The organism is Pseudonocardia sp. DSM 110487 (genome assembly GCF_019468565.1).
Classification (GTDB): domain Bacteria; phylum Actinomycetota; class Actinomycetes; order Mycobacteriales; family Pseudonocardiaceae; genus Pseudonocardia.
In genome coordinates, this window is record NZ_CP080521.1 from 4,252,553 (window position 1) to 4,363,869 (window position 111,317).

Consider the following 111,317-nt stretch of genomic DNA (forward strand, 5'->3'; position numbering starts at 1 on the left):
CTGGAACTCGAACAGACCGGTCGCCTCGAACAGACCGAGCCAGATGCGAATGGTGCCGACACCGACCCCAATCGCGAACGCGCGGATCATCCAGCGGCGGTGGTTGACCACGTCGTCGCGGCGGATCGCCCGGAAGCCCAGCAGCAGGCAGGCGAGGAACCACGACCCGAAGACGTAGCTGGCGATGGCCTCGCTGGTGCCGGCGAACGGCATCACGTACCCGATCGCGATGGCGAACGCTCCGCTGATCAGTCCGGCAGTGAGCAGCACCCGGCCGAGCCTGCGGTGGAAGGTGTAGTGGCGGTTACGGATCCGGTACGCGAGCTGCACCGGCGCGCCGAGCAGGTACACGATGCCAGGCGCGATGTGCACGTACGCCAGCCACGGATGCTGGACGTAACGGCGGTCGTACTCCTCCTCCGGGAACGTGCCGTCGAGCAGGTGCGGCACGTCCACGAGGAGCCGCGTCACGACGGACGCGACGACGATGGCGATCAGGACGAGTATCGCGCCTTGCAATGCCCTCAGGCCGGGGCGGGCGGATGCGGATGGCGTGGTGGATTCGGTGCCTTTCATCGACGTTCCCCCCGGTCGCCGCGGGCCGACGGCGCAGGCCAAGGATCGACGCGACGGCGCTGGCGAACAACGGCGGAGTGCGCAACGATCGTTAACCGATAGCTCACGAACGAGCGGGAGCGGCGGTGGACCAGCGGGACATCGAGATCTTCCTGACGCTCGCCGACGAGCTGCACTTCGGACGGGCGGCGGAGCGGCTCCGCGTGTCCACGGCCAGGGTCAGTCAGACGATCAAGAAGCTGGAACGGCGCATCGGCACGTCGCTGTTCGAGCGCACCAGTCGTCGAGTGGAGCTGACCCCGGTCGGTCGCCGCCTCGGTGACGCGCTGCGGCCTGCCTACCAGCAGATCCAGGAGGCCCTCGACGAGGCCATCACTGCCGCCCGCGGCGTGCGGGGCACGCTGCGGGTCGGGTTCGTCGGCGCCGCCACCGCCCAGCTCGTCCTCGAGATGGCCGAGGCCTTCCGGGCCGAGCACCCCGACTGCGAGGCCCAGTTCCGCGAGAAGCAGTTCGGCGCGGGCCTCGGTCCCCTCCGGGCCGGCGAGTTCGACGTGCTGCTCGCCACCGTGCCCGTCTTCGGTGCCCGCGAAGCGGATCTCACGGCCGGCAGCGTCCTGTTCGAGGAGGACCGCCTGCTCGCCGTGTCGGCCCAGCACCCGTTCGCCGGTCGACCATCGGTGTCCTTCGCCGACCTCGCCGGAACCACGCTCCTTCGCACGCCGCCTGCGGTTCCCGACTACTGGGACCACGCGCTCGTCCCCCAGCACACACCCGAAGGCCGGCCCGTCGAGCGGGGGCCGTCGTTCACCACGGTCCAGGAGCTGCTCGCCCTCGTCGGCGCCGGTCTCGGCGCCTATCCGGTGCCGGCACAGGCCGCGAGCTACCACGCCCGCCCCGACGTCGCCTACGTGCCGATCCGCGACGCCCCGCCCTTCCAGTGGCGACTCATCTGGCTGTCCGTCGCCGAGACCGCGACGATCCGGGCCTTCGACCAGGCCGCTACCACCGTGGCCAAGGCTCGCAGGACAGGATCGCCGGATCGTGGCGGCGGTGAACGTTTCGGACCGCGCCATGGGGGGCTGAAGGAGGCCGGCTCGCGAGGCTAGCAAGCGCTTGGTCGGTGGCTGTACTGTCCGCCTCCGACGGGTGCGGCCTGTCACGCGGGAGGAGGTGGCCGGTGACGGCGGTCTGGTCCGGCCTGGCGATCGGCGCGGTCTACGCCCTGGTCGCGATCGGTTACAACGTCGTCTACATCGCGTACTCGACGTTCAACTTCGCCCACGCGCAGCTGACGATGCTCGCGGTCTTCGTGTCCTACTGGGGCCTGGTGGTGGCCGAGCTGCCGGTCGTCATGGTCGTCATCGTCGCCGCGCTCGGCGTCGGTGTGCTCGCGCTGATCGAGGAGTTCGCCGCCATCCGCCCGGTCAAGGGGGCGCACGCGCACCTCGTCACCACGCTCGGGATGGCCACCCTTCTCGACGGCGTGACCCGGCTGGTCTGGGGCGACCAGGTGCTCAAGGTGCCGCCGCCCGTCCCGGACGTCACGTGGACGCTGCTGGGTGGCCGGGTGAGCGCGGTCGAGATCGCGCTGATCGTCGGCGTCGTCGTGATCACGGCAGGCCTCACGGTCTACGGCCGCCGCTCGCTCACCGGGCTCGCGCTGCTCGCCATGGCCGAGGACCGGGACGCCGCCTGGTTGCGCGGGATCGACGTCGAGCGGCTCGCGCTGGGCGCCTTCGTGTTCACCGGCGTGCTCGCAGGCCTCACCGGGCCGCTGGTCGGCCCGAAGACCTTCGCGGTCGCCACGCTGGGAGCGGCCATGGCGCTCAAGGGGTTCGTCGCGCTCGCGATCGGCGGGTTCGGCAGCCTGCCGGGCGCCCTCGTCGGCGGGTTCGCGGTCGGGCTCGTCGAGTCGCTCTCCGGGCGCTGGCTGGGCAGCGCGTTCTCGACGATCATGGTGTTCGTCGTGCTGCTGCTGGTCCTGATGCTCAGACCCACCGGCCTGTTCGGCACGACCAGGGAACGGGTGGTCTGACCGTGGCGACCCTGCGCAGGCTCCCGTCCTGGCTGTTGCCGCTGGTGCTGGCCGTGCTGCTCGTCGCGGCGCCGTGGCTCGGCATCAGCGCCGGCGCCCGGCGGTTGCTGATGCTGAGCTGCATCCTCGCGCTCGTCGCCAGCGGGTTGAACCTCAGCTTCGGGTACGCGGGAGAGCTGGCACTCGGACAGGCGGCGATGTATGCCACCGGCGCGTACCTGTCCGGCTACCTCGCCATGAACCTGGTCAACGACCTGGCGGTGCTGATCGTCCTCAGCGCGGTGGCGGCGCTCGTCGTCGGGCTGATCTCCGGGGTACCCGGGCTGCGGCTGGGCGGCTGGTCGCTGGCCATGACGTCGTTCTTCCTCGTCTTGCTCGTCCCGCAGTTCATCGACCTGCTCGAGCACTACACCGGCGGCGCCGTCGGCATGGTCGGGATCCCCGACCCACACCTGTTCGGCCGCGAGCTGTCGAACGTCGGTCTCTACGTCGTCGTCGCGGTCGTCACCGTCGGCTGGTTCGCGCTCGTGCGCAACCTGATCACCTCCCGGCACGGCATCGCCTTCCAGGTGCTGCGCGCGAGCCCGGTCCTCGCGTCGTCGCTCGGGATCTCGGTGTACCGGCTCAAGCTCACCGCCTACGCGGTCGGCGCGATCCCGGCCGGGATCGCGGGAGCGCTCTTCGCCTTCGTCGACCAGTACCTCGCACCCCACACGTTCGGGTTCACGATGGCCGTGACGGTACTCGCGGCCTCCATTCTCGGCGGCTCGATGAGCGTCTACGGCCCGCTGGTCGGCGCGGCCGCGATGCAGTACGGGCCGCTGCGGTCGACGGACTTCGAGCAGTACTCCCAGATCGTCTACGGGATCTTCCTGATCATCGCGGGCACGCTCGTCGCGAACGGACTGGCCGGGCTCGCCCGCGCCGCGATCGCGCGGGTCGAGGCCCGCTGGGAGACCGCCACCGCACCCAGCGGGTCGGGAGCCGGGCAGCTGCCTCCGCTCGTAGGCGCCCGGCTGGAGGTCGTCGAGGTGCGCAAGCGGTTCGGTGGCCTCCACGCCCTGCGCGGCGTGAGCCTGACCGCGGAGCCGGGCCGGATCACCGCGCTCATCGGCCCCAACGGGTCCGGCAAGACGACGCTGCTGAACATGATCTGCGGCTACTACCGCACCGACGCCGGATCGATCCGGATCGGCGGCTCTGACAACGACGGCGGGGACATCACGGGCCTGCCCACCCACCGGGTTGCCAGGGCCGGAGTCGCGCGGACGTTCCAGACGCCCCTCTTCCCCCGCCACATCTCCGTACGCGAGGCGGTGGCCGCCGCGGCGTACGCGCCCCGCTACGTCGGGATGCTCGCGTCGATCCTGCGGCTGCCCGCCCACCGTCGCGCCGCGGCCGCCGACCGGGCCGACGTCACCGAGGTGTTGCGGCTCGTCGGTGTGGAGCACCTCGCCGACGCCGAGGCCGCATCGCTGCCCCTCGGCACCCGGCGCCTCTTGGAGGTCGCGCGGGCGTTGATGTCCCGCCCGAAGGTGCTGCTGCTCGACGAGGTGGCCTCCGGCCTCGACGAGGACGAGATCGAGCGGCTCGCCGAGCTGATCCGCAAGATCCGCGACGCGGGTCCGGCCGTGATCCTCGTCGAGCACAACTTCCGCCTCGTGCTCGAACTGGCCGACACGATCTTCGTGCTGGCCCAGGGCGAGCTGGTCGCGTCGGGGACCCCACGGGAGATCGAGAACCACCCGCGGGTGCTCGCGGAGTACCTCGGCGTCCGGCAGCAGGAGGTGGGGCAGTGACGCTGCTGGAGGTCCGCAACCTCGCGACGGGGTACGGCGACATCCGCGCGGTGTGGGACGTCTCGCTCCAGGTCGACCCCGGTGAGGTGACGGTGCTGCTGGGGCGCAACGGCGCGGGCAAGACCACCACGCTGCGGGCCGTGGCCGGGCTGAACCGGGCCGACGCGGGATCGATCACCTTCGACGGCCGCGACATCACTGGCCTCCCCGCGCACCGCCGGGTCGGGGCGGGCATCGGCCTCGTCCAGGAGGGCAAGCGGATCTTCCGCCGCCGCACGGTTGAGGAGAACCTGCTGCTGGGCGGCTACACCCGAGGGCTGTCGAAGCGGAAGTTGCGGGCCGAGCTCGAGCCTGTCTACGCGATGTTCCCGGTGCTCGCCGACCGCAGGCACACCGCGGCAGGCCAGATGTCCGGCGGGCAGCAGCAGATGCTGGCGATCGGCCAGGCGCTGGTGGCGAGGCCGTCGCTGCTGATGCTCGACGAACCGTCCGGCGGCCTCGCGCCCGCGATCGTCGCCGAGGTGATGGCGACGGTGGCCGCGCTGAAGGAGTCCGGCATCGGCGTGCTGCTGGTCGAGCAGGCGGTGACGGCCGCGTTCGAGGTCGCCGACCGGGTCACCGTTCTCGACGTGGGGCGCGTGGTGCTCGACCGGCCGGCGAGCGAGATCGCGGGTGCGGACGCGCTGACCGAGGCCTACTTCGGTCGGATCGGCACTGTGTAGGGCCACAACCGTCGCCCATCAGGGTCGATAGGCTGTTGCGCCGGGTCGAGGCTGATCACCGGTGAGGGGGGCCATGGATCTCGCCGTAACCGGGTTCGAGGGCGACACGCTCCACGCGGTCGCCGAACTGGTTGGCCTCGGGCACCCGCTGATCGTCGTAGGAGACCGGTCGGCGTGGGCACGGGTGAACGTCGGGCTCGAGCCCGCGGAGGTGTCCGCGCTGGTGGTCTCGCGACCGTCGCGGGACTTGTCCGTGGTACGCGCTGATCTGAATCTCCAGCCTCGGCGACCCGCTGAGGTGGCCGGGCTGATATCGGCCGTGTACGGCGACGTCGTCGCGTTGCGCCCGGCGACGGACTGGGCCGACGCGGACGTGCTCGCCCTGGTGGCGCAGCTGATCGGCGATGGCAGGCCGGTGGTGTTCTTCGTGCCGAGCCGGACCCGGCTCGGTGTGCTGGCAACGATCACGCCCCCAGCGGTGCTGGTCGGCCCGCTCCTCGATACGCGGACCGTGATCGGCACATGGTCGGACGAGCGTTCGGATCCCTCGGTGCTTCACGTGGTGGAACCTCGGGATCTGCGCATCGAGGACCTCGTGGATCACTTCAACAGCTGGTACTGGACCACCCGGCCGCACGGCTACACCGACATCGACATCGGCGGCGACCTCCCCGTCGGACCTGTTCCTCGTACCGGCGGGGTATCCGTCGGCCGGCCCGGCGCGCCGGCCGACGTGTGGGCGGAGGCGCCGCCGCCGATGGCGCCGCAAGTGGCGGAGGAACGCAGTGTCAACACCCTGATCGTGCGGCCGGGTATGAGCGTGGCGGTGGATCCGGCCGTGCCGTTGGAACCCGCCAGTGGCTACGAGGTGTTGGTGAACATCGATACCTACCGAGCCGCGAGCCTCCTCACCGAAACCGAGGCGCGGTGGCCGAGTGAGCCGCTGCCGGACGGTGATCTGGTGCTGCGGGCCGCGTTGACCATGGACGGCGACGTCGAGCCGAGGGTCGTCCGCTTCACCCTGCCGAGTCACGGGGCGAGCTTCGCCTGCGACTGCGCGGACGACATCCACGCGCGCGACTGCGTCCGGCAGCTATGGGTGCGATTTCCGATCACGACGCCGGTCGAGTCGACCGTGTGGACCGGTGAGCTGGTCATCTACTTCGGGGTCGTCGCCGTACACGCCCAGCAGTTGTTCCTGCCGGTCGGCTCGGCCGCGACGGACGGCATGCATGCCCGGCTGGTGTACCGGCTGACGCGCTCGTTCGCCGACCTCGGCTCGCTCGCCGAGCGGGCGGCGAGCGTGCTCGTCACCGATGGTGGTTCGCGCGCGCTGGTCAACGGTGTGCGCTTCGCCGACAACCCGGCGTGGATCAGCGCGAACGCCGCCGACAACGCGGTGCGCGCGGCTCGTCAGCTGCTCTACGACCTGCACCTCACCGATGGCCGGAGCACCCTGGACGCCGACCACGGCAAGCCCGCCGCCGAGTTCACCGCCGATCTGGCCGCCCTGGCCCGCCAGGGTGCAGTGCTGTTCGAGCGGCTCTTCCGGGACAACCGCGTCTTCGACACCTTGCCGGAGCTGATCAGGCACGAGGCCGCGGCCAGGGGCAGGCCGGCGGTGCTGAACGTGGCCGACCCGACGATCGGCGATCCGGACCGGCAGCACCCGGTGCCGTGGTCATTGATCTACGACCTGCCCATGCCGCAGGACTCCGGCGGTGATTACCGGGTGTGCCCGTCGGTGCGACGGTTCGGCCCGGAGGGAACGAGGGAGCCGGTACCCCCGCATTGCCCCGAACCCGACCACGCCGGCAGCGTCCTGTGCCCCTTCGGGTTCTGGGGACTGTCCACCGTGGTCGAGCAGCCGGCGAGCACCGATTCCCTGGTGTGGCACGTGTTCAACGGCGCCGTGCCGGCACAGGTCGAGCTGGCCACCGATCCGTGGCTGGACGGCCCGCTGACCGACCGGCACCTGGCCGGGCTCGCCTCGGCCCTGCCGCACGGCACGGTCCACCACTCGGTGATCGAATCCGCAACGGAACTTGCCGAGCTCCTCGCGCTCGAGACGATGGACGTCGCATACCTGTACTGCCACGGCGGCTACCACAAGCTCGCCGACAACGCGTTGCCGTCGCCGGTGCTGCGCTTCGGCACCAGCATGCTCGACCCCGTCACGGTCGCCAACTGGCGCCGCGACGGCGGCTGGCCCCGGCCGCACTGGCCGTCCCGCAAACCGCTCATCGTTCTCAACGGCTGCCACACCGCCGAGCTGACCACCGCGACGCTGTCGAGCTTCGTCGACGCGTTCGCCAACCGCGCGGGCGCAGCAGGCGCGATCGGCACGGAGATCACCATCGAGCAGGGCATGGCCGGCTGGGCCATCGAACAACTGCTCCGACTGCTGGTCGACGGGGCGAGTGCGGGCCAGGCGCTCCGTGCCCTCCGCTGGCAGATGATCAACCGCGGCAACGTGCTGGGCCTTGCCTACACCCTCTACTGCGTCGCCGGCCTGCGCCTTCGCCCACAAGGACTCGCCCGAAAGGACCCCGCATGATCATCGTCGGTGCCCTCGTCTTCGGCCTGGTGGTCGGCTTCATCACGTACCGAACCCTCATCCGCACCACCGACAACGCCGCCATCACCGACCTCGCGGCCGTCATCGGCGCGATCGGCGGTGGCGCCGTCACCACCCTCTACGACCCGTCGAGCACCGCCTTCGCCTGGTACGCCATCGGCCTGGCCATCGGCATGCTCGTCTTCTTCGTCGCCTACTGGAAACTGAACGGCAGAACCGCTCTGGCCAAAGTCATGAGCGGCGAGACCACCGTGCTCACCCGACAGGCCCCGACTGGCCGCCAGGACCACGGACCGCAGGCCTAGTGCTCAGCGGGGGAGCAGCCCCTCGAGGAAGACCGACACGAAGTCGTCGGCGAACCGCTTCATCGAGTACTCCTCGGTGGGCTGGAACCAGCGCACGGAGAGCCAGAGGGCGTCGCGGATCAGCCGGTAGAGCACGCGCGGCGGGATGTCGGAGCGGAACTCCCCGGATGCCACTCCCGCCTCCAGCACGTTGATCCAGGTCTTCTGGATGGCGTTGGCCGAGTCCTTGATGTGCGCGTAGCCCTCCAGCTTCGCGAGGTAGCCCGCGCTGTTCTGGTAGATCTCCGTGGCGTGCGGGTGTGCCTCGATCACCGCGAGCGACCCGCGCACGAGCTCGGCCAGCTGGGTGCGCGGGTCGGACTGCTCCTCGACGATCGCCGTGTAGCGCGAGGTGAGGTCGTCCAGGTAGCTCGCGATGATGGCCTGCACCATCTCGTCCTTGGACTTGAAGTGGTGGTAGAGGCTCCCGGAGAGCATGCCGACGCCGTCGGCGATCTCACGCACGGTGGTGGCGACGATCCCCTTGCCGGCGAACAGGTCGGCGGCGTGCTGGAGGATGGCGGAGCGCCGATCCAGCGGCTCGTCCATGACGTTCCCTCCCTACGCGCTACTCGCCCAGCGGTACGGCATCGTTGCGCGTCCCAACCAAGCGCTTGTTATACCACGACGGTTCGCCTGCCTTGACGGCGCGGAGGGTCACTCCTAGGCTCGCCGACCAAGCGCTTGCTACGGATAATGTCGAAGGAGACAGCCGTGCGGAAGCTGATCGGCGCGCTGGCCGCCGCGGGTGTGCTGACAGCGAGCGCATGCGCTCCCGACACGAGCGACGAGGCGGACGCGGGCAGTCAGGATCCCGGCTCGCCCTACCGGGTCGTGCAGCTCGTCGGCCAGAACCAGGCGGGACCGGCCGCGCTCAACGCGCGCGCGGCCGCGCAGGCCGCGACGGCCGCGGTGGCGGTGCTCAACGAGAAGGGCGGGATCCTCGGCCACCCCGTCGAGCTCGAGATCATCGACGACGGGGGCGACCCGACCACGGCGGTCACCAAGCTCCATGAGCGGCTGCGCACCGGCCAGAAGCCGAACCTCGTGCTGCCGGGCAACACGAGCGCCGAGGCCCTGCCGATGGCCCCCGTCATCACCGAGGCCGAGATCCTCTCCGTGCAGCAGGCGTCGGCCGACGCGCTCGACGACCCCGAGAAGTTCCCGTACGTCTTCAAGACCCCGCCGGTCCCGGCGACATGGGCGCGAGCGCTCGTCGAGCACGCGCGGAAGGTGGGTGCCGACCGGATCGCGATGATCGCCGGCAAGGATGCGTTCGCGCAGGCGATCGTGGCAGCAACCCGCGAGGCGATCGCCGCAGGCGGTCTGACCCTCACGGGCGAGGAGACCTACGCCGCAGAGGACCTCGACGTCACCGCGCAGCTGGAGCGGCTGCGCGCGAGCGGCCCCGAGCTGCTGTTCATGCAGGGTGCGGGCGCGTCCGTCGGCTACGTGCTCGAGAGCCGGCTCAAGATCGGCTGGACCGACGTGCCGCTGGTCGCGGACTCGACATCCGCCGTGACCTCGCTGCTGAACCGCCCCGCCCCGGACGGACTGGTGGGCACCCCGGCCACCGAGAACGTCTTCGTGCAGGTGCTCGCCGGTGCCGTGGAGGGCGCAGGAGGGCCCAACCCCGGCGCGCTCGAGACGATGCTCGCCGCGCTGAAGAGGGAAGGTCCCATCGGGCTGCCGCTCAACGCCTTCTTCGCCTACGACGCCGTCATGCTCGCCGCGAAGGCGGCTGAGGCGACCGGCACGATCACCGACGCCAAGGCGCAGTCCGAGTGGCTGGAGACGATCACGCCCGCCGAGACGGGGCTGTGGGCGTTGTCGACGTACACCTTCACGCCGGAGTCGCACGGCCCGGCGGTCGACCCCTCCGCGGTCGCGGTCATCCCGGCGACCACCCTCGTCGAGGGCCGGTACCCGAGCGCGGGTTGATCGCGTCCGCACTCGGGTCGTGAGCGGTTACGCGTGCTCCAGCGCGCGTATCCGCTCACGACGTCGGTGTGGCAGTCCGCCTGATACAGTGCCAACCAAGCGCTTGCTACCTGATGGACCGACGGGGGACCTACGTGGCCGACAAGCGGATGACGGCGGCCGAGGTGATCTCGCGCCTGAGTTCCGGGATGACCATCGGGATCGGCGGGTGGGGTTCGCGGCGCAAGCCGATGTCGCTGGTGCGCGAGGTCCTGCGCTCGGACCTGACCGACCTCACCGTCGTCACCTACGGCGGGCCCGACGTCGGCCTGCTCTGCGCGGCGGGCAAGGTCCGCAAGCTGGTTTTCGGTTTCGTCTCCCTCGACTCGATCGCGCTCGACCCGCACTTCCGCGCGGCCCGGCAGGCGGGCGCCGTCGAGGTCGCGGAGTACGACGAGGGGATGCTGCAGTGGGGGCTCTACGCGGCGGGGCTCAAGCTGCCGTTCCTGCCCACGCGGGCCGGCCTCGGCTCGGACGTCATGACGCACAACCCGCAGCTGCGCACCGTGGCCGACCCGTACGGCGGTGACGAGGTCCTCGCCATGCCCGCGCTGCACCTGGACGCGGCGCTGGTCCACATGAACCGCGCGGACATGCACGGGAACGCGCAGTTCCTCGGCCCGGACCCCTACTTCGACGACCTCTACTGCATGGCAGCCGAGCGGGCGTTCGTCTCCTGCGAGCGGATCGTGCCGACGGCCGAGCTGACGGCGGAAGCCCACCCGGCGACGCTGAAGATCAACCGGTTGCTCGTGACGGGCGTGGTCGAGGCGCCGAACGGGGCGCACTTCACCTCGTGCGTGCCCGACTACGAGCGGGACGAGGGGTTCCAGCGCGAGTACGCCCGTGCTGCCACCGACCCGGAGGCGTGGCGCGAGTTCTCCGATCGGTACCTGTCGGGATCCGAAGAGGAGTACCAGTCGGCCGTCGCGGCGCGCCGCCAGGAGGTGCCGGCATGACCGCGGTGACGCCGGACGCGGCGGGAACGCTCGCGCCGGACCAGGTGAGCCGCGCCGAGGTCTGCGTGATCGCGTGCGCCGAGGCGTTCCGCGACAACGGGGAGGTCCTGGCCAGCGCGTTCGGCACGGTCCCCGCCATCGGGGTGCGGCTCGCCCGGCACACCTTCTCGCCCGACCTGCTCATCTCCGACGGCGAGGCGCAGATGGTGCGCGGCACATGGCCGGTCGGGGAGCCCGCCGCGGGCGACGTCGAGGCGTGGACGCCGTTCCGCACGATCTTCGACCTGGTCTGGCACGGCGCGCGGCACGTCATGATGGTGCCCTCCCAGGTCGACGCGTACGGGGGCATGAACATCTCCGCGATCGGCGACTACCTGCGCCCGAAGGTGCAGCTGCTCGGGGTGCGCGGGGCGCCGGGCAACACCGTGAGCCACCCGACGAGCTACTGGGTGCCAAGGCACTCCACCCGCGTCTTCGTGCCGAAGGTCGACATGGCGGCCGGGGTCGGCAACGACCGGGCGGCGGCCGCGGGTAGGGCTGCCCAGCGCTACCACGACCTGCGGCGGGTCGTCACGAACCTCGCGGTCCTCGACTTCGCGCCGAGCGGCGCGCTGCGGGTGGCGTCGGTGCACCCCGGCGTCACCGTCGACGAGGTGCGGGAGGCCACCGGGTTCCCGCTCGTGGTCGACGGCGAGGTGCCCACCACACGGCTCCCCACGCCCGGCGAGCTCCGCATGATCCGTGAGGTGCTGGACCCGAAGGGGCTGCGCGACCGCGAGGTATCCGGATGACGGCTCCGGGTGTCCTGCACACGAGGGCGTGCCAGCTGTTCGGGGTGCGCTACCCGGTCGTGCAAACCGGCATGGGCTACGTGTCCGATGCCGGGCTGACCGCGGCCACGGCCGAGGCGGGCGGGCTGGGCATCCTGTCGGCCGCGCTGCTGAGCCACGACGAGCTCGCCGTGGCGATCAAGGCGGTGCGGGCGCGCACGGACCGGCCGTTCGGCGTGAACATCCGCGCCGACCAGCCCGACGTCGAGCGCCGCATCGACCTGCTCGGCACCACCGGGGTGAAGGTCGTGTCGTTCGCGCTCGCGCCCCGCGAGGACCTGATCGCCAGGTGCAAGGACGCGGGGCTGGTCGTCGTGGCGTCCGTCGGGGCCCGGCGGCACGCGGAGAAGGTCGCCGCGTGGGGCGCCGACGCCGTGATCGTGCAGGGTGGCGAGGGCGGCGGCCACACAGGGGGAGTGCCGACGAGCCTGCTGCTGCCGCAGGTCGTCGACGCGGTCGACATCCCGGTGATCGGCGCGGGCGGCTTCTTCGACGGCCGCGGCCTCGTCGCGGCCCTCGCCTACGGCGCGGCGGGGATCGCGATGGGCACGCGGTTCCTGCTCACCACCGATTCGCCGGTCGCGCCCGCGGTCAAGCAGGTGTACCTGGCCAAGACCGTCACGGACACGGTCCTCACGACGGAGGTCGACGGCGTGCCGCAGCGGGTGCTCCGGACCGGCACCGTCGACGAGCTCCTGCGCACCACGGGGCCGCGCCGGTTGCTGCGCGCGGCCCGCAACGCGATGGCGTTCCAGCGGCTCTCCGGTACGCCGTGGCCGGACCTGGTCCGCGAGGGGCTCACCATGCGGAAGGCGCACGGCCTGACCTGGAGCCAGGTGGTGATGGCGGCGAACGCCCCGATGCTCTACCGGTCGGCGTTGCTGGAGGGCCGCGCCGACGTCGGCGTGATGGCCACCGGCCAGGTCGTCGGGCTGATCGACGACCTGCCCAGCTGCGCGGAGCTGATCGAGCGGATCATGGCGGAGGCATCCTGCGTGCTGGGTCGGCTGGTCGGATCATGAGCGACGTGTCCCACGACCTGCTCCGCGACCGCACGGTGCTGGTCACCGCGGCCGCGGGCACCGGCATCGGCTACGCCACCGCGCGCCGGTGCGCGGAGGAAGGGGCTCGCGTCGCGATCAGCGACAAGCACGAGCGCAGGCTCGGCGAGGCGGCAGAGCGGCTGGCCGAGATCACCGGCACGAAACCCCTCGCTGTGCCATGCGACGTCACCGATCAGCAGCAGGTGGACCGCCTCGTCGACGCGGTCGCCGGCGAGTACGGCTCGATCGACGTGCTGGTGAACAACGCCGGGCTCGGTGGCACGGCCAGCGTCGTCGACATGACCGACGAGCAGTGGGACTCCGTGCTCGCGGTGACGCTGACCGCCACGTTCAAGATGACCCGCGCCGCGCTGCGGCAGATGGTGCCCGCCCGCAGGGGCGTGATCGTCAACAACGCGTCCGTCGTCGGTTGGCGGGCCCAGGCGGGGCAGGCGCACTACGCCGCGGCGAAGGCCGGGGTGATGGCGCTGACCCGGTGCTCGGCCATGGACGTCGCCGAGTACGGCATCCGTGTCAACGCGGTGTCGCCGAGCATCGCCGTCCACCCGCACCTGGCCAAGGTCACCACCGACGAGCTGCTCGCCGAACTCGCGGCCAAGGAGGCGTTCGGCCGCGCGGCCGAGCCGTGGGAGGTGGCGAACGTGATCGTCTTCCTGGCCAGCGACTACTCGTCCTACCTGACCGGCGAGGTCGTGTCGGTCTCGAGCCAGCACCCCTAGCGTAGGAGCAGCAGATGGTGAACCGCGCCGCAGAGGGCGCCGAGGGCACGCCGTTCCGGATGGACGTGGAGCGGGGCAAGGTCCGCGAGTTCGCCCGCGCTCTGCGCGCCACCGACCCCGCCTACCTCGACGCGGAGCACCCCGTCGCCCCGCCGACGTTCCTGACCACCGCGTTCTTCTGGCAGACCGACGGCTCCGACCCGTGGCCCGCCGTCGAGATGGACCAGCAGCGCGGGCTGCACGCCGAGCAGGAGTACACGTTCTTCGGCCCGCCACCGCGCGCCGGGACGCGCCTGACCTGCCGCTCCCGGATCGGCGAGATCTACACCAAGCAGGGGCGCCGTGGCGGCGAGATGACCTTCGCGGTGATGTACACCGACTTCCACGACGAGACCGGCCGCCTGGTGGCGCGGGCGAAGATGACCGGCGTCGAGACGGCGCGGCCGCCGCAGGAGGAACCATGAAGCCCCCTGCCCCGCTGGTCGTCGGCCCGGTGACCCGCACCGACTTCGTGCGCTACCAGGGCGCATCCGGCGACATGAACCCGATCCACCACGACGAGGAGTTCGCGAAGGCGGCCGGGTTCCCGACCCCGTTCTCCGTGGGGATGTGGCAGGCCGGCCTGCTCGGCACGTACGCCACCGGCTGGCTGGGTGCGCAGAACGTCCGCAGCTTCCGCATCCGCTTCCTGGAGCAGGTCTGGCCCGGCGACACCCTCACCTGCTCCGGTGAGGTCGTGCGCGAGTACGCCGAGGACGGCGAGCGGCGCGTGGACGTTGAGCTGACCTGCATGCGCCAGACCGGCGGTACCGCGGTGAAGGTCTGGTCGACCTTCGTCGTGCCGGAGGAGGAACCCGATGCATGAGCAGTTCCCGCCCGCGGACGGGCCGATCGTCTCCACCGCGCTCGACGGCGGGATCGCCGAGATCGTCGTGGACAACCCGCCGGTCAACGCGCTCCCAGTGGCCGGGTGGTTCGCCCTCGCCGACGCGGTCACCGCGGCTGGCGCCAGCGAGGACGTGCGCGTCGTCGTGCTGCGGGCCGAGGGCCGCGGCTTCAACGCGGGCGTCGACATCAAGGAGATGCAGCGCACCGAGGGGTTCACGGCGCTGGTCGGGGCCAACCGCGGCTGCTTCGCGGCATTCAAGGCCGTCTACGAGTGCCCGGTGCCGGTGATCTCGGCCGTGCACGGGTTCTGCCTCGGCGGCGGGATCGGCCTCGTCGGCAACTCCGACGTCATCATCGCCTCCGAGGACGCCACGTTCGGGCTCCCCGAGGTCGACCGCGGCGCGCTCGGCGCGGCCACCCACCTGTCGCGGTTGGTGCCGCACCACCGGATGCGGGCGATGGTCTACACGTCCGCGACCGCGATGGCGGCCGAGCTGCACTCCTACGGCTCGGTGCACTCCGTGGTGCCGCGGGCCGGGCTGCGGGACGCGGCGCTCGCGCTGGCCCGGGAGATCGCGTCGAAGGATCCGACGGTGATCCGGGCGGCGAAGGAGTCGCTCAACGGGATCGACCCGTGGGACGTCAACCACAGCTACCGGTTCGAGCAGGGCTTCACCTTCGAGCTCAACCTCAGTGGCGTCGGCGACAAGGCCCGCGACGAGTTCGTGAAGCGGGGCCGGCCCTGATGGATCTGACCTGGAGCGAGTCGGAGCTGGCCTTCCGCGAGGAGGCGCGGGACTGGCTGGCCGCGAACGTCCCGGCGGAGCCGTTGCCGTCCGGCGACACTCGCGACGGCTTCTCGGCCCACCTGGAGTGGGAGCGCAGGCTCTTCGCCGATCGGTGGGCCGTGGTCTCGTGGCCGGTCGAGTACGGCGGGCGCGACGCGTCGCTGTGGGAGTGGCTGATCTTCGAGGAGGAGTACCACCGCGCGGGTGCCCCGCAGCGAGTCACCCAGAACGGGATCTTCCTGCTCGCACCCACGTTGTTCGAGTTCGGCACCCAGGAGCAGCGCGACACCCTCCTGCCCCGGATGGCCGCGGCGCAGGACCTGTGGTGCCAAGGTTGGTCGGAGCCCGGCGCGGGCAGCGACCTGGCCGGGATCCGCAGCCGGGCCGAACGGGACGACGAGGCCGGCGGCTGGCGGCTGACCGGCCAGAAGACCTGGACCACGCGCGGGGCGTTCTGCACGCACCTGTTCGGGCTCTTCCGCACCGACCCGCAGGCCGGACGTCATCGCGGCCTCACCTACTTCCTGGTCCCGCTTGACACGCCAGGCGTCACGGTGCGCGGCTTCGAGCGCCTCGACGGTGACGAGGGCTTCGCGGAGGTGTTCTTCGAGGACGCGTTCGTGCCGGACGGCGCCGTTCCGGGCGGGGCGGTGCTCGGTGGCGTGGACAACGGCTGGAGGGTCGCGATGGCCACCACCGGCTCCGAGCGCGGCCTCACGCTGCGCTCGCCCGGCCGGTTCCTGCGCGCCGCGGACCGGCTCGTCGAGCTGGCCCGCAGCCAGCCCGAAGCCGCGACCGGCCCGCTCGTCGATCGGGTCACCGAGATCTGGATGCAGGCGCAGGCCTACCAGCAGTTCACGCTCGCCCAGGTCACCGACATCGTCGAGGGCCGCCCGCCAGGGGCCCGGTCGAGCCTGAACAAGCTCTACTGGTCCGAGCTGGACATCCGGCTGCACGAGGCGGCCCTCGAGCTGCTGGGCCCGGAGGGGCAGACCGACAACCTCTGGAGCCGCGGGTTCCAGTTCTCCCTGGCCGGCCCGATCTACGCAGGCACCAACGAGATCCAGCGCAACATCGTCGCCGAGCGGGTGCTCGGCCTGCCGAGGACGTGATCGGATGCGGTTCGCGCTGACGGCCGAGCAGCAGGACCTGCGTGACGTCGTGCATGAGCTGGTGGAGGGGCTCTGCCCGCCGTCCGTCGTGCGCGCCGCGCCGGATGCGCCCGAGATCGACGCGCTGCACCGGGGGCTGGTCGAGCTCGGAGCACCAGGTCTGCTGGTCGGCGAGGACGCGGGCGGCCTCGGGCTCGACGAGAACGTCCTCGTGCCGGTGCTCGTCGAGACCGGATGGGCGGCCGCCCCGCTCCCGCTCGTCGAGACCCTCGCCTTCGCGCCCGCCGTTCTGGAGGCCGCGGGCGTGTTCTCGGGAAAGGTGACCTGCGTGGCCGATCCCGCGGGGAGCGGGCTCGTGCGGTTCGGGTCACGGGCGAGCCTGCTGCTGCGGGGCGGGTTCGGCGGGGCGGGCGCGATCCGGGTGATCGACCTCGCGACGGCCCGCCGGGGGCCGGTCGCCGCCGTTGATCCGGCGGCAGACCTCCGGCGCATCGACGGCGGCATCGAGCGCGCGATGGTGGACGACCCGGCGGTGGTCGAGACGGCATGGCTGCGGGGAGTCCTCGCCGCCGCGGCGCAGCTGGTGGGCCTGTCCCGGCGGATGCTCGACATGACGGTGCAGCACGTCCGCACGCGAACGCAGTTCGGCGTGCCGGTCGGGAGCTTCCAGGCCGTCAAGCACCAGCTGGCCTCGGCGCTGCTGCAGGTGGAGTTCGCCGCGCCCGTCGTGGCCTGGGCGGGCGCGGCGCTGGCCGCCGGTGATCCTCAGCGCGCCCGGGACGTCGCCACGGCGAAGGCACTCGCGTCGGACGCCGCGTCGGCGGTGGCGCGCACCGCCATCCAGTGCCACGGCGCGATCGCCTACACCACCGAGTACGACCTGCACCTGTACGCGAAGCGGGCATGGGCGCTCGCCGCCGACTGGGGGTCGGCGGCGTGGCACCGGGCCGCGGTCGCACGCGATCTCGGACTGACCGAACACATGGGAGGGCTGCGATGACCGACGTCGTCCATTACGAGCGGCGCGGCGCGGCCGCCGTCGTGACGATGAACCGCCCGGACTACCGCAACGCGCAGAACTCAGCGATGACCTACGCCCTCGACGACGCGTTCTACCGCGCGGCGGCCGACGACGATGTCAAGGTCGTGGTGTTGGCGGGCGCGGGCAAGCACTTCTCGGCCGGGCACGACATCGGCACGCCCGGCCGCGACGTCGACAGCTCGTTCGACCGGCGGGCCGGCCTGTGGTGGGACCACGTCGGCAAGGAGGGCGTCGAGAACCGGTACGCCCGCGAGTCCGAGGTGTACCTCGGGATGTGCCGGCGCTGGCGGGAGCTGCCGAAGCCGACGATCGCGATGGTGCAGGGCGCCTGCATCGCGGGCGGGCTGATGCTCGCGTGGTGCTGCGACCTGATCGTCGCCTCCGACGACGCGTTCTTCGCCGACCCCGTTGTGCGCATGGGCATCCCCGGCGTGGAGTACTTCGCCCACCCGTGGGTGATGGGGCCGCGGTTCGCCAAGGAGTTCCTCTTCACCGGTGACCGCGTGGGCGCCGAGCGGGCGCTCGCCCTCGGCATGATCAACCGGGTCGTGCCGCGCGCGGAGCTGGAGACCGAGACCTTCGCGCTGGCCGAGAAGATCGGAGCGATGCCCCGCCTCGGCCTCGCGCTGACGAAGAAGGCGGTCAACCAGGCCGAGGACCTCATGGGCCTGCGGGCGGGCATGGACTCGGTGTTCGGGCTGCACCACGCCGCCCACGCGCACAACGCCGAGGTCGGCAGAGACTCCCTCGCGGGCCAGAACGCGCGGACCCTGCGTGACGAGGGAAAGCACTGATTCCCCGGCTCGCGGGGTGATCACCTTGCCGCCGACGCGTCAGGACACGACGACGTCCTTCGCTGCGGCGGGAGTGACCTCGCGATCCAGATGGGTGCGGGGCCCGCAGGAGATCGCCGCCAGCGCCACGAGGGACACCGCCGACAGGTAGGCGCCGACGGCAAGGCTGCTCTGCGTGGACGCGTAGAGGTACGTCGCGACGAACGGGGCAGGGGCCGATGAGATGATCCCGCTGAGCTGGTAGGACAGCCCCGCTCCCGTGTAGCGGACCCTGGTGGCGAACAGGCCGGGGATGAAGCTGGTGATGACCGCGCTCGAGAAGGAGTGGGCGATCGGTAGCGCGAGGAACGTGGCAAGGAAGATGCCCCACGGCGTGCCGGTTTGGAAGAGCGCGAACATCGGCACCCCGACCGCGACCCCGATGACGGCACCGATCTGCAGGAGCTGCTTGCGGCCGATGCGGTCGGCGATCAGCGCGACGAGCGGCATGCTGACGATGTCGAGCGCGGCGGCGGCCATGATCATGAGCAGGACGAGTCCTCGATCGAACCCGAGGTCCCGCGGACCGTGCGCGAGCATGTACACGGTGGCCAGGTAGAACACCGTGTTGCCGCCCGCGATGGCGAGCGCGCCGATCAGCACGGGCCGCTTGTGCGCGCGCAGCACCTCGATGATCGGGATCCGGTCCGTGCGCTCGTGGCGGGCGTCCTCCTCCTGCGCCCGCGCGAACTCCGGTGACTCGGTGATCCGGAGCCGGATGTAGAGCCCGACCGCGATCAGCACGGCCGATGCGAGGAAGGGGATCCGCCAGCCCCACGTCTGGAACTGGTCCTCCGGCAGCAGCTGCACCAGGTAGAAGGCCCCGGTCGCCAGCACGATCCCGGCGGGCACCCCCGCCTGCGGCCAGCTGGCGAAGAAGGCGCGCTTGCGGGCAGGCGCGTGCTCCAGCGCGATCAGTACCGCGCCGCCCCACTCGCCGCCGACGGCGAAGCCCTGCGCGACGCGGAGGGCGACCAGCAGGATCGGCGCCGCGACACCGATCGTCGCGTAGCCGGGCAGCAACCCGACCAGCACCGTGGCCAGCCCCATGCCGAGCAGCGAGTACACGAGCATCTTCTTGCGCCCGACCCGGTCGCCGAAGTGACCGAACAGGATGCTGCCCAGTGGGCGGGCGATGAACGCCACCGAGAACGTGGCGAACGCGGCCAGTGTGCCCGCCACGGGGTCGAGAGTCGGGAAGAACTGCCCGTTGAGCACGAGCACGGATGCCGTGCCGAAGAGGAAGAAGTCGTACCACTCCACCGTCGTCCCGATGAAGCTGGCGAAGGCTACCTTCGCCGGTGACGCCGCCGAGTCGGCCATGATCATCTCTCCTGGTCGTCGGTCGCGGCCAGTTCGCCGAGGCAGAGCCGGGCGACGACCTCGGTGAGCAGATCGACGCCCGCGCGCAGGTCGTCGTCGGCGGTGAACTCGTGCTCGTTGTGGGAGATGCCCTCGACGCTCGGGACGAACAGCATCACCGTCGGGACGATGTCCTTGAGGTTGGTGGAGTCGTGCCCGGCCAGCGTGAGCATGGGCCTGCTGCTGAGCCCGAGTTCGTCGGCCGCCGCGCCCGCCAGCTTGACGCCTTCGGGCTGGTAGGACTGCACGCCCCAGCGGTGGGCCGTGCGCTTGACGATCCTGACCCGGGTCGACTCCTCGATCCGGGCGAACTCCTGCTCGAGGAGGGCGTCCGCCTCGGCGAGGACGGCCTCGTCAGGGGACCGGAGATCGAGGTGGAGGTCGGCCTGGCGGGCGACCACGACCGGCGAGTTGGGGTGGACGAACAGCTGCCCGGCCGAGGTGTGCAGGATCCCGGGCCAGCGGTCGGCGAGTTCCCGCACGGCGACGATGACCCGGGCGGCGCCGAGCAGGGCGTCCTGCCGGTCCTCCATGACGGTCGACCCGGTGTGCGACTGGTCCCCGTGGACCGAGATCTCGTACTTGTTCGCCGCCCAGTTCGACTCGACGAGGCCGATGGTCGTGGCTTCCCGCTCCAGGATCCTGCCCTGCTCGATGTGGATCTCGGCCGCGAACGCCGCCACGGGCCCGTCGAGCTCGCCGAGGTGGCCGGTCGACCGCAGCGCATCGGCGACGGTGACGCCGTCCGGATCGGTGACGGCCAGCGCGCGGTCGAGGTCGAGCTTGCCGGTGTAGACGGCGCTGCCCATCAAACTGGGTTTGAAGCGGCTGCCCTCCTCGTTGAACCAGTCGACGACGGCGAGGTTGTACGGGGGCGTCCGGCCTGCCTCTGCGAACCGGGCGCACACCCGCGCCGACGCGTGGGCGGCGGCGAGCACGCCGTACGCGCCGTCGTAGCGACCCCCGCGGGGCTGGGAGTCGAGGTGCGACCCGACCAGGACGTACGGAGCGCCGGGGGTCCACTCCACGGTGCCGAAGAGGTTGCCGATGCGGTCAGTGCGGACCTGGAAGCCGTGCTCGGCCAGCCAGCCGGCCAGCCAGCCGCGGACCTGCCCGTGGGCGGCGGTCCCCGCCTGGCGCTCCACGCCGCCCGCCTCGGTGGCCCCGTACGCGGACATGGTGACGAAGTCGGCGATGAGGTCATCGCCCGTCGGGACGCGTCCGGCCGTCTGTGTCATGACCAGGAGAGTAGGGGTGGCATCTGCACAGCGTCACTGGCGATCTGTCGCCGGTTTGTCGCTGGATGCTATGCATGTGCACTGCCGGATCCGTAGGATGATCCGGCCCATCGGCCGGGTCAACACGATCGTCATCGGGACGTGACACATGCAGAACCTGGCACGGCTGCGCGCGGAATCGCGGGCCCGCTGGCATGCCCTGCTGGCCGCGCTCGCCGAGCGAGAGGCCCAGTGGCTCGACGCCTTGATGTCCACGGTCGACGGCGGCGGGCGCTACTACGGCGGCCTCGTGGAGCCGCAGGACTTCAAGGACACCTCCGCCCGCGTGTTCCGCTACCTCATCGGGCAGCTGTCCACCGGTGCCCCGCCCGCCGAGCTGGCCGGCCTGCCGGAGGAGATCGGCCGGACCAGGGCCCGCCAGCGCGTACCCCTCGAGAGCCTGACCACCACGATCAGGCAGGACTTCGCCGTGGTCTGGTCCACCCTGCTCTGGATCGCGCGGACGAGCGACATGCCCGTCCTGCTCTCCCACGTCGACGACCTGTGGCGTGCGGTCGATGATTTCGCCGGGGAAGTGCAGATCAGCCACCTGCGGGAAAGTGCGTCGCTCGCGGCGCGGGACCGCGACCGGCAACGCTCCATGACATCGGTCCTCTTCAGCTCCGACACCCACCACCCGGACCTCATCCGTCAGGTCGCAGGCGCGCTCGCGATCCCGGTGGACGGTCCGTACCAGGTGATCGCCTGCTCTCCCGCCGCGGCTCCGGGGGTGGTCGGGGCAGGTGCCGTCACCCACGACAGCGACGGCGTCCTCATCGTCTTCTGGCCCGGGGTGCAGCCTCCGGACGCAGGCCTCCGCTGCGGGCACGCCCCGGAGGCGGACGGACTCGCCGCCGTTCCGGCCCGGGCGCGCTCGGCCCGCCACATCCTGAGCGCCATCCCGCCCGGCCACGACGGCCCGGCCACCATGTGGGACGTGTGGGACCGCGTCGCCGCGGCGCAGCTGCAGCGCACCGCCCCGGACTTCCTCGGGATCCCGCTTGCCCGCCTCGCCTCGGTGGCGGCGCAGGAACGCGCCCGCATCGTGGAGACGGCCCGCTCCTACCTCGCCACGGGCTCTGTGGCCACCACCGCGTCCGCGCTGTACTGCCACCGCAACACCGTGATGACCCGGATGCGCCGCTTCCGCGAGCTCACCGGCCTCGACCTGACGATCCCGCGGGAGGCCGCCATGGCGACCGTGCTCCTCGCGTCCGAGGAGTACGGCTCCTGACGCGAGGTCGGCAGCGACTCCCTCGCAGGCCAGGACCCGCGGACGCGACGGTACGCGGTGGCGAGCTCTACGCCTCTTTCGCACCGTCTGGACACAGATCGAGGAATCGGGCCAGCACCGGATCGGCGGCGTCGGTCCAGGCCGCCGCCATCCGCAGGCGCAGCTCGGCTCCCGTGAGCCGCACGAGCACCACCCCGGGCTGGGCGACGCGGCGGGCCGAGGCCGGTACGAACGCGGCGCCGAGCCCGCTGGCGACCAGCCCCAGCGCCACGTGGGTGCGATCGACCTCGTGCGCGACGCGGGCGGCGAAGCCGGCTTCCGCGCACGCGCTGGTGTAGTAGTCGTGCAGCTCCGGTTCGAGCCCACGGGCGATGAGGATGAGATCGGTGTCGGCCAGATCGCCGAGCGGAACGTCCGACCGCCCGGCTAGCCGGTGGTCCTCCGGGACGGCCAGCAGCACCTCCTCGCTGTGAATCGGCCGCAGGTGCAAGTCCGTTGACTGCCCCACCGGCAACCGGACCAGGGCGACCTGGACCCGGCGCGTGCGTATCGATTCGACGGCCTGCTGGTTGTGCATCTCCTCCAGGACGAGTCGCACCTCCGGGTTCCGGGCCCGGAAGGCGCGTAGCAACGGGGGCAGCACGGCGTAGAGCGCCGGCGCGATGAAGCCGAGCCGCAGCGTGCCTGCCGTGCCCCGGCCCGCGGCTCGCGCGCGGCGGGTGGTCTCGTCGGCGTGGCCGAGCAGCTGCCGGACGTCCTCCAACAGGGCGCGCCCCGCCGGAGTCAGGTTCACGTGGTGGCGATCCCGCTCGAGCAGGGCGACGTCCAGCTCGCGTTCCAGCGCCGAGATCTGCCGGCTGAGCGCCGACTGGACGAGGAAGAGGCGCTTCGCGGCGCGGCCGAAGTGCAACTCCTCGGCCACCGCGAGGAAGGACCGCAGGTGCCTCATCTCCACGCGCGCCTCCCCGGGGGTCGGTGATTCCGACTGGGCATCACGGCTGCCCGGTTCAGTATCTCCGCCACCGTGCCGCACACCGATGATCGACGCATGCCGACAGCCTCCACGGACGCCGCCGGCCTGGCCGCGTTCCTGCACGACGAGGACGCGCTCGTCGCGGCGGTGTGCGGTGCGGAGCTGCCCGCGTTGCTGCCCGCGCTCGCGCACCTCACCGGCGACATGTCGCTGGTCGATGACGCGTTGCGACCGCCGTTGCGACTGCTGCCGGACCGGGTCGAACCGCAGGGCGGCATGTCCCCGGCCACGCAGCGACGTGCCCGGCACCGCGCGTTGCGGGCATTGCGCGCGTTCCGCGACGGTGGGATGGCTCCCGCTCGGCAGCCGGACGAGGCCGTGTTGCGGAGGTTGATGCGATTCGTGGCCGGTGACGTCGAGGACGAGTACCTGCCGTTGATGGCGCACGAGCTGGGAATGCCGGTGGACGCGGGCGCGCCCGGCTGGACCGTCGACGACGTCGCGCCCGGCTGCACGCTGGACGTGATCGTCGTCGGCGCCGGGATGTCCGGGCTCGTCACAGCCCACCGGCTGGGACAGGCCGGAATCGGCGTCACGGTTCTCGAGCGCAACGCCGATGTCGGCGGTGTCTGGCTGGAGAACACCTATCCCGGCGCGCGGCTGGACACACCCAACTTCGCCTACAGCTTCTCCTTCGCCCAGGAGGCGGCCTGGCCACATCGCTTCTCCACGCGTGCGGACATCCATGCCTACCTCGCGGGTATCGCCGATCAGTTCGGCCTGCGCGGGCGGATCCGCTGCGGGCACGAGGTCGTCGCCGCGACCTTCGACGAGGGTTCCGGCAGGTGGACGGTGCGCGCCCGCCGTGGCGACGGGTCCGAGGTGGCGTTGCAGGCGGACGCAGTGGTCAGCGCGACAGGGCAGCTGAACCGGCCGAAGCTGCCCGACATACCCGGTCGCGACTCGTTCGCGGGGCCTGCGTTCCACACCGCGCGGTGGCGACACGACGTGGACCTGACGGGCCGGCGGGTCGCGGTGATCGGCACCGGGGCAAGCGCGTACCAGGTGGTGCCGTCGGTCGTCGACCGGGTGCGCTCGCTGACGGTCTTCCAGCGCACCCCGCCGTGGATGCTGCCGACCCCGGACTACCACGAGCCGATCCCGCCTGCCGAACGACGGTTGTTGCGCGACCTGCCGACCTACCGCCGCTGGCTGCGCTACTACCAGTTCTGGACCTCGGTCGACGGGCGTCGCCCGTTCGCCGAAGTGGATCCGGACTGGCCCGAGGCGGGCTCCGTGTCGGCACGCAACGCTGCGCTGCGACGCGCGCTCGAGACGCATCTGCGACACCGGTTCGACGACCGTCCGGACCTGCTCGCGAAGGTGATGCCGGACTACGCGCCCGGGGCGAAGCGGATGATGCGCGACAACGGCGTGTGGGCTGCGGCGCTCAAGAAGCCGCACGTCGAGCTCGTCACCGAGCCGATCACCCGGATCGCCGCGCACGGCGTGCACACCGCCGACGGCCGGCTGCACGTGGCCGACGTGCTGGTCCACGCGACCGGCTTCCACGCCTCGGACTTCCTGTCCCCGATCCGGGTCACCGGGCGTGGCTGCAGGGATCTGCACGCCTGGTGGGCCGGCGACGCGCGCGCCCACCTCGGGGTGCACGTGCCGGGCTTCCCGAACTTGTTCTGCGTATTCGGGCCCAACACCGGGTTGGTGATCAACGGGAGCAACCTGCTGTTCTCCGAGATCGCCGTGCACCACATCCTCGGCTGCCTGCGCGAGCTGCTCACCCGTGGGGCACGCACGGTCGAGGTACGCGCGTCCGCCCACGACGCCTACAACGCCGCGGTCGACGCCGGCAACGCCCGGATGGCGTGGGGGGTGGCCACGGTGAACAGCTGGTACCGCAATGCCACGGGCCGGGCCTCCCAGGTCTGGCCCTTCACGCTGCTCGACTACTGGCGCATGGTCCGCGATCCGGATCCCGCCGACTTCCATTGGGCCTGAAGTTCCTCGTCCGACGACGTACGTCAGGAGCGCTCGTGATCCCAGCCCGCACCTCACCCACCACCCCAACCGACCAGGCCCGGCGGCGCCGGGTCGCCGCCGCCACCTTCGTCGGCACGGCGATCGAGTGGTACGACTTCAACATCTACGGCGCTGCCGCCGCGTTGATCTTCGCGTCGCAGTTCTTCCCGAACTTCTCGCCGGTGGCCGCGACGCTCGCCGCGTTCGGCACCTTCGCCGTCGGCTTCATCGCGCGCCCGATCGGCGGCATCGTGTTCGGTCATTTCGGCGACCGGTACGGCCGCAAGCACACGCTGGTGGCCTCGCTCCTGCTGATGGGGATCGGCACCGTGCTCATCGCCGTGCTGCCCACCTACGCCCAGATCGGGCTCGCGGCGCCGATCCTGCTCGTCGCGCTGAGGTTCGTGCAGGGTCTGGGCGTCGGGGGCGAGTGGGGCGGTGCGGTCCTGCTGGCGCTGGAGCACGCCCCGGCCGGCCGGCGTGGCCTCTACTCCGCGTTCCCGCAGATCGGCCTGCCCGCCGGCGCCTTGCTGGCGAACCTCGTGTTCTTCGCGGTGTCGGCAGCGTTGGGGCCCGAGAGGTTCGCGGCCTGGGGATGGCGGATCCCGTTCCTGCTCAGCGCCGTGCTCGTGCTCGTCGCGCTGCTCGTCCGGCTCAAGGTGGAGGAGAGCCCGGAGTTCTCGACGCTCCGCAGCCGCGGCGAGGTCCGCAGGCTTCCGCTCGTGGACGTGCTGCGCCGCAGCCCGGCCGCGGTGGTGCTGGGTATGGGCATCACCTTCGCCCCGTCGTCGCTGGGATACCTGCTGTCGGTCTACCTGCTGAGCTACGGCACCGGCACGGCCGGCGTCGCACCGCAGACGATGCTGCTCGCGATCACGGCAGCGTCGGTGGTCTACCTGGTGGTGGCATGCCTCACGGCCCTCGTGTCCGACCGGGTCGGCCCGGGCCGGGTGTTCGCGCTTGCCTCTGTGCTGGGAGTGCTGGTGCCGTTCGCCGTGTTCGCGCTGGTGAACACCGCGGCGGTGGGTGAAGTGCTGCTGGCGACTGGGCTGCTGGGTGTGGTGCTCGGCCTGATGGTGGCGGTACAGGCGGTGATCGTCTCCGCCGCGTTCCGCGCCGACGTGCGCTACACCGGCTCATCGCTGTCGTACCAGCTCGGCGCGGTGCTCGGGGGTGGGCTGACGCCGCTGGCCTCGGCGACGATCCTGGGGATCACCGGCTCGTGGACGGCCGTCGCGGGCTACATCGCACTGCTCGCCGCGGTGTCCGGTATCGCGGTGTGGTTCCTGCCGCGCGTGGCCGAGACGGGCGACGGAGAGCAGGGCACCACGCCCGCCGTGATCACTCAGCGGTAGCGGGATCACGCTGGATCGCGACTCCGCGGAGCAGGGTCTGCACCAGCGCCGCGTAGTGGGAGTCGTAGTCGGTCACGAAGCCGACCCCTCGCAGCTGGATGCTGATCGAGCCGTGGCAGGACGCCCAGATCCGCTGCGCGATCTCGACGGGATCGCCCGGGGTGATGACACGTGCGGCGTGCCCGCGGCGGATGGCCTCGACGAGTCGGTCGAATGCGTTCCTTGCGGGCTCCATCGCGGCGGCGGACGGCGTGTAGTCGGGGACCGGAGTGTCGAACATGAGCCGGTAGACGGCGGGGTTGCGGATCGCGAAGTCGCGGTAGCGGGCCATTCCGTCTGCGATCTCGGTGTGGACGTCGTCGCCGCGAATGTGCCCCACCGCTGCCGCGAGCTCCTCGAACCCCAGCCGGAACAGCTCGTCGATGATGCCGTTCTTCGACCCGAATCGCTTGTAGACACCCATCGGGGCGACGCCGGCGCGGGCGGCGATGTCCCGCACACCGAGCATGTCCGGTCCGCCCTCGTCGAGCAGCTCACGCGCGGCGCGCAGCAGTGCGTCCCGCACCTCGAGCGTCGGTGTGCGGCGCCGGGTCATACGTGTCGGGACCGATCGGCACGGGATGGGGTCCGGCACTCACGAACCTGCCGGGCCGGAGAGGGCTGAGCGGTTGGCATTCGATCATGTAACCATCCGAGCTCCCCGAGATCGTTGCGGTTCACGTCGAAACCGGCGCGTCGGGGAGTCGGCGGACCGCCGAGAGCCCCTCCGCCGACAGCGCGAACTGCTGCGTCGGCACCCGGCGACGAGCGCTGAGCATGCTGCGCACGACCCTGGCGAGGATCCAGGGGGCGAAGACGCTTCGTGGCGAGGCGATCATGAAGACGACGTCGAGGTAGGCGGCGGTGAGGTCGGGATCACGCACGGCCGCGCGCAGCAGCCGGTCCATGTAGCGGCGTCCGATCGCCATGGCTGGGCTGGGGCGCGAACCGGTCAGCTCGACTCCGGGCCAGCGCAGGTCCTCGCTGGTGGCGACGAACCACGGCGCGGCCACGTTGCGCGCGAGGTCGGCCTGGAATGCCCGCTCGAACCCGGCAGACCTGCCCCCTTCGTGCCGGTTCAGCGCGTCGGCCAGCACCAGCGCGTCCATCGCGGCGACCGTCATGCCCTGTCCGTAGATCGGGTTGAACGCGCACACGGCGTCCCCGGTGACCACGAAACCCGTCGGCCAGCGCCGCAGCCGCTCGAACCGCCGCATCCGGTTGGTGGGGGTGCGGTAACCCCGGATGGGACTGACCGGCGTGGCGACCCTGACCGCCTCGTAGATGGTCGGGTCGGCCAGCTGGCGTGCCCACTGGAGGAAGCCGGCGTCATCGGTGGGCGCGGTGTCCCCGGCGGCCATTCGACCGAGCGTCACGTGCCACAGGTCGTTCTCGACGGTCAGAAGGAGGCCCGCGCGCGGGTTGTGCGGCGCGCGCCCGTTGATGAGCACGCTCCTCCATTCGTCGGGGAACCCGTCGGGCCGCGTGTAGAACCGCGAGGAGTAGCTGAGACCGGAGTTCACCACCTCCTCCGGCACCTCGCCGTACCCGAGGTCTCGCAACCAGTCCGGCACCTTCGAGCTGCGCCCACTGCTGTCGACCACGAGGTCGGCGGGGACGAGGTCGGCGGCGGGCTGACGACTGCCGTCGTGGCGGAACCGGAGTCGCACCCCGCGGACCCGGGTTCCGTCGCGGTCGGTATCCAGGCCGACGACCTCTGCATCCGGCAGGAACCGCACCTGGGGAAGCCGCGCGAGCCGTTGCCGGATCTGCCACTCGAGAAGGAATCGGCTGAACATCACGAACTCGCCAGGGCTCGGCCGCACCGGCAACGGCCCGGCAGGCGACACGACCATGAAGCCGACGGTGTCGCGGCCCACGGTGGAACCGGCGGCGCGGAGGTCGTCCTCGATGCCGGGGAACAACCTCCCGATGATCTCGTGCCCACGCGGCAGCAGGCCGTGCGCATGGTGGGACTGCGGCGCCCCCTTGCGGTGCTCCGGGCTGTCGGGGAAGCGGTCTCGATCGACCACGGTGACCTGTTCGAAGTGCTCGGACGCGACCCGCGCCGCCAGCAGGCCCGCGAGACCAGAACCGATGATCACGGCATGGCGCCCGGCGTCGGGTGGGCCGGAGTAGGCGCGTAATCCTGCCTGTGTCGACATCGAGCCCCCCTATAGAACACTGTTCTTCTATTAAGGAACAAGGTACTTCAGCATGCGGGGGCGGTCAACAGGCGGCGGGCGGGGTCGGTCGTCCGGCTCTCCGGATCATGGACAGGCGCGCTGGCCGACCCGTATAGTGAACATTGAGTTCGCATTTCGAACTACGGAGGTCGGGCCATGTTTCCTACCGAGGCGTCGACGTGATCCCCGCCGACCGCGTGATCATCAGTACCGCCGTGACGGGCTCGGTGCACGTACCGTCGCAGAGCGACCATCTGCCGATCACGCCGCAGGACATCGTCGCGGAGTCCCTTGCCGCGGCAGAGGCGGGCGCGGCGGTCATCCACCTCCACGCCCGGCACGCCGAGGACGGCAGGCCCGCGTTCGAGCCGAGCGTCTTCGAACAGATCATCCCGCCGATCGCCGCCGCGTGCGACGCGGTCGTCAACATCACGACCGGCGGGGCGTCGTCGATGACGATCGAGGAGCGGCTCGCCGCCGCAACGTGGTTCAGCCCCGAGCTCGCGTCGCTCAACATGGGCTCGATGAACTTCGTCTTCTCCGGCATCGCCGACCGCGTGACCAGCTGGAAGCATGCGTGGGAGAAGGCGTACGTCGAGAACACCTACCGGCGGCCGTTCCTCAACACCTTCGAGCAGATCGAGTACGCGCTGCGGGAGCTGGGGGAGCGGGGCGGGACCCGGTTCGAGTACGAGTGCTACGACATCGGGCACCTGTACACGCTCTCCCACTTCGCCGACCGGGGGCTCGCGAAGCCGCCGTTCCTCATTCAGGGCGTCTTCGGGATCCTCGGCGGCATCGGGGCCGACCACGCCAATCTCACGCACATGGTCGCGATCGCCGACAAGCTCTTCGGCGACGCCTACCACTTCTCCGCCTTCGCCGCGGGACGCCACCAGATGCAGTTCTGCACCCACAGCGCATGGCTGGGCGGTCACGTCCGGGTGGGGCTGGAGGACAACCTCTACATCGGCAAGGGCGAGAAGGCGACCAGCAACGCACAGCAGGTGCGCAAGGTCCGGGAGATCCTCGCCGACCTCGGCAAGGAGATCGCGACGCCGGCCGACGTCCGGCGGATGCTGGCGCTCAAGGGGGCGAAGAACGTGGTGCTGCAGCGATGACCAGAGGACTGCTCGACGGCAAGGTCGTACTGGTGGTCGGCGGGAGCACCGGCATCGGGGCCGACTCCGCGCGGGTCTTCGCCGATGAGGGTGCCTCCGTGATGCTCGCCGCGCGATCGAAGGACGCGCTCGCGGCGCTCACCGACGAGCTCGCGGCGGCGGGGCACGACGTCGCCTTCACCGCGGGTGACGTCAGCGTCGGGGCTGATGTCGCGCGGTTCGTCGACGCGACGCTCGACCGGTTCGGCCGGCTCGACGGCGCGTTCAACAACGCGGGCATCAACCAGCACGGGCGGCTCGACGACGTGTCGGAGGAGGACTTCGACCGGGTCATGGCGGTGAACGTCAAGGGCACATGGCTGTGCCTGCGCGCGGAGATCCGTGCGATGCGCGACTCGGGTGGCTCGATCGTCAACACGAGCAGCGTGGGCGGGTTCCGCGGCAACACCGGCCTCGGCGCCTACCAGGCCACGAAGCACGCGGTCATCGGCCTGACACGCACGGCGGCCCACGACAACGGACCGCTCGGCATCCGCGTCAACGCCATCGCGCCCGGGCCGGTCGAGACCCCGATGCTCACGACGTGGCGGCAGGACGATCCGGCCGCCGTGGAGCGCCGGATCGCCGCGGTCCCGCTGCGGAAGGCCGGCACCACCACCGAGGTGGCCAACGTTGCCGCATGGTTGCTGAGCGACCGCGCGAGCCAGGTCAGCGGGGTCGTCCTGCCGGTCGACGGCGGGTACTCGGCCTGACGGATCTCGCCGGGAAGGCCTGCCTCATCACGGGTGCCGCCGGGGCCTCGGCTCCGCGACCGCGCGGCGGCTCGCCGCAGACGCGTGCAACCGTTACTCGCGATCTTCGCGTCCATGATCTGGAGTTTCGGGTGCTCATGGTCGTGGGGGCAGCCGTGGGCAACCGATAGTTCGGATCTTGCCCGCGGCCGGTCCGAGCGCCTGGCGGCCGGGGTGGGATCGGTGTCGGTCCATCGGGTCGGTCTGGTCGAGCATCTGCCGGTGGGCGCGCTGTTTCCGGCTCGGGCCGCCCGGCGCCCGCCTCGTGATCCGGGCTTCGCGGGTGGTTCCGCCGGTTCGCCTCGGCCCCTTCACCTTGCGAGGGTGGCTGGGTTGGGTGCACTACCGTCGTCCCCTGGGGTTACCTGGGCGGCCGCACCCCGGGGAGCGTTCCGCGGAACGCACCGCGACCCAGGCTCTCGCCGGGCCGGCCCCGCCCGACTCGGGCTCTGCGTCGAGATGAGGCCCGAACCCTGCGATCAGCGGAATGATCACGAAGGCCAGGCAGCACTAGCTCCCGGGCGGCTCCACCCCGAAAACCGCGAGCTGCGTGGCGACCTGGTCGTAGTAGCCGACCAGGGCCACCAGCTCGAAGAGGCCGCGTTCACCCAGCCCGGCGACGGCGGCGGCGTACTGGGCGTCGTCGAGGTTCTGCTTGTCGAGGATCGCCAGCGTCGTGGTGAAGACCTGCCGCTCCTCGTCGGATTCGAATGTGGGCGGTGTCCGGGTGGCAAGTCCCTCGATCTCGGTGTCGGTGAGGCCTGCGGCTCGCCCAGCCTTCCGGTGCGCGTACAGCTCGAACGGGCTGTCGCGGTGGAACGCGACGAGCAGGATCGCGATCTCGCAGGCCCGGTCGGAGAGCTGGAGCTCGTGCCGCATGGTCCAGCCGATCCGTTCGAGGACGCGGCCGAGTGGAGGGCTCAACAGCCAGGCGTTCGGTGGGCCGATGAACCCGCCCTCGGGATGGAGGAGCGAGAAGGGCGCGCCGGGGGCGGCTCGCTTGCCACCGGTGAACCTGCTGTAGATCTCCATCTGCTCCGAGGTCATCGCGTCCGGGGTGATGCGGGCAAGTCGCTCGGTCACAACAGTTCTCCCTCGACCATCTCGTAGCGGTAGCCGCCTGCCGGGTCGGTGACGACCCGGCCTGGTGCGGAGTTCGGGAAATGCGCCGGGAACAGCAGGACGTCGCGGTCGGCGATCTCGCGCAGCAGTGCCTGCCGCGCCTCGCTCGCGCCACGGGCGTCCACGCAGTAGTCCGTGCTGTGGTCGGGGAAGGCGAGCTGCAGGGCGTGGTGCACCATGTCGCCCGCGAAGACGGCGCGCTGCCCTTCCGAGGAGACCTCGACGCAGACGTTGCCCGGCGTGTGCCCTGCCGCGGGCACCAGCCGCACCTCGTCGCAGATCCCCAGGTCCGGCTCGACGACGTCGAGGACGCCCGCCTCGCGCAGCGGCAGGACGCTGTCGGTGACGTAGTCCCCGAGCCGGGCGAGGTCGCGAGCCGCCTGGCTGGTCCAGTAGGCGAGCTCGGCCGCGGTGGTGAGGTGCCGGGCATTCGGGAAGGCCGGCACCCACGCGGAGCCGTCGAGTCGGGTGGCGAACCCGACGTGGTCGACGTGCAGGTGGCTGAAGACGACGGTGTCGATCTCCTCCGGTGTCACGCCGGCGCGGCGCAGGGTCGCGAACCAGTCGTCGTCGCGGTCGGTGAAGAGCGGGTTGGGTCGCTTCTTGCCGTTGCCCACGCCCGCGTCGACGAGGACGGTCCGCGTCGGGGTGCGGATCAGGAAGCCGCCCATGTCGATCACGAGGAAGCCGTCCTCGCGGTACGGCGGCCGCCAGTACCAGGCGTCCTCGTCGATCGTCGGGATATCGAGGTCCGGGAAGAACCGCAGCGGGTGGACGCGGTAGTGCAGCTGCACGACCGGTGTGATCGTCACCGCGCCGACCCGGATCTGCCGCAGCGGCGTGCCGGTGTCGCGGGTGCGCGCCCGGGGCGCTGCCGTCATCGCCGCACCGCCGTCGCGCGGATGCCGATCCGGGCGAGCAGCCTGGTCATCAGCAGGTACTTCAGGTGCGTACCCGGCCACTGCGTGATGTTCGCCCCGCCGGGGGAGTGGTAGTAGTTCCGGCAGCCCGACTCCATCGCCGACGCCTTGCTGGCGATCTGGTGGTCGATCCACTCGACGTACCGGCGCTGGACCCGCTCGTCGGTGTCGACGTACCCCGCACCGGACTCGAGCCGGCGGACGGCCCGCGCGGCGACCTCGGCCTGCCGCTCCAGCTGGGCGATGATCGAGAACCCGCCGTTGGTGTTGGGCCCGTACAGGATGAAGAAGTTCGGGAAGCCGGCGACGGTGATGCCGAGGAACGCCGAGGCGCGGTCCTCCCACGCCTCGTGGAGGCTGCGCTTGTCCAGGCCCCGGACGTCGAGGCTCGCGAGGAACCTCGTCGGCCGGAAGCCCGTGCTCATGATCAGGACGTCGATCTCGTGGTGCACGCCGCGGGCGTCGACGAGCCCGTTCTCGGTCACCGACGTCACCGCGTGCGGGACGAGGTCGACGTGGGGCAGGTCGAACGCCTCGTAGAACGTCGAGGCGAGCACCGGCCGCTTGCAGCCCCAGGGGTAGCCGGGGGTCACGGCGTCGCGGGTGGCGGGGTCGCGGACAGCCCGCCGGATGTACCCCAGGCAGTCGCGGCGCTTCTCGTCCTGCGCCCTGCTGGTCGCGTCATAGGCCCGGAAGCGGTCGATCGACCGGTAGAACAGCCAGCCGCGGTGCAGTCGCTGCGCGCCGGGGACGTGGCGGTAGACCCAGCGCTCGCGCGCGCTGAACGGGCGTTCGCGCTTGGGCTCGACCCACCCCGGCTCGCGCTGGAAGACCAGCAGGGATCCCACCGAGCCCGCGATGCCCGGCACCACCTGCGCGGCCGTCGAGCCGGTGCCGACCACGGCCACCCGCTTGCCGCTCAGGTCCACGTCGTGCCGCCACCGCGACGTGTGGAACGACGTGCCGCGGAACTCGTCCAGACCGGGCCAGTCCGGGTGGTTCGGGACGTTGAGCAGCCCGAGCGCGGAGATCACGACGTCGAAGGTGTGCTCATCCCCGGTCGCCGTGCGCACGACGTGGTGGAGCTCGGCCTCGTCCCAGACGACCTCGATCACCTTCGTGTTCAACCGGATGTGCGGCCATAGCCCGAACACGTCGACGACCTCGTTGGCGTAGCGCAGCAGCTCCGGTTGCCGGGCATGGGTGTGCGACCAGTCGTACCGCAGGAACGAGAAGCTGTAGGCGTGCGAGGGAATGTCGACCTCGCAGCCCGGATAGCGGTTGTCGTACCAGGTTCCTCCCACGCCTGCCGACTGCTCGAACACGACGAACGAGGCCGACGTCCGCTGCCGGAGCTTGATCGCGGCCGCGATCCCGCCGAATCCCGCACCGATGATCGCGACCCGGATCGGCCGTCGGGGCACCCTGCGCCGCATTCGCAGCTCCGATCGACGACTGAACCGATACCCCGAGGCCCGACCCGGGCTTCCTCTTGCGCAACCAGCTCCGGGAATGCCAGTCTGCATCGCGAACATCCTGTTCGCAAGGTGAACATCAGTGAGGCAAGGGCGCGCACATGTTCCGAGAGCTGCTCCGTTCCTCCGACCGGCCGGTCATCGGCACCTTCGTCAAGATCCCGGCCCTCGAGGTGGCGGAGATCGTTGGGGAGGCCGGGTTCGACTTCGTCGTCATCGACACCGAGCACGCGCTGCTCTCGGTGCGGGACGTGTACTCACTACTGGTCGTGTACTCGCGGATCGGCGTCGCTCCGCTGGTCCGCATCACCGACCACGGCTACGGCGACGCGCAGCGCTACCTGGACGCGGGCGCCGCGGGCGTCCTCGTTCCGCACGTCTCCAACGCGGGGCAGGCGGCGGCCGCGATGCGCCAGTACCTGTTCCCGCCCGAGGGCACCAGGGGCATGGGCTACGCGTCCCGCGCCGGGCTGTGGGGCCGCCTTCCCGGCGGCCCCGCCGAGTACGTGCGCGCCGGGCAGGAGGACGTCGCCCGGATCGCGATGATCGAGGAGAAGGAGTCCGTCGACGACCTGGCCGGGATCTTGGCCGCCCCGGGCGTCGACGCGGTCTTCATCGGCCCCGGCGACCTGTCCCTCTCGATGGGCGAACCGACCGGCTCACCGGCTGTCCACGACGCGGTCACCAAGTGCATCGCCACGGCGGTGGAGGCCGGGGTGCCGGTCGGGACCCTGGTGCAGGGCGAGGAGCAGATCCGGCTCCGCGCCGAACAGGGCTGCCGGTTCCTCCTCGTCGGGAACGACACCGGGATGTTCGGCGCGGCCGCCCGGCAGATCACGTCCACGGCCCGCTCCGCCCTCGCCGCACCGACCCTCGATGAGGAGGACTGACCATGGCCTATGCGAAGGACGACCCGCGCTCCGCACTGGCGGCGCCCACCGCGGCACCGGCGGCGGCAGGGGGCGCCATCGCCGCTCCCGAGTTCCTCGACTTCTCCGTGCTGCCCCCGGACGTCGTGTCCGCCGCGGGCAGCCGCCAGTGGATCGTCCGTGGCCAGAACTTCGTGCTGATCTACACGGAGCCGGCGGCTGGCGACCTCGTCTGGAAGTCCGCGCTCGCGTCCGAGCAGGTGCTGCTGCTGATCGACGGGACGAGCGCCATCAGCGGCACGACCGGAACCGGCGACAGCCACGAGGTGACCGGGCCCGCGCTGGTGGTGGTGCCGCCGGGGGAGAGCGCGATCACGAGCACCCGCACCGGTCCGGTCGTCTCGCTGCTGCAAGCCGACGAGTCGGAGTGGGCCGCGAAGGCGTCCAACGCCGCGGCGTACACGGTGCCGCACCCGCACGTCGCGCCGCTCGAACCCTGGCCGGAGCCGGTGGACGGCTACCGGTGGCGGACCTACCTCATGTCCGACGTGCCGGACGACCCGAAGCGCTTCGGCCGGATCTTCCGCACCCGCTCCTTCATGGTCAACTTCATGGAGGCACGGTCCGGCCCGCGCGACCTGTCGAACCTGTCGCCGCATTTCCACCAGGATTTCGAGCAGGCCAGCCTGGTGGTCGCCGGTAGCTACATCCACCACATCCAGACGCCGTGGGGAACTGACGGCCTGCAGTGGCGGCCGGAGGACCACGAACGGGTGGGCAGCCCGTCGGTGACGATCATCCCTCCGCCCACGATCCACACTTCGCAGGCCATCGCCTGGCAGGCCAACCACCTCATCGACATCTTCGCCGGCCCGCGTCACGACTTCTCGGCCCGGCCGGGATGGGTCCTCAACGCCGACGAATATCCGAGCCCGGTCGACTGATTCCCGCAATTCCGCACAAGCTGTCTTTCAGCGTTGAAGGAGACTTGTCATGTCCGAGAGCGCGGACCCCGAATTCCGGGCACGGCGGAAGCGGGCCATCCTGAGCGCATGGGCGGGTTTCGCCGTCGACTCGTACTCGATCTTCATCGCGTCGACGGTACTGCTGCCCGCGCTCATCTACTTCCAGGGCGACATGTCCGTGGAAACCAAGTCGATCTTCGCGGGGATGACGCTCGCCGTGACCCTGCTCGGGCGCCCGCTCGGCGGCCTGATCTTCGGGCACTTCGCGGACCGGTTGGGACGCCGCCGGATCGGGGCGATCACGATCTACGGGTTCGGGACGATCTCGCTGCTCATCGCCTGCCTGCCCGGCGCGGAACAGATCGGGGCGGTGCAGGCGACGACACTGCTGCTCGCGCTGCGCTTCGTGGAAGGCATCTTCCTGGGCGGCGAGTACACCGCTGCCACCCCGATGGCCCTGGAGTACGCACCGCGCGGCCGCCGCGGCCTGATCGGCGGGCTGATCCAGTGCTCCGCGAGTGGCGGCCCGCTCTTCGTGGCGATCGCGCTGTCGCTGACCCTGCTCATCGCGCCGGTCGGCGACGTGGCATCGCCTTACGTGCAGTGGGGGTGGCGCCTGCCGTTCATCCTCGGCTTCGTCCTGTCCTTCGTGGTCGCCTGGTTCCTGCGCCGCAGGGTCGAGGAGTCGACCGTGCAGCGGGACGCGGTCGCACAGGCCGGTGAGCAGGCCAAATCGCCGGTGCGGATGATCCTGCGTGGCAAGACGGGCCGGGCGTTCGCCCAGTCCTGCCTGATCATGACGGGCTGCTTCTTCCTCATCAACATGACCAGCAGCGTGGTGCCCCAGTTCCTGCTCAAGAACGACGGCTACACCCCGAACGACCTGGCCCACACCCAGTTGATCGTCCCGGCCTGCATGCTGTCCTACATCTTCTTCGGCTGGCTCTCCGACCACATCGGCCGCAAGCGCACGCTGTTCGTCGTCGCCCCGCTCATCCTGGCGTTCCAGCCCGCGGTGATCAGCCTCATCGGGTCCAACTCCGTGGACGGATGGTTGACCCTGACCCTCCTCGCGCTCGCGGGGAACATCCTCACCGTCGCCCCGATGGGCGTGCTGCCGGCGTACATCAACGAACGGTTCGCCACGGTCGTCCGATCCACCGGGTGGGGCGTGGCCTACGGGACCGCGGTGATCATCCCGGCCTTCTTCTCCTACTACATGCTCTGGCTCAGCGCCCTCGTGCCGTTCGAGTACACCGCGGGCGTCCTGTCCGCTCTCGGCGCGGTTCTCATCTTCGTCGGCACCACGCTCGGTCCCGAGACCAGGGGAATCGACCTGCGCAAGGCGGGCACGGACGCCGACCCGGAGGGGGCCGAATCGCCGCCCGACGCCGTCGCCGTCACGTGATCTGGAACGTACGTCGAAAGGAAGTCCTCATGACCCAGACAGCTTCCGGCCTGTGGGACGAGACGCTCGACGCCGACCGCTTCGTCCCCGACGCCGAGGCCGACGGGTTGCTCGTCGGTGCCGTCGACCTCCACACGCATCCCGGCCCCAGCCCGTTCCCGCGACGGATGTCGATCCTGGACGCCGCCACCGACGCAGCGACCGTGGGCTTCCGGGCGATCGTCTGCAAGTCGCACCACCACAGCATGCAGACCGACATCCTCGCGCTGGAGTCCGCCGGCCTCGCCGAGACCGGCGTCCAGGCCTACGGCGGCATCGCGCTGAACCGCACCGTCGGCGGGCTCAACCCGTACGCCGTGGAGCTCGCGCTGCGGCTCGGCGGCCGCGTGGTGTGGTTCCCGACGATCTCCTCGACGGCGCACCTCGAGTTCCACCAGCACAACCACCACAGCGGCTTCCCCGTCGCCGGTATCCCGCTGCGCGACAACGAGCCGATCAGCGTGGTCGGTGACGATGGCACGCTTGTCCCGGCGGCGTGGGACATCCTCTCGGTCATCGCGGGCGAGTCGGCGATCCTCAACTGCGGGCACCTCCCGGCCGACGAGATCGACGTGCTGGTCCCGGCCGCCGTCGCCGCCGGGGTGGAGCGGATCGTCGTCAGCCATCCCGACTTCATCGTCGGCGCGGCTCCCGAACGGGTGGGGGAGTGGTGCCGGCATGGCGCCAACGTCGAGCACTGCCTTGCCATGGTGGTCAGGGACCCGTCTCCCGTGGAGAAGATCGCCGGCTTCCTCGGCGAGGCGGGCGTCGGGCACACCATCTTCTCGTCCGACCTGGGGCAGAAGAACAACCCGCTGCCGGTCACCGCGTACCGGCGGATGGTGCGCACCCTCCTGGACGCGGGCACCGCGCACGACGACATCAGGGCGATGGTCGGTGGCAACGCGGCCCAGTTGCTGTTCCCGTGACCTGGGTATAGTCGCTGAACCTGCGCGGAGGAGGACGGGTGACCAGCGGCTCGGGCGGCACCGGCGACATCCAGGCCGTGCAACGGGTCGGGCAGTTGCTGGGCCTGTTCACCATCAACCGGCCCCGGCTCACGGTGGCCGAGGCGGCGTCCCTCGTCGGGCTGAACCGCAGCACCGTCAGCCGCTACTTCGGTTCCCTCGTGCTGGCGGGAGTCCTGGAGCGCTCGCGCGAGGAGCAGGCCGCGTACGAACCTGGCCCGCTGCTGCTGCAGCTCAGTGCGGTGGCGCAGGGCCAGCGCAGGGTGCTCGACCTCGCGCCGATCCACATGCGCCGCCTCTCCCGCGAGACGGAGCTGACCGTCGTGCTCTCGCTGTGGGGGTCGGCGGGCCCGGTGGTCTCGCTGGTGAGCGAGATCGGCACGGGCCAGATCCTGGTCACGGTGCGGGTCGGCACCACCCTCGACATGGACTCCGCCCAGGGTCACCTCTTCCTGCGCTTCTCCGAGGACCGTGAGGCGATGGCGAAGTTCTGGGAGAGCCTCGACCCGGTCAAGCGACGACGGGTCGAGGCCGAGGTGGCCGACGCAGGCACGCGCGGCCTGTCCACCGTCAGCGCTCCGGCCGGCATGGCGGTCCTCGCCGCGCCGGTGTTCGACGATCACGGCATCGCCGCCACAATCGCGGTGGTCGGAGGGCCGCCCGACGACGGCGAGATCGCCACGGCGCTGCGCCGTGCGGCGTTCCGGATCACGGTGGAGATGGGCGGCACTGACGTCTGGCGGTCGCTCATCCCCGGCGGTGTGGACGATCTCGCGGAGTCCATCCAGGCCTCATAGCCGCCACGTCCATCTGATCGCCAGAAGAGCTAACGGGCACGTTCCGCCGGCGGTCGAGGCTCGGTCACCGGCCGGCCGTCGGCAAGGAGCCGGTCGAGAATTCGCTCGACGGCCCGGAGGTTGCTGGTGGTTGCACTGATACACCGGTCGCCGGCGAGGGAGATGCGAAATCCTGGGCCGTCGCGACGTCGCTTGCGAGGTCCACGACCTCCGATATACTCGAACATATGTTCGATACGTGTCTGTGAGGTGGAGGTCGGCGACCCGGTCGATCCCCAGCTCGAGGACGCCTTCGACTGGCTGGCCATCGAACGTGAGCTGCGATCCGGCGCAGAGGACCGCACCTGGGGCAACACCGCCCCGTCCGGGTTGTTCGCCCTGGAGATCGATTCCGATACCCGTGAGGTGGCCGGCCTGTCGGATGCGCAGCTGGTCGATGCGATGGTCGGGTTCGAACGCCTGGCCGCGTGGGCGCAGGCCCGCCAGGCCCGGGTCCTGGCGGAGTTCGCCCGCCGCCGCCCCGGTGACGACTCGACGATGGTGGCCACCGACAAGCCGTGCGCGATGAGCCGGTTCGCCCCCGACGAGGTCGGGCTGGCGTTGAAGCTGGCCCGGCTGACCGCCAAGACCCGGATCGGGCGGTCGGTGCAGCTGGAACAGGTGCTGCCCGAAACCCTGGCCGTGTGGCAGCGGGGCCGCCTGGACGAGCGTCGGGTCGCCGCTGTCTGCGAGGCCACCCACTACCTGTCGGTGGAGAAGGCGCGGGCGGTGCAGCATCGCATCCTGGACCGGGCGCCGGATCAGACGGTGGGGCAGTTGAAGGCGGCGTTGAAACGCGCGGTGATCGCGGTGGATCCCGAGGGTGCTGCGGAGCGGCACCAGGCCGCCCGGCGGGATCGGCGGGTGTCGATCACCGAGGAACCCGACGGGATGGCGTCGCTGTGGGCGCTGATGACCGCCCCGGACGCCCAGGCCAGCTACCAGTGGCTGACCCGGCTCGCCCTCGGATGCGGCAAGGAGGATCCGCGCAGCATGGACGCCCGCCGCGCCGACCTGGCCGCCGCCCTGCTGTCCGGGCGACTCACCAACGCCGCACCCGACACCCCGATCGCCACCCCGTCCAGCGGGACCGACAGCGCGGACGACACCGACGGGGGCACCGACGACCGCGGCGCCGACGACCGGGGTGCCGGCGATCAGGGCGCCGGCGCGGCCGCGAGCACCCACGATGGCGCACCCGCCGGCGCCGCCGGCTCGAAAGCGGCGGCGCACGCTACCGATAGCGCCAATGACAGCGCTGATGGCGGCGCTGCTCCCGACCGCGCCGATGGCGGCAGCGGGTCACCGACGAGCGGGAACGCGTCCCCACCGCGGCCGGTCAACCCCGGCAAACCCCTCGTCCAGGTCCTGATCCCCTTCACCACCCTGCTCGGCGCCGACAACCACCCCTGCGAACTGGTCGGACACGGCCCCATCACCGCCGACCACGCCCGCCACATCGCCACCGACGCCACCCTCAAACGACTGGTGTACGACCCACTCTCCGGCACCATCCTCGACCACGGCCGCACCACCTACCGGCCCCCAGCCGCACTCGCCGACTTCGTCCGCGCCCGCGACGTCTACTGCCGCAGCCCCATCTGCCGCCGCCGCGCCCTGGACGGACACCTCGACCACATCACCCCCTACCCGCACGGCCCCACCAACGAACCCAACATCCACGGCTGCTGCGGCCACGAACACCGCATGAAACACGCCCCCGGCTGGGCCGTCCGCGCACTACCCGACGGACGCATCCAATGGATCACCCCAACCGGGCACCGCTACCACAGCGAGCCCTACGACTACCGCACCGACGACGACCTGCCCCTGGACAAGGCCGCCGCCCGGAAGGGCCTTCCGAAGGACCTGGCCGCGCGGCTGGAACGGATCGAACGCAACCGACGCGCTACAGCCCGCTGGGACGGCCAACCCGTCCCGGAGGAGGACGACGACGGACCGCCGCCATTCTGATCCGCGGGACCGCCCGGGCCGGGTTCCGACTTGAGTCGTTCAAGAGTCTGGGCCATGGTGGGACGCGGTGCCAACGACGCCGGACTTCGAGCACGTGTTGCGCGGGGCCGCTCTGCGGGTGACGCGGCCTCGGCTGGCGGTGCTGTCCGCGGTGCACGAGCATCCGCACTCCGACACGAGCTCGATCATCGGGGTCGTCCGCGACGATCTCGGTGAGGTGTCCCACCAGGCCGTGTACGACGTGCTGCGCGCCCTGACCGCCGCGGGGCTCGTGCGGTGCATCGAGCCGCCGGGCTCCGTGGCCCGGTACGAGGCGAGGGTGGGGGACAACCACCACCACGTCGTGTGCCGGTCGTGCGGCGCCATCGCCGACGTCGACTGCGCCGTCGGGCCCGCGCCGTGCTTGACCCCTTCGGACGGCCACGGATTCGCGATCGACGAGGCCGAGGTCGTCTTCCGGGGTACATGCCCCGAGTGCGCGGCACGCGAGGAAAAGGCGAGACAGGACAAGGAGCGGACGTGACCGAGAGCATCAGCGAGTCCGAGAACCCGGCGATCCCGTCCCCGACCCCCCAGGTGACCCGGCCGAGGACCAACCGGGACTGGTGGCCGAACCAACTGGACCTGTCGGTACTCCATCAGCATTCGCCCCGGGCCAACCCGATGGGCGAGGACTTCGACTACCGGGCGGAGTTCGCGTCCCTCGACGTCGAGGCGCTCAAGCGCGACATCGTCGAGGTGATGCGGACGTCGCAGGACTGGTGGCCGGCGGACTACGGCCACTACGGGCCGCTCTTCATCCGGATGAGCTGGCACGCCGCGGGGACGTACCGCATCCACGACGGCAGGGGAGGTGGCGGCGAGGGCGCGCAGCGCTTCGCGCCGCTCAACAGCTGGCCCGACAACGCGAGCCTCGACAAGGCGCGGCGGCTGCTGTGGCCGGTCAAGGAGAAGTACGGCCGGAAGATCTCATGGGCCGACCTGCTGGTCCTCGCCGGCAACGTGGCCATCGAGGACATGGGCCTGAAGACGTTCGGCTTCGCATTCGGGCGCGAGGACATCTGGCAGCCGGAGGAGATCTTCTGGGGGTCGGAGGACACCTGGCTCGGCGACGAGCGCTACAGCGGTGAGCGGGAGCTCGCCGAACCGTTCGGCGCCGTCCAGATGGGCCTGATCTACGTGAACCCGGAGGGGCCGAACGGCAACCCGGATCCGGTGAAGGCCGCGAAGGACATCCGCGACACCTTCGGCCGGATGGCCATGAACGACGAGGAGACCGTCGCGCTCATCGTCGGCGGCCACACGTTCGGCAAGTGCCACGGCGCGGTCGACCCCCAGTACATCGGCCCGGAGCCGGAGGCGTGCCCGGTGGAGCACCAGGGCATCGGCTGGAAGAACTCGGTCGGCTCCGGCGTGGGCCCCCACGCGATGACCAGCGGGCTCGAGGGCGCATGGACCAACGAGCCGACCCGGTGGGACAACGGATACCTGGACAACCTGTACCGCTACGACTGGGAGCTGACGCGCAGCCCCGCGGGCGCGCACCAGTGGACGCCGAAGAACCCCGAGGCCCAGGGCACGGTTCCGGATGCACACGACCCGTCGACGCGGCACGCGCCGATGATGCTGACCACGGACATCGCGCTCAAGGTCGACCCGGTCTACGGGCCGATCACGAAGCGCTTCCACGAGAACCCGGACCAGCTCGCGGACGCGTTCGCCAAGGCCTGGTACAAGCTGCTGCACCGCGACATGGGCCCCGTCTCGCGCTACCTCGGGCCGTGGGTCCCCGAGCCGCAGCTCTGGCAGGATCCCGTTCCGCCGGTGGACCACGAGCTGATCGGGGACTCGGACGTCGCCGCTCTCAAGGAGAAGGTCCTCGCATCGGGCCTGTCCGTCTCCCAGCTCGTCTCCACCGCGTGGGCGTCGGCGGCCAGCTTCCGCGGCACCGACAAGCGCGGCGGGGCCAACGGGGCTCGGATCCGCCTCGCGCCGCAGAAGGACTGGGAGGTCAACAACCCGGACGAGCTGGGCAAGGTGCTGCAGACCCTCGAGCAGATCCAGCGGGGCTTCAACAGCTCGCAGGCCGAGAAGAAGGTCTCGCTCGCCGACCTGATCGTCCTCGCCGGCTGCGCGGCCGTCGAGAAGGCGGCGAAGGACGCCGGGTTCGACGTCACGGTCCCGTTCACGCCGGGGCGCACCGACGCATCGCAGGAGCAGACCGACGTCGACTCGTTCGCCGTGCTCGAACCGAAGGCCGACGGGTTCCGCAACTACCTGCGGGCGGGGGAGAAGCTGCCGCCGGAGACCCTGCTGGTGGACCGCGCCTACATGCTGAACCTCAGCGCCCCGGAGATGACGGTGCTGGTCGGCGGCATGCGGGCGCTGGAGGCCAACTTCCAGCCGAGCAGGCACGGCGTCCTCACCGACCGGCCGGGGGCCTTGACCACCGACTTCTTCCGCAACCTGCTCGACATGAGGACCGAGTGGAAGGTCTCGGAGACCGAGAACGTGTACGAGGGCCGCGACCGCGCGACGGGCGAGGTCCGGTGGACCGCAACGGCGGCCGACCTCGTGTTCGGCTCGAACTCGCAGCTGCGGGCGATCGCGGAGGTCTACGCGTGCCGCGACGCGCAGGAGAAGTTCGTGCGTGACTTCGTGGCCGCGTGGGACAAGGTCATGAACCTCGACCGGTTCGACCTCGCCTGAACCCGAGGGCCTGATCCCGGTGTCCAGGTCAGCCGCTCACTGGCTGACCTGGACGCCACCGCAAACGGGTGGTCAGCTCCCCGAGGGCACGAGCACGATCCGGCCGAACACCTCGCCGGCTTCCATCTTCTGGTGAGCCAGCACGGCTTGCTCCAATGGCAGCACCTCGTGCACGACCGCGTGCAGTTCGCCGCGACCTGCGGCAGCGAACAGCTCGGCGGTCACGGCGCGTCGATCGGATTCGGTCACGGTGTCCGCACTGAAGGTCGCGAACGACATCGACTTCCGGAACGCCGCGAACATCTCCATGGCGAAGTCCGCCGGCGGATAGCTCGCGACCGCGCCGACGGCCACCATGCGGCCGTTCGGGTTGAGCTTGGCGAAGAACGACGGCATGTCCGCGCCGGCGACGACGTCGATGATGACGTCGTAGCCGGCGGGAGCGTCGTCGCCCGTCTTGCCGGCGCGGTCCAGCACGTGGGTCGCTCCGAGCTTGCGCAGGCGATCGCCACGCTCGGCCGATGATGTCGTGACCGCCACCGCACTGGCACCACCACGGACTGCGAGCTGGATCGTCATGATCCCGATGCCGCCGGCAGCGCCGCGCACCAACACCGACTCGCGGGGCACGAAGTGGGCGTGGCGAAGGCCGAAGTGGGCCACCATTCCGGAGCTCCCGAGCGTCACCGCGTCGACGGCCGAGATGTTCGCCGGGAGGGGGAGGAGCGCCACGACCGGAGCGATCACCCGCCCGGCGTAGCCGCCACCCAAGCCGGTGAACGCCCACACTCGCTGACCGACCCATGACGTGTCGACGCCATCGCCGACGGCGACCACGGTGCCGGCTGTCTCGCCGCCGAGGATGTGACCTTCCTCGAAGCCGTAGGCGGCGAGAGCACCGCTTCGGATCATGACGTCGACGCCGCCGACGCCGATCGCCTCGGTGGCGATCAGCACCTGCCCGTGATCCGGTCTCGGATCAGGGAGGTCGATGACCGCGAGGCCTTCGGGACTTCCGAATGCCTGGATCGCAACTGCCTGCACTGTCGTCTCCGTGTTCCGGGATCGATCGGGACCGGGCAGGGACGCTAGCGGACGCTGCCGTCCGTTTAGCTAAAGTGAGAGCGGTGACCGACCGTTTGCCTCACACCCTGCGGTCCGACGCCCGGGACAACCGCGAACGCATCCTCGACGCGGCTCGCACGGTGTTCGCCGCCGAGGGTTTGGACGTGCCGCTGCGGGAGATCGCCCGGCGCGCCGGGGTCGGCCCAGCCACGCTGTACCGCCGCTTCCCGACCAAGGAGATGCTGGTCACCGAGGCGTTCACGGACCAGATGCGCGCGTGCTACGCGGTCGTCGATGAAGGGCTCGCCGACCCGGATCCGTGGCACGGCTTCTGCCTCGTGATCGAGAGGATCTGTGAGCTGCACGCACGCGACCGAGGCTTCACCGCGGCATTCATGTCCACCTTTCCCAACGCGGTGGATTTCGCCGCGATCCGTGGAGATTCGCTGAACTCGATCGCCGAACTGGCCCGCCGCGCCAAGGACGCCGGTCACCTACGCCCCGACTTCGTCCTGGACGACCTGATCCTCGTTCTCCAGGCCAACAGCGGCATCCACGCCACCTCACCGGCCGCTCAGGTCGCGGCCTCCCGCCGCTTCGCCGCGCTCGCGATCCAGGCACTCCGTGCCTCCCCGGGGGCCCCGCCGCTGCCGCCGGTCGCACAGTTGGCGCCCGCCGTACCGACCGGCCAGCCGCCACGGGTACCTCGCTGATCCCCTCCCGGTTGTCCTGCCGGGACTGGATCGTCCGACCGCCATGAGCGGGTCGGCAGGGTGTGGGTCAGCAGGCCACGAAGTGGTCCGTCCGGCCGCCGCCGACGTCCCACGCCAGTGCGAACCGCACCTTCTCGCCGCTGCCGTCCGCCAACTCGACCTCCTGGGACCCGCCCGGCTGCAGATCGTCGAGGATCCCGGCCTGGGCGGCGTCACCGTGGGCGTCGACCCAGTCCTCGACGATCTGCCGGTAGAACGCGGCGGCGTCGACCCAGTCGGGGAACCTGTGCTCCTCGTCGATCCCGGTCACCAGCCACATGACTCCTCCGTCCGATCACCAGCCGGGCTGGGTCTTCGCGAGCTCCTGCAGCGCGCCGACCACGCTGAGCAGGTGGGCCCGCATCGTCTTCTCGGCGACGTCCGGGTCGCCGGCGCAGACCGCCTCGATGACGTCGAGGTGCTCCCGGAGGCCGACGCCCGGCCGCCCGGGCAGCAGCGCGACCCGGAAGTGGTAGCGCACGCTCTGGATGCGCAGGCGGTCCAGCATCAGGCCCGCGGTCTGGTGCCCCGAGATGTCCCGTACGGCCCGGTGCACCAGTTGGTTGGTGCGGCTGTAGGCGGGGATGTCGCCGCGCTCGACGGCGGAGCGCATCTCGTCACCGAGGGCGCGGAGCCGGGCGCGATCGTGCTCCGTGGCGCGTTCGGCGGCCTTGGCCGCGCACAGCCCTTCCACGACGGCACGGGTCTCGGTGATCTCCACGGCTTCTTCGAGCGAGATGGGGCGGACCCGCGCCCCCCGGTTCCGCTCGCGCTGCACGAGGCCCTCGTTCTCCAGCTGCACGAGCGCGGTGCGGACGGTGCCCCGGGATGCCCGGTAGAGCGACACGAGGTCGGCCTCGGGCAGCCGCTGACCCGGCGCGTACGTGCCCTGCATGATCCCGTCACGCACGGCGAGTACCACCTCGGCGACGGCCTCGCTCTGGGCCGTCTCGCCGCCCGCAGTCATGCCAGAACATTACCAAGATTGTTGACAATATGGTTGTCGGTCTGGGTGCCGGTTAGCTATGGTCATGGTCGTGTGATCCCGGAGCCGGGGCGCGCCGAGCTCACCGACGAGCACCGCAGCGTCGAGAAATGCAGCGCCGTGCTGGTCGGTGGTTCGACATTCCCCGCGCACCTGATTTCCCGAACACACCACCACATCTCGAGAGGCCGACGATGCTCTCTGCACAGGACAACGAGTTCCTGACACGGGTGGGGCCGGGCACGCCGATGGGCGATCTCCTGCGCCGGTACTGGACGCCAGCGCTGCTGGTCAGCGAGGTGCCGACGCCGGCGGGAGACCCCGTGCGCGTGCGGTTGCTCGGCGAGGACCTCGTCGCCTTCCGGGACGCGTACGGCAAGGTCGGGCTGATCCAGGAGAACTGCCCGCACCGCGGCGCGTCACTGTTCTACGGCCGCAACGAGCTCGGTCCGGACGGCACCTGCGGGCTGCGGTGTCCGTACCACGGCTGGCAGTTCGGCGCCGACGGCACCTGCATCGACATGCCGAGCGAGCCGCCCACCAGCACGTTCAAGGAGCGGGTGCGGGCGAGGTCCTACCCCACCCACGAGTCCGGCGGGATCGTGTGGACCTACATGGGTCCGGCCGAGGCGATGACGCCGTTCCGCGACTTCGGCACCGAGTCGCTCGAGCCCGACGAGGTCGCCGCCACCAAGCTGCACACCAGCTGCAACTGGATGCAGGCGATGGAGGGCAACATGGACACCTCCCACATCTCGTGGCTGCACCAGTGGAACGGCGTCGACGACATCCCGGACGACGGGAGCGACAAGCCCGGCTACCCCACGAACGCGATGTCGTGGACGTTCTGGAAGCACGACCGCGCGCCGCGCCTCGAGATCGAGGACACCTGGTACGGCTTCAAGTACGTGGGCATCCGCACCACCCCCGCCGGGCACACCCACGTGCGGATGAGCGCGTACTGCTACCCGTACCACACGGTGATCGCATCGGTGCCCTTCAGCACCCAGCACGGCCTGTTCGTGCCCGCCGACGACCACAACACGTACCGCTACAGCTTCGCCACCCGCGTGAACGAGGGCATCGAGGAGGTCGGGGGCACCAACCTCTTCGCGGTGAGCCCGTTCGAGTTCGGGCCTGCGGAAGTCGGCCGCAACGGGGTCATCCCGCGGCGCTACACCCTCGAGAACGACTACGGCATCGACCGCGAGGACCAGCGCACCACCACCTACTCCGGCGTGCGCGAGTTCATCAGCCAGGACTTCATGGTCACCGAGACCATGGGCCCGATCTACGACCGCTCGCAGGAGCACCTCGGCACGTCCGACAAGGCGATCATCCGGATGCGCCGCCTGCTGATCGCCGCGGCGAAGCGCCTCGCCGAGGGCGTCGAACCGCCCGCGGTCGCAGGCGACCTCGACTACCGGGGCATCCGCTCGGCCGAGAAGATCCTCGAGGACGGTGAGGACTGGCGGCTGCTGGGCACCGATGCCGATCCGATGGTCCAGAGGTACGACCCGGGCAACACCCGGCTCCCGGCCGCCGGCAACTGACGCCGGTGGCTGACACGGTGCCGGCTGACACTGCGACAGCGGCGCCTCCGGTCTCGACGGCGGGGCCCCGCGGTGGCAGACGGACGTTCGCGGTCCGGCGCATCCGCAAGCGGCTCGTGCACCTGCTGCTCGTGCTGCTCGCCGTGACGTTCCTGTCGTTCCTGGTGGTCGACCTGCTCCCGGGTGACGCGGCCGTCGTGGTGGCGGGCGACAACGCGACCCCCGAACAGGTGCAGCAGGTCCGCGAGGACCTGCAGCTCGACCGGCCGGTGCTCGTCCGCTACGTCGACTGGCTCGGCGGCGTCGTGACGGGTGACCTCGGCCGCTCGTTCCGCACCGGCCAGCCGGTGGCGGAGGCCCTCGCCCAGCGCATCCCGGTGACGTTCGAGATCACGATCATCGCGCAGCTGCTGGCGCTGGTGATCGCGGTGCCGCTGGCCGTCTACTCGGCCTACCGGCCCGGCGGGCTCGTGGACCGCGGCTCGATGACGATCGGCTTCGGCGCGGCCGCGATGCCGAACTTCGTGTTCGGCATGGTGCTGATCGTGCTCTTCGCCGGAGGGGTGTCGAGCATCCTGCCGGCCACCGGCTACACCGGCCTGTTCGAGGACCCGCTCGGCAACCTGAGATCGATCGTGCTGCCGTGCCTGACGCTCATGATCACCGAGGCGGCGGTCTACCGGCAGCTGCTGCGCTCGGACATGGTGTCCACGCTGCAGGAGGACTTCATCCTCATGGCGCGGTCGAAGGGGCTGCGCCCGGCGCGGATCCTCTTCCGGCACGCGCTGCGGCCCTCGTCGTTCTCGCTGATCACGCTGTCGGGGGTGAACATCGGCCGGCTGCTCGGCGGCACGGTGATCGTCGAGACGCTCTTCGCGATCCCGGGCCTCGGCCAGCTCATCGTGCAGGCCGTGTTCAACCGCGACTACATGATCCTGCAGGGTGCGCTGCTCTTCGTCGCGGTCGCCTACGTCGTGATCAACATGCTGATCGACCTGCTGTACCTCGCCCTAGATCCCCGGGTGCGCCGAGATGCCTGAGACAGTGCCGTCCAAGACGACGCGAATCCGGGCCGAGCGCGCCCCGATCGGCTGGTACGTGGCGTGGACCTGGCTCGGCGCCGTGGTGCTCGCGGCCGTGTTCGCCCCGGTGCTGCCGCTCTGGGACCCGGCCGTGCCCGACTACGTCAACGTGTTCGGGGGGATCACTCCCCAGCACTGGCTCGGCGGGGACACCCTCGGCCGCGACACCTTCTCCCGGGTGGTCCACGGGGCGCGGGCGTCGCTGCTGGTCGGCATCTGCGCCGTCGGGCTCGGGGCGCTCGTCGGGGGCTTCCTCGGCATGCTCGCCGGCTACTTCGGCGGGCGCACGGAGCGCGTGCTCGCGTTCGTCACCGACGTCGTGCTGGCCTTCCCGGGGCTGGTGTTCATCATCGCGATCGTCGCGATACTCGGGTCCAGCCTGAGCAACCTGATCCTCGGGCTGGCGATCCTGTCGGTGCCGACGTTCATCCGCCTGTCCCGGGCGGCGACGCTCGTGGTGGCGCAGCGGGAGTTCGTGCTGGCGGCGCGAGCGTACGGGTGCAGCCCGATCCGCATCATCGCGCGGGAGATCGCGCCGAACGTCGTCCTCCCGGTGGCCGCCTACGGCTTCATCATGATCGGCATCTTCATCGTGGTGGAGGGCTCGCTCTCGTTCCTCGGGCTCGGCATCCCGCCGCCGACGCCCAGCTGGGGCGGCATGATCGCCGGCGGACGCAGCGAGCTGCTCAACTACCCGTACATCTCGCTGTTCCCGGCCGCGGTCATGTTCCTCACGGTGTTGTCGATCAACTACATCGGCGAGCGCACCCGGAAGCGGTTCGAGGTCAAGGAGAGCAACCTGTGACCGAATTGCTCACCGCCGAGGACGTCGTCGTGCGCTTCCACACGAAGAAGGGGGTGGTGCACGCGGTCGACGGCGTCTCGCTGCAGGTGGGGGCGGGGGAGGTGCTGGCCGTCGTCGGCGAGAGCGGCTCCGGGAAGACCGTGCTCACCCGTCGGCTCATGGGGCTCGTGTCCGGCGGGCGCGGCACCGAGGTCGCGGGCACCGTCACGTTCGACGGCACGAACCTGACTGCGCTGTCCTCGAAGGAGCTGTCGGCGTTGTGGGGTGCGGAGATCGCGCTGATCCTCCAGGACCCGATGACGTCGCTGAACCCGGTGAAGCGCATCGGCGCGCAGCTCACCGAGACGATCCTGGCGCACGAGCGCGTCCCGAGGAGCGAGGCGCTCGACCGGGCGGTCGAGCTGCTGCGCTCGGTAGGGCTCTCCGAGCCCGAGCGGCGGGTGCGCCAGTACCCGCACGAGCTGTCGGGCGGGATGCGGCAGCGCGTCACGATCGCGATCGCGCTCTCGTGCAACCCGCGGCTGCTGCTCGCCGACGAGCCGACGACGGCGCTCGACGTCACGGTCCAGGCCCAGATCCTGGACCTGCTCGCCGACCTGCAGTCGCGGCTTCAGATGGCGATGCTGCTGGTCACGCACGACCTGCGGGTGGTGCGCAGCCGCTCGGACCGCATCGCCGTGATGTACGCGGGGCGGATCGTGGAGTCGGCGCCGACGCCGGTGCTCTTCGCCGAGCCCAAGATGCCCTACACCGAGGCGCTCATGAACTCGGTGCCGCCGCTCGCGGGGCCGAACCACACCCGGCTCTCCGTGATCCCAGGCCGCCCGCCGGACCTGGTCGACCCGCCTGCGGGTTGCAAGTTCAGCCCGCGCTGCCCCGTCGCGCAGGACAGGTGCCTGACCGAGGAGCCGCCGCTACGGGACGCCGGATCGGCTGCACACCAGTACCGGTGCTGGTTCCCGGTGGGCAGCCCGGCATGGGCGCAGGCGAGGGCGCACAACATCGAGCGCGGCGCGACAGCCGCAGGTACCCCGGTGACCGAGGAGATGGTCCTGTCATGAACACGAACGGGCAACGGCGCTCGTCCGGAGCGGGCCGCGCGGTGGCGCTGGTCTTGGGTCTCGCGGTGCTCGCCGCCTGCGGCACCGTGACGCCGGCCGCGACGGTGCCCGCGGGCACCGACGGCATCGCCGCCGTCAACGCCCGCGGCGGCGACCTCCCCGCCGAGGGGACGCCGCGCTCCGGCGGGACACTGGTGATGGGCACGGATCGGGAGGCCATCGGCTTCGACCCGACCGTCCAGAACACGAACCAGGCCGCGATGGCCGTCTACGACTCGCTGCTGAAGCTCGACGAGAACGGCGAGCCGCAGCCGTACATGGCCGAGTCGATGCAGACCATCGACGGCGGCCTGACCTGGCGGATGGGCCTGCGGGACGGCGTCCTGTTCTCCGACGGAACGCCGCTCGACGCGCAGGCGGTGATCACCAACGTGCAGCGGCACATCGACAAGGCGTCCTCGCCCGGCCACCTCTACGCGCAGCGGATCGCCTCGATGCGTGCGGTCGACCCGCGAACGGTCGAGTTCACGCTCACGCAGCCGTTCGGGTCGTTCCCCTCGGTGTTCGCGCTGAACTTCACCGCGGGCAACCTGGGCGCGATCGTCTCGCCCGCCGCGCTGGAGCGCTACGGCGACGAGATCGCGCGCAACCCGGTCGGGGCAGGCCCGTTCGTGCTGACCGACTGGGTGCGCGACTCCCGCATGGTGCTGACCCGCAACCCGAACTACTGGCAGCAGGGGATGCCCTACCTCGACGCGCTGGAGTTCCGGCCGCTGCCGGACACCGAGACGCGCTACGCCTCGATCGAGAACGGTGACGTCGACCTGATCTTCGGCGGCTACCACACCGAGCTGTTGCGCGGCATGCAGAACCCGAACCTCACCGTCTACTACGGCCCGGGCAACGGCGCGGAGTACGTCTACTTCAACCACCAGCGCGCGCCGTTCGACGACCGCCGCATGCGCGAGGCCGTCGTCCGGGGGATCAACCTGGACGCGCTGGCAGCCACCCAGTTCCGCGGCCAGATGGCGCGGGCGTCGAACTGGTTCGGCGCCGACAGCGGCTACTCGACGCCCGAGGCCGAGGCGGCGTGGCCGTCCTACGACCCGGAGCGAGCGCGTGCGCTCGTGCAGGAGTACGTGGCTTCCGGTGGCAGCGCCACCGTGCAGTACAAGACGACGAACGCGCCCAACCGCGTGCAGTTCGCCGAGTTCCTGCAGGCGCAGATGGCCGAGATCGGGATCACGCTCCAGCCGCAGTTCTTCGACCTCGCCCAGTACTCATCGAGCGTGGTGCAGAGCCACGACTTCCAGATCGCGGGCTGGGTGGGTGGCCCGACCGACGTGCCGTACCCCGGCGTCGTGAACCTGATGCACACGGGCGGCAACGCCAACTACGGCGGCTACTCCAACCCGGAGGTCGACACGCTGCTCGACCAGGCCGCCGCCACCACCGACGAGGCCGAGCGGACCCGGCTCTACCAGCGGGTCGGCCTGCTCTCCAACCAGGACATCCCGGTCGCCTACTACAGCCGCGGCTACCTCTCGACGGTCGCCAAACCCGAGGTGAAGGGCGTGGTGCGCTACCTGACCAGGGACATGTTCTTCGCGACGACCTGGCTCGACAGATGACGGTGGCGCGCACGGATCCGGCTCTCCGCGCGACGGGTGCGCTCGAGGGCGACGCCGTCCTCCAGCTGAAGGACCTCGTCGTCGAGTTCCCGGTGGGCGGGGGGAAGGTCGTGCACGCCGTCTCCGGGATCTCCCTGGAGGTCCGCAGGGGAGAGACGCTCGGGCTGGTCGGCGAGTCCGGCTGCGGCAAGTCCACCACGGGCCGGGCGATCATGCAGCTGCCCAGGCCGACCAGCGGCTCGGTGGTGTTCGACGGCCGTGATCTCACGACGCTCTCGCACCGCGAGCTCCGGGAACTGCGCCCCAAGCTCCAGATGATCTTCCAGGACCCGATCTCGTCACTCAACCCGAGGCGTCGGATCCCCGACATCGTCGGTGACCCACTGGTGGTGTGGGGCCGCGGCGACGAGCGGGCCAGGGTCGTGCCGGAGGTGCTCGCGGCGGTCGGGCTCGACCCGGAGCAGGTGGCCGACCGGCGGCCCCACCAGTTCTCCGGCGGGCAGTGCCAGCGCGTGTCGATCGCCAGGGCGCTGGTGCTCGACCCGGAGGTGCTGATCTGCGACGAGCCGGTGTCGGCTCTTGACGTGTCGGTGCAGGCGCAGATCCTCAACCTGCTGGAGGACATGAAGCGCCGCTACGGGCTCACGCTGGTGTTCATCGCCCACGACCTCGGGGTGGTGCGCAACATCAGCGACCGGGTCGCCGTCATGTACCTCGGCCGGATCTGCGAGCTCGGGGAGACCACGGCCCTGTTCGACGACCCGGTGCACCCCTACACGCGGCTGCTCGTCTCGTCGATCCCGTCGATGGAGACCGTCACCGGAGCCGATATCGAGATGGCCGACCGGGGCCGCGGCGAGATGCCCTCCCCGATCGACCCGCCCAGCGGGTGCCGCTTCCGCACCCGATGCCCCCTCGCCACCGAGCGGTGCGCCGCCGAGGTGCCCGAGATGCGCGAGGTGAAGCCAGGGCGGTTCGCCGCCTGTCACCACCCGATCCTCGAACCGAATCTCGAGCCGGAAGGAGTCTGATGCCCGTCGATCCCGGAGCCGTCGGTCGTGCAGGAGAGCCACGCACCCGGACCTGGACCTCCACCGACGCCCTGCTGTACGCCGTCGGCGTCGGGGCGGGGCTCGGAGAGCCCACGCAGGAGCTCGCGTTCACCACCGAGAACTCCGCGGGGGTGCCCCAACAGGTGCTGCCGACGTTCGCGGTGCTCCTGTCGCAGGCGCCGCCGCCCTCGTTCGGCACGTTCGACCCGGCGATGCTGGTGCACGCAGAGCAGGAGATCACCCTGCACCGCCCGGTGCCCGTCGAGGGCACGGTCACTGCGACGGCCCGGGTGGCGGGCGTGTACGACAAGGGCAAGGGCGCCCTCGTCGTCACCGAGTCGACCGCGCTGCTCGCCGACGGGGACCCGCTCGCCACCAACCGCAGCGCCCTGTTCATCCGCGGCGAGGGCGGCTTCGGAGGAGACCGCGGCCCGCGCGACGACTGGGCCGCGCCGGACCGCGCGCCCGACCACAGCGTGCGCTACGAGACGCGCCCCGAGCAGGCGCTGCTCTACCGGCTGTCAGGCGACCGCAACCCGCTGCACTCCGACCCGGCGTTCGCGGCACGCGCCGGTTTCGGCAAACCGATCCTGCACGGGCTCTGCACGTACGGCGTCACCGGGCGTGCGCTGCTGCACGCGGTCGCGGGCGCCGATCCGGCCCGCCTCGTCGGTATGTACGGGCGGTTCAGCGCGACCGTCACGCCGGGGCAGGCCCTCACGGTGGACATCTGGGACGAGGGCGGCGGGCGGATCCTGCACCGCACGCGCACCGACGACGGCACGGTCGTGATCGACCGCGGCCGGGCAACGGTCCAGGCGGCGGGCCGATGACCGGCGTGAACCCGCCCGAGCTGCTCGCCGCCGACCTCGTCGCCATCGACGTGCACACCCACGTGCACTTCTCCACCAAGGCGGCGCAGTCGGAGGCCGGTGCCACGCGCTTGGCGCAGATGAGGGAGCACTTCAAGTCCGACGTGGTCGGCATGGACGTGCACCAGCTCGCGGCGTTCTACCGGGAGCGGCGCATGGCGGCCGTGGCCTTCACGGTCGACTCGCTCGGCGACCGGGACGAGCACGCCCCGAGCAACGAGGAGATCGGCGAGATCGCCGCCGAGCACCCCGACGTGATCATCCCGTTCGCCAGCGTGCACCCCGCGCGCGGCAAGGCCGGCGCGAAGATCGCACGGCGCCTGATCGAGGGCTACGGGTTCCGCGGCTTCAAGTTCCACCCGAGCGTCCAGGAGGTCTTCCCGAACGACCCGGTGGCGTTCCCGATCTACGAGGTGCTCGCCGAGCACGGGCTGCCTGCGCTGTTCCACACCGGGCAGAACGGCGTCGGCGCCGGCACGAAGGGCGGTGGGGGAGTCCGGCTCAAGTACTCCAACCCGCTGCACCTCGACGACGTGGCCGTCGACTTCCCGGACATGCCGATCATCATGGCCCACCCGTCGTTCCCGTGGCAGGACGAGGCGCTGGCGGTGGCCACGCACAAGGCGCAGGTGTACATCGAGCTGTCGGGCTGGTCGCCGAAGTACTTCCCGCCGCAGCTGGTGCAGTACGCGAACACGCTGCTGCGCAAGAAGGTGATGTTCGGGACCGACTTCCCGCTGTTCACCCCCGAGCGGTGGATGGCGGACCTGGAGACGACCGAGATCCGCGACAGCGTGAAGCCCGACATCATGCTGCACAACGCCGCGCGTCTCTTCGGCCTGGAGAAGGACGGGTCGTGAACGTCAGGCTGGAGGACAACTTCGCGTCGCACTTCGAACACATCGCCGACCTGGTCCCGGATCGGGTGGCGGTGGCCACCCGAGAGCGGGAGCTGTCCTGGGCCCAGCTCGACGAGCAGGCCGACCGGCTCGCCGGGTACCTGGCCGCTCGGGGCGTGGGCGCGGGCGACCGGGTCGCGCTGGACGCGCGGAACTCGCCGGAGTACCTGGTCGCGCTGCACGCCCTGTTCAAGCTGATGGCCGCGCCGGTGAACGTCAACTACCGGTATCGGGCCACCGAGGTGCGGTACCTGCTGGAGATCTCCGGAGCCATGGCCGCGATCGTCGACGACGATCTCGCCGACGTCGTGGCCGAGGCCGCCGCCCCGCTGCCGGGATGCGACATGCTGGTCCGGATCGAGGCGGCCGGCGGGTTCGGGGCGGACGTCGCTGCCGCGGACCGGCACCCGCGCCGCCCGCGCGGGGACACCGAGTGGCGGCTGTTCACCGGCGGCACCACGGGCCACCCGAAGGCCGTGATCGGGAGCCACACCGAGCGGCTGCGTTCGGTGCGTGCCGGCGGCTTCGCGTCGCTCGGGCTGGATGACTCCGATGGGATCGAGGCGCTGCACCAGGCGCTCGACATCGACCCGCACGGCCCCCGCGGGATGGTGCACCTGCCCGCGTCGCCGATGATGCACGGCACCGGCCTGTACTCCGCGCTCGGCGCGCTGTCCATCGGTGCGCCCGTCGTGCTGCTGACCGGCCGGGGCGTCTCGGGCGCAGGCCTCCTGGATGCGATCGCGCGGCACGGCGTCACCGACCTGACCATCGTGGGCGACGCGTTCGGGCTGCGCCTCCTCGATGCCCTCGACGAACGGGCCGCGGCGGGGCGCCCGCTCGGGATCGACTCGTTGCGCCGGATCCGCAGCATCGGCGCGGTGTGGAGCCCAGGCGTGAAGCGCAGGCTGCTCGCCCACGCCGACCTCACCCTGCTGGACACCATCGCATCGGCCGAGGGCGGGGTGTACGCCACGTCCGTGGCCACGCGTGCATCGATCGACGACGAAGCCGCGACCTTCCGGCTGGTGCCCGGTGCGCGCCTGCTCGACGAGGACGGCCGCGACGTCGTGCCCGGTTCGGGAACGATCGGCACGCTCGCCGCGCCGGTCGTGTCCGAAGCGGGTTACGAGGGTGATCCGGAGAAGACGTCCGGCGCGTTCCGCGACATCGACGGCGTGCGGTACACGATGCCCGGTGACCTGGCCACCCTCGAGGCCGACGGGCGGCTGCGGCTGCTCGGCCGGGGGAGCTCCGTGGTCAACACTGGAGGCGAGAAGGTGTTCACCGACGAGGTGGAGCTCGTGCTGCGCACCCACCCGGCCGTGCGCGACGCCGTGGTGCTCGGCGTCCCCGACGTGCGCTGGGGCAACGTGGTCGCGGCGGTGGTGTCGCTGGAGCGTGGGTCCGGCGCCGATCCCGACGAGCTCGGCGCGTTCGTCGGCTCCCGGCTGGCCGGCTACAAGAAGCCGCGCCGGGTCGCCGTGGTCCCCGAGGTGCAGCGGCTCAACACGGGCAAGGCCGATCTGGTGTGGGCGCGGCGGCAGTTGGAGGCCATGCCGGCACCGATCGCCCCGTGAGGACGCTGCCTTCGAGCGATTGGTGGGTGGTCGTCGGCGGGTCGGTCCTGCTCACCCTGCAGAACGGTCTGATCATCAGCGCGTTCGGCGCCTACCTCGTGGTGATCACGGCCGACACCGGCTGGGCGCCGGGGGTGATCGCGCTCGGCTACGCGATCGTCCAGCTCGGCAACGGCTTCCTCTCGCCGCTCACCGGGTGGTTCTGCGACCGGGTGGGGGTGCGCGCGGTGGCCCGGGTGGGAACGGTCGTCACGGCGGCGGGCTTCGCCGTGGCTTCCGCCGTGACCGACGCGTCGCATTTCGTCGGCGCGGTCGTCGTGATCGCGCTGGGGTGCTCGGCGGCGGGCATCACGCCGCTGACCGTTGCGGTGGTGCAGACGATGACCGAGCGCCGCACCCTGGCCCTTGGGCTCCTCCCGACCGGGATCGCGCTCGGCGGGCTGGCCGTGCCGCTCGTGACGTGGGCGCTGGACGGAACGGGCTGGCGTGCCACGTTCCTCGGCGTGGCGATCGTGATCTTCGTGGTCGGCCTGGTGGCGAGCTCGGCCCTGCCGGCCGACCGGAGCCGCCCCCGATCCGAGGCGGCGTCCGGCGATCCCGCGGCATACGGCGCGGCCACCGCCATGCGGACTTCCGCGTTCTGGCTGCTCGTCGCGGGACACGGCACGGCACTGGTCGCGGTCAGCGCCGTGAGCCTGCACCTGGTGCCGCTGATGACCCACGATCACGGCATCCCGCTGGCGACGGCCGGTCTCACGGTCGCGGTGATGTCGACGGCGCAGCTGCTCGGCCAGGTCGCGACCGGTGTGATCGCCGATCGCCTCGACAAGCGCCTGCTCGCCGCCGCGTGCATGGTCGTGCAAACCGGCGTGCTGGTCGCGTTCGCGACCGTGTCCGGCGTCGGGCTCGTCGTGGCGGCGGCGGTCGTCCACGGGATCGCATGGGGGCTGCGCGGCCCGGTGATGACCGCGTTGCGCGCGGACTACTTCGGCGTCGGCTCGTTCGGCACGATCATGGGCTGGTCGGCGGGGTTCGTCTCGATCGGGCTGGTGGTCGGGCCGCTGCTCGTCACCGCGGTCGCCGGCGGCACGGGTGGCTACCCGGCGGCCTTCCTCGTGCTGGCCGCGGTGACCGCCGCAGGCGCGATCGCGTTCCTGGTGCTGCGGCGGCCGCGCGACCCGGTGCCCGGGCTCGCGCGGCCGCGCTGTGGTGAGGCCGGGTGACGGTGTCCGGCGGTCGTGACGTGCTCAGGGGACCTGCATGGTGGTCCCCGTCCCGCCGGTGAAGATCCGCACGTCCACCGGCCCGTCGGCGCGCAGCATGCAGAGCGCGAAGCCGTTCTGAACCGTGCAGGTCGTTCCCGAGCCGGTCGTCCCCGGCTGAGGCGCGGTGGCGATCTCGATCCGCTCGACGCCCGGTGCGACCTGCACGAGCGCGACGACCAGGCCGTCGCGGCGGAGGGAGGTGACCATGCCGCTCGCCACGGGCGGGTCCGGCACGAGTGGGCCGTCGGCGCCGACCAGGCCGCCCGCGCCGCCGTCGTAGCAGAACGCAGCCCGTTCCCCGCTCACGCGACCGACGACCGCGGCAGGCGTGCCTTCGTACGCCTCCTGGGTCAGGACCGTCTCGTGTGGCGTGCCCGTTCGTTCCTCCACGGGCAAGAGCCGGCGCGCGAGGCAGGCCGTCAGCCTGACGCTCTGCTCGGCCCTCAGTCGTGCCGCCTCCGCGGCCTCCTGGCTCCCCTGCGGCGGCGGCCCCGGATCCGGGATCGGCCGGTCCTGAACCGTGATCCCGACGCTCTCGGGTTCCGGTGCCGGCCCGTCGTACGACCCGGGCACGACGATCCGCCGCACCGGTCCGCCCACCACCCACGGACTGATGCTGATGATCTGCACCGGCGCTCGCGAGCTCTGGGTGCGACCGTCGTCGAAGCCCACCTCGACCGCGAGTCGTTGCTGGTTGAACAGGACGAACTCGAACCCGGTGAGCTGGGCGATCTGGATCGCCCCTGCGGGCTCGCCTCCGACCGTGGAGACCCACACGAAGTAGCGGTCCGGGTGGCAGGCGAACGAGCCGTTGATCACGAGAGCGATGCCCGGATCGTCTTCCTCGGTTGTGTCGTCGGGCATCGGCAGTACGTCGGTGATGCGCCATTCCACGGGTGGCGGGTAGTTGCCGCGCGATTCGGATTCGGTGACGGCCGCGGCGCAGCGGCTGAGCGCCTCGGCGACCGCGGGGTCGTCCTGGGGGGCGGCGCTCTCCTGCTGAACTGCGGATCCGCCCCCGCCGGTCATGGTGACCGCCGCGGTGACCGCCACCGTCGTCGCCACCGCGACCGCCGCCGCGACGAGGGGCGCGAAGCGCCGCCGCGGAGACCGCGTCCCGGCGAGGACGGTCCGCAGGACGCGCTCGCGCACGTCGTCCGGCAGCGGCGGGGCGGGCGGGAGCTGCAGCTCGTTCATCGGACCTCCTCGGGCACGACGGTGCGCAGGGTGGCGCGGGCGCGGTGGACGCGGGAGCGCAGCGTCGCCTCGGGCACCCCGAGCACGTCCGCCGCATCCGCGTAGGAGACGTCGCCGACCAGACACAGCGCGACGGCCTCGCGCTGCGAAGCGGGCAGCTCGGCAACGGCCGCGAGCACCTGGCGCGCGCGGCGGCGGTCGTCGAGCGAGGCCACGACGGTGTCGGAGTGGTCGACGACGTGCGGTGCGGGGCCGACCCGCCGCAGCAGCCGGTGCCTGCGGTGCGCCCGTCGCCATTCCGTGCGGGCCTCGTTGCCGGCCACCGCGAGCAGCCACGCGCGCAGGGAACCGCCCGCGAGCTGCACCTCCCGCCTGCGGCGCCATGTGGTCAGGAACGTCGCGGCGAGGACGTCCTCGGCCGCCGTCGGGGAGCCGGTCAACCGGTGGGCGTGGCGCCAGACCGGGTCGGCATGGCGGTGGTACAGCTCGGCGAATGCGTCGGGGTCGCCGTCGCGCGCCGCGGCCCACAGCGCGACGTCCTCGTCCGGCGGCGCTGTCGCGGCCGGCGCCCCCTCACTGGTCGTCATACCCGATCATTGCCGGCACGGCCCTCGCCGTTGCATCCGGTCGGCGGCACGTTCCCGCCTGGGACATGGCCGGCTCGACCACGCCGCTCGGGTCAGACCGGATCCCCGAACGTCACCGTGACCTGCTCGTACCCGAGCGAGCGCGCCAGCGACGTCAGCATGTCGCGGGTGTTGGTCTCGGCGCGGGCGACGAGGTCGCTCTGCCGTGCCGACTCGTCCAGCTTCCGCGCGGCCAGCCGGTAGAGCTCCTCGTCGCGGACGGGGTTGTTGTTGATGATGCCCGCCAGCCGCTCGACGATGCCCCGGTCACGGCCGACCACCCGGGTGGCTGCCGGGTCGAGGGTGGCAGGCGCCAGCCGCGCCGCCGGCAACGTGAAGGTGACGGCACGCTGGTCGGCCGACGCGGTCACCCGATCCGGCCCGAGACCCGAGAAGTCGACCGTGGCGTCGACGTGGCCGGTGGCGAACAGCGTGGTGCGCTCGCCGCTGATCAACGCGGGGACGTGCGGTGTGTCGCGTTCGATGTCGACGAGCACCTGGAACGCGCCGGTGGCGGCGTGGTACTCGGAGATGTCGGTCAGCGCGGTCAACAGCGGAGCCGGGCCGCGGTCAACGGTCTGCGGCGCGAAGGTGGCGGACAGGGCAGGGAACAGCCCCGCGAACTGCGCGCCGAGCGGCAGGGCGATCGCCAGTGCGGCGACGGCCGCGATGAGCTTGAGCGGAGAGCGACGGCGCCGCAGCCGGCCGGTCCATCTCCTGGTGTCGGACTCGAGCAGTTGGTGCGCCATGCGAATCTCTCCGGGGGTCGAGCTCCTGTCCCCGAGGAGAACACGCCCCGTGACCGGTCTGTGTCAAGGGGTACGGCTCAGGTCGTGCGCACCCGGAACCCGCGCCACCGCGCGCTCAGGCCCTGACCGCCGAGCGAGCGGCTGCGACCGTCCCGGATCGGGAGCTGCGTCCAGATCCCGATCCCGATGCGGACGCGTTCGGGGATGAACGTGCCACCCGCCTGGTAGACGGTGTGGCCGTCGACCAGCCACGTCGCGGTCGAGCTCTTCCGGTCGAGCGTGATCTCGCATGCGCGGAGCCGGGTGAAGTCGTCGTCGAAGTCCTCGTACGGCGACTCGACCACGTGGTAGAAGGGATCGGCCGTCCCCCACGAACCGAGCAGCTCGTGCAGCGCGAGCACACGGGTGGACGTGCCGCAGACGGCGAACACGCGCTTGCTGGCCTCGAAGTCGAAGACGTGGAAGGCGGCCATTCCCCGCCGGTAGTCCTCCGGCGCGCCGCCGATGTTCTCGACCGCCATGTCCGCGGCGAACGTCGCGGGTCGATCGGGCAGCAGCTCGAACTCACCGGTCGAGAAGACGAGGTACTTGGGGCTGTCCGCGGGCTGGAAGCTGTCGTGCGCCAGCGAGAACCGGGGGATCGTCACCCGGACCTCGCCCGCACCGACGGTCAGTTCCGCGCCGGGATCCAGCGGGATGTGGTCACCGCCCGTCGGGAGCGGCAGGCGCGCCGGGCTCCAACGGGCGGGGTCGAGGCCCGGCCCGTCGAGTTCGTCGTAGGTGACGAAGCCGTCCTGTGCCGACATGATGATCTCCTCTCCTTTCGTTGTGGGCTCTCGAAGGGAAGACCCGTGGCGGCACGCGGACGTGACATGGACGATCGTGACCGGCTGGCGGACCGGTTCCAGGAGCTGCGGCCCCGGCTGCTGGCCGTCGCCTACCGCCTGCTGGGCTCCACGAGCGAGGCCGATTATCACCCCCGCGGGCTGACCCGTCGGCCACGGCGAGAGCGGCATCGGGCGACAGGCGCGAGTGGGTCGAACGGCGCAGCCGCTCACACCTAGCGACCGAGAGTGCCGTTCGCTCCACCTCGGAGGCGCGAGCGGGCGCGCCACTGGCTCCTTCCACCTCGGCCACCATCCATCCACAGATCCGATGACCACCCGGTCGGATGCCCGGGGCGGGGTGAGCATCACCGCATGCCTCGACGCTCCAACGACGTCCGCTACCGCGAGCTCACCCATCTCAACGGCGCCGTCGTCGTCCGTACCCATGACCTGCAGGCGAACGGGATCAGCCGCGGGACGATCACGCGACGCACGCGGCCGGGCGGGCCATGGCGCCCGCTCATGCCCGCGATCGTGCTCCTGCACAACGGCCCACCCACCCGCGACGACATGCGCCGGGCCGCGTTGCTCCACACCGGCCAGGGTGCGGTCCTCACCGGGTGCGACGCGCTGGACCTGCACGGCATGAGGCGGATGCCGCCACCGACCGGCCTGATCCACATGCTGATCCCCGCGGACCGTCGTCGCGTCGGGGCCGGCAAGCTACTGGTCGAACGCACCGACCGGCTTCCCGTACCGGCGCCGGGGGAGTGGCCGCTCGCGCCGATCGAACGCGCTGCCCTCGACCTCGTGCGGCGCATCCGCGACCGTGACGTGGTGCGGTCCGTCCTGGCAGAGGTCGTGCAGCGTCGACGCACCACTCCCGCCCGGCTCGTCGCCGAGCTCGAGGCGGGCAGCGATCGCGGTTCGGCCCTCCCGCGCGAGGTCCTCGCGGCGGTCAGCGACGGCATCCGATCCGTCGCCGAGGCCAGGGAGCTGCTCCGCCGAAGTGGCCTGCCCGAGCCATGTGGAACGCCCGCCTCGTCGATGGCCGCACCGGCAGGCTCATCGCCGTCGCCGATGCCTGGTTCGACGAGGTCGCGTTGGCGTGGGAGATCGACTCCTACGAGTTCCACCTGAGCCCGGCCGACTACGAGCGCACGCTGGAGCGGAGGGTGGCGATGACAGCAGTGGGCATCGCGGTGGTAGCGCATTCGCCGAAGCGGATCATCGACCACGGCACGAGGGTCCTACAGGACCTGAGGAACAACATGAGAGCGGCAGAGTCGCGCCCCCGCCCCCCGATCATCGCGATCCCGCCCGGAGCGAATGGCCCACCGGGTCGCTAGGTGCGAGCAGATGTGCCGCTCGCTCCACCGGGCTATGTTCGGTGAGCAGACAGCAGCCGGGGGTCGCATGAGCGGGTACGCACGCCCCGCGCAGTGGCCGGACGTCGATCTCGTCGACACCGACGTGCACATCACCCCGCGCTCGATCGCGTCGCTCACGCCGTACCTGCCCGCCCGGTGGCGCGACTACGTCCGGGAGAGCGGTATCGAGGGCCTCGAGTCCGACCTCTACCCGCCGCGATCGCCGCTCTCGGCGATCCCCGGCTCCCGCCCCGCCGACGGGCCGCCCGGGTCCGATCCCGGCCTGCTGCGCACGCAGCTCCTCGACCCGTGGCGCACCCGGCTCGCGATAACCCACTGCATCTACGGCGTCGACGGCATCCACAAACCCCGACTGGGCCGTCGCGATGGCGCGGGCCGTCAACGACTGGCAGCACGCGGAGTGGCTTGCCGGCGAGCCCCGGCTGCGTGGGTCCGTCGTCGTGGCGAACCAGGACCCCGAGCGGGCGGCGGCGGAGATCGATCGGGTCGGCGAGCTGCCGGAGTTCGTCCAGGTCCTGATGCCGGTGCGGGCCCGTGCCCCGCTGGGCAGCCGCGCCTACTGGCCGATCTACGAGGCCGCCCAGCGTCATGAGCTCGCGATCGGTGTCTACGCCGGTGGCGCGAGCGGCAACCCGATCACGCCCGTCGGGGCGCCGAGCTACTACCTCGAGGAGTACGTCCTCCTGGCCCAGGTGTTCCAGGCGCAGCTGGTGAGCCTGGTCAGCGAGGGCGTGCTCGTGCGGTTCCCCGACCTGCGGATCGTGCTCATCGAGGCCGGGTTCACGTGGCTCCCGCCGCTGATGTGGCGGTTCGACAAGAACTGGAAGGGCCTGCGCCGTGAGATCCCGTGGGTGGACCGGCTGCCGTCCGAGATCATCCGCGAGTCCGTCCGGATCACGGCACAACCCCTCGACGAGCCGGACGAGCCGGACCGGCTGCTGGAGGTCATCGACCGGCTCGGGAGCGACCGGATGCTCATGTTCTCCACCGACTACCCGCACCACCAGTTCGACGACCCCGTCCGGTCCGCACCGATCGGGCTCGCAGACGAGGCCATGACCCGGTTCCTCGGGCGCAACGCGCTCGATGCCTACCGCCTCGGGGAGTGATCGCACATGTCCCGGCCGCGCCCGCCCCTCGTCGACTGCGACATCCACAACGAGCTCGCCCCCGGCTCGCTGCGCCCGTACCTGCCCCGGCGGTGGCGCGAGTACGACGAGACCTACGGCAACCGGGGCGACGGCGGCTCCTCCTACCCGAAGGGAGCGCCGCGGGCGGCGCGCACCGACGCGTGGCCACCGTCGGGGCTGCCGGCGGGCGGCGACCTCGACTTCATGCGTGAGCAGCTCCTCGACGCCCACGACGTCCGCTACGGGATCCTCAACTGCCTCAGCAAGGCCAACCGGCAGCAGAACCCGGAGTACGCGGCGGCGCTCTGCCGCGCCGTCAACGAGTGGCAGGTCGAGGAGTGGCTGGAGAAGGAGCCGCGATTGCGGGCCGGGATCACCGTCCCGTACGAGGAGCCCGCGCTCGCGGTCGACGAGATCGACCGGGCCGCCGCCCACCCCGGTTTCGTGCAGGTGCTGCTGCTCGTCCGCACCGACGAGCCGCTCGGGCGGCGCAGGTACTGGCCCATCTACGAGGCGGCGGTCCGCAACGGCCTGCCCGTCGGGATCCACTTCGGCGGCGGGCGCGCCAACCCGCTCACCGGATCGGGCTGGCCGTCGTTCTACATCGAGGACCACACGGCGATGGCCCAGGCCTTCCAGGCCCAGCTCGTCAGCCTCGTCGTCGAGGGCGTCTTCGAGCGGTTCCCGACGCTTGAGGTGGTGCTCATCGAGGGCGGCTTCGGCTGGGTGCCCTCGTTGATGTGGCGGATGGACAAGCACTGGACGCGGCTGCACGACGAGGTCCCGCACCTCACCCGCAGGCCGTCGGAGTACGTGCGCGACCACGTCTGGTTCACGACGCAGCCGATCGAGGAGCCACCCGACCCCCGCCATCTGCTCACCGTCTTCGACAACATGGGAGGGACCGACAAGATCCTCTTCTCCACCGACTACCCGCACTGGGACTTCGACGACCCGGACCGCGCGATCAGGGCGAGGCTCGAGCCCGAGACGCGCGCGCGGATCTTCGGCGGCAACGCCATGGCGCTGTACGGCCTCGACTGATGGCCGGCCACGTCGTGGGCACGACCGACGAGATCGGTCCCGGCCGGCGCAAGATCGTCGAGATCGACGGGCGGTCGATCGGGGTCTTCAACGTGGGCGGGCGCTACTACGCCCTGCGCAACCGGTGCCCGCACGCCGGGGCCCGGCTGTGCGACGGGGTCCTCACCGGGCTGGTCACATCGAGCTCGCCGGGGGAGTACACGTACCTGCGGGCCGGGGAGATCCTGCGCTGTCCGTGGCACGGCTGGGAGTTCGACATCGCGACAGGGCGCTCGTGGTTCGACCCGGAGCGCACCCGGGTCCGCTCCTACGAGGCGACCGTGGAACCCGCCGATGCGGATCTGTCCGACGCGGGCTACGAGCCCGGCCCGTACCGCGCCGAGCGCTACGACGTCGAGGTGCGGCGGCAGTTCGTCGTCGTGCACGTTTGACCGGGACCCGGCCCGGAGGCTGCAGGGTCGACCCGGCCCGCTGCCGGGCTGACCAGCCGTCGCGAGGCCGGCCATCCTGCTGATCAGGGCGTCCGGCGACGTCCCGGAAAGGCCGCCAGCGTCACCGCGCCGAACGTGACGGCGGTTCCGATCCAGACTGCCACCGTGGGCCTGGGTCCGGCGGTCAGCGCGTCCAGGGCGAGCGCACCGAGCAGCTGGCCGGCGACACTGGCCAGGCTGAAGACCAGCACGCCGACCTGGCCGACGACGCGGGCCGCAGTGGCGATCACGCCGATGCCGATCAATCCGGCCGCATAGAGCCACGGCTCGGCGGGGAGGTGATCGCCCGGGGCGCCGCGGGCGGCGATCCCGGCCAGCACCACGCCGGCGAGCGTCAGCTCGGCAACGACGAAGCTCACCAGCGTGGCCGGCCACGGCGAGTGAGCGGCCGCGCCGACCCGGCCGTTGAGCGCCGACTGGGTGGCGACCCCGATGCCGGCGAGCAGCGGGAGCACCACAAGGGCCGCGGTACCCGGGATGCCCAGCCGATCGGAGACGGCGACGGCGACCGCTGCGACGCAGGCCAGGGCGCCAGTCACCCGAGCAGGCGAGACCCGATGCCGCCCAGTGGGGCCCAGTCCCCACCGGTCGGCGAGGAGGCCGCCGATCGCGCTACCCGCGACGATCGCCACGGTGAACGCGGCGACCCCCAACGCGCCGACGCTGATCCCCTGGCTGGCCACGAACAGCGCTCCGCCGACCCCACCGAGGCAGTGCCACCAGCGCAACGCGCCCGCCCGCAATGCGACGCCGACGGACCTCAGGCCACGGCGCCCGGCGGGAACGACGGGCACGAGCGCCAGCAACAGGACGAGGCCCGCTGTTGTCGAGGCCAGCGAGGCCGCGACCCCGTCGCCGAGCCGTGCGCCGAGCTCCCCGTTCAACCTCGCCTGAGCGGCCAGCCCGACACCGGCAGCCACCGCCGCCCCCACCGCCACGACGCGACGGCGAGCAGTACGCGGCCGGGACCCGATCAGGCCATCGCGAACACCCACTTGCCGAGATTCTTACGTGCCGATGCGGGCCTCACAAGTCGGATGACCACCGTGCGTGCAGGGTCTGCGGCTTGCGGAACACCAATCCGGACGGTTCGCTCGGGTGTCCCTCGTCCAGCGCCAGGTCGGGCAGCTCGACGAGCAGGGTGCGGACGCCGATCAGGGTCTCCAGCCTCGCCAGGTCCATCGCGAGGCAGACGTGAGGGCCGTGCGCGAACGCGAGGTGCAGTCGCGCGTTCGTCCGGCGCACGTCGAACGTGTCCGGGTCGGGGAACGTCGCCGGGTCGCGGTTGGCGCCGGCGAGCGACACCGTCACCGGATCGCCCCGCCGGATCTGGGCGCCCGCCAGCTCCACGTCGCGCGTCGCGTACCGGTCGACGACGGCGGCCGCGGGCTCGAGCCGCAGCGACTCCTCGACTGCGTTCGGCAGCAGGTCGAGGTCCCCCCGCACGGCGGCGAGCTGATCGGGATCCCGCAGCAGATGCCACAGGAGGTTGAGGATCATCCCTTCCGTGGTCTCGATGCCGCCGAACAGCAGGACGGCCGCGTTCGACACGGCCTCGTCGTTCCGCAGGCCGCCGGCCACGGCGTCGGCGAGCAACGAGCCGTTCCCGTCGATGCCGGCGAGCACGTGCTCGGCGAGCGACTCGAACGCCGCGGCCGCTTCGGCAGGCGCGGGGCGACCCGCGGTCACGTCCGACACCGCCGCGACGAACGTCGAGTACCAGCGCAGGACGGTGGTGGCGTCGATGTCCGGAAGGCCGAGGGTCTCGGCGACCACGCGCACCGCGAGCGGCCCGGCGACGCTCACCCGCAGCTCGGCGCGGCCCGCGGGCCGGATCCGGGCCACGAGCTCGGCGGCGAGCTCCGTGACCTGCGAGGTGAAGCGGCGCGCCACCTCAGCGGGCCGGAACGGGCCCGCGAACGGTTTGCGCGCCGCGGTGTGCGCGGGCCCGTCCAGCGACAGCATGCTCGGCCCCACCACCTGCGCCGTGGAGAACCGCGGGTCGTCCACCGTGAACGTCGGCGCGTCGCGCAGCACGCGCAGCGCGGCGACCCGGCTGGTCACGAGCCAGCAGCCGAGCTCGGGGACCCACGAGACCGGCTCGTGGGCACGCAGCCGGGCGAGCGTGGGATGGGGGTCCGCGGTGAACGCGGCGATGTCCACGGACGTCACCTCGCGCGGCGCCGCTTGCCGAACACGGTGACGAACATGTAGTCCTTGCCCCCCGCGTGCGGGGAGAAGAAGTCCACGACCTCGTCGTCGAACGAGGTCGATCCCACCGCACCGAGCCCCATGGCGTGCGTGCCGAGGTGCAGCTTGCCGGCGTGCAGTGCGCCTTCGAGCTGGGCGAGGCGGTAGCCGCGGTCGCCGTACCGTTCCAGGATCGAGGGCAGGTGCGCGAGGTAGTAGAGGTTCACGTGGGCGTTGCCCGCGTACTGCTGGTTCGCCGCGATGCGGGTGGCCTCCTTGCGGAACGTCCCCGCGCGGACGAGCTCGACGGCGCCTCGCTCCGGATGGTGGAGGTAGATGCCCGGGGCAAGGCCTTCGACGGCGTTGACGATCAGGTAGAGGTCGGTGAGCGGCGCACCCGGGGTCAGCACGTCGGATGCCACGCCACGGGTCGAGCGCTCCAGCAGGGTGGAGAACGCCTCGAACGGGATCTCCACGTCCGTGTCGTAGTTCCGGGTCGAGCGGCGCCGGAAGATGAGCTGCTCCGCAGGCCGGGGATCGAGCCGCTCTGCGGGCAGCGGGCGCAGTTCGATCAGCTCGCCGGTCGGTTCCGGCGCCGGGCGGCGCCAGCGGCGCGACCGCCACCCGGCGGCATCCTCGCCGGTCCGCAGGGACGACGCGCTGTGCATGTCGGTGATCGCGTGGAACGTCACCTCGGCGGGCGAGAGCCGCCTGGTCGGGAGGTCGAGGGGGCCGAGCTCCTGCGCGGGCGGCGGTGCGGTGTCGGCGTGGCCGAGCGCGACGAGCGCCACTGCGGACTCGCGCTGCCCGTCGACGCCGAGCAGCTCGTTGACGGCCGGGTCGGCGTAGGAGAACACGAGCTCGGTGGGGACGCGCGCCGACGCCGCGACCGCGAGGATGTGCGAGAGCGACGTGCCGGCGTCCCAGTAGGTGTGCCGGTAGGCACGCTCGCGGTAGCGCCACGCGTTGCGCCAGAACGTGCTGGTCATGGCCAGCACCACTGGGGCCGCGGCGATCGAGGGCTGGTTCCCGGTCGCCTCGACCAGCGCGGCACGGAAGTCGCCGGCACGCAGGAGGCGCAGGCTGTGGTCGAGTGCGGAGTAGTGGTAGACGCCCGCGTCGAGGTCGGCGAGGTCGGTGCAGACGAAGTACAGCTCGAGGTGGTACTGCGCCCCGGTGCCGCCGGCCGTGCGGTACTGGTGCACGCGGCCGTCGCTCGTGGTCCAGCTGCGGTCGAGCGAGCCGTTCGTCAGCAGGCCGAGCCTGCCGAGCAGCGCCCGGTCGGGGACGGCAGGCGACGCCTCGGCTCCGGTTGCCGCGAGGGCCTCGAGCGCGGGCATGCCCGTCTCCGGCAGGTCGCGGGTCAGCTCGATGGGCGGCGGAGTCTCGTAGACCTTGTACAGGAAGGGCTTGATGTCCCAGTCCTTCTGCCAGATCGCCCCGGTCCGGGTTTCCGGGTCGCCGATGCCGATGCGCTCGTCGCCCGGCTCCGTGTCGCTGACCGAGTAGTACTTCGTGAGGTCGTGGAACGCTCGTGCCTGGTGGGTGTCGTCGGCCACCTCACCCAGTCTGCCGCCGCTGCTCCACGCTCGCCTCGTACACCCTGCGGCGCGCCTGGCTCTAGCGCTACGGACGCCCGTCACGAAGGTCGAGCCACGCCACTTGCTCTGCCGTGAGACGGACGATCGACGCCTCCGCCGACGAGCGGGTCTCGTCCACCGAGCGCGGCCCGATCAGCGCGAACGTCGGGAAGGGTTGTGCGAGTACGTAGGCCAGTGCGATCGCGGTGGGCGCGACGCCCAGCTCCGCACCGAGCGCTCGGGCGCGGGCGAGGCGCTCGAAGTTGCCGTCGCTGTAGTAGCAGCGGACGAGCTCGGGGTCGGAGCGGTCCTCCGGTGCCGCGCGGCCGGTGAAGAACCCGCGCGCCTGCGACGACCACGGGAACAGCGGCGTGCCGGTGCGCTCGAACCACTGGCGGTCGGCGTCGTCGGTGGCGTGCTCGCAGCCCGCCCACGGCACGTCGAGTGCGCGCGCGAGCCCGAAGTGGTTGCTCACGGCGGCGAATCCGCGCTTGCCGTGGGCCGCCGCGTACGCGTTCGCCTCCTCGATCCGCGCGGTGGTCCAGTTGGAACCGCCGAAGACGCCGATGCGGCCGGCGTCGACGTGCTCGTTCAGCACGTCCACGAACTCCCCGACGGGCACCTCGGGGTTGTCGCGGTGCAGGAAATAGATGTCGAGGTGGTCGGTCTGCAGGCGATCGAGGCTCTCGAGCAGCTGGCTCGTCACGGACGGCGGGTCGCAATGCGGGGTGTGCGCGCCCTTCCCGATGACGACGACGTCGTCGCGGATGCCGCGGTCGGCGATCCACTGGCCCAGCAGCCGCTCCATCAGCCCGCCCGCGTAGTGGTGTGCGGTGTCGAACGCGTTGCCTCCGCGCGCGACGAAGTCGTCGAACATCGTGGCTGCGTGCGACTGCGTCCGCTGGTTGTCGCAGCCCATGACGAGGCGGGAGATGTCGCGGTCGATGCCCGGGATCCGGCCGGTGGGCAGCGGGGTGCTCGAATCGATCACCCCCTCATCCTGCACCGATCACCCCCCGTTCGGGGTGGCCTCGGGGGCGAGCCCGAACGTGGCGAGCAGGGCTGCGGCCCCCTGGGTGTCGCCCAGCGCGCGTAGGTGGTCCGCGAGGGCGCGGACGTTGGCGAGGGTGGCGGGGTGGCCGTCACCGAGGACGCGTCGACGGCGGTCGAGGGTGTCCTGGTCGAGCGCGCGGGCTTCCTGGAAGTCGCCGAGCGCATGGAGATCGGCGGCGAGGTTGTTGGCGGAGTTGAGGGTGTTGGGGTGGTCGTCGCCGAGGAAGCGGCGCCGGCGGTCGAGGGTGTCCTGGTCGAGCTCGCGGGCTCGCTGGTGCTCGCCGAGCTCGCGGAGGTCGATGGCGAGGTTGTGGGCGTTGGCGAGGGTGTCGGGGTGGTCGTCGCCGAGGATGCGGCGGCGGCGAGCGAGCGAGTCGTCGTCGAGCTCGCGGGCCTTCTGGAACTCGCCCAGCGCGCGGAGGTCGGTCCCGAGGAGATGGGCGGACTGCAGCGTCTGGATGTCGTCGCCGCCGAGTGTGCGGCGGCGCCCGAAGAAGGCGAGCTCGTGCAGCTCGCGGGCGCGCTGGAAGTCGCCCAGCGCGCGGTAGTCCCCGGCGAGGGCGCTCGCGGTGGCCAGCGTTCCGAGGTCGTCGTCACCGAGGACACGACGGCGGCGGGCGAGGGTGTCCTCGTCGAGCTCGCGGGCCTGCTGGACCTCACCCAGTTCGCGGAGATCGGCGGCGAGGTTGTTCGCGGTGGCGAGGGTGTGGGCGTGGTCGTCGCCGAGGATGCGGCGGCGGCGCTCGAGGGTGTCCTCGTCGAGCTCGCGGGCTTGTTGGTGCTGGCCCCGCGCGCCCAGCTCGACGGCGCGGTTGTGGGCGTCCGCGAGCGCGTCGGGGTGGTCGGCGTCGAGAGTGGGGCGTCGGCTGAAGGGCCAGGGCACGGGGGGACCTCTGCAGTGTCGAAAATGATCAGGCGTGTGCTGGCCCAGATCGTGGCAGGCGCCGGGGCTGTACGCGAGAGGGCCCCGCGACTCAGGCGGCCGCGGGGACGCTCTCGCGGCGCCTGCCGAGCGCGATCTGGGTACCCAGCGAGAGTAGCGATGCCGCCACCATCACCGCGGCCATCACGAGCGGGCTCGATCCCACCAGCGGCGACACGAGCGCGCCGAGCGAGAACTGGAGCGCACCCAGGAGTGCGGAACCGGTGCCTGCGATGTCGCGCACCTCGCGGGAGGCCAGCGCGCTCGCGTTGCCCATGATGAAGCCGAGGCTCGTGAGCGAGAGGAAGAGGACCACGAGGACGGGCCACAGCGACGGTCCCGTCACGACGATTCCGAGCAGCACGACCGAGAGCACCACCAGCGCGGTGGTGGCGATCCCGAGCACGCGCTGCGCGTCGACCCGGCCGGCGAGCTGCGCGTTGACGATGCTCGCGCCGATCAGCCCTGCGGCGTTCACGCCGAACGCGAGCGCGTAGGCCCCGCTGGAGAGGCCCAGCGCGTCCTGCAGCACGAACGGCGAACCGGAGATGTAGGTGAACATCGTGGCGAAGGCGAACGCAAAGGCGAGGGTGAAGCCGACGTAGCGGGGGCGCGTCAGCGCCGACCGGACGTCCCGCCCCGTCGCGCGCAGCCCGCCCCGGACCCTGCGCTCGGGTGGGAGCGTCTCGGGGACCGCCACGAACGCGCCCACCGCCATGAGGAGGGTCAGCGCGGTGAGCGCCGCGAAGATCACGCGCCAGCTGCCGATGCCGAGCAGGGCGCTGCCCAGGAGCGGGGCGACTACGGGGGCGATCCCGTTGATCGCCATCATCAGCGAAAACAGGCTCACCGTGCGGCTGCCGGTGGTGCGGTCGACGATCATGGCCCGGCTCAGCACGATCCCGGCGGCGCCGCCGAAGCCCTGGAGGAAGCGCGCGACCACCAGGACACCGATCGTCGGGGCCACGATGCAGGCGGCGGTGGCAACGAGGCAGAGTGCCGTGCCGCCGAGCAGCAGGCGGCGGCGGCCCCACGCGTCGGAGAGCGGGCCGATGACGAGCTGGCCGGTGGCGAGCCCGACCAGGAACCCGGTGAGCGTCAGCTGGACGTTCGAGGCCGTGGTGCCCAGCTCCGCGGCGACCTCGGGGAGGGCCGGGAGGTACATGTCCGTCGCGAGGGGGGCGATCGCCGTGAGCAGCGCGAGGGCGCAGATCCACACGCCGAGGGGAGCTCGAGCAGCAAGCGACATGTTATCAATTTATATCTAAGTTCGGCCGATACGATGCGGATGTGACCGACGTCGACGTGCAGCTCGACCACCTCGCCGAGGCGTCCCACACCCTGTCGCGGACGCTGCGTCGCACCGGTGAGCTCGAGGTGGGGCTCGAGCAACTGCCTGCATCGGAGCTGGACGTCCTGCGGTTCGTGGTGACCCACTCCGGCGCGTCGGTGTCGGAGGTCGCGCGGGGCTTGCGGCTGCAGACGAGCAACGTGAGCACGACGGTGCGGGCCCTCGTCGAGCGCGGCCTGCTCCTCCGGCAGTCGGATCCCCTGGATCAGCGGCGCAGTCTCCTGCGGGCGAGCCCCCTGGCAGACGAGCACCGCCGGCTGCTCGGCCGCGCGTGGTCCCGCTCTCTCGCGAGCGCGCTCGCCGAGCTCGCCGCCGACGACGAAGCGGCGATCCGCGCGGCGGTGCCCGCACTGACGCGGCTGGCGGAGTCCCTCCGTCGGCGGGCCGAGGGGTGAGTTACTTCTCCCGCGCGTCGTAGGCGGCCTGCGCGGCCGTGATCCGGTGGACGTGGACCTCCGCCCAGTCGCCGATGACGGCGATCGGATCGATCAGGGAGTGACCGAGGTCGGTGAGGGTGTACTCGACCCGTGGCGGGACCTCGGCGAAGATCTCGCGGGTGACCAGGCCGTCGCGTTCCATCCGGCGCAGCGTCTGCGTGAGCACCTTGGGCGCGACGCGGCCGAGGTGGCCGCGCAGGTCGGTGAACCGCATCGGGCCGTCGCTCAGCAGGAGGACGACGAGCACGGTCCACTTGTCGCCGATCCGGTCGAGCACCAGTCGGGTGGGGCAGTCGGGATCGAACAGGTCGCCCTCGTAGGCCGCGGCGCGCTTGGCCCGCAGTTGGTCGATGAGCTGCGGCGGCGCAATGGTAACCACGAGGTACTTATAGCACGTTGAAGTACTCAATCACTGATGGATACCTTCGCGGTGAACCTACAGCGAAGGGAGCAACGAGCATGCGGATCGCGGTCTACGGTGCGACGGGAATGATCGGCAGCCGGGTGGTTGCCGAGGCGGTGTCGCGCGATCACGAGGTCACGGGGATCTCGCGCTCGGGTGGCGAGCTGCCGGCCGGCGCCGCGACGGTGCAGGGCGACGCGAGCGACCCGGCGTTGACCAAGCGCATCGCAGGCGATGCGGACGTCGTCGTGTCGGCGATCGGGCCCAGCCGCACCGGTGGTGACCGGCGCGAGTACCTCGCGCACCTGCGCAACATCGCCGAGACGCTCGGCGACACGCGTCTGATCGTCGTGGGCGGTGCGGGATCGCTGGTCGTGGGCGGCGCACGGCTGGTCGACGCTCCCGACTTCCCCGAGCTCTACCGCGCAGAGGCGCTCATCGCGGCGGAGGCCCTCGACTACTTCCGTGGGCTCGGCGGCGACGTCGAGTGGACGTTCTTCTCGCCGGCTCCGGTGATCGCGCCCGGCGAGCGCACCGGCACCTACAAGGTCGGCGCCGACTCCCCGGCAGGCGACTCGGTCTCGGCCGAGGACTTCGCGGTGGCGCTGATCGACGAGGTCGAAAGGCCTGCCCACCGCCGCACGCGGTTCACGGTCGCGAACTGACGCCCCGTGGTGCCGGCCGCACGCGCCGGCCCGGCACGCGGGAGCGCGCCTCGGCCACAGCGGCCGCCACGCAGGGTGAGCTGCCCGGCAGGGGGTCGCGGGCGGAGCGGCCGACCCAGCCGGGCCGGGGCTTGAAGCGCGCCAGCACGGACGCTCCCTCCATCACGAGGGCAGCCTTGATCACCTCGTCGGCGGTGCGCAGGACGAGCACGACGATCGCCCCGCGGAACCGGCTCTTCCCGCGTCCGGTGACGAGCATGTGGCCGGGCTCGTCGTGCTCACGCGCGAGCCGCTTGACCGCGCGGGCGTAGTACTTGTGCTGTGCGATCGCGCTGATGCCGGTCAACGACATGATCGCGACGACGAGCACGAACACGGCGGCGTTGTCCACGTCAGCCCTCCTGCGTCGAATCCGTTGGGCGCTTCGGGCGGGCGGGCCACGGCTTCACCCGACCATGGGCGGCGGCCCGCTGCGCCCGGACGATGGCCTCCGGGTCGCGGGCCCGCAACTGGACCGCGCCGCAGTTCTCGCACATCCGCGCCGCCACCTCCGTCGTCACCTCGGTGGTGCCGAGCCGGTACGCGAACCGGAGCGAGCCCACGATCGGCACGGCGATCCTGCCGTCGATCCACCGCCCGCCGCACGACGGGCAGTGCAGGACATCGACGGGCTCCTCTGTCATGCCGCCGGGACCTGTCCGAACCCGGAGACCACCGGGTGGCCGGCGAGCAGGCGATCCTGCAGGGCGCGCAGCTGGGCGATCGTCGTGCTGGTGTCGATCTCCACGTCGTCGTAGGTGAGGATCCGGTCGCGCGCGACGTCGCGGGTGAGCCGCGCGCCCGCGAGCAGGCCGAGCGGCGCGAACCCTTCCGCCTTCACGGCCTCGGCGCTGTCGATGACGCCGTACACGCAGTCGCCGCCGATGCCGTCGATCACCTCGCCCGCGCGCAACGCCCGTTTCGCGCCCGCCGCGACCTCGGCCCGCCACGCCCGCGGCTGGATGTCGCTGCGGCCGTCCAGGACGGCGGCCGGGATGGACAGCGGTGCCTCGATGCTGGCGAGGTGGTAGGGCCGGTAGAAGGAGTAGTACGGCCCGGCGCCCATGCCGAGGTACTCCATCTCCTCCACCACGATCGGCTCGTCGCTGCGGGCCACCACGAAGACGCCCGGCGCCACCGGCCCGGTGGCCATGTCGACCACTCCACTCCGGTCGAGGATCCCGCCGTCCGCCGCCGGGCGGAACACGTTGTGCAGCTCGGGCACCGTGGTGCGGTAGCCGCTCAGCCCTCGCCTGCTGACGCCCAGGTCGGCCGCGTTGGCCAGTGCCGCCATCTCGATCATCGCCTTGGAGCCGTCGACGAAGCTCGCGAGCATCTTCGGGTTCATCTTCTTGCGCTTGGCCTCGTCGGCGAGGTCGGCCGGGGTGGCGTGCGGGTTCAGCGGGTTGTTCTTGCCCTTGCCGGCGCACACGATGTCGAAGGCGAGGTCGCGGGCGAACTCGACGAGCTTGAGCGCCTCGGCGGGCTCGTCGCCCCGGCACAGCGTGTAGACGGCACCGGACTGCGCGGCGATCCGCGACAGCATCCAGCCGACGGTGATGTCGGTTTCCACGTTGAGCAGCCCGACGTGGCGCCCGGCCAGGAGGCTCCGCAGTGCGACCTCGGCACCAATCTCCGGTACGCCGGTCGCGTCGATGACCATGTCCACCGGCAGCGCGGTGGCCAGGGTGTGGTCGGTGACGGCGACGGTGCCGCCGTCGGCGACCACGCTGCTCAGCTTGTCGAGGTCGTCGCCGGTGGCGACGTGCTCGACGCCCGCGGCCTGCAGGGCGCCGGTGGCCCGCTGGAGGTCGATGTCGGCGACGGCGACCACCTCCATGCCGCTGATCCGCCGGACCTGCGCGACGAAGCCCCTGCCCATCTGACCCGCCCCGACGAGCCCGACCCGCACGGGTCTGCCGGTCGTCCGCTGCCGTTCGAGAAGTCGTTCACGGAATGCCAATGGGATCTCCTAGCGTGGCGAGCGGAACTCGATGACGTGGCCGGGCTGCGGGTCGGGCAGGCCGCCCGCGGCGTGCACGGCACCGGGCAGCAGCTTCTGGTCGGGCTGGTCGACGTAGAGCACGACGTGGCCGAGCTCGTCGAGGTTCTTCGCGGCGATCTCGCCGACCGCGGTGATCGTGAGCTCGTGCCCGCCGACGGACACGACGTCCCCCACCTCGATCGTGATGTCAGGAACGCGGTGGTCGGGGCGGTGGACGACGCTCACGTCGGCCAGCGCGTCCGGGAGCGGCTCGGCGTACAGGATGAGGACGCCGCCCGCGAGCATGTCGCCCGCTTCCGGTCCGACGCTGACGACGGTCGTGCGGTAGTAGGTCATCTCTCTCCCGGTCTTCCGAGCTTTTCAGTCACAAGCCGAAGCTCGCGAGCCACGCGATGATCACGGCCAGGGGTGAGGTGATGAGCCGGCTGAACAGCACGGCCGGCACGCCGATCTCCACCGTCTCCACCCTCGCCTCGCCGAGGCCGAGACCCACCGGGACGAAGTCGCAGCCGACCTGGCCGTCGATGGCGAACAGGGTGGGGAGGGCGTACTGAACGGGCAGGGCGCCGGTGGCGATCTGCGTGCCCATCAGGACGCCGACGATCTGGGCCACGGCCGCGCCCGGCCCGAGGATCGGCGACAGGAACGGCAGCGCGACGACGGCGCTGATCACGATGAGGCCGAGCGGGTTGCTGGACAGCGGGGCGAGCAGGTTGCCGATCGCCGTGGCGATTCCGGTGTAGATGACGACGCCGAGCAGCAGGCTGACGTACGCCATGAACGGCAGGATCGTGTTCAGCGTCAGGTTGATCGACTGCCGGCCGGCCGCGAGGAAGGTGTTGATGATCTGGCCGATCGCGCCGCCGAACTTCACGAGGAAACCGCGCGGAGGCGCAGGCTCGGGCGGCGGGGCGGCCTCCGCCGTCTCCACGGGTGCGGCGGTGGCCTCGGTGGGCTCCCCGTCGAGCAGCTCCACCTCGTCGGGGCCGACGGCGGAGACGAAGATGTCCTCGGTGATGAACTGCGCGAGCGGGCCACCCGGTTCGCCGGGGTAGACGTCGATCGTGGGGATCCGCTTGCGCGGGTAGACGCCGATCCGGGCCGTGCCGCCGCAGTTGATGACAGCGGCGAGTACCTCCTCGTCGGGCACGCGGGTGCGGAAGCCGTCCACGACCTCGGCGCCGGACAGCTCGGCGATCCGCTGCGCGACGGCGTGGATGCCGCCGCCGGTCACGGAGATGACCTTGTTCCGCTCGGGGGTCGGCGTCAGCTGGAGGCCGCGGCCCCAGCCGTTGGCTCCTGGACGCACGGTGACGGTGCGGTAGGCGACCTCGTGAGTGGTCATTTCGCCGCACCTCCCGCGGTGCTGAACTCGGCGTCGAACTCGCGGAAGAGCTCCGTCTTGCCTGCCCGCCGGATGAGGTAGGAGGTGATCAGCTCGGTGACCACGCCGCGGATGAGGATGACGACGATGCCGACGGCGAAGTAGCGCACGGCAAGGGGCACGGTCGACTGGCCGAGCTGCGTCACGCCGCTCGCGACGCCGAGCCAGACGAAGAGCTCGCCCGCGTTGGCGTAGGGGAAGAACGTGGTGACGGGGTGCACGAAGGAGACCGCCGAGTCGTAGAAGGCGGGCTTGTGCCGCTCGCGCAGGAAGCGGCCGAACGTGTAGCACATCGGGTTGGTCAGCATCAGGACCGCGATCACCGGCATGACCGTGTAGCGGGTGATCCACCAGCGCGACGACCACTGCACGGCCCGCGTCACCCGGTCCTCTCCGATGAACGCGATCAGCGCATACATGCCGGTGAGCAGCACGATCAGCGTCGGGAGGATGCCGGTCACCAGCCCGGCGAACTGTTTGCCCGCCTCGTTGAAGACGCCGATGAAATGCTCGCCTGCCCAGATGATCGCGTTGAGGATCGGGTTGTCGCCCCCGTCGGTCGGGGGTGGGGGAGCTTGGCTCGGGGAAAAGGTCACGTCCATGGGAGCCTTCCGGTGGGCCATTTTCACGTACGTGCAGACGCCTCACATATGCGCGCTGTGAGTTGATAGCACTGTGAGACCTGGAGCACAAGGTCACGCGTCCAGCTCGCGCTCCAGCATCGCCGCGAGTGCGTCGAGGGTGGCGTCGGCGTTCTCGCCCTCGGCGCGAAGTGTGACGAGGTCGCCGTGCGCCGCTCCCAGCGTGAGGAGGTTGAGCAGGCTCCGCGCGTTGACGGGCGGCTGCCCGTCCTTCGCGATCTGCACGGGGACGCCCGCCTTGGCCACGGCCTTGGCGAACAACGACGCGGGCCGCGCGTGCAGGCCGACCTTCGATCCGATGCGGACCTGCCGTTCGGTCATGGGCAACCTCCGTTGGTTGTGCACATCTGTGCAGATCGCTCACGTAGTGGGCTACTATCCATGCTCACATCGGTGATTGACAAGGAACTTGGTGACGATGCCTGCTCCACGTGATCGTGGTTCCCTGGTCAAGGCGGCCCGGATGTACTTCCTGGACGGCCGCTCGCAGGACGACATCGCCCGCGTGCTGGGCACGAGCCGATCGAACGTCTCGCGGATGCTCACGGCGGCGCGGGCGCAGGGCGTCGTCGAGATCCGCGTCCACGACCAGACCGCACGGGCGATGGAGCTGGAGCAGGCGCTGCGCGACGCGTTCGGGCTCACGCAGGTTCGGGTCGCGGCGTTCCGGCCAGGGGCCGACGTGGTGGCGGCGGCAGGCGATCTCGCCGCGCAGTGGCTCGACGAGACGGTCCGTGACGGCCAGGTCGTCGGACTGTCCTGGGGCACCTCGCTGCAGGCGATGGTCGCGGCGGTCGCCGTCGACAAGCCTCGTGACGTCGAGGTCGTCCCGCTGGTCGGCGGGCTGGCGGTGGACGCATCGCTCGTCGCCGGGCAGGAGCTGGTGCGCGAGCTGGCCGGCCGGCTCGGGGCGACCTACCGGTACCTGCACGGCCCGGCCTTGCTGCGGTCCGAGGCTGCGCGGGACGCCCTGCTCGCCGAGCCGGCCATCCGCGAGGCCCTCGAATCGGCGCTGTCCGCCGACATCGCGATGGTCGGGATCGGCTCGGTGGGCATCGGTTCCAGCAGCGTCATCGTCGACGGCCTCGCGCTCACGGACGAGGAGCGCGCGACGTTCATGGCCGAGAACCCGGTGGGGGACGCCTGCTGCCGGTTCTTCGACGCCGACGGCAAGGCGATCGGCGGTGTCGTGCACGACCGCGTGCTCGCCGTCGAGCTCGAGGAGCTGCGCCGCATCCCCATGGTCGTCGGTGTCGCCACCGGCGCGGAGAAGGCCGCGGGTGTGCTGGGCGCGCTGCGTGGCGGCTTCGTCGACGGGCTGATCACCGATTCCGGGCTCGCCCACGCCCTGCTCAGCGGGGCCCGCGCCCGCTAGTCGCACCCGACCCGCACCCTTTACAGCCGGTTGTCACGCGTGCTAGAGATGTGCACCATCGTGATTCATTCGCACGAAGTTGCGTTTGCGAGGGGAGCGGCGTTGCGTGATCTCGCGAAGGACCCGGAGGCGGCGCGCCGGGCGTTGCGGACCATGTGGACGGCCCGGCGGTTCGAGGAAGCGGTCGACCAGCTCTTCGCCCGGGGTCTCATGCACGGCACCATGCACCTGTCCATCGGCCAGGAGGCCAGCGCCGTCGGCACCTGTCTCGCGCTGCGACCGGACGACATGATCACCTCCACCCACCGCGGCCACAGCCACTGCATCGCCAAGGGCGCCGACCTGACGCGGATGATGGCCGAGCTGCTCGCCAAGGACACCGGGTACTGCCGCGGGCGGGGCGGCTCGATGCACATCGCCGACGTCGCCACCGGCAACCTCGGTGCCAACGGGATCGTGGGCGGCGGCATCCCGATCGCGGCCGGCGCCGCGCTCGCCCAGAAGCTCGGCGGCACGGGGCGCGTCGTGATCGCGTTCTTCGGCGACGGGGCCGCCAACGAGGGCGCGTTCCACGAGGCCGCGAACCTGGCGGCGGTGTGGGAGCTGCCAGTGGTGTTCGTCTGCGAAAACAACCATTACGGGATGTCGATGTCGGCCGACGAGGCGTTCGCGATCGAGGACATCGCGAGCCGGGCGGCCGCCTACGGCTTCCCGGGGATCACCGTCGACGGGAACGACCTGCAAGAGGTCTACGAGGCGGTGTCGGCGGCCGTCGACCGGGCGCGCGCGGGTGCGGGGCCGACGCTGGTCGAGAACGTGACCTACCGGTGGAAGGGCCACTCGAAGAGCGACAAGAACCTCTACCGCACGCGCGAGGAGATCGCCGACTGGCAGGCGCGCGACCCGATCGCCCGCTTCGAGCAGGCGGTCCGCGACGCCGGGGGCCTCGTCGAGGCCGAGATCGAGGCCGCCCGCAAGGAGGCGACCCACGACGTTCGCGAGGCCATCCGCGCCGCGAACGCCGCGCCGCCCGCACTGGCCGGCCGCGACGTCCTTCTCGGTGCCGTCTATGCGGGGGCCGTCCACGCGGAGGTGCCGGCGTGACGGCCACGACCGACGTACGCGAGCTGACCTACGCCGAGGCCGTCCGGGAGACCCTCGCGGACCTCATGGACACCGACGAGCGGGTCTTCCTCATGGGGGAGGACATCGGCGTCTACGGCGGCGCGTTCGGCGTCACCACCGGCCTGCTCGAACGGTTCGGCCGCGAGCGGGTCCGCGACACGCCGATCTCCGAGATCGCGATCGTCGGCGCCGGGGTGGGCGCGGCGTTGTGCGGCATGCGGCCGGTCGTCGAGCTGCAGTTCTCCGACTTCGTCACCTGCGCGATGGACCAGATCGTCAACCAGGCCGCGAAGATCCACTTCATGCTCGGCGGGGCGGCGCAGGTGCCGCTCGTCATCCGCGCGCCCGCCGGATCCGGCACAGGCGCGGCGGCGCAGCACTCGCAGAGCCTGGAGGCGTGGTTCGCGCACGTCCCCGGGCTGAAGGTCGTCATGCCCGCGACGCCTGCCGACGCCATGGGCCTGCTCCGCGCGGCCGTGGCCGACCCGAACCCGGTGCTCGTCCTGGAGCACAAGCTGCTCTACAAGGAGCGAGGACCGGTGCCGCCCGGCCACCACGTGCCGCTGGGCGCCGCCGCCGTCCGCAGGCGGGGGACCGCCCTCACGATCGTCGCGACCTCGGTGATGGTCGGCCGCTCGCTCGCCGCCGCCGAAGAGCTCGCCGCAGAGGGCATCGAGGCCACGGTCGTCGACCCGCGCACGATCACCCCCCTGGACGAGGCGACGATCCTCGCCGAGGTGGCGGCCACCGGCAAGGCGCTGCTGGTGCAGGAGGCCCCGCGCACCGGCGGCTTCGCGGCCGAGATCGCCGCCCGGATCGCCGAGTCCGACACGTTCCACGCGCTGAAGGCTCCGGTCGTGCGGCTCTGCGGCCTCGACGTGCCGATGCCGTACGCGCCCGAGCTCGAGAAGGCGGCCGTGCCGCAGGTGCCGGACATCGTCGCCGCGGCCCGCCAACTCCGGAAGGGGGCATGATCGTGGCCGAGACGCCGATCCGGATGCCGAAGCTGTCCATGACCATGGAGGAGGGCGAGTTCGGCAGCTGGCTCGTCGCCCCGGGGGATACGGTCACCAAGGGCATGCCGGTGGCGGTCGTCATGACGGACAAGGTGGAGATGGAGATCGAGTCGGAGGTGTCGGGCACGGTGACGCGCCTGACCGCCGAGGAGGGCGACGTCGTCCCCGTCGGTGAACCGCTCGGCTACGTCGACAGCAGCGATGACGACGGCCTCGGCGACCTGGACGAACTGCTCGGCTGACCTGGTCCCCACCAGCCAGCCCCTCACCGACGAGGAGCAACGCATGCACGAGGTCCTGCGCGGGATCGGAGTGAGCCCAGGCGCGGTGGCCGGGCCCGTCGCCCGGCTCGCGCCCCCGCCGCCGGACCCTCCCGCGGGTGCCACCGTCGAGGACCCTGGTGCGGAGGCCGCGCGGGCCGGCGCCGCGCTCGCGGGCGTCGCCGAGTTCCTGAGGGCGCGCGGAGCGGCCGCCGGGGGCGACGCCGAGGAGGTGCTCGAGGCGCAGGCGATGATGGCCGAGGACCCCGAGCTCCACGAACAGGTCGCCGATCTCGTCGCCGACGGGCGCACGGCGGCCCGCGCCGTCCACGAGGGGCTGATCTCCTACGCCGAGGTGCTCCGCGGGATGGGCGGCTACCTCGGCGAGCGCGTCGCCGACATCGAGGACATCCGGTGCCGCGCCGTCGCGCTGCTCACCGGGGCGAGGATGCCTGGGGTCCCGCTCCTGCGCAGGCCGTCGATTCTCGTGGCCCGCGACCTCGCGCCGGCCGACACGGCCACGCTCGACCGCGACCAGGTGCTCGGTTTCGTCACCGAGCTCGGCGGGCCGACCAGCCACACCGCGATCCTCGCCAAGCAGCTCGGCATCCCGGCCGTCGTCGCCTGCCCGGACGTCGCGGGCCTCGTCGAGGGCGCGAGCGTGGTCGTCGACGGGTCCGCAGGGGAGATCACGGTCGACCCACCGGAGAGCGTTCTCGCCGGCATCGCCGCGCGCGCCGCTTCCCGCGCGGCGATGCCGGAGCCCTCCGGACCGGGCCGGACGGCCGACGGGACCCCGGTCGCCCTGCTGGTCAACGTCGGCACGGTGGCCGACGCGAGGGCGGCTGCCGATGTGCCGTCCGAGGGGGTGGGACTGTTCCGCACCGAGGTCCTCTACCTCGGCCGGGCCACGGCACCGCCGGTGAAGGATCAGATCGAGGCCTACCGCGCCGTGTTCGAGGCCTTCGCCGGCCGGAAGGTCGTGATCCGCACCCTGGACGCGGGCGCGGACAAACCGCTGCCGTTCGTCGGCCACGCCCACGAGGCGAACCCGGCGCTCGGCGTGCGCGGCCTGCGCGTGGCCCGGCGCCAGCCCGAGCTGCTGACCGACCAGCTCATGGCCATCGCCGAAGCGGCATCGGCCTGCTCAGCCGAGGTGTGGGTGATGGCGCCGATGGTGTCCACGCCTGCCGAGGCTGCAGAGTTCGCCGGGCAGGCCCGCGCGTTCGGGCTATCGACCGTCGGCGCGATGGTCGAAGTGCCGGCCGCCGCGCTGCGGGCCACCCAGCTCCTCGAGCGCTGCGACTTCGTCAGCATCGGCACGAACGACCTCGCCCAGTACGCGTTCGCGGCCGACCGCACCGAGTCCGCACTCGCCGACCTCCTCGACATCTGGCAGCCCGCACTGCTCGACCTCGTCGCCGCGGTCGCCGACGGCGGCCGCCGCACCGGCCGCCCGGTCGGCGTCTGCGGCGAGGCGGCGGGCGACCCGCTGCTGGCGCTCGTGCTCGTCGGGCTGGGGCTCACGAGCCTGTCGATGGCCCCGGCGTGCCTCCCGCCCGTCCGCCACGCCCTGAGCACGCACACGCTCGACGAATGCCGGGGCATGGCGAAGGCCGCTCGGGAGGCCGACGACGCCGTGTCCGCCCGCGAGAGCGTGCGCCGCCTCGCGTCCCCAGACCTGCTGGCCCTGATCTAGTGGCCCGGACCGGGAGCCCACCACATGACTCGACGGCCCAGCTTCCCGCTGGGCGCACCGGCGAACCGGCCGAGTACGCCCGGTACGAGGCCGGCCCGCCGGCACACCCAGCGAAAACCTGGATCCGCCGATTCATGCACCGGGCTCCCGGTCCGGGCCACTAGGGAGCCACCATGCAGCGCTACGTCGTCTCCCTGCAGTGCCACCGCTGCGGGAGCGAGCGGGCCCACGCGGTGGTGTACCTCGGCACGATCATCGCCTGCATCACGTGCTCGGAGTGCGACACGGTGGTGGCGCCGCGACCGGACATCCTCCTGGAGCGCTACCTGCGGGACCTCGAGGTCCGCCTCGCAGGCAAGCCGGGGAAGATGCTGCGCCACGCGAAGGAGCGCCCGGTCGACTTCGTCTTCCACTACCTGCCGCTGGGCCTGCTCCGCAAGCCCGCCGAGATCGTCCAGGAGTGGAGGCTGCTGATCCGCGCCTCGTCAACGCGAAGCGGGCCTCGCAGCCACTTCACACACCCTGCCCAGACCTCACACAAGGCCGGCCCTGTGTGAGGTCCGGGCGGGATATGTGAAGTCCCAGGTCGTTCAGGACACCGTGGGGCGCTCGCCGTGACGAGCGGCCTCGACGAGCCTTGTGAGGTCGTCCGCCGTGACCGGGCGTGGGTTGGCGTACGGAGAGGCGGTGGCTTGCCGGACGACCTCGGCGATGCCGGAAGCGGGCAGCCCCAGCTCGGCGAGCGAGCGCGGGGCGCCGAGCTTCGTCGCGAGGTCCCACAGCGCACCGCCGGGGTCCGCGCCCAGCAGGGAGGTCAGCGCGGGGCAGGCCGGGGCGTTGAACGCGACGACGTGCGGGAGCACCACGGTGTGGACCTCGGCGTGCGGCAGGTCGAAGGTGCCGCCCAGCACGTGGCAGAGCTTGTGGTGCAGTGACATCGTGGTGGCGCCGAGCACCGCGCCGCACAACCATGCGCCGTACTGGGCGCGCGTGCGTGCCGCGAGGTCCGTTGGCCGGGCGGCCACGAGCGGCAACGCCTCGAGGATGGCCTGCGCGCCCTCGCGCGCCATCAGCGAGATGATCGGTGAGGCGTCCGGCGCGTAGAGGCCTTCGACGGCGTGCGCCACCGCGTTGAAACCGCTGGTGACCGACAGCGGGACGGGCAGGGTGAGCGTGAGTTCGGGGTCGTAGACGACGCTGCGGGGGAGCACGGCCGGGTCCCGTCCGGTGCGTTTGCGGCCGTCCTGCGTAACCCCCCAGATCGGGGTCATCTCCGAGCCCGCGTAGGTGGTGGGCACCGCGATGACGGGGAGCCCGTGCTCGAGGGCGATCGCCTTCCCCAGGCCGATCGTGGACCCCCCACCGGCGGCGACGCAGCCGTCGGCGCCCAGCTCCGCGGCCGCCTCGCGCGCCCGGGCCGCCACCTCGACCGGCACGTGCATCCGGGCGTGGGGGTAGACGCCGGCGGCCCGCGATCCGAGCCCGTCGGCGACCCGCCTGCCGAGCGCTTCCTGTTCAGGAGTGCACAGGACGAGTACGCGGGTCAGGCCGAGCTGGTCCACCTCCTCGCCGAGGCGAGCCGAGGTCCCGGCGCCGAAGACGACCCGCATCGGCAGGGACTGGTAGACGAACTCATCCCACATGGTCCGGCTCCAGGACGAGGTCGATCGACGCGCTCTTGAACGGGTTCTCCACCCCGTGCCGGCGCGCCTGCTCGGGGTCGTCGACCTCCGTGAAGTCGGCGATCAGGCTCTTCTTGACGGCGAAGACGGCGTCGGAGTCCAGGTAGGGGCTGCCGGCCACGAAGATGTGGGTGGTCAGCGTCCGGTGTGCCGGAGCGGCGGCGATGAAATGGATGTGGGCGGGGCGGAACGGGTGGCGTCCGGTGGCGAGGAGCAGCTTGCCGACCGGGCCGTCCGTCGGGATCGGGTAGTGGCTCGGCACCACCGTGCGGAAGGCGAAGCGGCCATCGGCGTCGGTGTGGAAGAGGCCCCGCCCGTTGCCGAGTGGCTGCACGTCGGGCTGCTGGACGTCGTAGAACCCGTCCTCGCTGCACTGCCACACGTCGACGGTGGCACCGGCGAGCGGGGTGCCGTCGGTGCCGAGGACGCGTCCGGTGACGACGCACGGGTCGGCTCCGCCGATGAGGTCGATGCTGTCGCCGTTCTCCCGCTCGGGAGAGGCGACCACGTGGAACGGCCCGAGCACGGTGCTCTCCGTTCCGGCCTCCTGGCCGTTGATCGTCTCGGCCAGCATCGAGATGCCGAGCACGTCCGAGAGCAGGATGAACTCCTGCCGGTTGGCGTCGCACTTCTGCCCGACGGCGGTGAGGAAGTCGATCGCCGCCTCCCATTCGGGCAGCGTCAGACGTACCTTGCGGACGAAGTCGTGCAGGTGTGGCACGAGCTCCTGGAGGATCTCCCGCAGGCGTGGGTCCGCCGTATCGGTGAAGCTCTCGACAACCGCTGCGGTGGTGCTCTCGGAGGTCAGGTCCATCCTTGGCTCCTGCGGAAAGGGGAGGTGCGTGCCATGCGTACAGCCGGGTCGGCGTCCACGCTAGGTCGCCGTGCCACCCGCCGGACAGCCGCTTCGCGCGATCGGTGGCCGGAATCCGCGACCGTGTTGGCCGGGCACTCCATCTGCGAGCGTGCCGGCTTCGATGAGTTCCGCCACGAGCTCAACGCGCTCTACTACCCGGCTCGGGTCGAGCCGCTCGGCCCCGCACGCGCCGACGTCGGGCTGCTGCGCGGTGTCCGCACCGAGCACCTCACCGTCGGGGTGATGCGGTTCGGCCGGCCGACCCTCGTCGACCCCGGCCGGACGGGCGCCGGCTACCACGTCAACGTCACCCTCGCCGGCCGGATCGCCTCCGCGACCGACGACGCCGAGACGGTCTCCACCGCAGGCGAGGCCACCGTGTTCGCCCCGCACCGCACCCACCGGCTCACGCACTGCGCGGAGGGCGCGGCGCAGCTCGGGATCCGGGTCGACCGCGATCTGGTCGACGCCGAGCTGGAGGCGCTGCTCGGACACCCGGTCCGGGCTCCGCTCGAGTTCGACCTGGAGTTCGACCTGACCTCTCCCGCCGGGCGGGCGTGGCGGGCCTCGCTCGACCTGCTGCTGTCCGAGCTCGACAACCCGGACGGGCTGATCGGACGCCCTGCTGTGCGCGCGTACCACGAGCGGTTGCTCGCCACCGGCCTGCTGCTCGCCCACCGGCACAGCTACACCGAGGCACTGCAGGGTGGGGGAACCCCGGCGACGCCCCGGTCCGTGCGGCGCGTGATCGACCTCGTACAGGGCGACCCTCAGGAGCCCTACACGGTCGGTGACCTGGCCCGCGTGGCAGGCGTGAGTGCCCGGCGGCTGCAGGAGGCGTTCCGCGAGCACCTCGGCAGCACGCCGATGGAGTACCTGCGCTCGGTTCGGCTCGACCGGGTCCACGGCGAGTTGCGGGCCGGGACGGCCGGGGTCACCGAGGCGGCCCACCGCTGGGGGTTCACCCACCTCGGCCGGTTCGCGAGCGCCTACCGGGAGCGGTTCGGCGTGCTGCCATCGGAGACCGCGTCACGTATCACCCCCTGGCCGTTGTCCTCCTCCCGAGGCCGCGCCCGCTTGCCACCGCCGTCAGCCGGGTAGATCCGCAGTGGGACGTCGACGGAGGGTGGGAACAGACGTGGGCACGATGCAGGCGGGCACGATGCAGGACGTGGAGGGCCCGCTGGACGCGGGGCAGCTCGACCGGATCCACGCGTGGTGGCGGGCGGCGAACTACCTGTCCGTCGGCCAGATCTACCTGATGGACAACCCGCTGCTGCGCGAGCCGTTGCGCCCGGAGCACGTCAAGCCCCGCCTGCTGGGGCACTGGGGCACCACGCCTGGTCTCAACTTCGTCTACGCGCACCTCAACCGCTGCATCGTGGAGCGCGACCTGGACGTCATGTACGTCATGGGGCCCGGCCACGGCGGGCCGGGACCGGTGGCCGCGGCATGGCTGGAAGGGACCTACAGCGAGGTCTACGGCGATGTCTCCCAGGACGAGGCCGGGATGAAGCGGCTGTTCACGCAGTTCTCGTTCCCCGGCGGGATCCCCAGCCACGTGGCCCCGGAGACGCCGGGGTCGATCCACGAGGGCGGTGAGCTCGGCTACTCGCTCTCGCACGCGTACGGTGCCGCGTTCGACAACCCCGATCTGATCGTCGCGGCGGTCGTCGGCGACGGGGAGGCCGAGACCGGACCGCTCGCCACCAGCTGGCACTCCACCAAGTTCGTGGACCCCCGCCGCGACGGGGCCGTGCTGCCGATCCTGCACCTCAACGGCTACAAGATCGCGAGCCCCACGGTGTTGGCCCGGATCGAACCGGAGGAGCTGGAGCAGCTGCTGCGCGGCTACGGCTACACCCCGTACGTCGTCGAGGGCGCCGATCCGGCGCGGATGCACCAGGAGTTCGCCGCCACCCTGGACCGCTGCCTCGACGAGATCGCCGAGATCCAGGAAAGGGCCCGGCGGGCCGGCACGCCAGAACGTCCCCGCTGGCCGATGATCGTCCTGCGTTCGCCGAAGGGCTGGACCGGCCCGGGGACCGTCGACGGGCTGAAGGTGGAGGGCTCGTTCCGCTCGCACCAGGTGCCGTTCGCCAACGCACGCGGCGACGCGTCGCACCGGGCCGTGCTGGAAGAGTGGATGCGCAGCTACCGGCCGGAGGAGCTGTTCGACGCCACCGGGGCTCCCGTTCCCGAGATCCGCGACCTGCACCCGGCGCGTGACCGGCGGATGAGCGCCAACCCGCACAGCAATGGCGGTCTCCTGCTGCGCGACCTGCGGATGCCCGACTTCCGCGACTACGCCGTCCCGGTGGAACGGCCGGGCGGTGGGACGGCCGAGTCGACGAAGGTGCTGGGTACCTTCCTGCGCGACGTCATGCGCGACAACATGACCGACTTCCGGGTCTTCTCCCCGGACGAGAACAACTCCAACCGGCTCGACGCGGTGCTCGAGGTGACCGGCCGGACGTGGGACGCCCGGATCCAGCCCGACGACGTCGACCTCGCCGTGGACGGGCGGGTGATGGAGATCCTCTCCGAGCACACCTGCCAGGGCTGGCTGGAGGGCTACCTCCTGACCGGCAGGCACGGGGTGTTCTCCTGCTACGAGGCCTTCGTCCACATCGTCGACTCGATGTTCAACCAGCACGCCAAGTGGCTGAAGACCTCGAACGCGATCCCGTGGCGGCGGCCGATCGCCTCCCTCAACTACCTGCTGACCAGCCACGTGTGGCGGCAGGACCACAACGGGTTCTCCCACCAGGACCCGGGGTTCATCGACCACGTGGTGAACAAGAAGTCGGACGTCATCCGGGTGTACCTGCCCCCGGACGCCAACACGCTGCTCTCCACCGTGGACCACTGCCTGCGCAGCCGCCAGTACGTCAACGTGGTCGTGGCGGGCAAGCAGGTGCAGCCGCAGTACCTCGACATGCCCGACGCGATCGTGCACTGCACCAAGGGCATCGGGATATGGGACTGGGCCAGCACCGATGCCGGCGGCGAGCCCGACGTGGTGCTGGGCTGTGCGGGAGACGTCCCCACGATGGAGACGCTCGCCGCCGTCGACATCCTGCGCGGCTTCTTCCCGGACCTGCGGATGCGCGTGGTGAACGTCGTGGACCTTATGCGGCTGCAGGACGACCGGGAGCACCCGCACGGGCTGTCGGACCGGGAGTTCGACGCGCTGTTCACCGCCGACAAGCCGGTGATCTTCAACTACCACGGGTACCCGTGGCTGATCCACCGGCTGACCTACCGCCGCGCCAACCACCACAACCTGCACGTGCGCGGGTACGTGGAAGAGGGCACCACCACCACGCCGTTCGACATGTGCGTGCGCAACCGCATCGACCGGTTCGACATCGCCATCGACGTCATCGACCGGGTGCCCCGGCTGCGCCCGATCGCGGGCCACTACCGGGAACGGCTGAAGAACACCCTGATCGAGCACCGGCAGTACGTGCGCACGCACGGCGAGGACATGCCCGAGGTCGCCGAGTGGAAGTGGGAGCGGGCGTGATGAGGGTGCTCGTCGTCAACACCGGGTCGAGCAGCCTGAAGCTGTCGGTCCTCACCCGGGACGGGCGCGTCGAGACCGCCGCCACGATCGAGCGCTGGGAGGGCCACGGTCACCTCGATCCGGTGGAGCGATTCCTCTCCGACGCCGGCAGGATCGACGCGGTCGGCCACCGCGTCGTGCACGGCGGGCCGCGGTACTCCGAGCCCGCGCGCGTCGACAGGGAGTTGATCGACTACCTGGACTCGATCCGCGACCTCGCGCCGCTGCACAACCCGCGCGCGATCGCGGGGATCCGCGCCGTGGCCGAGGTGCTGCCGCAGACCCCGGCGCTGGCCTGCTTCGACACCGCCTTCCACACCACGTTGCCCGCCGAGGCACACACCTACGCGCTGCCCCGCGAGTGGAACGCGCGGTGGCAGTTGCGCCGCTACGGCTTCCACGGCCTCTCCCATGCCTACGCGACACGGCGGGCCGGCGAGCTCGCGGGCCTCCCGGACGGCCCGAGCGCCCGGACGGTGTCCTGCCACCTCGGCGCCGGAGCATCGCTGGCCGCCGTCCGCGACGGCGTCAGCCGGGACACGACGATGGGTTTCACGCCACTGGCGGGGCTCGTGATGGTCACCCGCTCAGGGGACGTCGACCCCGGCCTGCTCATGTGGTTGCTGCAGCACGGCGGCGTGCCCGTCGACGAGCTGAACGATGCGCTCGAGAAGCGCTCAGGGCTGAAGGGCCTCTCGGGCACGTCGGGTGACCTGCGCGACGTGCTGGCGGGCCGCGCCGCAGGCGACCCGGACTGCGCTCTGGCGTTCGACGTGTTCGTCCACCAGCTGTGCCGCGAGATCGCCGCGATGACGGCCGCGGTTGGCGGGCTCGACGTGCTGGTGATGACCGGTGGTGTCGGCGAGCACGCGCCGCTCGTGCGTGAGCGGGTCGCCGATCGGCTGGCCTATCTCGGGGTGCGGCTGGATGCCGGTCGGAACGAGGCCGCATCGGAGGACGCCGACATCTCGGCGGCGGACGCCGCCGTGCGCACGGTCGTCGTCACCGCGCGCGAGGACCTCGAGATCGCCCGCCAGGTCGTGGACCACCTCAGCACAGCACGGCGCGGCTCATGAGGGCTCCTACAGCGCGAACTGCTTGATCATGTCGTCGATCGGCCGGCGCGGGGTGGGTCGCACCGGACTGCCGAGCGGTGCCCAGCCGACACGGAGAACGAGCTGGGGTGCCGCGGTGCCCTCGAGCACCTCGTCCCGCACGGTGCGCCTGCTCGTACCGACCTCGAGGGGCCGGCTCAGCGGGCACGTCGCGAGGCCGAGCTCGGTGGCGTGCAGCAACACCGCGCTGAGCGCCTCGCCTGCCCGGAGCTGGGAGAGGGGGTCGTCCGATCCCGTGGCCAGCACGGTCAGGAGCGCGCCGTCGGGGGCGCCGTCGGATGGTTGCTCGACGAGGCCGTCGCTGAACTGCATGGCCGTCCCGCCGCCGCTCACGACCGCGTCCCGCAGCAGGTTGACGGCCGGGATGCCCTCGACGTCGGCGTGGCAGCCGGTCCGGATCGCGCGCTCGGCGAGGTAGGCGACGTTCGACTCCTGGGCCTCCGCCGCCGCCTGGATCGCCTCGAGCAGTCGTCCCCGTGACCGGGCTGCCGTCACCGGGCGGAGCAGGGCGCCCTGCTCGGCGGCGCGCTCGCTCAGCTCGTCGATGAACGCGGAGGGCACCTCCCAGTCGGTGAACCGGCGCCGGTCGGTCCGCCTGCGCAGGATCGCCGCGGCGAGGGTGAGGTCGGTGTCGTCGGCGGGACGGGGGTGCAGCGCCACGGCCGCCAGGTGGTCCGGCTCGTCGCGGTTCGGCATCCGGTGCACCGAGCTCGCGAGTCCCGCGGCCGCGAGCGCCACCCGCGCGTGGTGCAGTGCCGCCCCGCAGCTCACGATCATGTCGCGGCCGTCGGCGTCGGTGGCGGGCAGCCAGCGGGCGAGGTCCGCGTGGAGGTGGATGGTGTGCGGACCGACGACCCACCGCCACGGCTGGCTGTTGTGCACCGAGGGGGCGGCAGCGGCGAGCGCGAGCGCGCTCCGCACGGTGCGCTGGTCGATGTGGCGGCCGTTGATGGTCATCGCTGCTCCTCGTCGGGCTCGGCGGGGGGCGGCGCTTCGGCGGCCGTTTTCCCGACGCCGCAACCCTCCCGCCGTCCGAGGGCGGGTGGCAGCGGGCGAGGGTCCCGCGGATCAGGGCCGGGAGCCCGCTCGACGGGGGACGATGTGCTCTGTCCACCGGACCGGCCGCGGCGGACGCTGGCGCGTCGTACCGAGGGGGACGCGATGAGCCGGGCGATGGTCGTGTTCGAGTCGACGTTCGGTAACACCGAGGAGATCGCGCACGCTGTCGCCGACGGCCTGCGGTCGAGTATGGACGTCGACGTCGTCGAGGTCGGTGCGGCCCCGACGGACCCACCCGACGACCTCGACCTGCTCGTGGTCGGGGGGCCGACGCACGCGTTCGGCCTGACCCGGCCCATCACCCGCGAGGACGCGGCGAGGCAGGCCGGTCACGCGCTCGTCTCCCGCGGCGCCGGATTGCGCGAGTGGCTGGAGGACCTGCGGCCGCGGGACGGGCTGCCCGTCGTGGCGTTCGACACCAAGGTGGACCGGCCGCACCTGCCCGGATCGGCCGCCCACGGGGCCGAGCGGCGGCTGCGCAGGCTCGGCGCCCGGACGATCGTGCGGCCGGAGAGCTTCTGGGTGAGCGGAACCTCGGGACCGCTGCTCGAGGGAGAGACCGAACGGGCGCGACTGTGGGGCACGTGGGTGGCCGCTGCGCTCGAGTCCCGCCGGTGACTCAGGCGCCGTTCTCCTTGCGCAGGCCGGCGGCGTAGACGGCGGCCTCCGTGCGGCGGGTGAAGCCGAGTTTGTGCAGCAGCGAGGAGACGTAGTTCTTGACGGTCTTCTCGGCGAGGAAGAGCTCGGCGCCGATCTGGCGGTTGGTGAGGCCGTCGGCGATCAGGCTGAGGATGCGCTTCTCCTGCGGGCTGAGGGAGGCGTACCGGGGATCGGAGGGCTCGTCGCCCTTGCGGAGGCGTTCGAGGACCACCGCGGTGGCCCTCGAGTCGAGCAGGGAGCCGCCCGCGGCGATGGCGCGGACGGCGCCGACGAGGTCGACGCCCGTGACCTGCTTGAGCAGGTAGCCCGCCGCGCCGGCCATGATCGCGCCGAAGAGCGCCTCGTCGTCGGAGTACGACGTGAGCATCAGGCAGGCCGGCGGCGGCGAGATGGCCGAGCGGATGTCCCTGCAGACGCTGACGCCGTCGCCGTCGGGGAGCCGGACGTCGAGGATCGCGACGTCGGGGCGCAGCGCCGGGATGCGGGCGAGGGCCTGAGCGGCCGTCGCGGCTTCGCCGACGACGGTGATGTCGTCAGCGGACTCGAGGAGCTGCGCGATACCCCGGCGGACGATCTCGTGGTCGTCGAGCAGGAACACGGTGGTGGGCACGTCGTCTCCTCGTCAGCGGCCGTGACACTACGACGGTACGGGGCGTGTCGACCCCGTCGCCGCACGTGAATCCCGCACATCTCACTCCGCGCGCTGTCCGACGCGCAGGACGCTCAGATAGCGGCGTGCCGCTCGGTCGTTCATCCGGGTGCGGATGCGGTCGGCGACCGCGTCGAGCAGGGGCTCGCGCACGTGATGGTCGAGCCCGCGGTACAGCGACGTCGAGCGGAGGTGGTCGGCGAAGCCTGCCCCGTCGAACCTCTGGACGGTCGGGTACCAGCGCGTGATCACCGGGCCGAACAGGTCGCCCGGATCCTCGACCGGTCCCCAACCTCCGTCGGCCGCGCGCACGTCGTCCTCGAGCGGTGGGTGACCCCAGCCGGGGTTCCCGGGGGAGAACCGCTCGTGGACGTCGGCGGTTTCCGCGTACACCTCCGGCTCACCCGGCCTGCGGACGACGACGTGGCCGAGCAACGCGATCCAACCTCCGGGGCGGAGCACCTCGTGGGCCCGCCGCCAGCCGATCGACGGGTCGACCCAGTGCCACGCCGACGCGGCCACGAGGACGTCGAAGCGCCGTCCGCGGTCGTCCCACTCCTCGAACGTCGAGGACTCCACATCGACGTTGCGGAAGGCGGCGAGCCGGTGCCGGGCGAGCGCGGACATCCCGGCGCCCGGCTCGACCGCGGTCACGGAGCCCCCGAGCCGGGCCAGCGAGCGCGTGGCAAGGCCGGTGCCGCACCCCACCTCGAGCACCGCCGCCCCGTCGCCGATGCCGGTGATGGCGACGAGGTCCGCGAAGAGCTCGTCGGGGTACCCAGGGCGGACCCGGTCGTAGAGCTCCGGCACTTCGTCGAACACGCGACCGAGGTCGCGTCGATGCGGGGCGGCCATCCCGCCATCGTGCCCTCCCGGGTCATCCCGCGGGGTTGCGTATCTCCGGGCCGGGCACCACCAGCCTGCGCCCGCTCAGCCGCTGCAGGGGGATGGCGATCGTGTGGGCCGTGCGGTTGGGCGCCCACGGAGTCGGCATCCGCTCGGCGAGCTCGGCCAGCCGGTCCGGCACGACCACCTCGTAGGCCTGGCCGACGCCGAGCACCGTCCATCCCGTGCGCGTGTCGGTGTCGATCCGGTCCACCTGGAACGCCACCACCGCGTTCCTCGTGGCGGCGGCCAGCTTGCCCCCGCCGCTGGTGCGGAAGACGATCTCCTCGTCGTCGAGGAGGTAGGTGACGGGCTGGGCGGCAGGGAGGGCCGCGTCGGTGAACACGACCCGCCCGATCTCGTGCCCGGCGAGCAGGCGAAGGCATTCGGCCTTGTCGAGCTCGGCCAGCTCGACGATCGCCGCCCCGTCCGTTGCGGCTGTCACTGGCTGTCCCCCGTTTCGATGCGCGGCCGTTCGATGCGCGGCCCCCGACGATGCGCCGACGGCGGCGATCCGGACAGGGCCGAAGGTCCCCTCCGGCCCGAGTTCGATCTCGCAGAGGCCCGGGGTGCGCTCGATCAGGGCAGCTGCGAGATGTCGGCCTGGAACTGCATCGCCCGGTACGGCCAGCCGGTCGCGGTGTTCCACTGACTCACCGCGAGGTGCAGTTCGTGCAGCGTCGAGCCGGGCAGCACGTACCCGCCGTAGAGCTGCGCCACGTGCCCGCCGGCGTGGTCCTCGCAGTCCCAGTCGCAGCCGCGCAGAACTGTCGCCAGCGGCGCGCGGTGCAGGTCGGCCGTCGGCCCCTCCAGCACCCGGACGTCGATGCGGTAGCGCCCGGCGTCGAAGGCCGACAGCAGCCAGTGCCCGTCGGGGAGACGGCGGAGCGACAGCTCCCCGAACCGGCCCGGCAGCACGAGGGTGGGCGGGTTTCCCCATCCCCAGCGATCGTCGGCGATGCCCCAGGTCTGCCATGCGGCAGGGTCGGTCAGCTCGGTCTCGGGCACCCGGTGCAGCAGCAGGCCGTGTTCGCGCTGGAAGCCGGTGGTCAGGGCGTACACCCAGCCGTCGGTGCCGCGTTCCCACGTGAGCATCTGGAACAGGCCGTCGTGCAGGTCGGCGGGCCAGCGGGTGCCGGTGGGCCGCCACGTGCGGCCGCCGTCGCGGGAGCGGTGCAGCTCCGTCCAGCGCACGTTGCCCAGCTCGCGGCACACCATGACGTGCAGGTACATGTCGTCCCCGACGGTGATCACGTCGGTGGGGAGGACCGTCGTCACGCGCCGGAGGCGCCACCCGTGGCGGCGCCAGCCGTGGTGGATGTACCGCACCACCTGGCGGGCGGCGCCGCGGCGCCCGGCCGCGCCGGTCCAGCGCAGCCCGGCCGCGACGCTCGCAGGATCGGCGAACAGCACGACGGGGGACCGCCAGCCGGGCCCTCCGACGCCTGCCTGCCGGAACGTGTCGCCGAACACCGAGACGAGGTGTCCCTGCGGTGCGGTGGCGGTGGTGCCCAGGTCGGTGCCGCCGACACCGAACCGGTCGGTGATGCCCGGCCCGGTGAGGTCGGCGATCTTGGTGGCGAGCCGCTCCGTCACGCAGCCATCCTGCCTCCTCCTCCCTAGAGTTGCCGCCATGGCAGAGCTCGCCCCGCGCCGTCTGATCCTGACGCTGTACGGGTTGTACGCGCGCGACGAGCACAACTGGATGTCGGTCGGCTCCGTGGTGCGGCTGATGGGGGACCTCGGCGTCGACTCCGCCGGCGTCCGTTCGTCGATCTCGCGGCTGAAGCGCCGCGGCGTGCTCGTGGCGATGAAGCCGGAGCGGGCCGCGGGCTACGCGCTGTCGGAGAGCGCACTCGAGGTGCTCCGAGAGGGCGACACGCGGATCTTCGACCGGCGGCAGGTCGACGCCGCAGATGGCAGTGCTGTCGGATTCGTGCTCGTCGTGTTCTCCATCCCGGAATCGGAGCGGGAGAAGCGGCACACGCTGCGCACCACGCTCGCGGGTATGGGGTTCGGCACGGCCGCGCCCGGCGTGTGGGTCGCCCCCGGCCACCTGCGTGACGAGGTCGGCCGCACGCTGCGGCGGCGCGGGCTCTCCTCCTACGTGGACCTGTTCACGGCCCACCACGAGGGCTTCAGCGCCCTGCCTGAGCGGGTGGCGCGCTGGTGGGACCTCGACGGCATCAACGCCCGGTACACGGAGTTCCTCGACCAGTTCTCCGACGCGCAGGCCCGCTGGAAGCGCTGCGAGAACGCCCCCCGCACCGCGTTCGAGATCTACGTGCCGATGCTGACGGTCTGGCGCCGTCTCCCGTACCTCGACCCCGGCCTGCCGCCCGACCTGCTGCCCGAGGGGTGGAACGGAGGACGGGCGGCGGACCTCTTCGGCGACCTCGACGCGCTGCTCCGCGCCCCGGCCCGTGAGCACGCGCTGACCGCGATCCACGCCTGATGAATCTCGCAGGTCGGGATCAATCGAGAACGGCGACACCCTGGATCTCGATGAGCGCAGCCTTGTCCCACAGCCGCGCCACGCCGAGCCCTGCCATGGCGGGGTACTCGGTGCCGACGAGGCGCTGCCAGACCTTCCCGATCTCCCGGGAGTGGGCCTGGTAGGCCTCCATGTCGACGATGTAGATCGTGACGCTGGTGAGGTCGTCGCCCGAACCGCCCGCCGCGCTGAGCGCCTGCAGGAGGTTGAGCAGGGCCTGCTCGAACTGCGTGACGATGTCGTCGCCCACGATCGTCCCGGACCGGCCGAGCGCCGTCTGCCCCGCGAGGTAGACGGTCCGCCGCCGGTCGGTGACGACGGCGTGGCTGAAGCCCCGCGGTCTGGCGAGCAGTGGCGGGTTGATGCGCTCGAACGTCATGACTGAACCGCACCTCCGTCCACGTTGATGCCCTGTCCGTTGATCGCGCCGTTCTGCACGCAGGAGATTACGGCCGCCGCGACCTCGTCGGGCTGGACCAATCGGTGGATCGGCTGCCGCCGTTCGAGCACGGCCCTTGCCTCTTCCTCGGAGGTCGCCATCCGGTCGGCGATGGCGGCCACCGTCGCGTCGGTCATGGGCGTGTCGACATAGCCGGGGCACACGGCGTTGGCGGTGACCCCGTGGCGGGCCACCTCGTCGGCCACGGCGCGGACCAGCCCGAGCACGCCGTGCTTGCTGGCCGTGTACGCGCCGACCAGCCGTTCGCCGCGCTTCGCGACCACGGACGCGATCACCACGATGCGTCCGCGGCGGGCCGCGAGCATCGGGGGGAGCGCGCGGCGGATGCACCGGAACGGCGCCGTCAGGTTCGTGTCGAGCATCTGCTGCCACTGGTCGTCGGTGGTCTGCGTGATGGGCGCGGCGAGGGAGGTGCCGGCGTTCGCAACGAGCACCTCAGCCCAGCCCCATGTCTCCTCGACGGTGGCGAACAGGCCCTCGACCTGCTGGGGCACGGTGAGGTCGGCCTCGACGCACAGGGTCGGGCCGGTGATCTCCGCGGCCGCCTTGTCGAGCTTGGCGCGGTCGCGGCCGACCAGCACGGTGCGATAGCCGGCCTCGGAGAGCCGCCGTGCCGTCGCCAGGCCGATCCCCTGCCCGGCTCCCGTGACGATGGCGACCGCCACTACCGCCCCTTCCACTCGGGCTTGCGCTTGGCGTTGAATGCCGCGTGGAACTCGGCGTGGTCCTCCGTGGTCATGAGCAGCGCCTGGGTCATCGCGTCGAGCTCCATCGCCGCCGAGAGCGGCATGTCGAGCTCGCGGGTGAGCAGCGACTTCGTCTGCGCGAACGCCAGCGTCGGGCCGGACGCGAGCCGGGCCGCGAGGGCGGCCACCGCGTCGTCGAGCTCCTCGTCCGGCACGAGCTCCGACACGAGCCCGTACCGGTCGGCGGTGGGCGCGTCGATCGTGTCGCCGAGCATGAGCAGCTGCGTGGCCCGGCCGAGCCCGACGACGCGGGGGAGCAGGTAGGCCGCGCCCATGTCGCCGCCGGAGAGCCCCACCTTGGTGAACAGGAACGCGAACCGCCCGGACGCACCGACGATCCGGAAGTCGGCGGCGAGGGCGATCACCGAACCGGCGCCCGCGGCGATGCCCTGGATCTTCACGATGATCGGGATCGGGCACTCGCGCATGGCCCTGATGACGTCGCCGGTCATCTTGGTGAAGCGCATCAGGTCGGCCGCCCGCATCTTCAGCAGCTCGCCGATGATCTCGTTGACGTCGCCCCCGCCGCAGAAGCCGCGGCCCTCGCCCTGGATCACCAGCACCGTGACGCCATCGTGGTGCGGCAGCTCGGTCAGCAGGTCGCGCAGGTCGGAGTACGACTCGAACGTCAGCGGGTTGAGCTTCTCGGGGCGGTTGAGGGTGACCGTGGCGACCGGCCCGTCGACCGCGAAGTCGAAGTGCTCCCAGTCGGTGGTCAGCGGCGCCGAGGCGCGGAAGCGGCTCACCTGTTGGTCCTCCCCAGGATCTCGCGAGCGATGATCGTGCGCTGGACCTCCGAGGCGCCCTCGTAGATGCGGGGCGCCCGGACGTCACGGTAGAGGTGTTCGAGCGGGTGGCCCCGCTGCAGCGCACGGGCGCCGTGCAGCTGCACACACCGGTCGACGATGCGCCCCGCGGCCTCGGTGGCGAACAGCTTGGCCATCGCCGCGGAGCGGGTGACAGTGGACCGCTCGGCACTGGCGTCGTAGGCGCGGGCGGCGGCGTGGACGAGCAGCCGCGCGGCCTCCAGGTCGGTGGCCATGTCCGCGATCGCGTGCGCCACCGCCTGTTGCGCCGACAGGGGCCCGCCGTAGGCCTCGCGGCTGGTGACGTGGCTGATCGTGGCGTCGAGCGCGGCCTGCGCCATACCCACGGCGAACGCACCGACGCTCGGCCGGAACAGGTCGAGCGTGCGCATGGCCACCCGGAATCCGGCGTCGACCTCGCCGAGCACGTCGGCTCGTTCGACGCGCACCCCGTCGAACATGAGGCTGCCGATCGGGTGCGGCGAGAGCATGTCGAGGTGCTCGCCGGACAGACCGGGGGAGTCGCCTGCCACGGCGAAGGCGGTGACGCCCCGCGCTCCGGCGCCGGACGTCCGGGCGAACACGGTGTAGACGTCCGCGTCGGGCGCGTTGGAGATCCAGAGCTTCTCCCCGGTGAGGCGCCAGCCATCGCCGTCGGCCTCGGCGCGCAGCGACAGCGCCGCGGCGTCGGATCCGGCGCCCGGTTCGGTGAGCGCGAACGCCGCGACGACGTCGCCCTTCACCACGCCCGGGATCCAGCGGTCGACGGCTGCGGCCGTGCCCGACTGCAGGATCGGGTAGCTGCCCAGCCCCTGCAGGGCGAGCGCGGTCTCGGCCTCGGGGCAGATCGCGGCGATGGTCTCGCGCAGCAGGCACAGCTGCATCGCCGCGGCGTCGCGGGGCGGTTCGTCCGGGCGGCCGCCGTACAAGTCCCTGAGCAGCCCGAGGTCGCCCATGGCGGACACGAGCGGGCGGTTGATCCGGCCGTCCTCGCGGGTGAGCGGGACGAGGTGCTCGGTCGTGAGCCTGCGGACGCGATCGGTGTAGGCGACCTGCTCCATCCCGGCATCGTATGTCGTATTGACAACGGCCGTCAAACAAACAATATACTTGGGACGTGCGCATCGCAGTCATCGGAGGAGGCCCCGGCGGCCTGTACTTCGCGGCGCTGGCGAAGCAGCTCGGCTCACTGCAGGGGATCGACCACGAGATCACGGTCTGGGAGCGCAACGCCGCCGACGACACGTTCGGCTTCGGCGTCGTGTTCTCCGACGAGACACTCGGCGGGATCGAGCACGCCGACCCCGCGGTGCACGCGGCGATGGAGCGGGAGTTCGCGCGGTGGGACGACATCGACGTCCACTTCCGCGGGCAGACGATCACCAGCGGGGGCCACGGGTTCGCCGCGATGGGCCGCAAGCGCCTGCTCCAGATCCTCCAGGGGCGCTGCCGGGAGCTCGGCGTCGACGTGCGCTTCTCCACCGAGGCGCCCGACGTGGAGGAGCTCCGGCAGGAGCACGACCTGGTGGTGGCGAGCGACGGCCTCAACTCGGCGGTCCGCGCCAAGTACGCCGACCACTTCGGCCCGGACCTCGACGTCCGCCGCTGCCGCTACATGTGGCTGGGCACCGACACCGTCTTCGAGGCCTTCACCTTCGACATCCGCGAGACCGAGCACGGCGTCATGCAGATGCACGGCTACCCGTTCGACGAGCACGGCAGCACGTTCATCGTCGAGATGCACGACGACGTGTGGCGGCGCGCGGGCTTCCAGGAGTCCGAGGCGCTCACCCTCTGCCCGGGCGAGTCCGACACGCGATCGGTCGAGGCCGTGAGCGAGGTCTTCGCCGACGTCCTCGCCGGGGGACGCGTGCTCGCGAACAACTCGCGGTGGATCAGCTTCACCACCGTGCGCAACGCGCGCTGGTGCCACGAGAACGTGGTGCTGCTCGGCGATGCCGCCCACACCGCCCACTTCTCGATCGGCTCCGGCACGAAGCTGGCGATGGAGGACGCGCTGGCCCTGGCCGCGTGCCTGCACGAGGCCGGTGACATCCCGGTGGCGCTCGCGGCGTACGAGGCCGAGCGCAGGCCCGTGGTGGCGTCCACGCAGCGGGCCGCGCAGGCGAGCCTGGAGTGGTTCGAGAACCTCGGCCAGTACGTCCACCAGCCGCCGATGCAGTTCGCGTTCAACATCCTCACCCGCAGCCGGCGCGTCACCTACGACAACCTGCGGCTGCGCGACCCGAAGTTCGTGGCCGATGTGGACGCATGGTTCGCCGGGGCCGAGGAACCCCGGCCGCCGATGTTCCACCCGTTCCGCCTCGGCGAGCTGGAGCTGGTCAACCGGGTCGTCGTCTCGCCGATGGACATGTATGTCGCCGTCGACGGTATGCCCACCGACTTCCACCTGGTCCACCTCGGTGGGAAGGCGCTCGGCGGCGCGGGCCTCGTCATGACGGAGATGGTGTGCGTGTCGCCGGAGGGACGGATCACGCCCGGCTGCACCGGCCTGTGGACCGACGAGCAGGCCGCGGCGTGGCGGCGCATCACCGAGTTCGTCCACTCCTCGTCACAGGCGAAGATCGGCCTGCAGCTGGGCCACTCCGGCCCCAAGGGGTCGACCAAGCTGATGTGGGAGGGCATCGACCAGCCCCTCGACTCCGGCAACTGGCCCGTCGTCGGGCCGTCGGAGCGCCCCTACCGAGAGGGCGTCAACCAGGTGCCCAAGGCGCTCGACCGCGATGGCATGGACGCGATCGTCGCCGAGTTCGTCGCGGCCACGGAGCGGGGTGCGCGCGCCGGCTTCGACCTCGTGGAGCTGCACTGCGCCCACGGCTACCTGTTGTCGTCGTTCCTGTCACCGGTCACCAACCGCCGCACCGATGAGTACGGCGGGCCGATCGAGAACCGGCTGCGGTTCCCACTCGAGGTCTTCACCGCGATGCGCGAGGTGTGGCCGGCCGACAAGCCGATGACCGTCCGGATCTCGGCCACCGACTGGGTGGAGGACGGCATCACCCTCGACGACACGTGCGAGGTCGTGCGCGCCTTCGAGCGGGCCGGGGCAGCGGCCATCGACGTGTCGACCGGGCAGGTCACCCCGGAGGAGCGCCCCGCCTTCGGCCGCTCGTACCAGACGCCCTTCGCCGACGCGATCCGCAACGTGCTGAAGGTCCCCACGATCGCGGTCGGCGTGATCTCCTCGCCCGACGACGTGAACACGATCATCCTGTCCGGCCGGGCCGACCTGTGCGCCGTGGGCCGCGCCCACCTCTACGACCCGAACTGGACATTGCACGCCGCCGTCGAGCAGGACTACGACGGGCCGGGCGCGGTGTGGCCCGACCCGTGGCGGGCCGGGCGGCGCAAGCCCCAGACCGGGCGCTCCGACGGGCCGAAGCCGCGACTGGAGCTCATCCGGCGGCAGGCTTCGGACGGGCATCAGCGGTGGCGGCCGGCCACGCGCCCGATCGCACCAGTTCGCCGACCAGCCGGGTGAGCGTCGACGCCACCGCCTCGACCGGGGCGAGCATGCGGCTGCGGTGCTGCAGCCCGAGCACCACCGAGCGCTCCACGTCCGGCGCGGTCAGCGGGGCGCCGGACAGCTGCCCGGCCGCGACGTCCGCCGCGACGCCCGCCGCGGGGAGCACCGTCCAGCCGTGCCCGGCGAGGACGAGCTTCTTCTGCAGCAGCATCGAGTTGGTCTGGACGACGGTGCGCGGCTCCATGGGCACGGCCGAGCGGGCTCTGTCGATGAGCGCGCGCAGCCCGTGGCCGGTGACCGGCAGGACGAGCGGCTGGGCGAGCACCGTGGCCCATGCGACGGGGGAGTCTGCGGAGAGCCCTGCGTCGGGCGGCGCCACGGCCCAGAGCTGCTCGCGCACCAGCGGGACGACCGACAGCGACGGCGTGTCGCTCAGGTTGTAGAGCAGCGAGAGGTCGACCTCACCGGTGTCGAGCCACTGCTGGAGGTGGCCGGAGTAGCCGGTGAACAGCCGCAGCTCGATGCCGGGGTGGCGCCGCGCGACGGCGTCTGTCAGCGGCTGGGCGAGGATGTCGAGCACGCTCTCCAGCAGGCCCACGCTCACGATGCCGGCGACCTCGCCCGGCTCGGGCCGCAGCTCCGCGCGTGCCGCGTCCAGCTCGCGGAGCGCGCGGCGCGCCCGCATGATCAGCACCTCGGCCGCGGGCGTGGGCACCATCCCGTGGCGGGTCCGCTGGAACAGCGGCACGCCGAGCTCCTCCTCGAGCAGGCGGATCTGGCGGGTGACCGCGGGCTGCACGACGTGCAGGAGCTTGGCCGCCTTCGTGACGCTGCCGACCTCGGCGACCGTGACCAGGGCGGTGAGCTGCCTGAGCTCCACGACGCCTCCTCATGCCGGGGGCGCATCCCCCCATCACCAGTCACTATTTCACTCGGGCCGGGATCACCGCGCATGATGGAGCGATGACATCGCTGACCGAGGTGCTGGAAGGCTGGCAGCCACCATCGGTCGAGATGACGAGACGCGTCGACGCGTGGTTCGCCGGGGCGTTCGCGGACCTGCTCGACGCCCCGCGGCCCGGGCTGCTGCCGCCGCTGTGGCACTGGTTCGTACTGCTGGACCATCCCGCGGGAACGAACACCGGCGCCGACGGGCATCCGGCCGATGCGCCGTTCCTGCCGCCGATCCCGGGCCGGCGCCGGATGTTCGCGGGTGGCAGGCTCCGCCAGGACGCGCCGATCCCGCTGGGGGCCTGGCTGTCGAGCCGCTCCGCCGTCTCGGACGTCAAGGTGAAGACCGGCCGCACCGGCGAGATGGCGTTCGTGACCGTCCGGACGGAGCTGTTCGTGGACGAGGCGGTCGTCGGCGTCGAGGAGCAGGACATCGTCTACCGCTCCGAGCCGCCGGGTACACCGCCGCGCACGCTGCCGCCGCCGGAGACCGGTGGCGCCGACCCCGAGGGGGAGTGGCGGGTGGAGCTCGACACGGACCCGGTCCTGCTGTTCCGGTTCAGCGCCCTGACCTACAACGGGCACCGGATCCACTACGACCAGCCCTACGCCACGCAGGTCGAGGGGTATCCGGGCCTCGTCGTGCACGGCCCGCTGCTCGCGCTCCTCGCCCTGGAGCTCCCGCGCCGCCGCGCCCCCGACCGCCCGGTCCGGTCCTTCGAGTACCGGCTCGTGCGGCCGGCGATCGTCGGATCCCGGATCGTGAGCGCCGGCCGCGCACGGGGATCGGACGTGGACGTGGTGGTCGCCGCGCAGGGTGCGGGCCCGTCCCTGACGGCGAAGGTCGGTCTCGCATGAACCCGCCCCTGCACGGGATCACCGTCGTCAGCCTGGAGCAGGCGGTGGCCGCCCCGTTCGCCACCCGACAGCTCGCCGACCTCGGGGCGCGCGTCATCAAGATCGAGCGGCCCGACGGCGGCGATTTCGCGCGCGGCTACGACGAGTCCGTCCACGGCAACTCGAGCTACTTCGTCTGGCTGAACCGCTCGAAGGAGTCCCTGACGCTGGACGTGAAGGCGCCGGAGGGCCGGGCCGTGCTCGGTGAGCTGCTGGACCGCGCCGACGTGCTGGTGCAGAACCTCGGACCGGGCGCAGCCGGGCGGCTCGGCGTCGACGCGGCCGGCCTGGCGCGGTCGCACCCACGGGTGATCCCGTGCACGGTGTCGGGCTGGGGCACCGACGGCCCGTGGGCCGGCCGGAAGGCCTACGACCTGCTCGTGCAGGCCGAAACCGGGGTGCTCGCGCTCACCGGCACGCCCGAGCACGCCGCGCGGGTCGGCATCTCCATCGCCGACATCGCCGCGGGCATGTACGCCTACTCGGGGATCCTCACGGCGCTGCTGCGGCGCGCCACCACGGGCGAGTTCTCGGCGGTGGAGGTGTCGCTGTTCGAGGCGCTCGCCGAGTGGATGGGCTCCCCGGCCAACTACACCGCCTACGGGGGCCGGCAGCCCGCGAGGAGCGGTGCCGATCACGCCACCATCGCGCCGTACGGCCCGGTCGCCACCGCCGACGGCGCCGTCGTGCTCGGCCTGCAGAACGACCGGGAGTGGCGTTCGCTGTGCGCCGTGGTGCTCGGCGACGCCGGCCTCGCCGACGACCCGCGGTTCGTCACCAACTCGGCGCGGGTCGAGCACCGCGGCGAGCTGAACGCGCTGATCGAGGCCAAGCTGGCCGATCTGGACACGGAAGCCGCGTCGGCCCTGCTCGACGAGGCCGGGATCGCCAACGCCCGGCTGAACCAGGTGCGGGACTTCCTCGACCACCCGGTGCTCGAGAAGCGCGAGCGCTGGCTGCCGGTCGACGTGCCCGGCGGCACGATCGCGGCACTGCGCCCGCCGGTCGACATCGCGGGCGTCGAACCGGTCATGGGACCGGTCCCCGCGCTCGGCGCCCACACCGACGCGATCCTGCGCGAGCTCGGCCGCACCGACGATCAGATCACGTCGCTGCGCGACCGCGGTGTGGTCTGAACTGCGTCGTCTGAGAGGAACCCATGAACACGGAAGAGCGGGCGATCGTCGAGGTCGTGCGCGAGTTCGTCGACCACGACGTCCGGCCGGTCGTCCGCGAGCTGGAGCACGCCAACACCTACCCCGAGAAGCTCATCGAACAGATGAAGCAGCTCGGGATCTACGGTCTCGTCGTGCCAGAGCCGTGGGGCGAGGTGGCGGTGTCGATGCCCTGCTACGCGCTGGTCACCGCCGAGCTCGCCCGCGGCTGGATGAGCCTCGCGGGGGCGATGGGCGGCCACACGGTCGTCGCGAAGCTGCTCGTCGCGTTCGGGACGAAGGAGCAGCAGGACCGCTACCTGCCGCGGATGGCCACCGGCGAGATCCGCGCCACGATGGCGCTCACCGAGCCCGGCGGCGGCTCGGACCTGCAGGCGATGACGACGGTCGCCCGCCGCGACGGTGACTCCTACGTGGTCGACGGGGCGAAGACCTGGATCAGCAACGCGCGCCGCTCGGAGCTGATCGCGCTGCTGTGCAAGACCGACCCGGCCGCGGAGCCGAAGCACAGGGGCGTGTCGATCCTGCTGATCGAGCACGGGCCCGGCTTGACCGTCTCCCAGGATCTGCCCAAGCTCGGCTACAAGGGCGTCGAGTCCTGTGAGCTGCGGTTCGACGACATGCGAGTCCCCACCGACGCGCTGCTCGGCGGCGTGGAGGGCCGCGGGTTCGCGCAGATGATGAAGGGCCTCGAAACCGGCCGGATCCAGGTGGCCTCGCGGGCCCTCGGCGTCGCGCAGGCGGCCTTCGACGACGCGCTGCGCTACGCCCAGGAGCGGGAGAGCTTCGGCAAGCCGATCTGGCAGCACCAGTCGATCGGCAACTACCTCGCGGACATGGCCACCAAGATCACCGCGGCCCGGCAGCTGATCCTGCACGCGGCCGATCGGTTCGACGCGGGGGAGCGCGCCGACATGGAGGCCGGCATGGCGAAGCTGTTCGCCTCCGAGGTGGCGATGGAGGTGGCGCTGAACGCGGTGCGCATCCACGGTGGCTACGGCTACTCCACCGAGTACGACGTCGAGCGCTACTTCCGCGACGCGCCGCTGATGATCGTGGGGGAGGGGACGAACGAGATCCAGCGCAACGTCATCGCCGCGCAGCTGGTCAAGCGGGGAGGGCTGGGGAGGGCGTAGCCCAAACCGAACGTGCCCGCGTTCCGCGGAACGCACGCTCGGCTGGATCCCCTGCGAACGGGGCATCTCCAGCGTGGTCCGGGCCATCGGAGTTATCCACACTCGAGGTAGACAGCAGCGGGGTTCGATCTTGGACAGACCCCTGTCACGTCGATCTCGAGCGAGATCAGGATGTGGACAGCCGCTCGGCGTGCACGGACCGACGTTCCGCGACGCGATGAGGTCAGCGACAGCCTGGCCGAGGCCGCCTGGTCGTGTGAGGAGCGGATCGCTGCTGCTCTACCCCGAACCACGCGGCGTGTACGGGCCGGCAGGGCCGTGGCTCGTCCGGTCGGCCGACACCCCCGTCCCGCCGATCGTCGTCATGAGCCGCGGAGGGGCTTGACCGCCCCGAAGTATTAGTAAACACTAACCGTTAGTGGATACTGACCGAGCGGGAGACGGCTGGAACGCGCTGGCGGACGGCACCAGGCGCGCCATCGTCAGCCGCCTCGCCGAGGGACCGCAGGCCGTGGGACAACTCGCCGCGCAACTGCCCGTCACCAGATCCGCGGTCTCCCAGCACCTGAAGATCCTCAAGAACGCCGGCCTGGTCAGTGAGCACCCGGTCGGCACGCGACGGATCTACCGGCTCAACCCGACGGCGGTGGCCGCGTTGCGCGATCAGCTCGACACCTTCTGGCAGCGGGCGCTGACCAGCTACGTGGACGTCGCCGAAGAACCGACGGAGGAGAGTTCATGACCCGAACCGACGCCACGGTGGTCCGGAAGCAGATCGTGGTCAACGCGGCGATCACGCAGGCTTTCACGGCGTTCACCGAACGATTCGGCGACTTCAAACCACCGGAACACAACCTGCTCCACGCGTCGATCGCCGAGACGGTGTTCGAGCCGCGCGTCGGCGGGCACATCTACGACCGCGCGACCGACGGCAGCGAGTGCCGGTGGGCACGCATCCTCGCCTACGAGCCGCCGCACCGCGTGGTGTTCAGCTGGGACATCGGCCCGCAGTGGCAGGTCGAGACCGATCCGGAACTGACCAGTGAGGTCGAGGTTCGGTTCGTCAGCGAGGGTCCGAACCGAACCCGGGTCGAACTGGAGCACCGCCATCTCGACCGGCACGGTCCCGGTTGGCAGTCGGTCGGCGAGGGCGTCGACGGCGACCTGGGCTGGCCGCTGTACCTCGCTCGATACGCCGCCCTGTTCGAGCAGGAGAGCTGACCCGGTCTGCCGGGACGAAGCGCCGTTCCTGCTACTGCCCGCTGAGCTGTGCCGCCACCGGCCCGAGCGGCGGCACCCACTCCCGGATGTCCGCACCGGCGACGACCCCGGCCGTCGTGTACGGGTCCTTGTCCACGATCGCCTGCACTGCGGCCTTGTCCTCGGCCCGGAAGATCAGCAGGCCGCCGGGCGCCTCGGCCGGCGCCCAGGCGCCTGCGACGAGCAATGCACCCTCGTCGGCGAGACCTCGCAGGTAGTCCCGGTGCGTGGGACGTGTGGCCTCCCGGAGGGCGGTATCGTCGGTGTAGGTGTAGATCACGGCGAAGGTCGAGGCCATGGCGTCGATACTGTCACGTGATGCGGGCCGGAAAGAGGGCTGTCGGATCGTCCACCCCCCATCCAGAATGAGGCCATGACGATCTACGCGGTCACCTACCGGTACTCCGACGACGTGGCCACGCGCGACCGGGTGCGTCCCGAGCACCGTGAGTACCTGCGTGGGCTCGCCGACCGCGGATTCCTCCTGCTGTCCGGCCCGTTCGGACCGGACGAGCCCGCCGGCGGGCTGCTGATCTTCCGTGCCGAGGACAAGGACGAGGTCACCGCGCTGATCGAGAAGGATCCGTTCACCGTCACCGGTGTGATCACGTCGAGCGAGGCGGTGGAGTGGACCCCGGTGATCGGCCCGTTGCGGTCGGGCATCGCATGAAGCCGTATCGGTTCGCGGGGCGCACGGCGGTCGTCACCGGCGCGGGCAGCGGGATCGGCGAGCAGCTCGCACGTGCCCTCGCCGAGCGCGGAAGCCACCTCGTGCTCCTCGAGCGGGACAAGGAGCGCCTGGACCGGGTGTCGACATCGATCCGTGCCGCTCACCCGGGAATCGCGGTGTCGGAGACCCAGGTCGACCTGGCTGACCGCGACGCCACCACCGCGGTGGCGCGGCAGATCGTCGGGGGCCATCCGCGGATCGACCTGCTGATCAACAACGCGGGGGTGGCGCTCGCCGGCCGGTTCGACGAGGTCACCCTCGAGGAGTTCGAGTGGGTGCTGGAGGTGAACTTCCACGCGCCGGTGGTACTCACCCACCACCTCCTGCCCTCCATGGAGGCGGGCGCCCACCTGGTGAACGTCTCCAGCCTCTACGGCCTGATCTCCCCGCCCGGCCAGTCCGCGTACTCCGCCTCGAAGTTCGCACTGCGCGGCTTCAGTCAGGTCCTGCGTTCCGAGCTCGCCGACCGGGGGATCGGGGTGACCACGGTCCACCCCGGCGGTATCAACACGAGGATCGCGGCGGACGCGCGCGTCGGTTCCAGAGTCGACCGCGAGGAGTTCGCGGTCGGGGTGAAGCAGTTCTCCCGGTTGCTGACCTACCCGCCCGAACGTGCCGCCGCCGACATCCTCCGCGCCGTCGAACGGCGGAAGGCCCGGCTGCTCATCGCCGCGAACGCGAAGATCCCCGACGTCCTCGCGCGCCTGTTCCCGGTAGGCCACATGACGGCGATCGCGCGGGTGCTTTCCCGATGAGCGAACTCGTCGATGCGGGTGGGGCGAAGGTCCGGGTGCGGGAGTCGGGTGATCCCGCAGGTGACCCGATCGTCATGCTGCACGGCATCGGCCGCGGCCTCGAGGACTGGGCGCCCCAGCACGAGCTGCTCCCCGGCGCCCACCGCGTGATCAGCATGGACCTGCTCGGCTTCGGGCTCTCCGACCCTCCGCCAGGGCCGATGACGCTGTCGCGGCTGGCCGAGGGTGTGTACGAGGCGCTCGATGCCCTCGGCGTGCAGCGGCCGGTGCACGTGTTCGGCAACTCGCTCGGCGGGGCCGTCGCGCTGTCCATGCAAGCGACGCGCCCGGAGCGGGTTTCCCGCGTCGTCCTCGCCGCTCCGGCGGGGTTCGGCCATGAGGTCGTGCTCGACCTGCGGTTGCTCACGATCCCCGGCCTCGGCCACGTGCTGCTGCGGCACGTCAGCCGGGCGGCCGCGCGCCGCGCCGAGCGTGCCCTCTACCACGACGGGTCGTTCGTCACGGAGGAACGGATCGAGCACGCGATGCGCGCGGCCGCCCGCCCCGGGCGTCCCGAGCTGTTCCTCGACGTCGTGCGCGAGCTGGGCACCGTGCGCGGTATCCGGCCGGGCTGGCGGTCCGCGCTGCTCGCCGACGTGTCGCGCCACCCGCGGCCGACGCTGATCGTCTGGGGCGACCGGGACCGCATTCTGCCGGCGCACCACATGACCGCCGCTCGCAAGGCACTGCCGCACGCCCAGTCGCACGTCTTCGCCGACACCGGACACCTGCCGCAGGTCGAGCGGGCGGCCGAGTTCTCGGCCCTGGTCGGCAGCTTCCTCGAGGCGAGCCGCTAGGACGCAGCCCGGCGCGCGGCGTTGCGGGCGCGCCTGCGTTCGACGAACGCGCGCTGCTTCGCCGCGGCCCCGCAGGCGCTCATCGAACACCACACGCCCGAGGCGTTGCGGGAGGCGTCGTAGAAGGCGGCGCGGCAGCGCGGCTCGCGGCACACCTTCAGCCGGTGCCACGTCCGATCGTGCGCGGCGGGGACGGCGGCCGCCAGCAGCGTCGCCATCATCCGCCGCACGGACGTTCCGTCCTGCGCTCGCAGGCCGGGCTGATCATCGGCGAAGGAGACGTGCAGGCCGAGCCCGGGTGCGATCTCCTCCAGCCGGTCGAGCGCGGGCCCGTCGACGGGCTGTACGGCGTCGTTGTGACGCGCCAGGACGGCGCGCAGTCCCTCGCGGACGTCAAGAGCGAGCTCGAGCTCGTCCGTCGTGACGGCCTCGTCGGCGACAGGGACGCCGTGCTCGCGGCACCAGCGGGCGAGGTCGGCGGGGGACCGCAGGTGCTCGTCGCCGCCACCCGACAGTCGTCCGAACCAGGTGTTGACGAGGTCCTGGACGAGGTCGAGGGTTTCGGGCGCGTCAGCTCGGCTCACGAGCGTCGATGTTACCACCGTTGGCCCTTGACTGGTCACAGTGTGGCCACCTAACCTGATTGAGCGGTCACACCACGATTGCTGGGAGAGAACCGATGTTCCGTGGATTCGCCACCCTCAACTTCTATGCCGACGACATCGGCGCGGCCCGCGACTGGTACGCGGAGCTCTTCGGCGTCGAGGCCTACTACGCCTACCCGCCGGCCCCGGCCGCGCCCGCCTACGTCGAGTTCCGCATCGGCGACGACGAGGACGAGATCGGCTTCATCGACCGCCGCTACGCCCCGCCCGGGGAGGCCGGGCCGCCCGGCGGCGCGATCATGCATTGGCACGTCGACGACCTGCAGGGCACCGTCGACCGTCTGCTCGCGATGGGTGCCAAGGAGCACCGGCCG

112 protein-coding genes and 1 pseudogene (2 of these 113 running past the window's edge) are annotated in these 111,317 nt (G+C 71.5%); 68 read left to right on the plus strand and 45 right to left on the minus strand.

All coding sequences use genetic code 11. The annotated features are described in order from the left end of the window. Window positions 1-576: the 5' portion of a DUF2306 domain-containing protein gene (locus K1T35_RS19745; RefSeq protein ID WP_220261591.1), read on the minus strand. The gene continues 135 nt to the left of window position 1, outside the view; only the first 576 of its 711 coding nucleotides appear in the window; it begins with the start codon at window positions 574-576; its stop codon lies beyond the left edge, outside the window. A gap of 125 nt (window positions 577-701) precedes the next feature. Here K1T35_RS19745 and K1T35_RS19750 point away from each other — a divergent pair, with 125 nt between their 5' ends. The 6 genes from K1T35_RS19750 to K1T35_RS19775 all read left to right on the plus strand — a co-directional run bounded on the left by K1T35_RS19750 (window position 702) and on the right by K1T35_RS19775 (window position 8,015). Continuing rightward, a complete protein-coding gene (locus K1T35_RS19750; protein ID WP_220261592.1) occupies window positions 702-1,682 on the plus strand; it encodes a LysR family transcriptional regulator in 981 nt (326 codons plus the stop codon). Between the two features lie 71 nt (window positions 1,683-1,753). Further along, window positions 1,754-2,611 (plus strand): branched-chain amino acid ABC transporter permease, encoded by an 858-nt coding sequence (locus K1T35_RS19755; RefSeq protein WP_220261593.1) that lies wholly within the window; start codon window positions 1,754-1,756, stop codon window positions 2,609-2,611. Between the two features lie 2 nt (window positions 2,612-2,613). After that, the gene (locus tag K1T35_RS19760; RefSeq protein WP_255622306.1) at window positions 2,614-4,410 is read left to right on the plus strand and encodes an ATP-binding cassette domain-containing protein; all 1,797 of its coding nucleotides are present in this window, start codon (window positions 2,614-2,616) and stop codon (window positions 4,408-4,410) included. Then, window positions 4,407-5,132 carry an ABC transporter ATP-binding protein gene (locus tag K1T35_RS19765; RefSeq protein ID WP_220261594.1) on the plus strand — a complete coding sequence of 242 codons (726 nt, stop codon included), beginning with the start codon at window positions 4,407-4,409 and terminating at the stop codon, window positions 5,130-5,132. The genes K1T35_RS19760 and K1T35_RS19765 overlap by 4 nt, the downstream gene beginning before the upstream one ends. 73 nt (window positions 5,133-5,205) lie before the next feature. Next, complete coding sequence (locus K1T35_RS19770; protein WP_220261595.1) at window positions 5,206-7,689, plus strand: hypothetical protein; 2,484 nt, start codon at window positions 5,206-5,208, stop codon at window positions 7,687-7,689. After that, entirely contained in the window at window positions 7,686-8,015 is a 330-nt protein-coding gene (locus tag K1T35_RS19775; RefSeq protein WP_220261596.1) for a hypothetical protein, read from the plus strand. Before K1T35_RS19770 ends, K1T35_RS19775 begins: the two co-directional genes overlap by 4 nt. Window positions 8,016-8,018: 3 nt before the next feature. On the opposite strand, the gene K1T35_RS19780 is transcribed toward K1T35_RS19775, so the two are convergent. Then, on the minus strand, window positions 8,019-8,603 hold the full coding sequence (locus K1T35_RS19780) for a TetR/AcrR family transcriptional regulator (RefSeq protein ID WP_220261597.1): 585 nt from the start codon (window positions 8,601-8,603) through the stop codon (window positions 8,019-8,021). Between the two features lie 165 nt (window positions 8,604-8,768). Here K1T35_RS19780 and K1T35_RS19785 point away from each other — a divergent pair, with 165 nt between their 5' ends. The 11 genes from K1T35_RS19785 (at window position 8,769) to K1T35_RS19835 (ending at window position 18,230) form a co-directional block, all read left to right on the plus strand. Continuing rightward, the gene (locus K1T35_RS19785) at window positions 8,769-9,995 is read left to right on the plus strand and encodes an ABC transporter substrate-binding protein (protein WP_220261598.1); all 1,227 of its coding nucleotides are present in this window, start codon (window positions 8,769-8,771) and stop codon (window positions 9,993-9,995) included. A gap of 134 nt (window positions 9,996-10,129) precedes the next feature. After that, window positions 10,130-10,993 carry a CoA transferase subunit A gene (locus tag K1T35_RS19790; protein WP_220262715.1) on the plus strand — a complete coding sequence of 288 codons (864 nt, stop codon included), beginning with the start codon at window positions 10,130-10,132 and terminating at the stop codon, window positions 10,991-10,993. Next, complete coding sequence (locus K1T35_RS19795) at window positions 10,990-11,784, plus strand: CoA-transferase subunit beta (RefSeq protein ID WP_220261599.1); 795 nt, start codon at window positions 10,990-10,992, stop codon at window positions 11,782-11,784. The genes K1T35_RS19790 and K1T35_RS19795 overlap by 4 nt, the downstream gene beginning before the upstream one ends. Continuing rightward, on the plus strand, window positions 11,781-12,845 hold the full coding sequence (locus tag K1T35_RS19800) for a nitronate monooxygenase family protein (protein ID WP_220261600.1): 1,065 nt from the start codon (window positions 11,781-11,783) through the stop codon (window positions 12,843-12,845). The genes K1T35_RS19795 and K1T35_RS19800 overlap by 4 nt, the downstream gene beginning before the upstream one ends. After that, complete coding sequence (locus tag K1T35_RS19805) at window positions 12,842-13,606, plus strand: SDR family oxidoreductase (protein ID WP_220261601.1); 765 nt, start codon at window positions 12,842-12,844, stop codon at window positions 13,604-13,606. Before K1T35_RS19800 ends, K1T35_RS19805 begins: the two co-directional genes overlap by 4 nt. A gap of 14 nt (window positions 13,607-13,620) precedes the next feature. After that, window positions 13,621-14,070, plus strand: coding sequence for a MaoC family dehydratase N-terminal domain-containing protein (locus K1T35_RS19810; RefSeq protein WP_220261602.1), 450 nt, complete (start codon window positions 13,621-13,623; stop codon window positions 14,068-14,070). Then, window positions 14,067-14,471: a MaoC/PaaZ C-terminal domain-containing protein gene (locus K1T35_RS19815; RefSeq protein ID WP_220261603.1), complete on the plus strand. Its 405-nt coding sequence runs from the start codon at window positions 14,067-14,069 to the stop codon at window positions 14,469-14,471. Before K1T35_RS19810 ends, K1T35_RS19815 begins: the two co-directional genes overlap by 4 nt. Beyond that, window positions 14,464-15,240, plus strand: a complete 777-nt coding sequence (locus K1T35_RS19820) for an enoyl-CoA hydratase family protein (RefSeq protein WP_220261604.1) — start codon at window positions 14,464-14,466, stop codon at window positions 15,238-15,240. Before K1T35_RS19815 ends, K1T35_RS19820 begins: the two co-directional genes overlap by 8 nt. Next, window positions 15,240-16,394: an acyl-CoA dehydrogenase family protein gene (locus tag K1T35_RS19825; RefSeq protein ID WP_220261605.1), complete on the plus strand. Its 1,155-nt coding sequence runs from the start codon at window positions 15,240-15,242 to the stop codon at window positions 16,392-16,394. The genes K1T35_RS19820 and K1T35_RS19825 overlap by 1 nt, the downstream gene beginning before the upstream one ends. 4 nt (window positions 16,395-16,398) lie before the next feature. Then, the gene (locus K1T35_RS19830; protein WP_220261606.1) at window positions 16,399-17,394 is read left to right on the plus strand and encodes an acyl-CoA dehydrogenase; all 996 of its coding nucleotides are present in this window, start codon (window positions 16,399-16,401) and stop codon (window positions 17,392-17,394) included. Continuing rightward, complete coding sequence (locus tag K1T35_RS19835) at window positions 17,391-18,230, plus strand: enoyl-CoA hydratase (protein ID WP_220261607.1); 840 nt, start codon at window positions 17,391-17,393, stop codon at window positions 18,228-18,230. The genes K1T35_RS19830 and K1T35_RS19835 overlap by 4 nt, the downstream gene beginning before the upstream one ends. Window positions 18,231-18,269: 39 nt before the next feature. Here K1T35_RS19835 and K1T35_RS19840 read toward each other — a convergent pair whose 3' ends face one another. Further along, window positions 18,270-19,592 (minus strand): MFS transporter, encoded by a 1,323-nt coding sequence (locus K1T35_RS19840; RefSeq protein WP_220261608.1) that lies wholly within the window; start codon window positions 19,590-19,592, stop codon window positions 18,270-18,272. A gap of 2 nt (window positions 19,593-19,594) precedes the next feature. Next, on the minus strand, window positions 19,595-20,869 hold the full coding sequence (locus K1T35_RS19845) for a M20 family metallo-hydrolase (protein WP_220261609.1): 1,275 nt from the start codon (window positions 20,867-20,869) through the stop codon (window positions 19,595-19,597). Between the two features lie 148 nt (window positions 20,870-21,017). Here K1T35_RS19845 and K1T35_RS19850 point away from each other — a divergent pair, with 148 nt between their 5' ends. Continuing rightward, entirely contained in the window at window positions 21,018-22,142 is a 1,125-nt protein-coding gene (locus K1T35_RS19850) for a helix-turn-helix domain-containing protein (RefSeq protein WP_220261610.1), read from the plus strand. Between the two features lie 67 nt (window positions 22,143-22,209). Here the strand turns inward: K1T35_RS19850 and K1T35_RS19855 are convergent, their stop codons facing one another. Beyond that, window positions 22,210-23,091 carry a LysR family transcriptional regulator gene (locus tag K1T35_RS19855; protein WP_255622613.1) on the minus strand — a complete coding sequence of 294 codons (882 nt, stop codon included), beginning with the start codon at window positions 23,089-23,091 and terminating at the stop codon, window positions 22,210-22,212. A 99-nt stretch (window positions 23,092-23,190) separates the two neighbouring features. On the opposite strand from K1T35_RS19855, the gene K1T35_RS19860 reads away from it, so the two are divergent. Both K1T35_RS19860 and K1T35_RS19865 read left to right on the plus strand, forming a co-directional pair. Continuing rightward, the gene (locus K1T35_RS19860) at window positions 23,191-25,131 is read left to right on the plus strand and encodes an NAD(P)/FAD-dependent oxidoreductase (protein WP_220261612.1); all 1,941 of its coding nucleotides are present in this window, start codon (window positions 23,191-23,193) and stop codon (window positions 25,129-25,131) included. Window positions 25,132-25,166: 35 nt separating this feature from the next. Further along, window positions 25,167-26,507, plus strand: a complete 1,341-nt coding sequence (locus tag K1T35_RS19865; RefSeq protein ID WP_255622311.1) for an MFS transporter — start codon at window positions 25,167-25,169, stop codon at window positions 26,505-26,507. On the opposite strand, the gene K1T35_RS19870 is transcribed toward K1T35_RS19865, so the two are convergent. Together K1T35_RS19870 and K1T35_RS19875 are read right to left on the minus strand one after the other, a co-directional pair. Next, window positions 26,494-27,102 carry a TetR/AcrR family transcriptional regulator gene (locus tag K1T35_RS19870; RefSeq protein ID WP_220261613.1) on the minus strand — a complete coding sequence of 203 codons (609 nt, stop codon included), beginning with the start codon at window positions 27,100-27,102 and terminating at the stop codon, window positions 26,494-26,496. The two genes, K1T35_RS19865 and K1T35_RS19870, sit on opposite strands and share 14 nt — an antisense overlap. A 121-nt stretch (window positions 27,103-27,223) precedes the next feature. Beyond that, entirely contained in the window at window positions 27,224-28,711 is a 1,488-nt protein-coding gene (locus K1T35_RS19875; RefSeq protein WP_220261614.1) for an NAD(P)/FAD-dependent oxidoreductase, read from the minus strand. Between the two features lie 200 nt (window positions 28,712-28,911). Here K1T35_RS19875 and K1T35_RS19880 point away from each other — a divergent pair, with 200 nt between their 5' ends. Together K1T35_RS19880 and K1T35_RS19885 are read left to right on the plus strand one after the other, a co-directional pair. Then, a complete protein-coding gene (locus tag K1T35_RS19880; RefSeq protein ID WP_220261615.1) occupies window positions 28,912-29,853 on the plus strand; it encodes a 3-keto-5-aminohexanoate cleavage protein in 942 nt (313 codons plus the stop codon). Then, window positions 29,850-30,605 (plus strand): SDR family NAD(P)-dependent oxidoreductase, encoded by a 756-nt coding sequence (locus K1T35_RS19885; protein WP_220261616.1) that lies wholly within the window; start codon window positions 29,850-29,852, stop codon window positions 30,603-30,605. Before K1T35_RS19880 ends, K1T35_RS19885 begins: the two co-directional genes overlap by 4 nt. 549 nt (window positions 30,606-31,154) lie before the next feature. Here K1T35_RS19885 and K1T35_RS19890 read toward each other — a convergent pair. Genes K1T35_RS19890 through K1T35_RS19900 form a run of 3 tightly spaced genes read right to left on the minus strand, consistent with a single transcriptional unit; the run spans window position 31,155 to window position 34,122 of the window. Further along, window positions 31,155-31,727: a carboxymuconolactone decarboxylase family protein gene (locus K1T35_RS19890; RefSeq protein WP_220261617.1), complete on the minus strand. Its 573-nt coding sequence runs from the start codon at window positions 31,725-31,727 to the stop codon at window positions 31,155-31,157. Continuing rightward, on the minus strand, window positions 31,724-32,647 hold the full coding sequence (locus K1T35_RS19895; RefSeq protein WP_220261618.1) for an MBL fold metallo-hydrolase: 924 nt from the start codon (window positions 32,645-32,647) through the stop codon (window positions 31,724-31,726). The genes K1T35_RS19890 and K1T35_RS19895 overlap by 4 nt, the downstream gene beginning before the upstream one ends. Further along, window positions 32,644-34,122, minus strand: coding sequence for an NAD(P)/FAD-dependent oxidoreductase (locus K1T35_RS19900; RefSeq protein WP_220261619.1), 1,479 nt, complete (start codon window positions 34,120-34,122; stop codon window positions 32,644-32,646). The genes K1T35_RS19895 and K1T35_RS19900 overlap by 4 nt, the downstream gene beginning before the upstream one ends. Before the next feature lie 140 nt (window positions 34,123-34,262). Between K1T35_RS19900 and K1T35_RS19905 the strand changes: the two genes are divergently transcribed. The 8 genes from K1T35_RS19905 to katG all read left to right on the plus strand — a co-directional run bounded on the left by K1T35_RS19905 (window position 34,263) and on the right by katG (window position 43,929). After that, window positions 34,263-35,051, plus strand: coding sequence for an HpcH/HpaI aldolase/citrate lyase family protein (locus K1T35_RS19905; protein WP_220261620.1), 789 nt, complete (start codon window positions 34,263-34,265; stop codon window positions 35,049-35,051). A gap of 2 nt (window positions 35,052-35,053) precedes the next feature. Then, a complete protein-coding gene (locus K1T35_RS19910; RefSeq protein ID WP_220261621.1) occupies window positions 35,054-35,974 on the plus strand; it encodes a hypothetical protein in 921 nt (306 codons plus the stop codon). Window positions 35,975-36,023: 49 nt separating this feature from the next. After that, window positions 36,024-37,403 carry an MFS transporter gene (locus K1T35_RS19915; protein ID WP_220261622.1) on the plus strand — a complete coding sequence of 460 codons (1,380 nt, stop codon included), beginning with the start codon at window positions 36,024-36,026 and terminating at the stop codon, window positions 37,401-37,403. Between the two features lie 29 nt (window positions 37,404-37,432). Further along, window positions 37,433-38,371 carry a DUF6282 family protein gene (locus K1T35_RS19920; RefSeq protein ID WP_220261623.1) on the plus strand — a complete coding sequence of 313 codons (939 nt, stop codon included), beginning with the start codon at window positions 37,433-37,435 and terminating at the stop codon, window positions 38,369-38,371. A gap of 38 nt (window positions 38,372-38,409) precedes the next feature. Next, complete coding sequence (locus K1T35_RS19925; protein WP_220261624.1) at window positions 38,410-39,207, plus strand: IclR family transcriptional regulator; 798 nt, start codon at window positions 38,410-38,412, stop codon at window positions 39,205-39,207. Window positions 39,208-39,456: 249 nt separating this feature from the next. Next, window positions 39,457-41,220 (plus strand): HNH endonuclease signature motif containing protein, encoded by a 1,764-nt coding sequence (locus tag K1T35_RS19930; RefSeq protein WP_220261625.1) that lies wholly within the window; start codon window positions 39,457-39,459, stop codon window positions 41,218-41,220. A gap of 67 nt (window positions 41,221-41,287) precedes the next feature. Continuing rightward, window positions 41,288-41,743 carry a Fur family transcriptional regulator gene (locus K1T35_RS19935; RefSeq protein WP_220261626.1) on the plus strand — a complete coding sequence of 152 codons (456 nt, stop codon included), beginning with the start codon at window positions 41,288-41,290 and terminating at the stop codon, window positions 41,741-41,743. Next, entirely contained in the window at window positions 41,686-43,929 is a 2,244-nt protein-coding gene (katG, locus tag K1T35_RS19940) for a catalase/peroxidase HPI (protein ID WP_220261627.1), read from the plus strand. Before K1T35_RS19935 ends, katG begins: the two co-directional genes overlap by 58 nt. Window positions 43,930-44,001: 72 nt before the next feature. Here the strand turns inward: katG and K1T35_RS19945 are convergent, their stop codons facing one another. Beyond that, window positions 44,002-44,973, minus strand: a complete 972-nt coding sequence (locus K1T35_RS19945; protein ID WP_220261628.1) for a zinc-dependent alcohol dehydrogenase family protein — start codon at window positions 44,971-44,973, stop codon at window positions 44,002-44,004. 83 nt (window positions 44,974-45,056) lie between these two features. On the opposite strand from K1T35_RS19945, the gene K1T35_RS19950 reads away from it, so the two are divergent. Then, a complete protein-coding gene (locus tag K1T35_RS19950) occupies window positions 45,057-45,707 on the plus strand; it encodes a TetR/AcrR family transcriptional regulator (protein WP_255622317.1) in 651 nt (216 codons plus the stop codon). A 67-nt stretch (window positions 45,708-45,774) separates the two neighbouring features. Here K1T35_RS19950 and K1T35_RS19955 read toward each other — a convergent pair whose 3' ends face one another. Beyond that, a complete protein-coding gene (locus K1T35_RS19955; protein WP_220261630.1) occupies window positions 45,775-46,026 on the minus strand; it encodes a hypothetical protein in 252 nt (83 codons plus the stop codon). A gap of 15 nt (window positions 46,027-46,041) precedes the next feature. Then, window positions 46,042-46,713, minus strand: a complete 672-nt coding sequence (locus tag K1T35_RS19960; protein WP_220261631.1) for a GntR family transcriptional regulator — start codon at window positions 46,711-46,713, stop codon at window positions 46,042-46,044. A 212-nt stretch (window positions 46,714-46,925) separates the two neighbouring features. Here K1T35_RS19960 and K1T35_RS19965 point away from each other — a divergent pair, with 212 nt between their 5' ends. From K1T35_RS19965 to K1T35_RS20010, 10 genes are read left to right on the plus strand one after another with little or no spacing between them, the layout of a single operon-like run. Continuing rightward, complete coding sequence (locus tag K1T35_RS19965; RefSeq protein ID WP_220261632.1) at window positions 46,926-48,284, plus strand: Rieske 2Fe-2S domain-containing protein; 1,359 nt, start codon at window positions 46,926-46,928, stop codon at window positions 48,282-48,284. Between the two features lie 17 nt (window positions 48,285-48,301). After that, complete coding sequence (locus K1T35_RS19970; RefSeq protein WP_255622320.1) at window positions 48,302-49,324, plus strand: ABC transporter permease; 1,023 nt, start codon at window positions 48,302-48,304, stop codon at window positions 49,322-49,324. Beyond that, a complete protein-coding gene (locus tag K1T35_RS19975) occupies window positions 49,317-50,171 on the plus strand; it encodes an ABC transporter permease (RefSeq protein ID WP_220261634.1) in 855 nt (284 codons plus the stop codon). Before K1T35_RS19970 ends, K1T35_RS19975 begins: the two co-directional genes overlap by 8 nt. Beyond that, the gene (locus K1T35_RS19980) at window positions 50,168-51,232 is read left to right on the plus strand and encodes an ABC transporter ATP-binding protein (RefSeq protein ID WP_220261635.1); all 1,065 of its coding nucleotides are present in this window, start codon (window positions 50,168-50,170) and stop codon (window positions 51,230-51,232) included. Before K1T35_RS19975 ends, K1T35_RS19980 begins: the two co-directional genes overlap by 4 nt. Beyond that, the gene (locus K1T35_RS19985; protein ID WP_220261636.1) at window positions 51,229-52,863 is read left to right on the plus strand and encodes an ABC transporter substrate-binding protein; all 1,635 of its coding nucleotides are present in this window, start codon (window positions 51,229-51,231) and stop codon (window positions 52,861-52,863) included. Before K1T35_RS19980 ends, K1T35_RS19985 begins: the two co-directional genes overlap by 4 nt. Further along, a complete protein-coding gene (locus tag K1T35_RS19990; protein WP_220261637.1) occupies window positions 52,860-53,894 on the plus strand; it encodes an ABC transporter ATP-binding protein in 1,035 nt (344 codons plus the stop codon). Before K1T35_RS19985 ends, K1T35_RS19990 begins: the two co-directional genes overlap by 4 nt. Beyond that, the gene (locus K1T35_RS19995; RefSeq protein ID WP_220261638.1) at window positions 53,894-54,748 is read left to right on the plus strand and encodes a MaoC/PaaZ C-terminal domain-containing protein; all 855 of its coding nucleotides are present in this window, start codon (window positions 53,894-53,896) and stop codon (window positions 54,746-54,748) included. Before K1T35_RS19990 ends, K1T35_RS19995 begins: the two co-directional genes overlap by 1 nt. Next, on the plus strand, window positions 54,745-55,647 hold the full coding sequence (locus tag K1T35_RS20000; protein ID WP_220261639.1) for an amidohydrolase family protein: 903 nt from the start codon (window positions 54,745-54,747) through the stop codon (window positions 55,645-55,647). Before K1T35_RS19995 ends, K1T35_RS20000 begins: the two co-directional genes overlap by 4 nt. Next, window positions 55,644-57,266 (plus strand): AMP-binding protein, encoded by a 1,623-nt coding sequence (locus K1T35_RS20005; RefSeq protein WP_220261640.1) that lies wholly within the window; start codon window positions 55,644-55,646, stop codon window positions 57,264-57,266. Before K1T35_RS20000 ends, K1T35_RS20005 begins: the two co-directional genes overlap by 4 nt. Next, the gene (locus K1T35_RS20010) at window positions 57,263-58,489 is read left to right on the plus strand and encodes an MFS transporter (protein WP_220261641.1); all 1,227 of its coding nucleotides are present in this window, start codon (window positions 57,263-57,265) and stop codon (window positions 58,487-58,489) included. Before K1T35_RS20005 ends, K1T35_RS20010 begins: the two co-directional genes overlap by 4 nt. A gap of 24 nt (window positions 58,490-58,513) precedes the next feature. On the opposite strand, the gene K1T35_RS20015 is transcribed toward K1T35_RS20010, so the two are convergent. The 4 genes from K1T35_RS20015 to K1T35_RS20030 form a co-directional block, all read right to left on the minus strand. Further along, complete coding sequence (locus tag K1T35_RS20015) at window positions 58,514-59,728, minus strand: hypothetical protein (RefSeq protein ID WP_220261642.1); 1,215 nt, start codon at window positions 59,726-59,728, stop codon at window positions 58,514-58,516. Further along, a complete protein-coding gene (locus K1T35_RS20020; protein ID WP_220261643.1) occupies window positions 59,725-60,315 on the minus strand; it encodes an RNA polymerase sigma factor in 591 nt (196 codons plus the stop codon). The genes K1T35_RS20015 and K1T35_RS20020 overlap by 4 nt, the downstream gene beginning before the upstream one ends. A 92-nt stretch (window positions 60,316-60,407) precedes the next feature. Beyond that, entirely contained in the window at window positions 60,408-61,103 is a 696-nt protein-coding gene (locus K1T35_RS20025; protein WP_220261644.1) for a DUF4230 domain-containing protein, read from the minus strand. 77 nt (window positions 61,104-61,180) lie between these two features. After that, entirely contained in the window at window positions 61,181-61,909 is a 729-nt protein-coding gene (locus K1T35_RS20030; protein ID WP_220261645.1) for a DUF6081 family protein, read from the minus strand. A gap of 393 nt (window positions 61,910-62,302) precedes the next feature. Here K1T35_RS20030 and K1T35_RS20035 point away from each other — a divergent pair, with 393 nt between their 5' ends. The 4 genes and pseudogenes from K1T35_RS20035 (at window position 62,303) to K1T35_RS20050 (ending at window position 65,926) form a co-directional block, all read left to right on the plus strand. Beyond that, window positions 62,303-63,070 (plus strand): hypothetical protein, encoded by a 768-nt coding sequence (locus K1T35_RS20035; protein ID WP_220261646.1) that lies wholly within the window; start codon window positions 62,303-62,305, stop codon window positions 63,068-63,070. Window positions 63,071-63,674: 604 nt separating this feature from the next. Beyond that, a pseudogene (locus tag K1T35_RS20040) lies at window positions 63,675-64,430 on the plus strand (amidohydrolase family protein); the annotation flags it as partial. A 6-nt stretch (window positions 64,431-64,436) separates the two neighbouring features. After that, the gene (locus K1T35_RS20045; protein WP_220261648.1) at window positions 64,437-65,495 is read left to right on the plus strand and encodes an amidohydrolase family protein; all 1,059 of its coding nucleotides are present in this window, start codon (window positions 64,437-64,439) and stop codon (window positions 65,493-65,495) included. Continuing rightward, entirely contained in the window at window positions 65,495-65,926 is a 432-nt protein-coding gene (locus K1T35_RS20050; RefSeq protein WP_220261649.1) for a Rieske (2Fe-2S) protein, read from the plus strand. The genes K1T35_RS20045 and K1T35_RS20050 overlap by 1 nt, the downstream gene beginning before the upstream one ends. 83 nt (window positions 65,927-66,009) lie before the next feature. Here the strand turns inward: K1T35_RS20050 and K1T35_RS20055 are convergent, their stop codons facing one another. From K1T35_RS20055 to K1T35_RS20080, 6 genes are all read right to left on the minus strand, one after another. Beyond that, window positions 66,010-66,924 (minus strand): DMT family transporter, encoded by a 915-nt coding sequence (locus K1T35_RS20055; RefSeq protein ID WP_220261650.1) that lies wholly within the window; start codon window positions 66,922-66,924, stop codon window positions 66,010-66,012. An 88-nt stretch (window positions 66,925-67,012) separates the two neighbouring features. Beyond that, window positions 67,013-68,149 carry a cytochrome P450 gene (locus tag K1T35_RS20060; protein WP_220261651.1) on the minus strand — a complete coding sequence of 379 codons (1,137 nt, stop codon included), beginning with the start codon at window positions 68,147-68,149 and terminating at the stop codon, window positions 67,013-67,015. A gap of 5 nt (window positions 68,150-68,154) precedes the next feature. Beyond that, entirely contained in the window at window positions 68,155-69,735 is a 1,581-nt protein-coding gene (locus K1T35_RS20065; RefSeq protein ID WP_220261652.1) for a SagB/ThcOx family dehydrogenase, read from the minus strand. Between the two features lie 67 nt (window positions 69,736-69,802). Then, window positions 69,803-70,747, minus strand: a complete 945-nt coding sequence (locus tag K1T35_RS20070; RefSeq protein ID WP_220261653.1) for an aldo/keto reductase — start codon at window positions 70,745-70,747, stop codon at window positions 69,803-69,805. Between the two features lie 18 nt (window positions 70,748-70,765). Next, window positions 70,766-71,692, minus strand: coding sequence for a tetratricopeptide repeat protein (locus K1T35_RS20075; protein WP_220261654.1), 927 nt, complete (start codon window positions 71,690-71,692; stop codon window positions 70,766-70,768). A gap of 91 nt (window positions 71,693-71,783) precedes the next feature. After that, a complete protein-coding gene (locus K1T35_RS20080; protein ID WP_220261655.1) occupies window positions 71,784-72,980 on the minus strand; it encodes a multidrug effflux MFS transporter in 1,197 nt (398 codons plus the stop codon). A gap of 41 nt (window positions 72,981-73,021) precedes the next feature. On the opposite strand from K1T35_RS20080, the gene K1T35_RS20085 reads away from it, so the two are divergent. Next, window positions 73,022-73,477, plus strand: a complete 456-nt coding sequence (locus K1T35_RS20085; RefSeq protein ID WP_220261656.1) for a MarR family winged helix-turn-helix transcriptional regulator — start codon at window positions 73,022-73,024, stop codon at window positions 73,475-73,477. Window position 73,478: 1 nt separating this feature from the next. Here K1T35_RS20085 and K1T35_RS20090 read toward each other — a convergent pair whose 3' ends face one another. After that, complete coding sequence (locus tag K1T35_RS20090) at window positions 73,479-73,889, minus strand: helix-turn-helix domain-containing protein (RefSeq protein ID WP_255622614.1); 411 nt, start codon at window positions 73,887-73,889, stop codon at window positions 73,479-73,481. Window positions 73,890-73,978: 89 nt separating this feature from the next. On the opposite strand from K1T35_RS20090, the gene K1T35_RS20095 reads away from it, so the two are divergent. After that, complete coding sequence (locus K1T35_RS20095; protein ID WP_220261657.1) at window positions 73,979-74,587, plus strand: NAD(P)-dependent oxidoreductase; 609 nt, start codon at window positions 73,979-73,981, stop codon at window positions 74,585-74,587. Here K1T35_RS20095 and K1T35_RS20100 read toward each other — a convergent pair. The 7 genes from K1T35_RS20100 to K1T35_RS20130 form a co-directional block, all read right to left on the minus strand. Further along, the gene (locus tag K1T35_RS20100; RefSeq protein WP_220261658.1) at window positions 74,571-74,978 is read right to left on the minus strand and encodes a transcriptional regulator GutM; all 408 of its coding nucleotides are present in this window, start codon (window positions 74,976-74,978) and stop codon (window positions 74,571-74,573) included. The genes K1T35_RS20095 and K1T35_RS20100 overlap by 17 nt on opposite strands. A gap of 1 nt (window position 74,979) precedes the next feature. Beyond that, the gene (locus K1T35_RS20105; RefSeq protein WP_220261659.1) at window positions 74,980-75,270 is read right to left on the minus strand and encodes a hypothetical protein; all 291 of its coding nucleotides are present in this window, start codon (window positions 75,268-75,270) and stop codon (window positions 74,980-74,982) included. Beyond that, window positions 75,267-76,538, minus strand: a complete 1,272-nt coding sequence (locus K1T35_RS20110) for an NAD(P)H-dependent oxidoreductase (protein ID WP_255622326.1) — start codon at window positions 76,536-76,538, stop codon at window positions 75,267-75,269. Before K1T35_RS20110 ends, K1T35_RS20105 begins: the two co-directional genes overlap by 4 nt. 60 nt (window positions 76,539-76,598) lie before the next feature. Next, window positions 76,599-76,967, minus strand: a complete 369-nt coding sequence (locus K1T35_RS20115; RefSeq protein WP_220261661.1) for a PTS glucitol/sorbitol transporter subunit IIA — start codon at window positions 76,965-76,967, stop codon at window positions 76,599-76,601. 28 nt (window positions 76,968-76,995) lie between these two features. After that, a complete protein-coding gene (locus K1T35_RS20120) occupies window positions 76,996-77,976 on the minus strand; it encodes a PTS glucitol/sorbitol transporter subunit IIB (protein ID WP_220261662.1) in 981 nt (326 codons plus the stop codon). Then, window positions 77,973-78,617, minus strand: coding sequence for a PTS glucitol/sorbitol transporter subunit IIC (locus K1T35_RS20125; RefSeq protein WP_220261663.1), 645 nt, complete (start codon window positions 78,615-78,617; stop codon window positions 77,973-77,975). The genes K1T35_RS20120 and K1T35_RS20125 overlap by 4 nt, the downstream gene beginning before the upstream one ends. Before the next feature lie 93 nt (window positions 78,618-78,710). Beyond that, window positions 78,711-78,977, minus strand: coding sequence for an HPr family phosphocarrier protein (locus K1T35_RS20130; RefSeq protein ID WP_220261664.1), 267 nt, complete (start codon window positions 78,975-78,977; stop codon window positions 78,711-78,713). 97 nt (window positions 78,978-79,074) lie between these two features. Here K1T35_RS20130 and K1T35_RS20135 point away from each other — a divergent pair, with 97 nt between their 5' ends. From K1T35_RS20135 to K1T35_RS20160, 6 genes are all read left to right on the plus strand, one after another. Further along, window positions 79,075-80,031, plus strand: a complete 957-nt coding sequence (locus K1T35_RS20135) for a sugar-binding transcriptional regulator (RefSeq protein WP_220261665.1) — start codon at window positions 79,075-79,077, stop codon at window positions 80,029-80,031. A 102-nt stretch (window positions 80,032-80,133) separates the two neighbouring features. Further along, complete coding sequence (locus tag K1T35_RS20140; protein WP_255622327.1) at window positions 80,134-81,135, plus strand: thiamine pyrophosphate-dependent dehydrogenase E1 component subunit alpha; 1,002 nt, start codon at window positions 80,134-80,136, stop codon at window positions 81,133-81,135. A gap of 65 nt (window positions 81,136-81,200) precedes the next feature. Next, window positions 81,201-82,130, plus strand: a complete 930-nt coding sequence (locus K1T35_RS20145; RefSeq protein WP_370645514.1) for an alpha-ketoacid dehydrogenase subunit beta — start codon at window positions 81,201-81,203, stop codon at window positions 82,128-82,130. Beyond that, window positions 82,127-82,414 (plus strand): biotin/lipoyl-containing protein, encoded by a 288-nt coding sequence (locus K1T35_RS20150; protein ID WP_220261668.1) that lies wholly within the window; start codon window positions 82,127-82,129, stop codon window positions 82,412-82,414. Before K1T35_RS20145 ends, K1T35_RS20150 begins: the two co-directional genes overlap by 4 nt. Before the next feature lie 43 nt (window positions 82,415-82,457). Continuing rightward, entirely contained in the window at window positions 82,458-84,131 is a 1,674-nt protein-coding gene (gene ptsP / locus K1T35_RS20155) for a phosphoenolpyruvate--protein phosphotransferase (protein ID WP_220261669.1), read from the plus strand. Between the two features lie 173 nt (window positions 84,132-84,304). Beyond that, window positions 84,305-84,688: a hypothetical protein gene (locus K1T35_RS20160; protein WP_220261670.1), complete on the plus strand. Its 384-nt coding sequence runs from the start codon at window positions 84,305-84,307 to the stop codon at window positions 84,686-84,688. 33 nt (window positions 84,689-84,721) lie between these two features. Here K1T35_RS20160 and K1T35_RS20165 read toward each other — a convergent pair whose 3' ends face one another. Continuing rightward, window positions 84,722-85,774 carry a maleylacetate reductase gene (locus tag K1T35_RS20165; protein ID WP_220261671.1) on the minus strand — a complete coding sequence of 351 codons (1,053 nt, stop codon included), beginning with the start codon at window positions 85,772-85,774 and terminating at the stop codon, window positions 84,722-84,724. Then, window positions 85,764-86,627 carry a dioxygenase gene (locus K1T35_RS20170; RefSeq protein WP_220261672.1) on the minus strand — a complete coding sequence of 288 codons (864 nt, stop codon included), beginning with the start codon at window positions 86,625-86,627 and terminating at the stop codon, window positions 85,764-85,766. The genes K1T35_RS20165 and K1T35_RS20170 overlap by 11 nt, the downstream gene beginning before the upstream one ends. Before the next feature lie 123 nt (window positions 86,628-86,750). Here K1T35_RS20170 and K1T35_RS20175 point away from each other — a divergent pair, with 123 nt between their 5' ends. The 3 genes from K1T35_RS20175 to K1T35_RS20185 are packed head-to-tail and all read left to right on the plus strand — an operon-like array spanning window position 86,751 to window position 91,313. Continuing rightward, window positions 86,751-87,770 (plus strand): AraC family transcriptional regulator, encoded by a 1,020-nt coding sequence (locus K1T35_RS20175; RefSeq protein ID WP_220261673.1) that lies wholly within the window; start codon window positions 86,751-86,753, stop codon window positions 87,768-87,770. Window positions 87,771-87,816: 46 nt separating this feature from the next. Further along, window positions 87,817-90,198: a phosphoketolase gene (locus K1T35_RS20180; RefSeq protein ID WP_370645515.1), complete on the plus strand. Its 2,382-nt coding sequence runs from the start codon at window positions 87,817-87,819 to the stop codon at window positions 90,196-90,198. Continuing rightward, the gene (locus K1T35_RS20185) at window positions 90,198-91,313 is read left to right on the plus strand and encodes an acetate/propionate family kinase (protein WP_220261674.1); all 1,116 of its coding nucleotides are present in this window, start codon (window positions 90,198-90,200) and stop codon (window positions 91,311-91,313) included. Before K1T35_RS20180 ends, K1T35_RS20185 begins: the two co-directional genes overlap by 1 nt. Before the next feature lie 6 nt (window positions 91,314-91,319). Here K1T35_RS20185 and K1T35_RS20190 read toward each other — a convergent pair whose 3' ends face one another. Beyond that, window positions 91,320-92,309, minus strand: coding sequence for an NAD(P)H nitroreductase (locus K1T35_RS20190; RefSeq protein WP_220261675.1), 990 nt, complete (start codon window positions 92,307-92,309; stop codon window positions 91,320-91,322). Window positions 92,310-92,513: 204 nt separating this feature from the next. Here K1T35_RS20190 and K1T35_RS20195 point away from each other — a divergent pair, with 204 nt between their 5' ends. After that, window positions 92,514-93,029: a flavodoxin-like domain-containing protein gene (locus tag K1T35_RS20195; RefSeq protein ID WP_220261676.1), complete on the plus strand. Its 516-nt coding sequence runs from the start codon at window positions 92,514-92,516 to the stop codon at window positions 93,027-93,029. A 1-nt stretch (window position 93,030) separates the two neighbouring features. Here the strand turns inward: K1T35_RS20195 and K1T35_RS20200 are convergent, their stop codons facing one another. From K1T35_RS20200 to K1T35_RS20215, 4 genes are all read right to left on the minus strand, one after another. After that, the gene (locus K1T35_RS20200) at window positions 93,031-93,681 is read right to left on the minus strand and encodes a response regulator transcription factor (protein WP_220261677.1); all 651 of its coding nucleotides are present in this window, start codon (window positions 93,679-93,681) and stop codon (window positions 93,031-93,033) included. A gap of 81 nt (window positions 93,682-93,762) precedes the next feature. Next, window positions 93,763-94,575 (minus strand): bifunctional 2-polyprenyl-6-hydroxyphenol methylase/3-demethylubiquinol 3-O-methyltransferase UbiG, encoded by an 813-nt coding sequence (locus K1T35_RS20205; RefSeq protein ID WP_220261678.1) that lies wholly within the window; start codon window positions 94,573-94,575, stop codon window positions 93,763-93,765. 22 nt (window positions 94,576-94,597) lie between these two features. Beyond that, complete coding sequence (locus tag K1T35_RS20210; RefSeq protein ID WP_220261679.1) at window positions 94,598-95,050, minus strand: pyridoxamine 5'-phosphate oxidase family protein; 453 nt, start codon at window positions 95,048-95,050, stop codon at window positions 94,598-94,600. A gap of 134 nt (window positions 95,051-95,184) precedes the next feature. Then, complete coding sequence (locus K1T35_RS20215) at window positions 95,185-96,201, minus strand: DUF4185 domain-containing protein (RefSeq protein ID WP_255622331.1); 1,017 nt, start codon at window positions 96,199-96,201, stop codon at window positions 95,185-95,187. 37 nt (window positions 96,202-96,238) lie between these two features. Between K1T35_RS20215 and K1T35_RS20220 the strand changes: the two genes are divergently transcribed. Continuing rightward, window positions 96,239-97,060 (plus strand): PaaX family transcriptional regulator C-terminal domain-containing protein, encoded by an 822-nt coding sequence (locus tag K1T35_RS20220; RefSeq protein ID WP_220261681.1) that lies wholly within the window; start codon window positions 96,239-96,241, stop codon window positions 97,058-97,060. Window positions 97,061-97,079: 19 nt separating this feature from the next. On the opposite strand, the gene K1T35_RS20225 is transcribed toward K1T35_RS20220, so the two are convergent. Genes K1T35_RS20225 through K1T35_RS20240 form a run of 4 tightly spaced genes read right to left on the minus strand, consistent with a single transcriptional unit; the run spans window position 97,080 to window position 100,172 of the window. Next, window positions 97,080-97,478, minus strand: a complete 399-nt coding sequence (locus K1T35_RS20225; protein ID WP_220261682.1) for a RidA family protein — start codon at window positions 97,476-97,478, stop codon at window positions 97,080-97,082. Continuing rightward, entirely contained in the window at window positions 97,475-98,224 is a 750-nt protein-coding gene (locus tag K1T35_RS20230) for an SDR family NAD(P)-dependent oxidoreductase (RefSeq protein ID WP_220261683.1), read from the minus strand. Before K1T35_RS20230 ends, K1T35_RS20225 begins: the two co-directional genes overlap by 4 nt. Continuing rightward, window positions 98,224-99,051: an enoyl-CoA hydratase family protein gene (locus tag K1T35_RS20235; protein ID WP_220261684.1), complete on the minus strand. Its 828-nt coding sequence runs from the start codon at window positions 99,049-99,051 to the stop codon at window positions 98,224-98,226. The genes K1T35_RS20230 and K1T35_RS20235 overlap by 1 nt, the downstream gene beginning before the upstream one ends. After that, on the minus strand, window positions 99,048-100,172 hold the full coding sequence (locus K1T35_RS20240; RefSeq protein WP_220261685.1) for an acyl-CoA dehydrogenase family protein: 1,125 nt from the start codon (window positions 100,170-100,172) through the stop codon (window positions 99,048-99,050). The genes K1T35_RS20235 and K1T35_RS20240 overlap by 4 nt, the downstream gene beginning before the upstream one ends. A gap of 56 nt (window positions 100,173-100,228) precedes the next feature. Here K1T35_RS20240 and K1T35_RS20245 point away from each other — a divergent pair, with 56 nt between their 5' ends. After that, window positions 100,229-102,613: a bifunctional salicylyl-CoA 5-hydroxylase/oxidoreductase gene (locus K1T35_RS20245; RefSeq protein WP_220261686.1), complete on the plus strand. Its 2,385-nt coding sequence runs from the start codon at window positions 100,229-100,231 to the stop codon at window positions 102,611-102,613. Here K1T35_RS20245 and K1T35_RS20250 read toward each other — a convergent pair. Further along, window positions 102,528-103,478: a LysR family transcriptional regulator gene (locus K1T35_RS20250; protein ID WP_220261687.1), complete on the minus strand. Its 951-nt coding sequence runs from the start codon at window positions 103,476-103,478 to the stop codon at window positions 102,528-102,530. The genes K1T35_RS20245 and K1T35_RS20250 overlap by 86 nt on opposite strands. Window positions 103,479-103,561: 83 nt before the next feature. Here K1T35_RS20250 and K1T35_RS20255 point away from each other — a divergent pair, with 83 nt between their 5' ends. From K1T35_RS20255 to K1T35_RS20275, 5 genes are all read left to right on the plus strand, one after another. Beyond that, window positions 103,562-104,407: a MaoC family dehydratase N-terminal domain-containing protein gene (locus K1T35_RS20255; protein WP_220261688.1), complete on the plus strand. Its 846-nt coding sequence runs from the start codon at window positions 103,562-103,564 to the stop codon at window positions 104,405-104,407. Continuing rightward, on the plus strand, window positions 104,404-105,582 hold the full coding sequence (locus tag K1T35_RS20260; RefSeq protein ID WP_220261689.1) for a CaiB/BaiF CoA-transferase family protein: 1,179 nt from the start codon (window positions 104,404-104,406) through the stop codon (window positions 105,580-105,582). Before K1T35_RS20255 ends, K1T35_RS20260 begins: the two co-directional genes overlap by 4 nt. 23 nt (window positions 105,583-105,605) lie before the next feature. Beyond that, on the plus strand, window positions 105,606-106,757 hold the full coding sequence (locus K1T35_RS20265) for an acyl-CoA dehydrogenase family protein (RefSeq protein ID WP_220261690.1): 1,152 nt from the start codon (window positions 105,606-105,608) through the stop codon (window positions 106,755-106,757). 418 nt (window positions 106,758-107,175) lie between these two features. Further along, window positions 107,176-107,499, plus strand: coding sequence for a helix-turn-helix transcriptional regulator (locus K1T35_RS20270; RefSeq protein ID WP_220261691.1), 324 nt, complete (start codon window positions 107,176-107,178; stop codon window positions 107,497-107,499). After that, window positions 107,496-107,978, plus strand: coding sequence for an SRPBCC family protein (locus K1T35_RS20275; RefSeq protein ID WP_220261692.1), 483 nt, complete (start codon window positions 107,496-107,498; stop codon window positions 107,976-107,978). The genes K1T35_RS20270 and K1T35_RS20275 overlap by 4 nt, the downstream gene beginning before the upstream one ends. A gap of 31 nt (window positions 107,979-108,009) precedes the next feature. On the opposite strand, the gene K1T35_RS20280 is transcribed toward K1T35_RS20275, so the two are convergent. Beyond that, window positions 108,010-108,315 carry a YciI family protein gene (locus K1T35_RS20280; RefSeq protein ID WP_220261693.1) on the minus strand — a complete coding sequence of 102 codons (306 nt, stop codon included), beginning with the start codon at window positions 108,313-108,315 and terminating at the stop codon, window positions 108,010-108,012. 75 nt (window positions 108,316-108,390) lie between these two features. Between K1T35_RS20280 and K1T35_RS20285 the strand changes: the two genes are divergently transcribed. The 3 genes from K1T35_RS20285 to K1T35_RS20295 are packed head-to-tail and all read left to right on the plus strand — an operon-like array spanning window position 108,391 to window position 110,338. Beyond that, window positions 108,391-108,687 carry a YciI family protein gene (locus K1T35_RS20285; protein WP_220261694.1) on the plus strand — a complete coding sequence of 99 codons (297 nt, stop codon included), beginning with the start codon at window positions 108,391-108,393 and terminating at the stop codon, window positions 108,685-108,687. Beyond that, on the plus strand, window positions 108,684-109,502 hold the full coding sequence (locus K1T35_RS20290; RefSeq protein ID WP_220261695.1) for an SDR family oxidoreductase: 819 nt from the start codon (window positions 108,684-108,686) through the stop codon (window positions 109,500-109,502). Before K1T35_RS20285 ends, K1T35_RS20290 begins: the two co-directional genes overlap by 4 nt. Next, on the plus strand, window positions 109,499-110,338 hold the full coding sequence (locus K1T35_RS20295) for an alpha/beta fold hydrolase (RefSeq protein ID WP_220261696.1): 840 nt from the start codon (window positions 109,499-109,501) through the stop codon (window positions 110,336-110,338). The genes K1T35_RS20290 and K1T35_RS20295 overlap by 4 nt, the downstream gene beginning before the upstream one ends. Here K1T35_RS20295 and K1T35_RS20300 read toward each other — a convergent pair. Then, window positions 110,335-110,922 (minus strand): CGNR zinc finger domain-containing protein, encoded by a 588-nt coding sequence (locus K1T35_RS20300; protein WP_220261697.1) that lies wholly within the window; start codon window positions 110,920-110,922, stop codon window positions 110,335-110,337. The genes K1T35_RS20295 and K1T35_RS20300 overlap by 4 nt on opposite strands. Window positions 110,923-111,017: 95 nt before the next feature. Between K1T35_RS20300 and K1T35_RS20305 the strand changes: the two genes are divergently transcribed. Continuing rightward, window positions 111,018-111,317, plus strand: partial view of a VOC family protein gene (locus K1T35_RS20305; protein WP_220261698.1) — the 5' portion only. 120 nt of this gene lie beyond the right edge of the window; 300 of the gene's 420 nt are visible here — the first part of the coding sequence; its start codon is at window positions 111,018-111,020; its stop codon lies off the right edge, out of view.

Excerpts from the sequence above, each read along its gene's own strand:
- K1T35_RS19770 (WP_220261595.1), top strand. The coding sequence starts at position 5,206 with ATGGATCTCGCCGTAACCGGGTTCGAGGGCGACACGCTCCACGCGGTC.
- K1T35_RS19775 (WP_220261596.1), top strand. The coding sequence starts at position 7,686 with ATGATCATCGTCGGTGCCCTCGTCTTCGGCCTGGTGGTCGGCTTCATC.
- K1T35_RS19780 (WP_220261597.1), bottom strand. The coding sequence starts at position 8,603 with ATGGACGAGCCGCTGGATCGGCGCTCCGCCATCCTCCAGCACGCCGCC.
- K1T35_RS19795 (WP_220261599.1), top strand. The coding sequence starts at position 10,990 with ATGACCGCGGTGACGCCGGACGCGGCGGGAACGCTCGCGCCGGACCAG.
- K1T35_RS19800 (WP_220261600.1), top strand. The coding sequence starts at position 11,781 with ATGACGGCTCCGGGTGTCCTGCACACGAGGGCGTGCCAGCTGTTCGGG.
- K1T35_RS19805 (WP_220261601.1), top strand. The coding sequence starts at position 12,842 with ATGAGCGACGTGTCCCACGACCTGCTCCGCGACCGCACGGTGCTGGTC.
- K1T35_RS19810 (WP_220261602.1), top strand. The coding sequence starts at position 13,621 with ATGGTGAACCGCGCCGCAGAGGGCGCCGAGGGCACGCCGTTCCGGATG.
- K1T35_RS19815 (WP_220261603.1), top strand. The coding sequence starts at position 14,067 with ATGAAGCCCCCTGCCCCGCTGGTCGTCGGCCCGGTGACCCGCACCGAC.
- K1T35_RS19820 (WP_220261604.1), top strand. The coding sequence starts at position 14,464 with ATGCATGAGCAGTTCCCGCCCGCGGACGGGCCGATCGTCTCCACCGCG.
- K1T35_RS19825 (WP_220261605.1), top strand. The coding sequence starts at position 15,240 with ATGGATCTGACCTGGAGCGAGTCGGAGCTGGCCTTCCGCGAGGAGGCG.
- K1T35_RS19830 (WP_220261606.1), top strand. The coding sequence starts at position 16,399 with ATGCGGTTCGCGCTGACGGCCGAGCAGCAGGACCTGCGTGACGTCGTG.
- K1T35_RS19835 (WP_220261607.1), top strand. The coding sequence starts at position 17,391 with ATGACCGACGTCGTCCATTACGAGCGGCGCGGCGCGGCCGCCGTCGTG.
- K1T35_RS19840 (WP_220261608.1), bottom strand. The coding sequence starts at position 19,592 with ATGGCCGACTCGGCGGCGTCACCGGCGAAGGTAGCCTTCGCCAGCTTC.
- K1T35_RS19845 (WP_220261609.1), bottom strand. The coding sequence starts at position 20,869 with ATGACACAGACGGCCGGACGCGTCCCGACGGGCGATGACCTCATCGCC.
- K1T35_RS19850 (WP_220261610.1), top strand. The coding sequence starts at position 21,018 with ATGCAGAACCTGGCACGGCTGCGCGCGGAATCGCGGGCCCGCTGGCAT.
- K1T35_RS19855 (WP_255622613.1), bottom strand. The coding sequence starts at position 23,091 with ATGAGGCACCTGCGGTCCTTCCTCGCGGTGGCCGAGGAGTTGCACTTC.
- K1T35_RS19860 (WP_220261612.1), top strand. The coding sequence starts at position 23,191 with ATGCCGACAGCCTCCACGGACGCCGCCGGCCTGGCCGCGTTCCTGCAC.
- K1T35_RS19870 (WP_220261613.1), bottom strand. The coding sequence starts at position 27,102 with ATGACCCGGCGCCGCACACCGACGCTCGAGGTGCGGGACGCACTGCTG.
- K1T35_RS19875 (WP_220261614.1), bottom strand. The coding sequence starts at position 28,711 with ATGTCGACACAGGCAGGATTACGCGCCTACTCCGGCCCACCCGACGCC.
- K1T35_RS19885 (WP_220261616.1), top strand. The coding sequence starts at position 29,850 with ATGACCAGAGGACTGCTCGACGGCAAGGTCGTACTGGTGGTCGGCGGG.
- K1T35_RS19895 (WP_220261618.1), bottom strand. The coding sequence starts at position 32,647 with ATGACGGCAGCGCCCCGGGCGCGCACCCGCGACACCGGCACGCCGCTG.
- K1T35_RS19900 (WP_220261619.1), bottom strand. The coding sequence starts at position 34,122 with ATGCGGCGCAGGGTGCCCCGACGGCCGATCCGGGTCGCGATCATCGGT.
- K1T35_RS19905 (WP_220261620.1), top strand. The coding sequence starts at position 34,263 with ATGTTCCGAGAGCTGCTCCGTTCCTCCGACCGGCCGGTCATCGGCACC.
- K1T35_RS19910 (WP_220261621.1), top strand. The coding sequence starts at position 35,054 with ATGGCCTATGCGAAGGACGACCCGCGCTCCGCACTGGCGGCGCCCACC.
- K1T35_RS19915 (WP_220261622.1), top strand. The coding sequence starts at position 36,024 with ATGTCCGAGAGCGCGGACCCCGAATTCCGGGCACGGCGGAAGCGGGCC.
- K1T35_RS19920 (WP_220261623.1), top strand. The coding sequence starts at position 37,433 with ATGACCCAGACAGCTTCCGGCCTGTGGGACGAGACGCTCGACGCCGAC.
- katG (WP_220261627.1), top strand. The coding sequence starts at position 41,686 with ATGCCCCGAGTGCGCGGCACGCGAGGAAAAGGCGAGACAGGACAAGGA.
- K1T35_RS19955 (WP_220261630.1), bottom strand. The coding sequence starts at position 46,026 with ATGTGGCTGGTGACCGGGATCGACGAGGAGCACAGGTTCCCCGACTGG.
- K1T35_RS19960 (WP_220261631.1), bottom strand. The coding sequence starts at position 46,713 with ATGACTGCGGGCGGCGAGACGGCCCAGAGCGAGGCCGTCGCCGAGGTG.
- K1T35_RS19965 (WP_220261632.1), top strand. The coding sequence starts at position 46,926 with ATGCTCTCTGCACAGGACAACGAGTTCCTGACACGGGTGGGGCCGGGC.
- K1T35_RS19975 (WP_220261634.1), top strand. The coding sequence starts at position 49,317 with ATGCCTGAGACAGTGCCGTCCAAGACGACGCGAATCCGGGCCGAGCGC.
- K1T35_RS19985 (WP_220261636.1), top strand. The coding sequence starts at position 51,229 with ATGAACACGAACGGGCAACGGCGCTCGTCCGGAGCGGGCCGCGCGGTG.
- K1T35_RS19990 (WP_220261637.1), top strand. The coding sequence starts at position 52,860 with ATGACGGTGGCGCGCACGGATCCGGCTCTCCGCGCGACGGGTGCGCTC.
- K1T35_RS19995 (WP_220261638.1), top strand. The coding sequence starts at position 53,894 with ATGCCCGTCGATCCCGGAGCCGTCGGTCGTGCAGGAGAGCCACGCACC.
- K1T35_RS20000 (WP_220261639.1), top strand. The coding sequence starts at position 54,745 with ATGACCGGCGTGAACCCGCCCGAGCTGCTCGCCGCCGACCTCGTCGCC.
- K1T35_RS20015 (WP_220261642.1), bottom strand. The coding sequence starts at position 59,728 with ATGAACGAGCTGCAGCTCCCGCCCGCCCCGCCGCTGCCGGACGACGTG.
- K1T35_RS20020 (WP_220261643.1), bottom strand. The coding sequence starts at position 60,315 with ATGACGACCAGTGAGGGGGCGCCGGCCGCGACAGCGCCGCCGGACGAG.
- K1T35_RS20025 (WP_220261644.1), bottom strand. The coding sequence starts at position 61,103 with ATGGCGCACCAACTGCTCGAGTCCGACACCAGGAGATGGACCGGCCGG.
- K1T35_RS20030 (WP_220261645.1), bottom strand. The coding sequence starts at position 61,909 with ATGTCGGCACAGGACGGCTTCGTCACCTACGACGAACTCGACGGGCCG.
- K1T35_RS20035 (WP_220261646.1), top strand. The coding sequence starts at position 62,303 with ATGCCTCGACGCTCCAACGACGTCCGCTACCGCGAGCTCACCCATCTC.
- K1T35_RS20045 (WP_220261648.1), top strand. The coding sequence starts at position 64,437 with ATGTCCCGGCCGCGCCCGCCCCTCGTCGACTGCGACATCCACAACGAG.
- K1T35_RS20050 (WP_220261649.1), top strand. The coding sequence starts at position 65,495 with ATGGCCGGCCACGTCGTGGGCACGACCGACGAGATCGGTCCCGGCCGG.
- K1T35_RS20080 (WP_220261655.1), bottom strand. The coding sequence starts at position 72,980 with ATGTCGCTTGCTGCTCGAGCTCCCCTCGGCGTGTGGATCTGCGCCCTC.
- K1T35_RS20095 (WP_220261657.1), top strand. The coding sequence starts at position 73,979 with ATGCGGATCGCGGTCTACGGTGCGACGGGAATGATCGGCAGCCGGGTG.
- K1T35_RS20105 (WP_220261659.1), bottom strand. The coding sequence starts at position 75,270 with ATGACAGAGGAGCCCGTCGATGTCCTGCACTGCCCGTCGTGCGGCGGG.
- K1T35_RS20115 (WP_220261661.1), bottom strand. The coding sequence starts at position 76,967 with ATGACCTACTACCGCACGACCGTCGTCAGCGTCGGACCGGAAGCGGGC.
- K1T35_RS20120 (WP_220261662.1), bottom strand. The coding sequence starts at position 77,976 with ATGACCACTCACGAGGTCGCCTACCGCACCGTCACCGTGCGTCCAGGA.
- K1T35_RS20125 (WP_220261663.1), bottom strand. The coding sequence starts at position 78,617 with ATGGACGTGACCTTTTCCCCGAGCCAAGCTCCCCCACCCCCGACCGAC.
- K1T35_RS20130 (WP_220261664.1), bottom strand. The coding sequence starts at position 78,977 with ATGACCGAACGGCAGGTCCGCATCGGATCGAAGGTCGGCCTGCACGCG.
- K1T35_RS20135 (WP_220261665.1), top strand. The coding sequence starts at position 79,075 with ATGCCTGCTCCACGTGATCGTGGTTCCCTGGTCAAGGCGGCCCGGATG.
- K1T35_RS20145 (WP_370645514.1), top strand. The coding sequence starts at position 81,201 with ATGGACACCGACGAGCGGGTCTTCCTCATGGGGGAGGACATCGGCGTC.
- K1T35_RS20150 (WP_220261668.1), top strand. The coding sequence starts at position 82,127 with ATGATCGTGGCCGAGACGCCGATCCGGATGCCGAAGCTGTCCATGACC.
- ptsP (WP_220261669.1), top strand. The coding sequence starts at position 82,458 with ATGCACGAGGTCCTGCGCGGGATCGGAGTGAGCCCAGGCGCGGTGGCC.
- K1T35_RS20160 (WP_220261670.1), top strand. The coding sequence starts at position 84,305 with ATGCAGCGCTACGTCGTCTCCCTGCAGTGCCACCGCTGCGGGAGCGAG.
- K1T35_RS20165 (WP_220261671.1), bottom strand. The coding sequence starts at position 85,774 with ATGTGGGATGAGTTCGTCTACCAGTCCCTGCCGATGCGGGTCGTCTTC.
- K1T35_RS20170 (WP_220261672.1), bottom strand. The coding sequence starts at position 86,627 with ATGGACCTGACCTCCGAGAGCACCACCGCAGCGGTTGTCGAGAGCTTC.
- K1T35_RS20180 (WP_370645515.1), top strand. The coding sequence starts at position 87,817 with ATGCAGGCGGGCACGATGCAGGACGTGGAGGGCCCGCTGGACGCGGGG.
- K1T35_RS20185 (WP_220261674.1), top strand. The coding sequence starts at position 90,198 with ATGAGGGTGCTCGTCGTCAACACCGGGTCGAGCAGCCTGAAGCTGTCG.
- K1T35_RS20190 (WP_220261675.1), bottom strand. The coding sequence starts at position 92,309 with ATGACCATCAACGGCCGCCACATCGACCAGCGCACCGTGCGGAGCGCG.
- K1T35_RS20195 (WP_220261676.1), top strand. The coding sequence starts at position 92,514 with ATGAGCCGGGCGATGGTCGTGTTCGAGTCGACGTTCGGTAACACCGAG.
- K1T35_RS20205 (WP_220261678.1), bottom strand. The coding sequence starts at position 94,575 with ATGGCCGCCCCGCATCGACGCGACCTCGGTCGCGTGTTCGACGAAGTG.
- K1T35_RS20220 (WP_220261681.1), top strand. The coding sequence starts at position 96,239 with ATGGCAGAGCTCGCCCCGCGCCGTCTGATCCTGACGCTGTACGGGTTG.
- K1T35_RS20225 (WP_220261682.1), bottom strand. The coding sequence starts at position 97,478 with ATGACGTTCGAGCGCATCAACCCGCCACTGCTCGCCAGACCGCGGGGC.
- K1T35_RS20240 (WP_220261685.1), bottom strand. The coding sequence starts at position 100,172 with ATGGAGCAGGTCGCCTACACCGATCGCGTCCGCAGGCTCACGACCGAG.
- K1T35_RS20255 (WP_220261688.1), top strand. The coding sequence starts at position 103,562 with ATGACATCGCTGACCGAGGTGCTGGAAGGCTGGCAGCCACCATCGGTC.
- K1T35_RS20260 (WP_220261689.1), top strand. The coding sequence starts at position 104,404 with ATGAACCCGCCCCTGCACGGGATCACCGTCGTCAGCCTGGAGCAGGCG.
- K1T35_RS20265 (WP_220261690.1), top strand. The coding sequence starts at position 105,606 with ATGAACACGGAAGAGCGGGCGATCGTCGAGGTCGTGCGCGAGTTCGTC.
- K1T35_RS20275 (WP_220261692.1), top strand. The coding sequence starts at position 107,496 with ATGACCCGAACCGACGCCACGGTGGTCCGGAAGCAGATCGTGGTCAAC.
- K1T35_RS20280 (WP_220261693.1), bottom strand. The coding sequence starts at position 108,315 with ATGGCCTCGACCTTCGCCGTGATCTACACCTACACCGACGATACCGCC.
- K1T35_RS20285 (WP_220261694.1), top strand. The coding sequence starts at position 108,391 with ATGACGATCTACGCGGTCACCTACCGGTACTCCGACGACGTGGCCACG.
- K1T35_RS20290 (WP_220261695.1), top strand. The coding sequence starts at position 108,684 with ATGAAGCCGTATCGGTTCGCGGGGCGCACGGCGGTCGTCACCGGCGCG.
- K1T35_RS20295 (WP_220261696.1), top strand. The coding sequence starts at position 109,499 with ATGAGCGAACTCGTCGATGCGGGTGGGGCGAAGGTCCGGGTGCGGGAG.